Below are 113,391 nucleotides of genomic sequence, written 5' to 3'. Positions count from 1 at the left end.
CACACGTACACGCCGGAGCTCTTGCGCCGGTCGGCGCTCACGCCGTCCACGAAGACCTCGCTGACCTGCGTCATCGACTCCTCGTTCCAGACGTCGCCGAAGCCGGTGTGGTCGGGTCCCGAGTCGCCCCAGCCCGGCACGTTGAACGCCAGGTCGTTGCCGCTGCGCGTCTGGCCCCAGCCGAGCCCGGTGCCGAGCCACGGGTGCAGGACCGGCTTGAACCAGTCGAGACCGGTGCGCCTGCCGCCCTGGTAGGCGACCAGACCGCTGCGCTCCTCCAGCGCGCCGGGCCCGGTGGACACCGACTCGTGCCACAGCTGGTCCCTGCCCATGGAGACGTACTCGGTGCGCTCGGCCGAGAGGTCGACCTTCTCCTGGAAGCCGAAGCCGATGGGGAAGGTGTCGGTGACGGAGTAGCGGAACTCGCCGCCCGCCGCGGGCTTCACGGCGTGGAACTTCGTGTCCAGCGTGGCGAGTTCACGCTTGGTGGGTTCGTACGTGAGGTCCCTCCTGGGGACAGCCCCTTCATGCCCTTCCGAAAGGTCGTACACATAGGGGGTGTTGACGGTCCCGGTGCTCTCGATCCGTTTCCCCGTCTTCGCCGCGGCGATGAGCCGGGCCCCGTCCGCGGCATCGACCGTGGCGATCTGCAGCGGCCGGTCGCCGTTGTCGTCCGTGCCGAACCAGGCGTTGAGGCGGCCCGGCCGGTCGTCCGTCACGAACAGTGCCCGCGCACCCGCGTCCTGCGCGGCCTGTCCCAGCTGCGCCGGGGTGACCGCGTCCGTGCGGCGCACGACGACGGCCTTGCCGCGGACGTCCTTGCCCTCGTACGCGGCCGGCGTCCCGTCACCGGCGTCGACGAGCGCCCACTTCTCCCGCCCCTCGGCGATCGTCCCGCCCGGCTGGGCGACGGCCTCGCGCAGGCCCTTCACGTCCACGAGGGGCTTGCCGAGCCGCCACACCGTGCGGTACTCGAAGCTGCCTTCGGTGACCTTCTCGGTGGGCGCGGCGAAGACGCTGTCGTACTTGACGGGCACCTGGACGGCGCCCATGAGGTCGGCGCCGCCGGCCTTGCGGTCGTACTCCATGAGCAGCTGCCGGGTCTCGGTGCGCCGGCCCACGTCGGCCTTGATCTCGCGGAGCGTGCGCCCGTCCAGGGTGATGGCGCGGTCCCGGTCGAGGCGGACCTGCGGGTCGGCGAGGAAGCCGAGGCCGAGGGAGTCGTCGCCCTTGCCGCCACGCACGTCGAGGAAGGTCGACAGGGCGTACGTGCCGGGCTTCAGGCGGAGCTTCAGCGTGCCGGAGTCGTCGACGGCGGCCGGGAACGGCTCGGTTCCTTCGGCGAGTTGCTGCACGACGAGGTCGGCGGGGGACGCGGCTCCGTCGCGGTCCTTGACGTGGACGGTGAGGGTGTACCGCTCCTCTTCCTTGACCAGGCCGAACGCGGTGTGCGCCACCTCCTTGCCGCCCGTGGTCGCGACGACGGCCCCGCTGCTGTTCCCGACGGGCGCCTTCGAGCCGTCGCCGGTGACGGTGGTCGAGGCGGTGCCGTGGGCGGGGACGGTGAGAGTCGCGTCGGCGAGCGTGACGACGCCGTGGGCGGCCCCGTGCGCGGCGAGACTCAACTCGACCTCGCTGTCACTGGAGTTGCGGTAGGTGAGAGTCCGCTCGACCGGCTTGTTGTCCTCGTAGGGCCAGCCGTAGAAGCCGAGGTCGGCGCTGCCGGTGGCGGTGACGCGGGAGCCGACGGCGTCGGGCACGCTGACGCGCCCCGAGCCCAACTCGTAGGCAGACGCGTCCGCTTGACGGGAGCTGGACATCAGGGCGTCCTTGAGCTGCGCGCCGGTCCAGTCGGGGTGGCGCTCGGCGAGGAGGGCGGCGACGCCCGCGACGTGCGGCGTCGCCATCGACGTACCGCTCATCTCGGTGTAGAAGCCCTCGCCCTCCGTGAGCCGGGAGCGGGCGGCGAGGATGTCGACGCCGGGCGCCGACAGGTCGGGCTTCAGCGCGTGGTCGCCGACGCGCGGGCCCTGGCTCGTGAAGTACGCGGCCTCGTCCGCGGAGTCGACGGCGCCGACGGTCAGCGCGGAGTCGGCGGCGCCGGGCGAGCCGATGGAGGAGGGCGCGCCCGTGTTGCCCGCGGCGATGACGAAGAGGGCGCCGGTCTTCGCGGAGAGGGAGTCGACGGCGGCGGCCATCGGGTCGGTGCCGTCGCTCGCCTCGGACGAGCCGAGGCTCATGGAAACGACCTTGGCGTCGATGTCCTCGGCCGCCCACTCCATGCCGGCGATGATCTCCGACTCACTGCCGAAGCCCTCGTCGCTGAGCACCTTGCCGACGGCGAGGGAGGCGCCGGGCGCTACGCCCTTCTCCTTGCCGCCCTCGGAGGCGGCGCCGCTGCCGCCGACGGTGGAGGCGACGTGCGTGCCGTGCCCGTTGCGGTCGGCGACCTCCTCACCCGGTATGAAGCTCCTGCTCTCGCCGACGCGCCCCTTCAGATCCGGATGCTCCCCGTCGAACCCGGTGTCGAGGACGGCGACCTTGACGCCCTTGCCGGTGAGCCCTGCGTCCCAGGCCTCGGGCGTGCCGATCTGCTCGTTGCTCCGCGCCATGTCGGCCCGGACGCGGCCGTCGAGCCACACCTTGTCGATGCCGGACCCCTCGGCGCGTACGGCCCGCCAGAGAGCGCCGGGACGCTCCGTGCTGACGGCGACGCCACCGACGCTCTCGAGAGAGCGCACCTTTTCGACGCCGCGCGGCAGCTGTCGGGCGCCCCGCGCCTGCTTGTCGTACGTGACGATGAGGGGCAGCTCGGCGGCGGCCCCGCCCCGGTCCGCGAGCCCTTGCCGGATCAGCCCGGTCACGTCGAAGAGCCGCTCGTCGAGGACCCCGGAGCCCAGATACGGCCGGGCCTCGTCCGGCACGACGGTGACGTGCCCGTCGACGACCTGACTGCGCACGGCCCCGCTCGCCCCGGCGGGCCGGTCCACGGTGACGGTCTGCCGCCCGCCGGGGAGCCGGGTGACGGTGACCTTGTCCCCGGTGATCAGGGTGACGGTGTGGGCGGCATCGGCGGGGCGGGCTGCATCGGCGGTGCGGGTGACCGCGGACGTGTCGTCGGCGGCGGCGCCCTGCCCGGCGGGAAGCAGGGCGAACGCGAGACCGGCGGCGGCCACGAGCGCGGCTCTTCGCCGCACGGGGGCTCTGGTCATGGGGCTGCCTCTCTTCGTCGGACCCGGGCGGGGGTGGTGCCCGAGTGCTGCGAAAAGTGTCAGGGGCCCTGTGGTGCAGAGGAGTTGACGCGGCATGGCGGGAAGCCGCCACAGGGACTACCCGCCATCGGACGCCCGTGGCGGAACACCGCGCCCGGCCCGCCGAACGTCACGAAGGCGGATGACAGTCGCACATGCCGTCCGCGAGAATACGGAAGCCGGACCGGGCGACCGGTCGACGGCGACCGCACGGGCTCAACGGGGGGACACGATGGGCAGTTCGTCGCGTGCTGCGACCCGGCAGGCACGTACGCCATGAAGAACGCCTCCTGGCACGCCCGCATCGACTGCGGCGGCGAGGTCGGCGCGGGCTTCCTCGTCACGGAGCGGCACGTCCTCACCTGCGCGCACGTCGTCCGGGACCACGGACGCCACCCCGTCGCCGTCACCTTCCCGCACCACAGGGAGCTGGCCCCCGTCCACGCCACGGTGAGCGGCACCGACGACTGGCAGGGCCGCCACGACGACCCCGGCGACCTCGCCGTGCTGGAACTGGACGGCCCGGTGCCGCTCGCCCCCGCCGAGTTCGCGGCGCCCGGCGACGCGTACGGCGAACCGCGGCCGCGCCTGATCGTGTACGGCTTCCCGCGCGGGTACGACGAAGGCACGATCGCCGAGTACCGCGCCACCGCGGCCCAGTTGATCGCGAGCGAGTGGGTCCAGCTGGAGGCGTGGAGCGCCCACGGCCAGCGTCTCGCGCCCGGGTTCAGCGGTGCCGCGGTCGCCCTCGCCGACACCGGCCGGGTCGTCGGCATGCTGTCGGCGGCGGACGGCGCGCCCGACATCCTCAGCGGCCGGATGCTGCCCACCTCCGTCATGTCCCGCTACTGGCCGCGCCTCACCGAGCTGGTCCGCACCCCGGTACACCCGCCGACGACCGCGGAGCGGCTGCGCGAACTGGTCGGGAAGGCCACGGGCTCGGAGTTCGGCCGCGACCCCGAGCGGCTGTACCTGGACGCCGCGGGACCGTTCGGCCCGCCGGTCCCGCAGGGCGGCTTCGGCTCGCTGTGGGCCGCCGCCTGGTACCTGCTCTGGGAGGTCGAGGACCCGGACGCCGCGACGCGCTTCGCCGACCGGCTCGCGGCGCTGCTCGACACCCCGGCGGGTCCCGCCCCGGCCGCCCACCCGGCGGCGGGTCCCGCGTGGGCGCCCATCCTCGTCGAGATCGAGCACAGCGGCGGCGACGCCGACCAGGTCCTCGTGGCCGTCTCCGCCCACCGCGAGGGCCGCCGCCACCCGGTCGACTCGCGCACCCTGCACCGGAGCGAGGTGCGGGCCCACGTCCAGGAGCACATCGAGAAGGCCTTCTGGCACCTCCCGTCCGGAGCCGACGAGTTGATCGCCTTCGTACTGCCACGCGAATGGCTGAACGAGCCCGTGGCGGACTGGCAGCGCAGCGCCGACGACCCGACGCCGCTCGGCTGCTCGTACCCCCTCGTCGTGACCGAACGCTCCCGGCGCACCGGTGGACTGCGCCACCAGCTCGCCCGCAAGTGGGAGCGGCTCGGCGGCCGTCCCTCGGCGACCCTGCACCGCGTCGAGTGCGGCCCCTGCGAGAAGCCGGGCAAGCTGCGCTTCCTGCTGCGTCGGGACGAGGCGGACCTGGCGGGCTTCGCCGCGGCCCCGACCGCGCCCCGCGTCCGGCCCCACTTCGAGGCGTCCCTGAACGCGCCCGCGCCCATCCTGGTGTGGCCGCGCACCGGGTGCGAGCACGGCGACCACACCATGACGGACGGCTGCGCCGGGACGGACTTCCTCGACCGGCTCGCCGTGTACCTCGACGGTCTGCCCCCTGCCGAGCTGCCCCGGCACGTCCTCGCCCTGCGCGAGAGCGCGGAGGCGTCCGACGCCCCCGAGCGGCACTGGGCGAGGGACGTCCAGCTCCTGTGGGACGACCCGCGCTGCTTCCCCGACGCGGCCGCCGCCCCGCACCTCTCCCCCGTCACCCGCTGAGCGCCCGCACCCCACCCGGAGAACCCCATGAGCCAGTGGCCCGTCTACACCGGCAGGGCAGCGCCCCACGACGGCGTCTCCAACCTGCCGCCGCCCCCGCCCTGGCGCGCCTTCGACGGCGGCCCCGCCCTGGAGACCCCCGCGGACGACGGAGCCACCACCTCGCCCGACCGCGCCCACCGGGCCCGCACCTACCGCGCCACCGACCAGGCGGTCCAACTCGTCAACGCCGCGCTCTACTTGAGGCGACCGCTCCTGGTCACGGGCCCACCCGGCAGCGGCAAGTCGAGCCTCGCGTACGCGGTCGCCCGTGAGCTGCGGCTCGGCCCGGTGCTGCGCTGGAACATCACGAGTCGCAGCACGCTGCACGACGCGCTCTATCAGTACGACCCGCTGTCCCGGTTGTACGCGGCGGGGCGGGCCGCACGGGACGAGGCCAGGGCCCGTCCGCAAACACCGGTCGCCCCACGCACCCCGCACGCACCACAGACCCCACGCCAGGGCGCCGCCTCGAACGAGGACGGCCGCGACCGGCCGGACCCCGCGGGCGTCGCCGACCACCTGCGGCTCGGCCCTCTGGGCACCGCCCTCCTGCCCTACGCCCGCCCCCGCGCCCTCCTCATCGACGAGATCGACAAGAGCGACCTGGACCTCCCCAACGACCTCCTGAACATCCTGGAGGAGGGCCAGTACGAGATCCCCGAGCTGCTGCGGACCGCCAAACGCACCCCGCGCGCGACCCTCCTCACGGACGGCACCGACACCCCGGTCACGGTCGAGAAGGGGCGCGTCCGCTGCCGCGCCTTCCCCTTCGTCGTCCTCACCAGCAACGGGGAGCGCGAGTTCCCGCCCGCCTTCCTGCGCCGCTGCGTCACCCTGCGCCTGCGCCAGCCGCGCGACGAGCACCTGGAAGAGATCGTCCGCGCCCACCTGGGCGAGCCCGACGCCTACGCCCGCGACCTCATCACCCGCTTCCTGGAACGCGGCGCCGGCGGCGAACTCGCCACCGACCAGCTCCTCAACGCCATCTACCTGACCGGCGCCGCGGGGCTCGACGCCGCCTCACGGGACGAGCTGGCGCAGCAGTTGATGCCCTACCTGTCGACGGCCACCGACACGGGCCGCAATGCCTTCTGACCGGCCTCCGCGCCCCGGCGAGGCCGCACACCTCGCCGGGCTGCTGGCCGACGCGTCGGGCGGGTCACGTCACCTCACCCCGACCGAACTGGCGGAACTCCTGTGGCTGGCGGCGCACTTGCCCCCGCCCCCGGCCGCGCCTCCACCCCCGGCCCCGGCCGAGACCCACCCCTCGGATCCGTCCGAACGCACCGTGCCCCCGGCCCCCGAACCGGACCCCGCACCCCGCCCGGAGCCCGGCCTGTCGCCGTCGGCCGACAGCGCTCCACCACCCACCGACGACCGCATCCCGCTGCACCTCGCGACCCGCTCACACCGCCCGCTCCGCGTGCCCCGCCCCCCTGAGCCCCCGCCCGACAGCCACACGGCACCACCCCCGCCCTCCTCCCCCCTCCCTCTGTCCGCACCGCGCCCACCGGCCTCCGGCACCCGTCGCATCCCCCTGCACGTGCCCGTCCCGCCGATGCTCGCCCACCCGCTCGCCCTGCAACGCGCGGTGCGCCCGCTCAAGCGCTACGTCCCCTCGCCCACCGGACGGTTCCTCGACGAGGAGGCCACCGCCCACCGCATCGCCCTGCTCGGCGGGCAGCCGCAGGGGTGGCTGCCGGTCCTCGGACCGGCCCCGGAGCGCTGGCTCCGGCTCTGCGTCGTGCACGACGGCGGAGCCACGATGCCCATGTGGCGGCCGCTCGTCCGGGAACTGCACACCGCGCTCGCCCAGTCCGGCGTGTTCCGCACGGTCGAACTCCACCGCGCGGCGCCCGACGGCACGGTCCCGGCCCGCGCCGCGTCCGTGCCCGCCGACGGCCGCACCGTCATCCTGGTGATCAGCGACTGCATGGGCCCCCAGTGGCGCGAGGGCCCCGGCGCCGTCCGCTGGCACCACACGCTGCACCGCTGGGCGGCACGCATGCCGCTGGCCGTCGTCCAGCCGCTCCCCGAACGCCTGTGGCGCACCACCGCCCTGCCGACGACCCCCGGCCTGCTGTCCGCACCGCACCCCGCGGCCCCTTCCGCCGCCCTCGCGTTCACCGCCTACGACGTCCTCGAAGAGCCACGCCCCGAGGACGCCCTGCCGCTGCCCGTCCTGGAACCGGCGGCGAACTGGCTCGCGAACTGGGCGGCACTGGTCACCGACCCGGGCGGCACCCAACTCCCCGGATCTGTCGGCTGGTTGACGCCGAGCCCCGCGACACCATCGCGAACCGCCGCACCGCCCGCGGGCCCCACCCCCCGCGAGGACCTCACCCGCCTCACCGCCGAGGAGCTCGTACTCCGCTTCCGCTCCACCGCCTCACCCGAAGCGTTCCGCCTGGCCGGTCATCTCGCGCTCGGCGAAACACAGTTGCCGGTCATGCGACTGGTCCACCGTGCGGTCGAGAGGCACCCTCGGCCGCAGCATCTGGCCGAGGTGATCCTCAGCGGCATGCTCGCCGAGTCCCCGGAGGGCCCGCCGGGCGCGTACGACTTCCGGGACGGCGTACGCGAACTGCTCCTGCGGACCCTGCCGCGCACGGCACGCGACCGGACCCGCGAACTCCTGGCCCAGATCGGCGGGTTGATCGACGACCGGGCGGGTGTCGCACCGGGCGAGCTGCGGGCGGTGGCACACGTACCGGGGCGCGGGGGCGAGGGCGTGGGAGGCGGCGCGGGCGAGGCGTTCGCGACCGTCACCCCGGAGAGCGTCCGGCAGCTCGGCGGGGCGCGGCCCCACCTGCTCGGCGGGCGCTACCGGGGCATCGCGCAGATCGGGCGGGACAAAGGGGTGTGGCTCGCGGACGACCTGGCGGACGGCGGTGAGGTAGTGGTGGTGCAGCGGTTCCTCGCGGCGCCGGGCCCCGTGCGCGCGTCGTTCGCCGACGAGGCGGCACGGCTGGAACAGTTCCACCATCCGCACGTCGCCGCCGTCCACGACCACGGCATGGACGGCGAAGTCCCCTATCTGGTCCTGGAGTACGTACCGGGCCGCAATCTGGACGAGCTGCTCCTGGGGCACCCCGGCGGGCTGCCGGTCGAGATGGCTCTCCAGCTGGTGGTGCCGCTGGCCGAAGCCGTCACCGCCCTGCACACCCAGGGCATGGTCCACGGCGCGATCTCCGCCGAGCAGGTGCGGCTCCCCCGGGACCGGGGGCCGGTCCTGTGCGGCTGCACGCTGACCCCGTACGGCACGGCCGCCCGCGAGGCCGACCTGCTGGCCCTCGGGCGCCTCGTCCAGGAGACGTACACGGGCGCGCCGACCATACCGGCGGACCGGGGGCACGGGCTGCCGATCGACCGGCCGGAGACGCCGCTGGCCATGCTGGCGTCCGCCGTGCTCGACCTGGCGTCCGGCCGCCTGCCACGCCAGCGCCGCGGCCTGGCGAAGCTGGCGTCCCGCACCGCACGTCCGACGCAGGAGCTCACCTGCTCGCTGCTCGGGCCGCCGGTGTTCTTCCGTGACGGCAGTCGCCTTCCGGCCACGACGCCGGAGAGCCTGGCGGTGCTGTGCATGCTGGTGCTCGCGGAGGGCTCCAGCCTCTCGTACGCGGATCTGGCCGAGGGCCTGTGGGCAGCCGAACGCACCGACCCCACCCGCTCCTTCATCAGCTCCTGCCTGAGCGCCATCCGCGTCGAGCTGGGCATTCCGGTGGTCGAGGACGTCCGCGGGTTCTCCCTGCGCCTGCCGCCGGACGACGAGGCCGTCGACCTGTTCCGCTGCCGACGGCTGGCCGCCGAGGCGGAGCGGGCGCGGGCGGCGGGCGACCTGGGGACGGCCCGTCAGCGGGTCACGGAGGCCCACTCCCTCTGGCAGGGCGAACCCCTGGACGGCGTGCCCGGGCCTGCCGCGCGGGCCGTCCGCGTGGAGATCGACCGGCTCCGCCACCGCCTCCGGAACAACCTGCACGCCCTGAAGGAGCCGCCCGCCGGGGCCGACAGCCCTGACGGTCCCGACAGCCCCGGACAGCAGCACATCCGCGTGCTCTTCGAGTGCGTGGCGGCCGAGGGCCGGGCGAAGGCCGTCGCCGAGCTCGGCAAGGCGGTCTCGCGTCTCCTGGTGCGCATCGGCGTCGGTCCGGGAGAGTTCTCCCTGCGGCCGGGCGCCCGCGACTGGACGCTGACCGTCGCGTGCGGGGTACCCGCCGTGGAACTGCTGGCGGCCCTCCTGGACGAGCTGCCCTCCCTGCGCACGCCGCCGCCCCGGCTCGACATCGCCGTCACGGTGGGCCGGGCCACGGACCCGGCGGCCATCCGGCTCCCGCGCTTCCCCGACCGCCTGCGGAACCTCTTCGACGGCACGGGACAGGCGATCGTGGTGCTCCCCGACACCCTGCACACGGACCTCACGCGGCGGGGGCTCGCGGGCTCCGTTCCCTTCAGCCTGCTGTCCGACACCGGCGACTGGTACGGCTGGATCATGGCGCCGCCCGCGGTCACCCCGCTCCTGCTGGGCTTCGACGGCGTCTTCACCCATCTCTTCCCGAGCCGCTCGGCGCGCGCGGCCACGCTCTCCCTCCTCTCCGTGGTCACCGAGTACCGCCGCCTGAACGACGCCCTGTCCGGCGTACCGCTCCTGGACTCGCGCAGTGCCGCCGTGACCGACGGCCACCTCGCCCACCCCCTGGACGCGCTGCGGGCGCTCGCGCACCACCAGGGGTACGCCGCCGAACTCCACGCACGCCTCACCGCCCTGGAGACGGAACGCGCGGCCGTCTCCAGGCCCCTGGCCCACAGCGCCGCGCTCCACGGCCTCCTCACGAACCGTCCCGTCGCCATCGTCACCGACACCTCGCACGAGGCGGTGTCGACATACCTCGAAGCACAGGGGCTCCCCGCCCCACGCGGCGGAATCCACGGCCGTACCGCGGACATCACGCGCCTGATGCCGGACGCGGAGTGTCCGAGCCGGGCGCTGGAGCGGCTCGCCGTGCCACCGAACCGCTGCCTGATGCTCGGGGCGTCTCCGCACGAGGCGGTCGCCGCCCGGACCCTGGGCATTCCCTTCGTCGGCCATGCTCCCGACAACCGCTCGGCGCGGGATCTCCGGTCCGTCGGAGTCTCCAGTACCGTCACCTCCTTGCGCGAGGTTGTCGACCTCCTCCGCGCGAAAGACGGACGCCGGGGCGTATGAAATCCCGTCAGATCGGCGAGTACGCGCCTTTTCGGTAGCAACCCCTCCGGGTCCACTGGAACCACCGCACCGTTCGCCCGAACCACCGCCCCGCCTGCGACGCCCCCAACACCACCCGTACCAACACCACCCGTGCGGCGGCACCCCGCCCGGCTCAGCTCAGCGCGCGGGCCGCGCTCGTCCGTCGCACGATGCGAGACAGGACCGTCGTCCGACGGTCCGTACGGTCTGCGCTCTCGGGAGGATCTGCCATGACCGTCAGTCTGGAGCAGTTGCGCCGCTGCCACATCGCCGTCGACCTGGGAGCCGCGAGGACCCGCGTGTACGTGAAGGGGGCGGGCCTCGTCGTCGACCAGCCGAGCGCCGCCGCCGTCAACACGCGCACGGGCGCGCTCATCGCGGTCGGCCAGTTCGCCGAGCAGATGACGGGACGTACGCCCGGCTACATCCGGGTGGTCCGCCCCGTCTCCGGCGGCACCGTCGTCGACATCGAGATGGCCCAGCGCATGCTGCGGCACCTGATCGGCGAGAAGCTCCGCCGCACGCTGCGCCGCAAGCCCCGACTGCGCGCCGCCGCCTGCACGCCGCACGACGCGGACCCGCTGGCCCAGCGCGCCGCCGTCGAGACGATGGTCGGGCTCGGGGCGCGCCGCGTGGAGCTCGTCGACACGCTCATCGCGGCGGCCGTCGGCTGCGGGCTCCCCGTGGAGCGCCCCGAGGCGACGATGATCCTCGTCTGCGGCGCCGCCACGACGCAGGTCGCGGTCCTCTCCCTCGGCTCGATCGTGACCGCGGAACGCATCCCCGTCGGCGGCGAGGCCATCGACAACGCGATCGTGCAGCACCTGCGCCACCACCACGAACTGATGCTGCCCTCCCAGTCCGTACGTCCTCTCCAGCTCGCGCTGCGCGGCAACGGCCTCACGCCCCAGGGCCCGGAGTCGACGGAGATCCACGGCAGGGACGTCGCGACGGGCCTGGCCCGCTCCGTCCAGGTCGACACGGCCGCCGTCCGCGACGCCATCCATACTCCGCTCACCGCCGTGCTCGACGGCATCGGCAAGGTGCTGCGCGACTGCCCGCCGGAGCTGGTGGCCGACCTCGCGGACCGCGGAATCATGATGGTCGGCGGCAGCGCGCTGCTGCCGGGGTTCGACCAGATGCTGAGGGATGCGACCGGAATGCCCGTACATATCGCGGAACGGCCTGATGTGTGTGCCGTGCTGGGACTCGGTGCGATGCTTGAGGGCAAGATCCAGCCGCTGGCGCTGGCGCCCCTGTCCGGCTGACCGGCCGGCGCGTGTCCCCGCCTCGACCATGGAGTACGTCGTACGTGACCGAGATGCCCGATGACGATGGCGCAGGCGAAGGCGTAGGCGGCGGCAGCACCGACGTCACCGGAGAGACGGACATCCCGCAGCCCTCGATGCAGCCCATCCTGGAGGCCGTCCTCAGCGTCGGCACGGACCTCGAACTCCAGGCGACGCTGCAGCACATCGTGGACAGCGCGGCCCGGCTGACCGGGGCGGGGCTCGGCACGCTGGCCGTCGACGCCCCCGGCCACGGGGGCCCGGCCGAGCTGTTCGTGGCGGGCGGCCCCGGGCGCCACCCGGACGGCGTGCCGTGCGTACGCCCGACCGCGGACGGCACCGTCATCGACGTACCGATCCACGTCCACGACGACCCGTTCGGCACGCTGCTGCTCGCCGAGAAGGACGGGGGCGGCCCCTTCACCGACGAGGACCGCCAGCTCCTGAGGGTCCTGGCGAGCCAGGCGGGCATCGCGATCGGCAACGCCCGCCTGTTCGAGGCGGCCCGGCAGCGGGAGCGCTGGATCGAGGGCGCGGCGGCGGTCACGACGGCGCTGCTCACCGGCGAGGCGGCGGCGGACGCGCTGATGACGGTCGCGGACCGGGCGCGGATCCTCGCGGGCGCGGCGGCGGGCGTGATCCTGCAGCCCACGGAGGCGGGCGGCATGCGCATCGTCGCGGCGGCGACGGACGGGGAACCGCACGGGTGGGGGGCGTCGGCACACCGTCGGGCGCCGACGGGGGACGGCACGTCACGCCCGTCCGGATCCCCCGCGGACGCGTCCCGTCCCACCACACGCACCGGCACTCAGAGCACCCAGAGCACCGAGAGCCCCCGGGAAACCCGGGAAGCCCACCACAACGATCTGATCGGCACCACGATCGAGCCCGGCAGCGCGGTCCTGACCCAGCTGCTCGGCGGCGAACCCGTGTACATCGACGACTCGGCCACCGACCCCCGTATGACCACGCACGTGCGCGCCCGCTTCGGCCCGAGCATGATGCTGCCGCTGCAGGCGGGCGGTCGGCTCATCGGCACGCTCGCACTCCCCCGCAGGCGCGGCGCCCCCGCCTACACCTCCGCCGAACGCCTGCTCGCGACGCAGTTCGCCTCGCAGGCCGCGCTCGCCCTCGTGCTCGCGGACGCCCAGCAGAGCCGCCGACGCCTCGCGGTCTTCGAGGACCGCGACCGGATCGCCCGCGACCTGCACGACCTCGTCGTCCAGCGCCTCTTCGCGACCGGGATGATGCTGGAGGGCACGCGCCGCAAGGCCAGGGCGACCAAGGTCGAGTCGACCCTCGACCACGCCGTGGACGAGCTGGAGTCCACGATCCAGGAGGTCCGCACGGCCATCTTCGCGCTCCAGCAGCCGCCCGCGGACGCCCCCGCGACGTTCCGGGGCAAGGTGCTGCGCGAGACGGCGGGCGCGTCCGCCGTCCTCGGCATCCAGCCGTCCGTCCACTTCGCGGGCGCCGTCGACGCCCGGGTCACGGAGCCGGCGGCGGGCCACCTGCTCGCGGCCCTGCGCCGGGCCCTGGCCGCGACGTCCCGCCGCACCGGTGTCACACGCGTGGACGTCGCGGTCGACGCGCGGGCCACGCTGCCGGACGGCCGCTCAGGAGTACGGCTGACGGTGTACGACGACGGGGACACGGACGGCGTGGAGGCGGGCACGACGGCGACGTGGCAGGCCCCGTTGTAGCGCGCCGCGGCGCCGCACCCCCTCAGAGCCCCACCACCGAAACCTCCGTGGCCTTCACGCTCGTCCACACCTCGGCGCCCTCCACGAGCCCGAGCTCCACCGCCGCCTGCGGAGTGATCTCGGCGACCAGGTCGGGCGCCTCACCCGAGGTGACGAGGACACGCAGCCGACTGCCCGCCGTGGTGATCTCACGCACCACGCCCGGCCACACGTTGCGCGGGCTGCCCGCCGGCTTCTCGCGGTGCAGGGACACGGCCTCCGGCGCGATGACCGCGAGCGCGGGCGCACCCTCCTCCAGCGGGTCGGCGACGACCAGGCGCCCCTCCCCCGCCAGCGCGAGCGTCCCGTCGGCGGCGGCGGTGCCGGGCCAGGCGTTGCGGCCGAGCATGCGGGCCACCCAGGGCGAGCGCGGATGCCGGGTGACCTCCGTGGGCGGCGCGTCCTGCAACGTACGCCCTTCGTCGAGCACGAGGACCCGGTCCGCCAGCGAGACGGCTTCGACCGGGTCGTGCGTGACGATGAGGCAGACGCCGCCGAACCCGTCGAGGTGGCGGCGCAGGGTGTGCCGGACGTGGGCGCGGGTGGTCTGGTCGAGCGCGGCGAGCGGCTCGTCGAGGAGGAGCAGCCGGGGGCGGGCGGCCAGGGCGCGGGCCAGGGCGACCCGCTGGGCCTGACCTCCGGAGAGCTGGGCGGGCCTGCGGTGCGCGAGGTGTCCGACGCCGAGCCGGTCGAGCCAGGCCTGCGCCTCGCGCCGGGCGTCGGCACGCCGTACGCCCTGCGCCCGCAGTCCGTACGCGGTGTTGCGGAGCGCGTTGAGGTGCGGGAAGAGCGCCCCTTCCTGGGGCACCCAGGCGACCCCGCGCCGGTGCGGGGGCAGACCGGTGACGTCGCGCTCGCCGAGCCGCAGCTCCGCGTGGGCGCGCGGGGTGAGGCCGAGGAGAGCGCGCAGGAGTGTGGTCTTGCCCGCGCCGTTGGGTCCGACGACGGCGATGGTGGTGCCGGGTCGGGCGTCGAGGGTGAGGTGGTTGTAGCCGGTGACGTCGGCGTGCAGGGCCCACTTCTCGTCCGCACGGGCGACCTTCGCGGCCGGTTCCGAGAACTCCACGGGCTCCCCCGGCCCGCCGCCTTCTTCACCGCGGTCCTCGCCGACGCGCCCGGACTCCCGTACCCGCCGCTCCGAACCGCCCCCGGACGCCCCCGCGGTCCACCGCCCCCGCAACCCCACCAACACGGCCATGGCGATGGCGAGCAGCAGCAACGACAACGAAGTCGCCGCCTCCGGGGAGTCCTGCAACAGCAGATACACCTGGAGGGGCAGGGTCTGCGTCGTCCCCGGCAGGTTCCCCGCGAAGGTGATCGTCGCCCCGAACTCGCCGAGCGCCCGCGCCCAGGTCAGCGCGGCTCCCGCGGCGAGCCCGGGGGCGACCATCGGCAGGGTGACGGTGAGGAACACCCGTACCGGCGACGCCCCCAGCGACGCCGCGGTCTCCTCGAACCCGGGCCGCAGCCCGCCCAGCGCGCCTTCCAGGCTGATGACGAGGAACGGCATGGCGACGAACGTCGCCGCGACCACCGCCCCCGAGGTGTGGAAGGGCAGCACGATCCCGAACGTGTCCTCCAGCCACGGCCCGAGCAGCCCGCGCCGCCCGAAGCCGAGGAGCAGCGCGACACCGCCGACGGTCGGCGGCAGCACCATCGGCAGCAGTACGAGGGACCGTACGAGCGCCTTGCCCCGGAACTCCACCCGCGCGAGCAGCCAGGCCAGCGGCACCCCGAGCAGGAGCGAGAGCCCGAGCGCCCAGAAGGACACGAACAGCGAGAGCTTCAGGGCCTGCGTGACCCCGGGAGCCGTCAGGTGGCTCCCGAGGTCACCCCACTCGGTCCGGGCCAGGATGCCGACGAGCGGCATCAGCAGGAAGGCGACGGCGAGCAGGGCGGGCACGGCGAGCGTGAGCGGCGCACGGGACCGCAGGCGCGCGCGGGTCGGAGGTCGGAGCCGGGTCATCTGTGCGTTACGGCTTCTGGAACCCGGCGTCCCGCAGCATCTTCTGTGCCTCGGGCGTGCTGAGCCACTTCACGAACGCGGCGGCCGCCTCGCTGTTCTTGGAACCCTTGAGGGTCGCGGCGGGGTAGGAGGCGACGGCGTTCTGCGCGTCGGGGATCTCGACGGCGTCCACCTTGTCGGGGGCGGTGGCGGCATCGGTCTTGTACACGATCCCGGCGTCGGCCTCCCCGAGCTCGACCTTGCTGAGCACGGACCGGACGTTGGCTTCCTTGGAGACGGGCTTCACGCTGACGCCCTGCTTGTCGAGGACCTGCTTGCTGTACCGCCCGACGGGCACGGTGTCATCGGCAAGAACGACCTTCAACTTGCTGCCGGCAAGATCCTTGAGCTCCTTGACCTTCTCCGGGTTGCCTTCCCGTGTGGCGATGACGAGCCGGTTCTTGGCGATGACGGTGGGCTCGCCGGTCTCGCCCTTGAGCCCGTCCATGGTCTTGGTGTCGGCGGTCACCAGCACGTCCGCGGGCGCCCCCTGCTTGACCTGGGCGGCGAGCTCCTGCGACCCGGCGGCGGAGACGGTGATCCTCGTGCCCGGGTGCTCCTTCTCGTACGACTTCTCGGCGGTGGCGAAAACGTCGGTGAGGGAAGAGGCGGCGAGGACGGTGAGACTGACGTCCTTCCCGCCCTCGTCCTTCTTCCCGTCGCTGTCGTCGTCACTGCCGCAGGCGGCGAGCGGAACGAGCAGGGCGGCGGTGGCGGCAGCGGCGACGGTGCGGCGGACGGTGCGGCCGGAGAACTTCGGGGACATGGCACGGCTCCTGGCGAAAGACGAAGACGACAAAGCGACGCACGAAGGCACTACTGAGGCACTACTCACGCACTGCTCACGCACGATCGATGTGCACGCTGGTGGACTTGACCCGGGCGGTGGCCTCGACCCCGACCTCAAGACCGAGCTCCTCCACCGCCTCGCGGGTCAGCAGCGAGACGAGCCGGTGCGGCCCGGCCTGGATCTCGACCTGCGCGGCGACGTCACCGAGCTTCACGGCGGTGACGATCCCGGGAAAGGCGTTGCGCGCAGAGGTGTACGAAACATCCTCATCACCCGCACCCACCCCCGCGCCCTGCCCGACCTCAACGGCGAAGGCGGCGAGATCCCGCCCGTCGATGAGCCGCCGACCGCCCTCATCCCGATGCGTGGCGACGCGCCCGGCATCGGCCCAACGACGAGCGGTATCGGGGCTGACTCCGAGCAGACGGGCGGCCTGCCCGATTGTGTAGGACTGCATATGCGACAAGATAAGCGCGATCGCCTCGCATTTGTAAAAGTTGGGACGGTTCTCCATCGCAGATGCGCCCGCACGCCCCCACCCCTGGAGAAACCTCCAAGCCGCACCGCACCCGCCCGCTCGCAGGCATAGCCCGCCCGAACCGGAGAACTCGCCACCTCATGGCACTCTTCGACGAGGACAAGCACACGCGGGACGAAACCGAGCCCGCCCTCAGTACCGGTCCGGACCCGGAGGTCGAGCGGGCCGCCCCCGACGAGCCCACCGAGCTGCCCGCACGGTCGTGGTGGGCGGTCCTGCGGCGCACCGGCAAGGAGTTCATGGAAGACGAGCTCCCCGACCGCGCCGCCGCCCTCACCTATTACGGCGTCCTCTCCCTCTTCCCCGCGCTGCTGGTCCTCGTCTCGCTCCTCGGCGTGGTCGGTGAGTCGGCGACCCACAAGGTCCTGGACAACCTCCAGGACCTGGCGCCGGGCCCGGTGCGGGACCTGCTCGGGGACTCGGTGCGGCAGCTGAGCGACAGCGGCGGCACCAGCGGGGTGATGGCGATCGTGGGCCTGGTGCTCGCGCTCTGGTCGGCGTCCGGATACGTGGCGGCGTTCATCCGCACGTCCAACGCCGTCTACGACCTTCCCGAAGGCCGCCCGGTCTGGAAACTGACACCGCTCCGGATAGCCCTGACCGTGGTCCTGATGGTCCTGCTCGCCATCAGCGCGCTGATCGTCGTCTTCACGGGCCCGCTGGCCGAACGCGCCGGCGACGCGATCGGCGTGGGCGACGCGGCGCTGACGGCGTGGTCCATCGCGAAGTGGCCGGTCCTGCTGGTCCTTGTCGTCCTGATGATCGCCCTGCTCTTCTGGCGGGCCCCCAACGTCCGTGGCCCGGGCTTCCGCTGGCTGAGCCCCGGCAGCGCGGTCGCGGTCCTGCTCTGGCTGCTGGCCTCCGGCGGCTTCGCCCTGTACGTCGCCAACTTCGCCTCGTACAACAAGACGTACGGGACCCTCGCGGGCGTCGTCGTCTTCCTGATCTGGCTCTGGCTGTCGAACCTGGCGATCCTGCTGGGCCTGGAGTTCGACGCGGAACTGGCCCGCCAGCGGGCGATCTCCGGCGGCATGCCCCCGGAGGAGGAGCCGTACGTGGAGCCCCGCGACACCCGCAAATGGCCCCGCCGCCGCAAGCCGCGCGGGGTACGGAAGGCCTAGGCCGCCCGGACTTCGCCCGAACGGGCGGCCCCCGGAGGTTTGCGCGGTTGACGCAGGTGGAAACGTTCCTGCGGCCTAGCGCTGTGGTGGGGCGGGTGGGACTCGAACCCACGGCCGACGGATTATGAGTCCGCTGCTCTAACCGGCTGAGCTACCGCCCCTAACGGCGCGTCGCGCACATTTGTGCGCGCCGTCTGCCGCAGCATAGCCGCTCATACGATCTCCTGCTTCGGATGGTCGGCTTCGCTCGACCATGAGGACCGCAGGGCTGCCCGCATGGTTCCATCAGGCGCGGAACACATACGAAAAAGGACCCCCGAGAGGCATCTCGAGGGTCCTTCGTCACAGCTCTCCCGACTGGACTCGAACCAGTAACCTGCCGGTTAACAGCCGGCTGCTCTGCCAATTGAGCTACAGGAGACCGAGCTCCCCCGACTGGACTCGAACCAGTAACCTGCCGGTTAACAGCCGGCTGCTCTGCCAATTGAGCTACAGGGGATCGTCTCGTTGCATCGAACGCACCTACCTGGGAACTCTCCGGGCGGCGCGCGCTCGCTGCGACACATACATTAGCGCAAGCAGGGGGGTGCTCCGCCAATCGGTATCCCTCGGCGGATCAGCAGGCGCGCGACAGACGACCGACAGACGCGTGACACACGTGCGAAGCCGACGCAAGGAAAGGGTGACAGCCATGCGGTACCGGCTCACATTCGTGGCGGGACTGGCCCTCGGGTACGTGCTCGGGACCCGGGCCGGACGCGAGCGCTACGAGCAGTTGAGGAAGTCCGCCCGCGAGATCTCGCAGAACCCGGCCGTGCGCAACACCGTCGAGTCCGCGACGCAGCAGGGGCGCGAGGTGGCGGGCAAGGCCTTCCACACCGTCTCGGAGAGGGTCGGCGACAAGATGCCCGACTCGGTCGCCGAGCGCGTCCGCTCGCTGCGCGAGAAGGGCCAGGGCGGCGCCGAGGACGACTGGGGCACCAGCAACACCTAGGAGCACGCACCACCGCGCGGATCACGGACAGCGAACAGGGGTACGGGACACCGGCCCCCGTGCGGCAGAATTCCTGGCATGGGGATAGTCGCAGGGTTGGACAGTTCGCCCGATTTCACGCGCATCGTGGTCTGTGACACGGACACGGGTGCCGTACTGAAGCAGGGGTACGCCCCGCATCCGCTGGAGAACGCCGAGGGCGGCGGGCGGCCCTCCGACGTGGATCCACAGGCCTGGCTGCTCTCGCTCGGCGAGGCCGCCGGGGGCGGGCTGCTCGAAGGCGTGCAGGCCATCGGCGTGTCCGCCCAGCAGAACGCGCTCGTACCGCTCGACCAGCACGGCAACACCGTGCGGCCCGCGCTCGTCGGCAACGACCGGCGGGCGCAGGTGGCCGCCGTCGATCTCGTCGACGGTCTCGGTGGCCGCGAGGCCTGGGCCCAGTCCGTGGGATGCGTGCCACAGGCCCCCCACCCGGTCACCAAGCTGCGCTGGCTGGCGAAGAACGAGCCCGAGTCGGCGCGCCGCACGGCCGCCCTCCTCCAGGCCCCCGACTGGCTCGTGTGGCAGCTCCTCGGCCGGCCCGCCCGGCGCACGACCGACCGCGGCGGGGCCTCGGGCACCGGGTACTGGTCGGCGGCGAGCGGAACGTACCGCCCCGATCTCGTCGAGATGGCCCTCGGGCACCAGGCGATGCTGCCCGAGGTGATCGGACCCGCCGAAGCCGCGGGGACGACGCCCGAGGGGCTCCTGATATCGGCCGGTACGGGCGAGACGATGGCCGCCGCGTTCGGGCTCGGGGTCCAGCAGGGCGACGCCGTGGTGTCGCTCGGGGCATCGGGCTCCGTGATGGCCGTGCACCACGAGGCGCTCGTCGACGCGGCGGGCAACATCACCTCCCTCGCGGACGCCACCGGCATGCACCTGCCGGTCGTCCACACCTCGAACGCCGTGCGCGTGCTGCGCGGCTCCGCCGAGATGCTCGGGATCACCGACCTGGAGGAGCTCTCCGCGCTCGCCGTGAAGTCGACGCCGGGCGCCCACGGCCTGGTGTTCCTGCCTTATCTGGAGGGTGAGAAGACGCCCAACCTGCCGCATGCCGCAGGGACGCTGACCGGGCTGCGGCGCGAGTCCATGAAGCCCGAGCATCTGGCGCGCGCCGCCTTCGAGGGCATGCTGTGCGGGCTCGGTGACGCGCTCGACGTCCTGCGGGGGCGCGGCGTGGCGGTCCGGCGCGTGTTCCTGCTGGGTGCCGCCGCCGAGCTGCCCGCCGTGCAGGCCGCGGCTCCGATGCTGTTCGGTACGCAGGTCGTGGTGCCGCAGCCCGCGGACTACGCGGCGATCGGCGCGGCGCGGCAGGCCGCGTGGGCGCTGACCGGGCAACTGCCGCTCTGGCAGGGGGCCTCCGCGCAGGTCTTCGAGCCGGGCGAGGAGCTCGCGGTGGGGCAGGCCGTGCGGCAGCAGTACGCGACGGTTCGGGAGCAGTCCCATCCGGGGGCCTTCACGTACTGAGCGTGTCTCGTCTCCCGTGATCCTTGGGTGAGCCCAGTTCTTGACCCGGACTGAAATTTGACCGGGTCATGGGTTAATCGGTTGCGCTGTCATGGGCCGGGTGTCGGAGGATGGGGGGCGGCCTTGCCCGCCCCCCTCCCGACTCGCCGACACCCGACGCCCGACGCCCGACACCGACTCCTCGAGAGACCGAGCGTGCTCATACGACTCCTGCGGACATATCTGCGTCCGTACCAGAAACCCATCGTCCTGCTGGTGCTGCTGCAGTTCCTGCAGACCTGCGCCGCGCTCTACCTGCCCAGCCTGAACGCCGACATCATCGACAACGGTGTCGTCGAGGGCGACACGGGCTACATCCTCGGCTTCGGCGGCATCATGATCGCCGTCACCGTCGTGCAGATGGTCTGCAACATCGGCGCCGTCTTCTACGGCGCGCGGACCGCCGCCGCCCTCGGCCGCGACGTGCGGGCCGCCGTCTTCGACCGGGTGCAGTCGTTCTCGGCGCGTGAGGTGGGGCAGTTCGGTGCCCCGTCGCTGATCACGCGGACCACCAACGACGTCCAGCAGGTGCAGATGCTGGTCCTGATGTCGTTCACGCTGATGGTGACCGCGCCCATCATGTGCGTCGGCGGCATCGTGATGGCGCTCGGCCAGGACGTGCCGCTCTCCACGGTGCTCGTCGCCGTCGTGCCCGTCCTCGGCATCAGCGTCAGCCTCATCGTGCGGCGGCTGCGGCCCCTGTTCCGCACCATGCAGGTGCGGCTCGACACCGTGAACCGCGTGCTGCGCGAGCAGATCACCGGCAACCGCGTCATCCGCGCCTTCGTCCGCGACGACTACGAGAAGGAGCGGTTCCGGAAGGCCAACGCCGACCTGACCGAGGTCTCCCTCGGCACCGGCAAGCTGCTCGCGCTGATGTTCCCGATCGTCATGACCGTCGTGAACATCTCGTCGATCGCGGTGGTGTGGTTCGGCGCGCACCGCATCGACAGCGGCGGCATGCAGATCGGTGCGCTCACCGCGTTCCTCGCCTATCTGATGCAGATCGTGATGTCCGTGATGATGGCCACCTTCATGTTCATGATGGTGCCGCGCGCGGAGGTCTGTGCCGAGCGCATCGAGGAGGTCCTGGACACCGACAGCAGCGTGGTGCCCCCGGCCGCCCCGGTGCGTGAGCTGCGCAGCCACGGCCACCTGGAGATTCGGGACGCCGGCTTCCGCTACCCCGGCGCCGAGGAGCCCGTCCTCAAGTCCGTCCACCTGGTCGCGCGGCCCGGCGAGACGACCGCCGTCATCGGGTCGACCGGCAGCGGCAAGTCGACGCTGCTGAGCCTCGTACCGCGGCTGATCGACGCGACGGAGGGCGAGGTCCTGGTCGGTGGCGTGGACGTGGGCACCATCGACCCCGCGCTGCTCGCGAAGACGGTCAGCCTGGTCCCGCAGAAGCCGTATCTGTTCGCCGGGACCGTCGCGTCCAACCTGCGCTACGGAAACCCGGACGCCACCGACGAGGAGCTCTGGCACGCGCTGGAGGTCGCCCAGGCCAAGGAGTTCGTCGAGGGCCTGGAAGAGGGCCTCGACGCGCCCATCTCGCAGGGCGGTACCAACGTGTCCGGTGGCCAGCGGCAGCGTCTGTCCATCGCGCGCACGCTCGTGCAGCGCCCGGAGATCTACCTCTTCGACGACTCGTTCTCCGCGCTCGACTACGCCACCGACGCCGCCCTGCGCTCCGCGCTCGGCCAGGAGACCGCGGAGGCGACCGTCGTGATCGTCGCCCAGCGCGTGTCGACGATCCGGGACGCCGACCGCATCGTGGTCCTCGACGAGGGCCGCGTCGTGGGCACGGGACGCCATCACGAGTTGATGGAGAACAACGAGACCTACCGGGAGATCGTGCTCTCCCAGCTGACGGAAGCGGAGGCCGCGTAATGCCCCCTGGTGGCATCGGTGGGCCCATGCTGGGCCCCGACTCCCGTTCCATGAACTTCAAGAGCTCCGGCAAGCGGCTGCTCGGGAACTTCAGACCCGAGCGCGCCACGATGTACGCGATGCTCGTCGCCGGAGTCCTGAGCGTCGCCCTCTCCGTGGTCGGCCCCAAGATCCTCGGCCGTGCGACCGACCTGCTCTTCGCGGGCATCGTCGGCCGTGACATGCCCGAAGGGGTGACGAAGGAACAGGCCCTCGACCGGCTGCGCGACAACGGCGACGGCGGCATGGCCGACATGCTCTCCGGAGTCGACTTCACGCCCGGCAAGGGCATCGACTTCGGCGCGGTGGGCGAGGTCCTGCTGCTCGCGCTCGGCACGTTCCTGGTGGCGGGCCTGCTGATGGCGGTGGCGACGCGTCTTTCCAACCGCGCCATCAACAAGACCGTCTTCCGGATGCGCGGCGACGTACAGGCGAAGCTTTCGCGGCTCCCGCTGTCGTACTTCGACAAGCGGCAGCGCGGCGAGGTGCTGAGCCGCGCCACGAACGACCTCGACAACCTCAACCAGACGCTGCAGCAGACGATGGGGCAGCTCATCAACTCGCTGCTGACCATCATCGGCGTCCTGGTGATGATGTTCTGGGTGTCGCCGCTGCTCGCGCTGGTGGCGCTCGTGACGGTGCCGCTGTCGTTCTTCGTGGCGACGAAGGTCGGCAAGCGGTCGCAGCCCCAGTTCGTGCAGCAGTGGAAGACGACCGGCGCGCTCAACGCCCACGTCGAGGAGATGTACACCGGGCACACCCTGGTGAAGGTCTTCGGACGGCAGGAGCAGTCGGCGAAGGCGTTCGCCGAGCAGAACGAGCAACTGTACGAGGCGTCGTTCAAGGCGCAGTTCAACAGCGGTGTCATGCAGCCGCTGATGTTCTTCATCTCGAACCTGAACTACGTCCTGGTGGCCGTGGTGGGCGGTCTGCGGGTCGCCTCGGGGTCGCTGTCGATCGGTGACGTGCAGGCCTTCATCCAGTACTCGCGGCAGTTCTCGATGCCCCTGACACAGGTCGCCTCGATGGCGAACATGGTGCAGTCGGGCGTCGCGTCCGCCGAGCGGATCTTCGAGATCCTCGACGCGGAGGAGCAGGAGGCCGACCCGGTCCCCGGCGAGCGGCCCGAGAAGCCGCGCGGGCGCGTGGAGATGTCGCACGTCTCCTTCCGCTACGACAAGGACAAGCCGCTCATCGAGGACCTGTCCCTGGTCGTCGAGCCGGGGCACACGGTCGCCATCGTCGGCCCCACGGGCGCCGGCAAGACGACGCTGGTCAACCTGCTGATGCGCTTCTACGAGGTGACGGGCGGGCGGATCGCCCTGGACGGGGTCGACATCGCGGCGATGTCCCGCGACGAGCTGCGGTCCGGGATCGGCATGGTGCTCCAGGACACCTGGCTGTTCGGCGGCACCATCGCGGAGAACATCGCGTACGGCGCGCCGAAGGACGTCACGCGCGAGGAGATCGAGGAGGCGGCGCGCGCCGCCCACGCCGACCGCTTCGTGCGTACGCTCCCCGACGGGTACGACACGGTGATCGACGACGACGGCGCCGGCGTCAGCGCGGGCGAGAAGCAGCTCATCACCATCGCGCGGGCGTTCCTGTCCGACCCGGTGATCCTGGTCCTCGACGAGGCGACGAGCTCGGTCGACACCCGCACGGAGGTGCTCATCCAGAAGGCGATGGCGCGGCTGGCGCACGGGCGGACGTCGTTCGTCATCGCGCACCGGCTCTCCACCATCCGGGACGCGGACACGATCCTGGTGATGGAGAACGGGTCGATCGTCGAGCAGGGTTCGCACGACGCCCTGCTGGCCGCCGAAGGGGCCTACGCGCGGTTGTACGCGGCTCAGTTCGCGCAGGCCGTCGCCGAGGTGGACTAGCCCGCCCCAGGGGGCTGCCTTCAGTCGAGGTAGCCCCTGAGCTGGTCCGCGAAGGCGTGGTCCCGCAGCTTGTTGAGGGTCTTCGACTCGATCTGCCGTATCCGCTCGCGCGTCACGCCGAAGATGCGGCCGATCTCCTCCAGGGTGCGGGGCCTGCCGTCCGCGAGGCCGTAGCGCAGCTGGACGACTTTGCGCTCGCGCTCGCCGAGCGTCGACAGGACGGCTTCCAGGTGCTCGCGGAGCAGCAGGAACGCCGCCGACTCCACGGGGCTCGTGGCGTCGCCGTCCTCGATGAGGTCGCCGAGCGCGACGTCGTCCTCCTCGCCGACGGGGGCGTGCAGCGAGACGGGTTCCTGGGCCAGGCGCAGGACTTCGCTGACGCGCTCGTGCGGGAGGTCCAGGTGGGCGGCGACCTCTTCGGGCGTCGGCTCGTACCCGCGCTCCTGGAGCATGCGGCGCTGGACGCGGACGACCCGGTTGATGAGCTCCACGACGTGCACGGGGACGCGGATCGTGCGGGCCTGGTCCGCCAGGGCGCGGGACATGGCCTGGCGGATCCACCAGGTCGCGTACGTCGAGAACTTGTAGCCCCGCGCGTAGTCGAACTTCTCGACCGCCCTGATCAGGCCGAGGTTGCCCTCCTGGACGAGGTCGAGCATGGTGAGCCCGCGCCCCACGTACCGCTTGGCGACGGAGACGACCAGGCGGAGGTTGGCCTCGATGAGGCGGCGCTTGGCCATCCGCCCCATGACGACCAGCTTGTCGAGGTCCAGGGCGAGTTGGGAGTCCAGGTCGGGGGTGTTGCTCAGCTTCTCCTCGGCGAAGAGACCGGCCTCGACGGCGCGGGCGAGCTCCACCTCCTCCGCGGCGGTGAGCAGCGGAATCCGCCCGATCTCGCGCAGGTACTGGCGGAACAGGTCGGAGGACGGGCCGCCGGTGTCGGCGCGGCTGCGGGGCGCGGGGAGGTCGAGGATCTCGGGCGCGAGGGCCTCGGGAGCGTCGGGGGTGTCGGTGGCGTGCGGGGCCTCTTGGGTGTCGTCCTGCGAGGTGGATGCTTCTCGTGGCTGTGCGGTATCCCGGGCCGTTTCCTGCGTTGCCGAGGCCTCGGGGTGCCGAGTGGCTCGGCTCTGGGGCGGGACCGACTCCAGGACGTCCGTATCCGCATCCGCGCGCGGGGCGGTGTCGGTCTGGGTGAGGGTCTGGGTCTGCACGGGGGCGACCTCCAGGGTGATCGCATCTGAGGCGTGCGGCAACGGGAGAGGGACGGCGGCCTCGCCGCTGTCCGTCCCGAACACGAATTGTGGAACCGCGGGGGTCTCGGACCCGCTGTCGGCGGGTCGGCCGCGCTCCGAGGACTCAGGCACCGGAACCCAGTGTGGGGTACGACACACGGCCGCCACGAGGGGCGTGCGGTGACTTTTTGAGTCCGGTCCGTGACCGCGTGGTTACCCGACGGGTAACCCCGTTACCCCGGATCCAATCGCCGGGGAGCCCGGCGGGGCGCCTCAGAGCGCGTCCGCGCCCCGCTCGCGGAGCGCCTGTCCGTACTGCTGCAGGACCCACAACTCGTTCTGCACCGCGGTCAGATGCTGCGGGTCGCCGCCCGCGCCCACGCGGGCGAGGGTGCCCTGGACGTCGCGGATGCGGCGGTCGACGGCGCGCAGCCGGACCTGCACGAGCTGGATGCCCGCGTACATCTCGTCGACGGTCTTGCGCAGGATCGCCTCGACGGCGAGCTCGGTGACCATCGCGCGGACCGCGTCGTCGGGCGCGGCTTCGCGGACGCGTACGAGGTACTCCTGCGGGTCCTGTGCTCCGTACTCCGCGCCGCCCGCCTCCTCGATGGCGCGGCGCACCGCGGCGTAGGGCGGGGCGGTGAACTCGTCCGTGCCGTACGCGTCGAAGGCCGGGGAGACCAACTGCGGGTACTGCAGGGCCAGCTTGATCAGTTCGCGCTCGGTGCGGTGCGCGGGGCTGCGCAGGTTGAGCGCGGGGCCGCTGAAGCCCTGCGGCGCGCTCTCGTACGCCCCCGCGGAGCGCTGGGCGGCGGGGGCGGGTGCGGGGCCCCTGCCGCCGCGGTCGCGGGCCCAGCGGGCGAGCTGAGCGACGCGCTTGACGACGAACTGGGTGTCGAGGATGCCGAGCATGCCGGCGAGCTGCACGGCGACCTCGTGCTGCGCGCCGCTGTTCTTGATGCGGGCCACCACGGGGCCCGCCTCGTCGAGGGCGGCCGCGCGGCCCGCGGGGGTCTCCAGGTCGTACCGCGCGACGATCTGGCGCAGCGCGAACTCGAAGAGCGGCGTGCGCGGTTCGACGAGCTCCGCGACTGCCGCGTCGCCCTTGGCGAGCCGCAGGTCGCAGGGGTCCATGCCGTCGGGCGCGATCGCGATGTACGTCTCGGCGGCGAACTTCTGGTCGTCCTCGAAGGCGCGCAGAGCGGCCTTCTGGCCCGCCGCGTCACCGTCGAAGGTGAAGATCACGCGGGCCGAGCCGTTGTCCATCAGGAGGCGGCGGAGGATCTTGATGTGGTCGCCGCCGAAGGCCGTGCCGCAGGTCGCGATGGCGGTGGTGATGCCGGCCAGGTGGCAGGCCATCACGTCCGTGTACCCCTCGACGACGACGGCGCGGCTGGACTTGGCGATCTCCTTCTTGGCCAGGTCGATGCCGTACAGGACCTGGGACTTCTTGTAGATCGCCGTCTCGGGCGTGTTCAGGTACTTCGGGCCGTTGTCGTCGTCGCGGAGCTTGCGCGCGCCGAAGCCCACCACGTCTCCGCCGATGTCGCGGATCGGCCACATGAGGCGGCCGCGGAAGCGGTCGATGGGGCCGCGGCGGCCCTCCTGGGAGAGACCGGAGAGGGTGAGCTCCTTGTCGGTGAAGCCCTTGCCGCGCAGGAAGCGCGTGAGGTGGTCCCAGCCGGCCGGGCTGTACCCCACGCCGAAGTGCGCGGCCGCGGCCTGGTCGAAGCCGCGCTCGGCGAGGAACTTCCGGCCGATCTCGGCCTCGGCGCCCTCCAGCTGGTCCACGTAGAACTGGGCGGCGATCTTGTGGGCCTCGACGAGGCGGATCCGCTCGCCGCGCTGGTGCGAGGGGTTGTACCCCCCCTCTTCGTAGCGCAGCGTGATGCCCGCCTGGGCGGCGAGGCGCTCGACCGTCTCCGAGAACGTGAGGTGGTCGATCTTCATCACGAAGGCGATCGTGTCGCCGCCTTCCTGGCAGCCGAAGCAGTGGAAGAGACCCTTGCTCGGGCTGACCTGGAAGGACGGGGACTTCTCGTCGTGGAAGGGGCACAAACCCTTGAGGTTTCCGCCCCCCGCGTTGCGCAGCTGGAGGTAGTCGGAGACCACGGCGTCGATCGGGACCGCGTCCCGAACCGCCTTCACGTCCTCGTCATTGATCCTGCCTGCCACGTAGGAATACTACGGCTCGCCTGTGACACTCCTGCCCGGCCGGTCACCCCAGGAGCGACGCCAGCGGGGTCGACGGGTCCGCGAGGGCGTTCGAGTCGGGGCGTGCGCCCTTGCGGATCAGCTGCTGGATGGGGTCAGTGACGTCCCACACATTCACGTTCATGCCCGCGAGGACCTGCCCGTCGCGCAGCCAGAACGCGATGAACTCGCGCTTTCCGGCGTCGCCGCGCACCACCACTTGGTCGTACGTCCCCGGGGGCGCCCAGCCCGAGTACTCCAGGCCGACGTCGTACTGGTCGGAGAAGAAGTACGGCACGCGGTCGTACGAGACGTCCTGGCCGAGCATCGCGCGCGCGGCGGCCGGGCCGCCGTTCAGGGCGTTGGCCCAGTGCTCGACGCGCAGGCTCGTGCCGAAGAGCGGGTGGCGGACGGAGGCCACGTCGCCCGCCGCGTAGATGTCGGGGTCGGAGGTGCGCAGCGACGCGTCGACAGCGATGCCGCCGCCCTCGGCGCGGTCGACCAGGGCGAGGCCCGCGGACTCGGCGAGGGCCGTGCGGGGGGCCGCTCCGATGGCCGCGAGGACGTCGTGCGCGGGGTGCTCCTCGCCGTCGTCCGTGCGGGCGGCGAGGACCATGCCGTCCTGCCCCGCGATCTCGGTGAGCCGTGCGCCGAAGTGGAAGCGGACGCCGTGCTCGGCGTGCAGGTCGGCGAACATCTGGCCGACCTCGGGGCCGAGGACGGCGTGCAGCGGGGTCTGCTCGGCCTCGACGACGGTGACCTCCGCGCCGTACTCCCGGGCGGCCGCCGCGATCTCCAGACCGATCCAGCCGGCGCCCGCGATCACCAGGTGGCCGTTGTCCCTGCCGAGGGAGGCCAGGACGTGCCTCAGGCGGTCGGCGTGCGCGAGGCGGCGCAGGTGGTGGACGCCGGCGAGGTCGGTGCCCGGGACGTCGAGGCGGCGGGGCTCGGCACCGGTGACCAGCAGGAGCTTGTCGTAGCGGATGACGGCGCCGTCACCGAGACGGACGCTCTTCGCCTCGCGGTCGATGGCGACGACGGTCTGGCCCAGGTGCAGTTCGACGTCTGCCTGCGCGTACCACCCCGGTTCATGGACGAAGACGCTGTCGCGCTCCTCCTTGCCGAGGAGGTACCCCTTGGACAGGGGCGGACGCTCGTAGGGGTGGTCACGCTCGTCGCCGATGAGGATCACCCGGCCGGTGAATCCTTCGGAGCGGAGCGTTTCGGCCGCCTTGGCGCCGGCCAGCCCTCCTCCGACAATGACGAACGTCTGATCCGCGTCGACCACTTGATGCCTCCTTGCCCGGGGTACCGGGGATGTACCCCGGAAGAACACTGTCTTGCCACACTTGCCAACTGGGCTTGCCGCCACTGGGAGCGTCCCGCACGCAGCGTGATGGGGGAAGGGGGCCCGCCCCCAACCGGCCACATCACGTCACACCCGCTCAGGGCCTCGACGTCAGGCGGGTGTGCAGGGCGCGGGCCGCGGCGTCCGTCAAGGACGCGATCTGGTCGATCACGACGCGGCGCGCGGCACGGTCGTCGGGCGCCGCGTCGAACAGGGCGCGGAACTGCGGGTCGAGTCCGTCGGGGGCGCGGGCGGTGAGCGCCTCGGCGAGCTCGGCGACGACGATGCGCTGGTCCGCGCGGAGCCGCTCCTGGGCCGGGCGCTGCATCACATAGCGATCGGCCACGGCTTTGAGCACCGCGCATTCGTGCCGCGCCTCGCGGGGGACGACGAGCTCGGCGGCGTACCGCGTGAGAGGGCCCCTGCCGTACCGCGCGCGGGTGGCCGTCTCCGCGGCCAGACAGAAGCGTCCGATGAGCTGGCTGGTGGCGTCCTTCAACCGGGCCTGGGCGACGGCCGATCCGTCGTACCCGTGCGGCCACCACTCCTGGTCCAGGAGGCGGTCCAGGGCCTGGGCGAGCTCTTCGGGGTCGGTGTCCTCGGGAACGTACCGCCCCAGGGCCACGGCGTAGATGTCCTGGCGCTCCGGCTCGGCGTGCAGCGCGTTCGGGTCGATGTGCCCGGCGTGCAGGCCGTCCTCGAAGTCGTGGACCGAGTACGCGACGTCGTCCGACCAGTCCATGACCTGCGCCTCGAAGCAGGTGCGCTGCCCGGGGGCCTCTTTGCGGATCCAGTCGAAGACGGGACGGTCGTCTTCGTAGACACCGAATTTCACGGACGACGGGTCACTGGGGTGGGCGCCCAGCGGCCACGGGTACTTGGTGGCGGCGTCGAGAGCGGCACGCGTGAGGTTGAGGCCCACGCTGACGAGCTCGTCGGTGGACTCGGAGCGGATGAAGCGCTTCGGCTCGATGCGGGTGAGCAGCCGCAGCGACTGGGCGTTGCCCTCGAAACCGCCGCAGTCCTGCGCCACTTCGTTGAGCGCCTGCTCGCCGTTGTGCCCGAACGGGGGGTGACCGAGGTCGTGGGAGAGGCAGGCCGTCTCGACCAGGTCGGGGTCGCAGCCGAGCGCCGCGCCGAGCTCGCGGCCCACCTGGGCACACTCCAGGGAGTGCGTCAGACGCGTACGGGCACTGGCGTCCCAGGCCTGGCTGCGGGTGCCCGGCGTGACGACCTGGGTCTTGCCCGCGAGGCGGCGCAGAGCCGCGGAGTGCAGGACGCGCGCGCGGTCGCGCTGGAAGGCCGTGCGCCCCGGCCTCTTGTCGGGCTCGGCGGCCCACCGCTCCACGGCTGCTTCGTCATAGGCGCTGTACGCCTCGTATCGCGTGTTCGGTGCTGTGCCTTCCATGCACCGACAGTAGACGCAAGCAGTGACAAACAGGGATCTGGCCTCATGGATTCGGCCTCTGTCAGACGCTGCTGAGGGTGTGTCGGGAGGCGGGTGCGGGGGCGCTGCGTGCCTGGTCGTAGCGGAGGAGGACGAGGCGGACGAGTGCGGCGTGGGGCCCGAGGGGCGCCGAGGCGATCCAGGGGGCCGCGTCGGCGGTCTGCGCGGCGAAGCGACCGGGCGCGGTGAAGCAGGAGGCGACGGCGGTACGCGTCCGCCCCTCCGCGGCCAGCTCTTCGAGCGCTTCCGGGACGCCGCGGGGGCAGGCCGGGGTGGGTGCGGCGTAGGCGGCGCGGACGGGGACGCCCAGGCGCTCGGCGAGCAGCCCGGCGGCGGCCTCCGTGTCGGCGGCCGACTCCGGGTCGCGGGAACCGGCGGCGGCGAGGACCACGGCGTGGACGCCCCGCGCACCGGCCGCGGCCGCGGTGGGCCGATCGGGCCAGCCGGCCTCGACTAGTCGGGCGTGCAGCGCCTCGGCGAGGAGCGGGTGGGGGCCGAGCGGGGCGGCGACGCGGGTGTCGAGGGCGGGGAACCGGGCGGCGGCCGCGGGGATGTCTCGCTTGACGTGCTGGCCGCGTCCGAAAAGGAGGGGGACGAGGACGGCTTGGCCGCCGGGCCCGTCGAGCTCGTCCAGCGTTTCGGTGAGCAGGGGGTGGTTGAGCTCGATGTGGCCGAGCCGGACGGCGAGTCCGGGGCGCTGCTCCCTGATGCGCTCGGCGAGGGCCGTGACGGTGGTGAGGGCGCGCGGGTCGCGGCTGCCGTGGGCGACCAGGACGAGGGTGGGGCGCGGGTCGTGACGGCGGGTGCCGTCGGGTGAGACGAGACGGAGCCGGTTGCCGAGCCGGCTGGAAATGCGGTCCATGATCTGCGCCGTACTGTCGAGGTGAGTGCTGCCGGACTCGTCGCGAAGAGGGTTCGACGGCGTCATGGACCGAGGATGGCCGGGACGTGTTGCGGTGGCGTTGCGCGGTCGTGACGACTGTTTTCGCCGGGCTCACGGCGGCCGGCGGGGCGGTGTCAGGGGCGGGTTCGGATGTGCCTCCGGGTGCGGTCGGGGGTGGTGTCGGGGGTGTTTCGGGGGCACGGGTCGCTGACGTCGGTCGGCGGGGCGGCTTACCGTTGAGGCATTGATCGGATCGGGGGGACCCGGCGGAGTGCGGGGCACGGGGGGGCGGATCACCGATGAAGAGACGTCTGGGCGGAGACCTGGCGGCGCGTTGGGCGGAGCGGTGGCGCAAGCCTGCGCGGCCGCGGAAGCGAATGCGGCTGCGGCTGCCGCGCACACGGAAGGAGCAGCGGCGGGCGATACAGGCGGTGATGGCGCTGTGCGTGCTCGCGCTGCTGCCCGCGACCTGGCTGTTCGTGTCGACGGAGGACAGGATCGGGTCGGTCGCACAGGCGCCGCGCGCCCGGGTGGCCGTCGTCTTCGGCGCGGGCCTGTGGAAGGGCGAACCGTCGCCCTATCTGGCGCACCGGCTCGACGCGGCGGCGGAGCTGTACCGCACGGGCCGCATAGAGGTCGTGCTCGTCACGGGTGACAACAGCCGCGAGGACTACGACGAGCCGGACGCGATGCGGACCTACCTGACGAAGCACGGGGTGCCGGACCGTCGGATCGTGAGCGACTACGCCGGGTTCGACACCTGGGACAGCTGCGTGCGCGCCAAGAAGATATTCGGCGTGGACCGCGCGGTGCTGGTCAGCCAGGGCTTCCACATACGCAGGGCGGTCGCGCTGTGCGACGCGGCGGGCGTCTCCTCGTACGGGGTCGCGGTGGACGCGGTGCACGACACGACCTGGTACTACGGCGGGGCACGGGAGGTCCTCGCGGCGGGCAAGGCGGCGGTCGACGCGGCGCTGAAACCGGATCCGCACTTCCTCGGGCCGCGGGAGCCGGGCGTGACCCGGGCACTGGACGCACCGCGCTGAGACGCGGGCGGCTCACAGCGGGAGGTGGCCGTCGCTGAGGTCGGCTTACCGCGTGCGTAACGCGATCGGGACGGGGCGTGTAACAAGTCCGGCGGAGGCTGGACCGCATGCACTCCACGGCGACACCGTCGACACCGACCGCACCCGCTGCACCCGCGACCACGAGCACGACCTCGACCACTACCTCGACCCACTGTCCGTACTGCGCGCTGCAATGCGGGATGGGCCTGACCACGGGCCCCGAGGGAGTGGAGGTCGTGGAGCGGGCCGGGTTCCCCGTGAACAAGGGGGCCCTGTGCGGCAAGGGACGGACCGCGCCCGCGGTGCTCTCGTCCCGGGTGCGGCTGACGGAACCGCTCGTCCGGTCCCGTGCCACGGGTGAGCTCACGCCGGCCGGCTGGGAGGAGGCGCTCGACCGGGTCGCCGAGGGGTTGACCCGCACACGGGCAGAGCACGGCGCGGACGCGTGCGGGGTGTTCGGCGGGGGCGGTCTGACCAACGAGAAGGCGTACGCGCTGGGCAAGTTCGCGAGGGTCGCGCTCGGCACGTCGCAGATCGACTACAACGGACGGTTCTGCATGTCGTCGGCAGCGGCCGCCGGTCAGCGGGCGTTCGGGCTCGACCGGGGGCTGCCGTTTCCGCTGGTGGACATCCCGCGCACCGGGTGCGTGATCCTCGTCGGGTCGAACCTCGCCGAGACGATGCCGCCCGCGCTGCGGTACCTGACGGAGCTGCGGGAGAACGGCGGCACGCTGATCGTCGTGGACCCCCGGCGTACCCGGACCGCCGAGCAGGCGGATCTGCACCTGGCTCCGCGGCCCGGCACGGATCTCGCGCTGGCGCTCGGCCTGCTCCACCTGGTCGTGGCGGAGGGCCGCACGGACGACGCGTTCATCGAGGAGCGGACGAGCGGATGGGAGGAGGCGAGGGCGGCGGCGATGGCGCACTGGCCGGAGCACGTCGAGCGGATCACGGGTGTGGCGGTCCCCCGGCTGCGGGATGCCGTGCGGCTCTTCTGCGGCGCCGACGCGGCGATGGTGCTCACCGCGCGCGGTCCGGAGCAGCAGTCCAAGGGCACGGACACGGTGGGGGCGTGGATCAATCTCTGCCTGGCCACGGGGAACGCCGGACGGCCGCTCTCCGGGTACGGGTGCCTGACGGGTCAGGGGAACGGTCAGGGCGGGCGGGAGCACGGTCAGAAGGCGGACCAGCTGCCCGGCTACCGGAAGCTGACCGACCCGGCGGCGCGGGCCCATGTGGCGGGGGTGTGGGGAGTGGCCCCGGACTCCCTGCCAGGTCCGGGCAGGTCGGCGTACGAGCTGTTGGACGCGTTGGGCAGGGACATCAAGTCGCTGCTCCTGATGGGCTCCAATCCCGTCGTCTCGGCGCCGCGGGCCGCGCACGTGGAGGAGCGGCTGCGGTCGCTGGACTTCCTGGCGGTGGCGGACGTGGTGCTGTCCGAGACGGCGCGACTGGCCGACGTGGTGCTGCCGGTGACGCAGTGGGCGGAGGAGACGGGGACTGTGACGAACCTGGAGGGGCGGGTGCTGTTGCGGCAGCGGGCGGTGGCCGCGCCGGCCGGGGTGCGCAGCGATCTCGACGTGCTGCACGGGCTCGCGGAGCGGCTCGGGCACGGGAAGGGGTTCCCGACCGAGCCGGAGGCGGTCTTCGAGGAGTTGCGCCGGGCGAGCGCTGGCGGTCCAGCGGACTACTCGGGGATCAGTTACGAGCGGTTGCGGGCGGACGACGGCGAGGGGATGTTCTGGCCGTGCCCCGCGGGTCCGGAGGGCGAGGAGGGCCCCGAAGGTGCGGAGAGCCTCGAAGGTGCGGAGAGCCACGACAGTGCGGAGGCGTCCGGGACCGCGGCGGGCAAGGGGACGCCGCGGTTGTTCCTGGACCGGTTCGCGACCGAGGACGGGCGGGCGCGCTTCGTGCCGGTGGCGCACCGGGACGCGGCCGAGGAGCCGGACGCGGAGTATCCCGTGCTGCTGACGACGGGACGGGTGCTCGCGCAGTACCAGTCCGGGGCCCAGACGCGGCGCGTCGACGAGCTCAACGCTGCGGCTCCGGGGCCCTTCGTGGAGCTGCATCCGCGGCTCGCCGCGCGTCTGGGGGTCGGGGAGGACGATCCGGTCGCCGTCGTCTCACGGCGGGGGCGCGCTGTGGCTCCCGCGCGGGTGACGTCGGCGATCCGCGCCGACACGGTGTTCATGCCGTTCCACTGGCCGGGCGAGGGGCGGGCCAACACGTTGACGCATCCCGCCCTGGATCCCGTGTCGGGGATGCCGGAGTTCAAGGTGTGCGCGGTGCGGGTGGAGCGGCTGGAGCAGGCGTGAGGCCGAGCCGAGTCGTGGGGAGCGGGCCCGGAGCCGGAGCCCCGGGCCCGCCGTCGTGCGAGGAGAGGCGGGAATCAGCAGGTGCGGCCGGTGTACCAGGCACCGTCGACGCCCGAGGCGGAGCCGATCCAGGTCACGCCGGGGCCCACGCACTGCTCGCTGTTGGGGCCCCAGTCGTCGATCTCGATGACGATGTGCGAACCGTCGCTGGTGCAGTGGTTGTAGTAGGCGTCGCTGTGGGTCTCGTAGAACCCGCAGGGGTTCTGGACGGCCGCGGGCTCGGCGGAGGCCGAGGAGGCCATGGTCATGCCCAGGCCGAGGGCCAGGGCACCGATGACGGCCGGCAGGGAACGGCGAACTCGCATGAGCGACTCCTTCAGACAAGGTGCACTGGCACCGACACGCGCACCTGGAGGTGCACACGCAGAGCTTCGCGTTGCTCACTGTCCGTAGTCACGCCAACTCGCTCTCACGAGTGATTCAGATCACCGGATCGGGTGCGTAAGCGTTTGAGCTGCGCATTTCGGTGTGAGGCCCAGTCGCCCGACCCGATGAGCGAGCCGGAGGCGCGGAGTCCGGCGGCGATGCGCGGGGCCGCGACGTAGACCCAGGCGGGGACGGGAGCGCCGGTCCGGTCGAGTACGTCGCGTGCGACGCGTACATAGAGGTTGTGGGGGTCGCCCGGGGCGTACTCCTCGAGGTGGTCCAGGGCGTGGAGGAGGGGGAGGTAGGCGGCGGGGAGTGCGGTGAGCAGGTCGCCGTGGACCGGGCCCTTGCCGGGGTGCTCGACGGCGTACGGGTAGCCGGGACCGTCGTAGAGGACGGCGTCCGGCAGGAGTGCGGGCTCCTCCCTCGCGGTCCGGCCGCGCAGGTGGGCGGCGTGGTTGGGCTCGCCGGGGCGCAGCGTGCCGTACACGAAGAACGGCAGCCGGGCCGTGCCGAGTTCGTCGTCGCTCATAGGCCGATTGTCCACAGGGGCGGGACGGCGTGGCCGCGCGGGACGTTCCGGGTCGAGCGGCATGGGCTTAGGTCCCGAGTGGCGTGTTTTCGGGAGTCATAGCAGCAGTTGTTACACAACCTCCCGTTTTCCGTGATGGAAGGTTCCTAACGTCGACAGCGGTGGCCGGTCCCCCTGCCGAATCCCCGGTGCAGCCCTGGACCGGCCACCACCAGCGCCCCTCACGTGACGGTCAGCCACCCATGAATCCGATGTCCCGCCGCCCGCTCCTGCCGGGCGCCGCCCTCTTCGCCGTACTGGCGGCCCTCGTGCTCACGGGGTGTGCCAGTACGAACGGCCTCGGGCACGGCGATTCCGCGCCGTCCGTCTCCGTGCAGCCGCGTCCGGAGGCGGTCTGGCCCGCCTGGGTCGGCAAGAGCGCGCGGGCGCCCGGCGCCGAGGCGTCCACACGTCAGCCGCCCCCACAGCCGTTGCGGGGCGTGCAGGCCGGTTCGGGCGGGCTCACCAAGGTGGACGTGCACGCGTTGCTGCGGGCCGACCCCCGTACGCGACCGCTCGCCGACCGCGGGATGATCGACCGGCCGGGGCGGGCCGGGATACGGCCGCCGATGTTCCTGGACCTCACCGGCGACGGGAAGCCGGAGATGCTCGTGGCCGCCGACACGGAGAGCGGCCGGTCGATCCTCGCCGTCTACACCGAGCGCGGCGGCAAGATCTACCCGATCCTGTTCACGTCCGGCAGGAGCGTGAGCGTGGAGACGATCGGCCCCGACCTGCTGGTGCGCACGCCGTGCTCCGAAGGCGGTGAGCAGGCCGTGCGCTTCCACTGGGACGGCGCGCGCATGTCCACGGTCAGCGACATCAAGAACTACAAGCGGTCGCCCGACCCGTCCGGGACGGAAAGCCAACGGCCCGCACCGGCCGACCACACCGGCCCCGCCGACCACACCGGCCCGCCCTCCGACCCCTCCCGCGCCCCCTCCGACTCCCCCTCCCCAGGAGGCCCTTGATGGCGCGCGGGCCCGGGACCAGGTTCCGTGCCGCGCTCAACAGTCTCGGGCTGCGCTGGAAGATCGCCGCGCTGCTCGCGGTGGGCTGCGCGGTCGTCGCCGTCGCCATCGGGCTGCTCGTCCACCACGCGCGGCTCGACCAGATCTCCTCGGGCGCCCGCTCCGGTGCGATCGCCCAACTCGTGCGCGTACGGCAGTTGTACGAGCTGACGGGGCAGGTCGACCAGGCCGACACGGACGCCGGTGTCGACGACCCGCAGCTGCCCGCGGCGCTGCGCAGGGCCGCGCTGGCCGGGCAGCGCACCACCTACCTCGACATGACGTCGGACGACCCGTGCGTCTGGGCGGCGCGGCCGGTCGGCGACAACCCCCGCCACGTCCTGTCCATCCGCGAGTCGCTGCGCGAACAGGCCGACGACATGGCGGAGTTCGACCGGCAGCTGCTCGTCTGGGGCGCCGTCGTCGTCGGTCTCGCCGCGCTCGGCGGCGCCGGTCTGTCGAGCAGGCTGAGCCGTGAGCTGCGGACCGCGGCGGCCATCGCGCGCCGCATCAGCCAGGGCGACCTGGACGCCCGCATCGACCATCCGCGCCCACCCGGTGTGCGGCACGGCAAGGACGAAGTGGCCGAACTGGCCACCGCGGTCGACACGATGGCCGCCTCCCTCCAGCAGCGCCTGGAGGCCGAGCAGCGCTTCACGGCCGATGTCGCCCACGAGCTGCGCACCCCGCTGACCGGACTGCACACGGCGGCCGAGCTGCTGCCGCCGAGCCGCCCGACCGAGCTCGTGCGCGACCGCGTCTGCGCCCTGCGCACCCTCACCGAGGACCTGCTCGAAGTGGCGCGCCTCGACGCGGAGGTGGAGAAGCCGGACCTGGAGGTGCATCCGCTGGGGCCGCTCGTCGAGTCCATCGCCGAGCGCGCGGGCGGGTCGGCGGCGGGGTTCACGGCGGTGGGCGCGGAGGGCGCGTACGACACGTTCGTCCGTACCGACGCGCGACGGCTGGAACGCATCTTCACCAACCTCGTCAGCAACGCCCGCAAGCACGGCGGCGATCCGGTCGAGGTACGGGTCGACGGCGTCGAGGTCACGGTCCGCGACCACGGCCCCGGCTTCCCCGACCACCTCCTCGACGACGGCCCGCAGCGCTTCCAGACCGGTGCGCGCGAGCGCGGCCAGGGCACCGGTCTCGGCCTGACCATCGCCTGCGGGCAGGCGCAAGTGATCGGCGCGTGCGTCGAGTTCTCCAACGCGGCGGACGGCGGGGCGGTGGCGGTGGTGCGCCTGCCCCGGGCGTGACCCGACCGCGGCCCGGCGGCCGTTCCACGAGGCGGCTCCACGCGGCTCACTACGCTGACCGCATGACGCACCGCCTCGAACCGAAAGCCAAGGAAGTCACCATCGGCGAGCTCGCAGCGCGCAGCGGGGTAGCCCCCTCCGCCCTGCGGTTCTACGAGGCCGAAGGGCTCATCAACTCCCGCCGCACCTCCGGAAACCAGCGCCGCTACAGCCGCGACACCCTGCGCCGGGTCGCCTTCATCCGCACCTCGCAGCAGCTCGGCATGCCGCTCGCCACGATCCGCGAGGTGCTCGCCCTGCTCCCCGAGGACCGCACGCCGAACCGCGCGGACTGGGCGAGGATCTCCGAGTGCTGGCGCGAGGACCTCGACACCCGGATACGGACCCTCCAGCGGCTGCGCGACAACCTCACCGACTGCATCGGCTGCGGCTGCCTCTCCCTGTCCAGGTGCGCGCTGTCCAACACGGGGGACACCCTGGGCTCACGCGGCCCCGGTCCGCGGCGCCTGGTGGAGAAGCGGGTTCCGTGCGCGACCGGGTCCTGCGAGGGCGCCCGGGGAGACGATCATGAGGACGATCAGCAGGGCGATCAGGAGGACGTGTTCGCATGACCATCTCCGCACTGGCGCGGCGCACCGAGATCGACGGGCGGCCCGCGCCGAGAGCCTGCTGTGGCCGGCCCTCGTCCAGACCGGTCACTTCACCGCGATGCAGGTGAGGGGCGGCAAGGTGCGCGGCCTCGGCCTCCATCTCGCGCGGCTCGACGCGGCCACGCGTGAGCTCTTCGGGCACGGCATCGACGGGGAGCACGTGCGCGGTCTCGTGCGGCACATCCTGCGCGACGACATCGCCGACGCGTCCGTACGGGTCTACGTCCACGCCCCGGACGGCGAGCCGTCCCACATGGTCACCGTCCGGCCGCCCACGGAGCTGCCCGCCACGATGGAGGAGCGGGCGCAGTCGCTGCGCTCCGTGGCGTACCAGCGGCCCTTCGCCCACATCAAGCACCTGGGCGGCTTCGGGCAGGCCCGCCACGCGGAGCTCGCGCGGGGCGACGGTTTCGACGAGGTGCTGCTCACCGGGCCCGGCGGGGAGGTCAGCGAGGGCGCGGTGACGAACGTCGCCTTCTTCGACGGCACGGACGTCGTGTGGCCGGACGCGCCGCACCTGGCCGGCATCACGATGCAACTCGTCCGCTCGCGCCTGCCCGCGGCCGGGCTGGCCACCCGGCACGCTCCCGTGACCCTCGCCGACCTCCCCTCGTACCGGGCGGCCTTCGTCACCAACGCGTGGGGGGTGCGTCCCGTGCGGCGGATCGACGACGTCGCGTACGGGGTCGACGAGCGGCTGATGGCGCGCGTGGCCGGGGCGTACGAGGACGTGCCGTGGGACACCCTCTGACGGCCGGGTCGCCCCTGCGCGCAGTCGCGCCGCGCAGTCGGGTCACCCATTCACAGGCGCGCCGCGCACCCTTCGGGCGGCGGCCATCCGCACGCCGGTGACCTGCTGGAACGTTCCTTCCGACGCGTCAGGAGCCGTCCGCACAGCATCTTTCTGATGCCTCATCAGGAGGCGTGGGCCGCCGAGTGCCACTTACCTCGGTAGAGCGGGGTTCGACCGACGCAGCGGCACTTGGGGGTGCCGCGGGCCGTGCCCGTACCAAGGCCCTCGGAGGAACGACCACATGCGCTACGCCCGTCTGCTGACCGGTACCGCTCTCGCCGTGGCGGCGGGCGCTCTGGCCGTCCCCGCGGCCGCCGCTCCCGGCCCGCCCGCCGGAGGCCTGGAGATCCGCCCCGCCACCGTCACCCCCGGCTCCACCGTCACCGTGCACACCACCGCCTGCGGCCCCGGCGGGACGGCGGCCGGCGACGCGAGCGCGGTCGGCGCGGGCACGTTCACGATGGCGCCGAGCACGCGTCCGGAGAACGGCGGGAGCGCCGCGGGGCGGTTCGAGGTGCCGCCGTCCGCCCAGCCCGGCACATACGAGATCGTCGCCCGGTGTTCCGGGTCCGGTGGTTCCGGTGCGAAGAACAAGCGGATCGCCGGCGACCTCATGGTCACGATCACCTCCACCGCCGCCGCCGGTGAACGGCACGAGCGGCAGCTGCCCAAGGGGCACGTGAAGACGGGGGTCGGCGGCGCACTCGGCCCCGACCCCGTGCAGACCGCGGCGGGAGTGGCGGCTCTGGCCGTCGCCGCCGCGGGCGGTACCTGGCTCCTGCATCGCCGGGCGAGAGGCGACAGGATCTGACGGACACCCTCCGCTGTCCACCGGTACCGCCGCCCCCGCCCCCTCCCGGCCCGTGTCCCCTCGCGGGCGGGGAGGGGGACGAGGGGGACAGGCCCGCCCGACCCCGAGGAGGACGCCGTATGCGCCGTACGCGAAAGGCGGGCAACGCCGTCATAGGCACGGTCACCGCCGTGGCGCTGTGCTCCGGGGCGTGGCTGCTGAGCAGCGGCGCCGCGTCGCACCCGCCGCCCCAGCCGTCCGCCGCGCAGGCCGCGCGGGCCGCGGCCCCCTCGACCTCGACGGCCGATCGCGGTACGGCCCCGCTGCCCCCTTCCCCGCCCGACCGCGTGCGGATCCCCTCGATCGGCGTCGACACGCCCCTGATGGGCCTCGGTCTGACCAGGCAGGGCAGCCTCGACGTGCCGCCGCCGGAGCGGAAGAACCTCGCGGGCTGGTACGAGGCGGGCACCACGCCCGGCGAGCGCGGCACGGCCATCGTGGCGGGCCACGTCGACAACAAGGAGGGGCCCGCCGTCTTCTACGAGCTGGGCGCGTTGCAGAAGGGCCGCACGATCGAGGTGGAGCGCAGGGACGGCAGCGTCGCCGTCTTCACGGTCCACGCGAACGAGGTGTACGACGCGGCGGACTTCCCGGACGAGAAGGTGTACGGCGCCGCGTCGCGGCCGGAGCTGCGGGTGATCACCTGTGGCGGCAAGTACTCGAAGCAGACGGGCTACCAGGGCAACGTGGTGGTCTTCGCCCACCTCACCGCGGTCCGCTGAACCCCTCCGGGCCGTTGTCCGTCAGGCCAGCCACTGCTCGTAGGCCATCTTCGCCACGAGCCCGAAGACGGTCGTCAGGAGCACGACGCGGACGAAGCCGCTGCCCTTCTTCAGGGCCGTGTGCGCCCCGAACATGCCGCCCGCCAGGTTGAAGACGGCCATGAGACCGGCCAGCTGCCACAGGACCGCCCCCTGACAGGCGAACATCGCGAGGGCGCCGGCGTTGGTGCAGCAGTTCACGATCTTCGCGGTCGCGGAGGCCGAGACCAGGTCGAGGTGGAGCACGGCGGTCAGGGCGAGGACGAGGAACGTGCCGGTGCCGGGCCCGATGAGCCCGTCGTAGAAGCCGATGCCGAGGCCCGCGAGGCCGATCGCGGCGAGGATCCGCTTCGGGGACGCGGGTCCGGTGGCGGGCGCCGTGCCGAAGGCCGGCCTGAGGATCACGAAGGCGCCGACGGCGAGCAGCACCACCATGATCACGGGCTTCAGCACGTCGGTGCTCATCCCGGCGGCGAAGAAGGCGCCGCCCATCGACCCGGCGAGCGCGGCGAGACCGATGCGGACGGCCGTCGGCACGTCGACGGGAGTCTTCCTGACGTACGTCACCGCGGCGCCCGTCGTCCCGACGATCGCGACGGCCTTGTTCGTGCCGAGGGCGTGCGCGGCGGGAGTGCCGCCCGGCAGGCCGAGCAGCAGGGCGGGGAGCAGCAGCAGTCCCCCGCCGCCGACCACGGCGTCGATCCAGCCGGCCGCGAGGGCGGCGAGACAGAGGACGACGACCGTGGTCAGGGATATGTCGGGCATGATCGCGACCTTAAGGACGCGGTGATCACGCCGTCCACCGAACAGGTGAAAGTTGAGCGACTTCTGAGGTCGGCGGGGTCGGCGGTCTCCCTCGACGGAGGGGTCGGCCGTCTCCCGCCACGGATGGGTCGGCCGTCTCCCGCCGTCAGGGCGCGGCCTGTGGTGCGGGGACGCCCGCCGCGGGGCGGTCCGGGGCCGGGGGTGCCGCCGGGTCGACCGCGACGGCGAGGGCCGCGGCGACGAGCGCGCTCGCCCCGGCAAGACCCGCGGCGAGCTTCCTGCGGGCCTGGAGAGTGGGTCCCTGAGTGGGGGCGAGGGGTCTGCGGTGGCGTCCCATGGCCTGCTTTCTCGAACTCGGGCGGGGGGTGCTTCGGGTACGTCGGCGGGCCGCTCAGAACGTGAAGCACTCCGCGTGGATGCGGTCCTCCGGAACGCCCGCCCGTACGAGCGCCGTGGTCGCCGCCGCGGACATGCCGGGCGGGCCGCACAGGTACACGTCGTGGTCGGCGAGGTCGGGGATCAGGTTGCGCAGTGCCTGCGGGGCCAGGGGGTCGAAGGAGGCGTCGGAGCGGCCGAGCAGATAGTGCAGCCCCGCCTGTCTGGTCCGCGCGATGGCCTCCAGCTCCTCCCTGAGGACGAGCTGTTCGGCGCTGCCCGCGCGGTAGAGCAGGGTGAGGTCGCCGGGGCCGCCGGGCAGTGTCTCGAAGAGCGCCCGCATGGGGGTGATGCCGACGCCGCCCGCGAGGAGGAGCACCTTGCGCCGGGTGCGCCGGTGCGCGGTGAGCGCGCCGAAGGGGCCGGTGGCCAGGACGCGGGTGCCGGGCCTGAGGCGCCGTATGCGGCGGGTGTGGTCGCCGGCCGCCTTCACGGTGATGCGCAGGGTGTCGTCGCGGACGGGCGCGGAGAGCGAGAAGGGCAGCGCGGTGTGCCAGAGCCTGCGCCGCAGGAACCGCCAGCGGAAGAACTGTCCGGGTTCGGCGCGCAGTTCGTCGACGCCGATGCCCTGCACGACGACGGAGACGACGCCGGGCCCTTCGTCGCGTACGCCGATGACGCGCAGGCTGTGCCGCAGCGCCTGCCGTACGGGGACGACGACGCGGTACCAGACGAGGAGGACGGCGACGGTGGCGTGCAGCAGTGACCAGAGTCCGAGGGACAGGACGCCGCCGGCGACGTCGGGTCCTGCGAGCTGGTGCGCGAAGGCGAGGGCGGCGCCGAGGTAGGTCAGCAGGTGGACGGCGCGCCAGGTCTCGTGCCGGACGCGGCGGCGCAGGGCGCGGGCGGAGGTGACGCCGACGGCGGCGAGGAGGGCGGTGCCGGCGGTGGCGACGGCGAGCCCCGGGTAGCCGAGCAGGTCGAGGGTGGCGTGCAGCAGGTCGGTGTCGGCGTGGGCGGCGTATCCGCAGAGGGCGAGGAGGGCGTGGGCGGCGCACAGGCTCAGTACGTACCGGCCGCCGAGTGCGTGGGTGCGCGCGAGCCGGTCGGCGCCGACGCCGTGTTCGACGGCGGGGACGCGGGCCATCAGGAACAGCATGACGAGGATGCCGTATCCGGCGAGCAGTCCCGTCAGGTGTGCCCCGGTCGCGAAGAGCACGTCGAGCCGGGCGGACGGCTCCGCCTGCACGGCCCACATGGCGGTGATGCCGAGGGCGCCGTTGACGATGCCGGTGTGCAGGGTGCGGGGCGAGACGCGGACGGGCGGGGCGGGGGTGGCGCGGGACGCCTCCCGCACGCGGCGGGCACGAGGCGTCTCCCGCACGCGGCGGGCGCGGGGCGTCTCCCGCATGCCGCGCCGTCCCCCGCCGGGCGTGCGCGGCGGCTCCTGGGGCATCGGCGGAATGCCCTGGTCCAGCGGGGCGTCCATCTGGCGCAGGTACGCGGCGAGGGCCGGGTACGCGTCGAGTCGGGGGTCGGCTGCGTCGGTGGTCACGGCGGCACACTAGGCGCGGTGAGGGCCCGGAATCCGCTGGTCAGCGGCGCCCCGCCGTTCTTTAAGGCTGCCTTGAGGATCGGCTCAACAGCGGTTAAGCAACGGGCCCTCACAGTCGTTCCCCGCCCTCGCTGAGGGCAGCGTTCCGCCGGGGAAACAGGAGCGATCCTGCCGGGTAACACCGGCGCCACAGGCTTGTGCGCATGACCTCCTCAGCGCAGCCGACAGCCGCGGGCACCGGCCCCGGCGCCGCCGCACCGGCCGACGGTGTGGTCGTGATCGGCACGGGCCTGGCGGGCGCCCGCGTGGCGCAGCGTCTCGGCGCCGGAACCGTACTGATCGGCGAGGAGAACCACACCCCGTACAACCGTGTCCTGCTCGCCGAGGTCCTCGCTGGCCGGTACGGGCCCGACGTGATCGCCCTGCCGACCCCGCCGGGCCCCGTGCTCCGCACCCGCGCGGTCCGCGTCGACCGCGCCGAACGCCGCGTGCACTGCGCGGACGGCGGCGTCGTCCCGTACGGCACCCTCGTCCTCGCCACCGGCTCGAACCCCGTCCTGCCGCCGCTGCGCGGACTGTTCGCGCCCGGCGCCCGTGAACTCCCGGGCGGCGTGCACGCGTTCCGGACCATGGACGACTGCCTCGCCCTGTCGGCGGCGGTCGCGCCGGGCGTCCGCGTCGTCGTCATCGGCGGGGGCCTCCTCGGGGTGTCGGCGGCCCGCGCCCTGGCGGTGCGGGGCGCCCAGGTCGTCCTCATCCAGCAGGCCGAACGGCTCATGGAGCGGCAGCTCGACCCGGCCTCGTCGGAGCTGGTGCGGCGCCACCTCACGGGCCTCGGCGTGGAGGTGCACACCGAGTGCCGGGTGCGCGGGGTCGGCGTCACCGGCGGTGCCGTGCGCCGCGTCGAACTCGCCGACGGGTATCTGCTGGACACCGATGTGACCGTCCTCGCCTGCGGTGTGCGGCCCCGCACCGGTCTCGCGCGGGCCGCGGGGCTCGACGTGCGCCGGGGCGTCGTCGTGGACGACCTGCTGCGGACGTCCGACCCGCACATCAGGGCCGTCGGGGACTGCGCGGAGCACGCGGGCCGTGTGTACGGCCTGGCGACGCCCGCCGTGGAGCAGGCCGACACGCTCGCGGCGGCGCTGGGGCACTCCCCGGCCGACGGAACCGCCCCGCGCCCCTACACCGGCACCCGCGCCCTCACCCGCCTCACCCTGCCCGGCCCGGGGCCGCTGGACCTGGCGGCCTTCGGGGACCCGGAGCCCCGCCCCGACGACGACGTCGTCCAGCTGGCCGACGCGACCCGCGGCACGTACCGCAAGGTCGTCGTCCGCGGCGGCCGCCTCGTCGGCGGCGTGCTGCTCGGCGAGCTGGCCGCGGTCGGCGCGCTGGCCCGCGCCTGGGAGGCCGACGACCCGCTGCCCGACGACGACAGCCCCCTGCTCCACCTGCTCACTTCTCCCCCAGCTCCCGACTTCGCTCGAACAGGCGAGACCCGTACCGGAGGCCGCTGACATGCCAACGCCCGCACAGAACCCGCTCGCCCGCCCCACCCTCGTGCTCGTCGGACACGGCATGGTCGGCCAGCGCTTCCTCGAAGCCGCCGCCGCGCAGGGCCTCACGTCGAGCCACCGTGTCGTGGTGCTGTGCGAGGAGCCGCGTCCGGCCTACGACCGCGTGCAGCTCACCTCGTACTTCTCGGGCCGCACCCCCGACGAACTCTCCCTCACCGACCGGGCGTTCCTCGACGAGCACGGCATCGAGCTGTACGTGGGCGACGCGGCGGAGAGCTTCGACCGCGAGGCCAGGACGGTCACCGCGCGCTCGGGCGCCGTCTTCCCGTACGACAAGCTCGTGCTCGCCACCGGCTCCTACCCGTTCGTGCCGCCGGTGCCCGGCAAGGACGCGACGGGCTGCTTCGTCTACCGCACCATCGAGGACCTGCTGGCCATCGAGGAGTACGCGAAGTCGCACGCGACGACCGGCGCGGTCGTCGGCGGCGGGCTGCTCGGCCTGGAGGCGGCGGGCGCCCTGAAGGGGCTCGGACTCGCCACGCACGTCGTGGAGTTCGCGCCCCGGCTGATGCCGGTGCAGGTCGACGAGGGCGGCGGCGCCGCGCTCCTGCGGACCATCACGGGCATGGGCCTGACCGTGCACACCGGCACCGGCACGCAGGAGGTCGTGACCGGCGGCGACGGCGCCGTGACGGGCATGAGGCTGTCCGACGGAAGTGAACTCGCCACGGATCTCGTGGTGTTCTCGGCGGGGGTGCGGCCGCGCGACCAGCTGGCCCGTGACCACGGTCTCGCGGTCGGCGAGCGCGGCGGCATCACCGTCGACGAGCAGTGCCGCACCAGCGACCCGGACGTGTACGCGATCGGCGAGTGCGCGCTGGCGGCGGACGGCCGCGTCTACGGCCTGGTCGCACCCGGCTACGAGATGGCGCAGACCGCGGCCGCCGACATCGCGGCACAGGAGTCGAGCTTCACCGGCGCCGACCTCTCCACCAAGCTGAAGCTCCTCGGCGTCGACGTCGCCTCGTTCGGCGACGCGCACGGCGCGGCGGAGGGCTGCCTCGACGTCGTCTACACGGACTCGCGCTCGGGCACGTACAAGAAGCTGGTGATGTCGCCCGACGGCGAGCTGCTCGGCGGCATCCTCGTCGGCGACGCGGAGCAGTACGGGGTGCTGCGGCCGCTCACCGGGACCGTGCCGCCGGTCCCCGCCGAGCAGCTGGTGCTGCCCGCGGGCGCGGGCGCGCCCGTCACGCTCGGCCCCGAGGCGCTGCCCGGCTCGGCGGTGATCTGCAACTGCCACAACGTCACCAAGGACGCCGTCTGCGCCTGCTCCAGCCTGCCCGAGGTGAAGAAGTGCACCAAGGCCGGTACGGGCTGCGGCAGTTGCCTCAAGGTGATCGGACAGCTGCTGCCGAAGAGCGGCGACGACGGGCTGTGCGGCTGTTTCGCGCAGACCCGCCAGGAGCTGTACGAGATCGTGCGCGCCCTGCGCGTCACCTCCTTCCGCGAGCTGCTCGACGGGCACGGCCGCGAAGGGGCGCGCGGCGGTGAGGGCTGTGACGAGTGCAAGCCGGCGGTCGGCTCGATCATCGCGTCGCTGGCGCCGTCGATCGGCGCGCAGGGGTACGTCCTGGACGGCGAGCAGGCCGCGCTTCAGGACACCAACGACCACTTCCTCGCCAACCTCCAGAAGAACGGCTCCTATTCGGTGGTGCCCCGCATCCCCGGCGGCGAGATCACGCCCGAGAAGCTCATCGTCATCGGCGAGGTGGCGCGGGACTTCGGGCTCTACACGAAGATCACCGGCGGCCAGCGCATCGACCTGTTCGGGGCGCGCGTCGAGCAGCTCCCCATGATCTGGACGCGCCTGGTGGACGCGGGCTTCGAGTCCGGCCACGCGTACGGCAAGGCGCTGCGCACCGTGAAGTCCTGCGTCGGGCAGACCTGGTGCCGCTACGGCGTGCAGGACTCGGTCCGCATGGCCATCGACCTGGAGCTGCGCTACCGGGGTCTGCGCGCGCCGCACAAGCTGAAGTCGGCGGTCTCCGGATGCGCCCGCGAGTGCGCGGAGGCCCAGTCCAAGGACTTCGGCGTCATCGCCACGGCGAGCGGCTGGAACCTGTACGTCGGCGGGAACGGCGGCGCGACCCCGCGCCACGCGGACCTGCTCGCCCAGGACCTGAGCGACGCCGAACTGGTGCGTCTCATCGACCGGTTCCTGATGTTCTACATCCGCACCGCGGACCGCCTGGAGCGCACCGCCGCCTGGCTCGACCGGATCGACGGCGGTCTCGACCACGTCCGTGACGTCGTCGTCCACGACTCGCTGGGCATCTGCGACGAACTGGAGTCGCTGATGGCCGCGCACGTCACCCACTACCGCGACGAGTGGGCCGAGACGCTGGACGACCCGGAGCGGCTCGCGCGCTTCGTCTCCTTCGTGAACGCGCCGGGCGTGCCCGACCCCACGGTCGGCTTCGTGCCCGAGCGCGACCAGATCAAGCCCGACCTCCCCCTTCTGTCCATCGGACCCCGCCCCCTGGAAGGAGCCACGCGATGAGCGGCTCGACCTCCGTCGGCATCCAGTCGACCTCCGCCAGCATCCAACTCCGCCTCGAAGAGGACTGGTTGGAGATCTGCGACCGCACGCAGCTCGTGCCGGGCCGGGGGCTCGCGGCCCTGCTGCCCGACGGCAGGCAGGCCGCGCTCTTCCTCGACCGCGAGGGCCGCGCGTACGCGATCGACAACCGTGACCCGTTCACGGGGGCGGCGGTCCTCTCCCGGGGGCTGCTCGGGACGGAGCAGGGGCGGCCGTTCGTCGCCTCGCCGCTCCTGAAGCAGCGGTTCGACCTGGAGACGGGGCGGTGCCTGGACGACAAGGAGGTGTCGGTCGCGGTGCATCCGGTGCGAGTTGCTTGACCGATCGTTCCAGAACCGCCTACTGTCGACTCGTGGCCAGGACCAAGGAATTCGATCCGGACGCCGCGCTGCAGGCGGCCCTGGAGCTGTTCTGGCGCCGCGGCTACGAGGCGACGTCGATGGCGGACCTCGTCGAGGCGCTCGGCATCGGGCGCGCCAGCATCTACGCGACCTTCGGGAACAAGCACGAGCTGTACCTGAAGGCGCTGGAGCGGTACGCCGGGTCCCAGAACCCGCGCCTGCTGGCCGAGCTCTCGCAGCCCGGCCCCGCGCTGCCCGCCGTCCGCGCGGTGGTGCGCCGCTTCGGGGACGAGGCCGCGTCCGCCGAGGGGCGACTGAACGGCTGTTTCATCACCAACACGGCGGCCGAGCTGGGCCCGCACGACGCATCGGCGGCCCGCCGCGTGGAGCGCAGCTGGGAGTACGTCGAAACGCTGCTGCACTCCGCGCTGGTCCGGGCACAGGCACAGGGCGAGCTGCCGGAGGACCGCGACCCACTGGCGCTCGCGCGCATGCTCCTGACCCTGATGCAGGGGCTGCGCGTCATCGGCAAGGCCTCGCAGGACGGCGCGCGCCTGCGGGACGCGACGGAGCAGGCCCTGCGGCTGCTCGACTGAACCCCACCGCGTTTGACCGCGCACCCCACAGCCCCCTTTTCCATGCCCTTATACTGGACCGAACGGTCAAGAAAAGAGCTCCGTCATGACCCTCGCACCGCGCACCCGCTTCACCGGCCGCACCGCCCTCGTCACCGGCGGCGGCTCCGGCCTCGGCCGCGCCATCGCGCTCGCCTTCGCCGCCGAGGGCGCGAACGTCGTCGTCGCCGGACGCACCGAGAGCACCCTGAAGGAGACCGTGGACCTCGTCGAGGCCGCGGGCGGCAAGGCGCTCGCCGTCACCGCCGACGTCTCCCGCTCCGCCGACCTCGCCTCACTCGTCGCCGCCGCCGTCGACCGCTTCGGCTCCCTCGACATCGCCGTGAACAACGCGGGCGTCCTGCGCGCCGGACAGCCGGTCGCCGAGCTCCCCGAGGAGGACTGGCGCACGATGCTCGACATCAACCTCACCGGCGTGCTGCTCGCCCTCCAGGCCGAGGTGAAGCAGATGCGCACGCAGCCCGCGGGCGGCGCCGTCGTCAACATCGGCTCCAACCTCGGCGCGCACACCAGCGCGCCGGGCCTGGCCGCCTACGGGGCGACCAAGGCAGCCGTCTCCGCGCTGAGCCGCGCGGCCGCCGCCGAGCACATCCGGGACGGCATCCGCATCAACACCGTCAGCCCCGGCTCCTCCGACACCACCATGTCCTTCCGCCCCGGCGAGACCGAGGCCGGCCGCGCGGCCCGCATGAAGGAGTCGACGCCGCTGGGCCGCGTGTCGTCGACGGAGGAAGTCGCCGCGGCGGTGCTGTATCTGGCGTCCGACGAATCCGGCTCGGTGGTCGGCGCGGACCTGGTGATCGACGGCGGCGCGGCGGCCTGAACGGCGGCGCCCTGCCGTAGGCTCCCTCCCCCGACTTACTGTTGAGTAAGCAACCGGAAGCACCCGGTGGACCGGCAGCGGACGACGAGGGAGCCCCGCCATGGCGGCATGGACCGCGCACGACATCCCGGACCAGAGCGGCCGCACCGCCGTCGTCACCGGCGCCAACAGCGGCATCGGCTACGTCACGGCGCGCGAACTGGCCCGCCGCGGCGCCCGCGTCGTCCTCGCCTGCCGCAGCGAGGAGCGCGGGGGCGCGGCGGTCGGCCGACTGCTCAGTGAAGTGCCCGGCGCCCACGCCGAGTTCCGCGCCCTCGACCTCGGCGACCTGGCGTCCGTGCGGCGGTTCGCGGACGCGTTCGGCAGCGCGCGCCTCGACCTGCTGGTCAACAACGCGGGCGTGATGGCACTCCCCTACCGCCGCACCGCCGACGGCTTCGAGACGCAGTTCGGCGTCAACCACCTCGGGCACTACGCCCTCACCGGGCTGCTGCTCCCCCGCCTCATGGAGACCCCCGGGGCGCGCGTCGTCACCGTCTCGTCCGGCCTGCACGCGCTCGCCAACATCGACATCGGCGACCTCAACAGTGAGCGGAACTACCGCCGTTGGGTCGCCTACGGCCGCTCCAAGACGGCCAACCTCCTCTTCACCCACGAGCTGGCCCGCCGCCTGGCCGCGACCGACGCCGACACCGTCGCGGCCGCCGCCCACCCGGGGTACGCCTCGACCAACCTGCAGAGCGCGGGCCCCAGGATGGAGGGCCGCAAGGGCGTCGAACGCGTCATGGAACTCGGCAACCGCTTCGTCGCACAGTCCGCGGCGGGGGGCGCGCTGCCCACGCTGTACGCGGCGACGGCGCGTGGCGTGCGGCCCGACTCGTTCACCGGCCCGGGCCCGCTCGGCTGGCGCGGGGCGCCCACGCGGTCCTGGCGGGCGAAGTGGACGCGGAACGACGTGGCCGGCGAGCGGCTCTGGGCGGCGTCGGAGGGGCTGACCGGGGTGCGGTACGAGGGCCTGAAGAGCTGAGTCCCCAGGGGGCCGGGAGGCCGGGGTGCCTCAGGCCGCCCTGCGCAGCTCCAGCGCCACCAGCGGGATGAACCCGGGGCCGTCGCCGTCCGTCGACGTGTCCTTGCCGCCCAGGCGGCGCAGCATGGCGACCGCGATCCGCTCGCCCTGCGCCTTCGCGCGGTCCGCGTTCGGACCCCGGTGCAGTCCGTCGATCGTGGCGTGCCACAGCTGCACCCAGCGGCCGAAGTGCTCGGCGGTGAGGGGGCGGGCGGCATGCAGCGCGGCGTGCGGCGCGAAGGCGTTGCGGCGGTACTCGGCGGTGCGGAAGAGCGCGCGCTCCCAGAAGTCGGTGATGCGCGGCATGTGCACGTCGAGGTCGGTGCCGGCGATCTCCGTGAAGAAGGGGCCGATCAGCGGGTCGGCGAAGGCCGCGGTGTAGAAGCGGCGGAGGAGCACGTCGAGGTCGGCGCGGGTCGTGATGTCGGCGCGGGTCGTGGGGTCCACACCTACGACTGTGACACGGGCTGCGGGTGTCGAGTCCACGGAATCCGGGATGTCCATGCTTCCACGGTCTCCCCCCGCCCGGCCGCCACCCAGGGCCGAAGGTCCCCCTCAGTGCAGGTCGGACGCCTCGAAGACGCCGCGTGCCGTCGTGTCGTCGGCGCGTTCGACGAGCCGCCGCAGCTCCGTGTGGCCCGTCCTGAGCAGCCCGGCCTCCAGCGCGTGGCGGGCCCCGGCGTCGAGGCGGTGCAGGAGCAGCGGGTTGTCGATCAGGATCTGCGGGTCGAGCTCGACGCGGTTGCCGAGCGTGTCGCACAGGACGAGGCGCGCGGCGACGCCCTCGCTGTACCGGACGGCGGTGAGGAGGCAGGTGCAGACGTGCTTGCGGCGGCCGAGGCCCCGTACCGCCAGCCAGCCGGGGCCCGCCGTCACCCGCACCGGGTGCAGCACCACGTACAGCAGCGCGGAGAGCGGCACCCACAGACAGACGGCACGGACGGGGCCGAGCGTGCCGTTGGCCCAGTCGATGAGCAGGACGAGCCCGAAGAGCGCGAGCGCGCAGAAGACGCCGGCCCGTACGTCGTGTGCCCAGCTGCGGTCCGAGACGGTCGCGTACGGGGTCTCGGGCCCGTACGGCTCCCCCTCCTCGATCCGTTCGACGCCCGGTCTCGTCCTGTTGTGTCCCATGTGCGGCACCGTAGAACGTCCGCGGGGCCGCGGCCCCGTCCTTGACGTGGTGCATACACACGATGGGTCCTCCTTTACGGAGTACTGACGGATTCGCGCGGCTCCGGCAGGTCGACACTCGGCCGCAACACCCCTGTCGTAATCCCTCTGCATGGTTGATCGTTGGGCCCGGCACACACCTACGTCACGCAGGGGGACGACCAGCATGGCCATCAGCCGCAGGACACTTCTCGGGACGGGTGCGACGGGCGCCGCCCTCGGACTGCTCACCGCGTGCGGGTCCAACACGGGCCGCGACGGCGGCGGCTCGGGAGGCAAGGGCCCGCGGCTCGCGCAGTGGTACCACCAGTACGGCGAACCGGGCACCGAGCAGGCCGTGAAGCGGTACGCGGCCGCGTACAAGAAGGCGGACGTCAGCGTCCAGTGGCGCCCCGGCAACTACGACGAGCAGACCGCCGCCGCTCTCCTCACCGACTCGGGCCCCGACGTCTTCGAGGTCAACGGCCCGTCCCTGGACCAGATCCGGGAGGGCCAGGTCGTCGACCTCACCGCCCTGTTCGACGGCGTGAAGGACGACTTCAACCCGGCGGTCCTCGCCCCCAAGACGTACGACGGGAAGATCTGGGCGATCCCGCAGGTCGTCGACATGCACCTGCTCTACTACCGCAAGAGCCTGCTCGACGACGCGGGCGTGCGGCCGCCGAAGAGCCTGGACGAGCTGGTCGACGCGGCGAAGGCGCTCACCACGAAGGACGTGAAGGGCCTCTTCCTCGGCAACGACGGCGGAGCGGGCGCCCTCGGCGTCACGCCCCTGTACGCGGCGGGCCTCTCCTCCGTCACCGAGGACGGCGAGGTCGGCTTCGACGACCCGGCGGCCGCTCGCGCCCTCGGCAAGCTGCGCCAGCTGTACGCCGACAAGTCGCTGCTGCTCGGCGCGCCCGCCGACTGGTCGGACCCGTCGGCGTTCGTGCAGGAGCTGACCGCCATGCAGTGGTGCGGTCTGTGGGCGCTGCCCGCCGTGAAGAAGGAGCTGGGCGACGACTTCGGTGTGCTTGCGCTGCCCGCCGACGGCCCCGGCGGGAAGCCGTCGCTGCCGGTGGGCTCGTACGGCGCGGCGGTGAGCGCCCGCAGCGACCACAAGGAGGAGGCCAAGGACTTCCTCAGGTGGCTCTGGATCGACCAGGCCGAATATCAGGAGGACTTCGCGCTCTCGTACGGCTTCCACATCCCGGCCAGACTCTCCCTCGCGAAGAAGGCCGGCAAGCTGAAGGAGGGCGCGGCGGCGGACGCGGTGCGCTACTCCACCGAGTACGGCTACTCGGAACCGCTGCTGTGGACCCCGGCGAGCCGCACCGCGTACCAGGACGCGCTGAGCCGGATCATCAAGTCCGGGGCGAATCCGGAGAGCGAGCTCAAGTCCGTCGTACGCAAGGTGCGGGCGGAGCTCGACCGGGTCAAGAAGAAGTCGTGAGCCGTTTCCTGGGCACCCAGAACCGCACCCTCTGGTTCTGGGTCTTCGTCGGCCCGTTCGCGCTCGGCCTGATCCTCTTCACGTACGTGCCGCTCGCCTGGAGCGTGTACCTCAGCTTCTTCGACGCCCACAACACCGTCTCGCCCGACGACTTCGTCGGCTTCGACAACTACACGTCGATGCTGCGGAACGACGCCTTCACCGACAGCCTCGTCACCTTCGCGGTCTTCTCGGCGTTCATCGTCCCGACGACCTTCGTCCTGTCGCTCGCGCTCGCCCTGATGGTGAACCGCCTGCGCCGCGCCCAGGCGTTCTTCCGCTCGGTCTTCTTCCTGCCGGCCGCGTGCAGTTACGTCGTGGCGGCGATGATCTGGAAGCTGTCGATCTTCAACGGGGTGCGGTTCGGCCTCGCCAACACCGTCCTCGGCTGGTTCGGCGCGGACCAGACGGCATGGCTCTCGACCACGGACCCGCCCTGGTACTGGCTGGTCATCGTCACCGTACGGCTCTGGCTACAGGCGGGCTTCTACATGATCCTGTTCCTCGCGGGCCTGCAGCGCATCTCGCCCACCCTCTACGAGGCGGCGGCGGTGGACGGCGCGCGCCCCGGCTGGCAGGTCCTGCGCCACATCACGCTGCCCCAGCTGCGCGCGACCTCGGTCGCCGTCACGCTGCTGCTCGTCATCAACGCCTTCCAGGCCTTCGACGAGTTCTACAACCTGCTCTCGACCTCCAGCGGCTACCCGCCCCACGCCCGCCCGCCGCTCGTCTACCTCTACTACACGGCGCTCGGCCGCGAGCAGAACCTCGGCCTCGGCAGCGCGGGCGCCGTGCTCCTCGCGCTGATCATCGCGGTGGTGACCATCGGCCAGGCGCGCTGGTTCGGCCTGGGCAGGAAGGAGGACTGACCCCATGACCGCACCCGTGAAAGGTCGCGTGCCGGCACCCCGCGACAGGTCCACGGACGACGCTCTGGTCCGAGCGGGCCGCGCCCTGCGCGTCGTCCTCCTCATCGCCCTGGCGCTCCTCTTCCTGATCCCCTTCTACCTCCTGGTGCGCAACGGCCTGGCATCCGAGGACGACATCACGTCCCCCGACTGGACGTTCTTCCCCTCCACGCTGCACTGGTCGAACATCTCCGAGCTCTTCGACGACCCGACGGTCCCGATGGCGAGGGCCCTGCTCAACTCGTCCCTGATCGCGGTGACGACGACGATCGGCACGCTGGTCCTCGCCTCCCTCGCGGGCTACGGCCTCGCCCGCATCCCCTACCGCTACGCCGACCACGTCTTCTACGCCATCCTCGGCACGATGATGGTCCCGGCGGCCGTCACCTTCGTCCCGAGCTTCGTCCTGGTCTCGTCCCTCGGCTGGGTCTCGACCCTGCGCGGCCTGATCGTCCCCACCCTCTTCTCGGCGTTCGCGTGCTTCATCTTCCGCCAGTACTTCCTGGGCTTCCCGCGCGAGCTGGAGGACGCGGCGCGGGTCGACGGCCTGGGCTACTGGCGTACGTACTGGCGCGTGGTCGTCCCGAACTCCCGCCCCGTCTTCGCCGCGGTCGGCACGATCGTGTTCATCGGCGCGTGGAACTCCTTCCTGTGGCCCCTGGTCATCGGCCAGGACCGCGAGGCCTGGACGGTCCAGGTCGCCCTGGCCACGTTCACGACGTCCCAGGTCATCCGCCTGCACGTGCTGTTCGTGGCGGCAGCGGTGTCGATCGTGCCGCTGCTCGTGGTCTTCCTGTTCTTCCAGCGGTGGATCGTGGCGGGAGTGGAGAGGTCGGGGATCGACGACTGAGATCGGGGGTCCGGATGCTGACATCCGGCCGCCACGGAAGGGCGTGATTCTCGCCACCCTTGATAGGGCTTGCGCTCAGATGAGCATCCTTTCGACGGCTGCACTTCTCCAAGGGGTGGCACTCAGTGCCACTGCTCGATCATTCATGAGGTGAACTCACATCTGAGTTAGCTCCGCTCATCTGAGCGTTTTACGGGGCTGGGGGCAGTCTTGCATTCAAGGCTTGAATGAATGATCGGGATCTCGGCTACCGCTCAGTCACTTTCGATCTAGCGGCGGACGGGTGGTTACGGCCGCATGACGCGCAAGTGGACGTACCCAGGTGCCTTCGATCTGGGTATGTTCCTCGCCGTCAGGGCAGCCACCGAGCTCTCGAGGAGTCGAGACCCGTGTCGGAAAACAAAGATCCCCACGTAGCTCACACGAGCGAGAGCGTGAAGTTCGTCTACGACTTCACCGAGGGCAACAAGGACCTCAAGGACCTTCTCGGCGGGAAGGGCGCGAACCTCGCCGAGATGACCAACCTCGGGCTGCCCGTCCCTCCGGGCTTCACGATCACCACCGAGGCCTGCAAGACGTACCTCGACAGCGGCGAGGAGCCCGTCGAGCTGCGGGACGAGGTGAGTGCGCACCTCGACGCCCTCGAGCAGAAGATGGGCAAGAAGCTCGGCCAGTCCGACGACCCGCTGCTCGTCTCGGTCCGCTCCGGCGCCAAGTTCTCGATGCCCGGCATGATGGACACGGTCCTGAACATCGGGCTCTCCGACAAGTCGGTCTCCGGGCTCGCCAAGCAGTCCGGCGACGACCGCTTCGCGTGGGACTCCTACCGCCGGCTCATCCAGATGTTCGGCAAGACCGTCCTCGGCGTCGACGGCGAACTCTTCGAGGACGCCCTGGAGAAGGCCAAGGACGCCAAGAAGGTCACGGTCGACACCGACCTCGAGGCCGCCGACCTGAAGAAGCTGGTCACGAAGTTCAAGAAGATCGTCAAGACGGAGGCCGGGCGGGACTTCCCGCAGGACCCGCGCGAGCAGATGGACCTCGCGATCCGTTCGGTCTTCGAATCGTGGAACACCGACCGCGCCAAGCTCTACCGCCGCCAGGAGCGCATCCCCGGCGACCTCGGCACGGCCGTCAACGTCTGCTCCATGGTCTTCGGCAACCTCGGCCCCGACTCTGGCACGGGCGTCGCGTTCACCCGCGACCCGGCCTCGGGCCACCAGGGCGTGTACGGCGACTACCTGCAGAACGCGCAGGGCGAGGACGTCGTCGCGGGCATCCGCAACACGGTCCCGCTCGCCGATCTGGAGCAGATCGACAAGAAGTCGTACGACCAGCTCATGCAGATCATGGAGACCCTCGAGACGCACTACAAGGACCTGTGCGACATCGAGTTCACCATCGAGCGCGGCCAGCTGTGGATGCTGCAGACCCGCGTCGGCAAGCGCACCGCCGGTGCCGCGTTCCGCATCGCCACGCAGCTCGTGGACCAGGGCCTGATCGACGAGGCCGAGGCGCTGCAGCGCGTCAACGGCGCCCAGCTCGCGCAGCTCATGTTCCCCCGTTTCGACGAGGGCGCGTCGGTCGAGCAGCTGGGCCGCGGCATCGCCGCGTCACCCGGTGCCGCGGTCGGCAAGGCGGTCTTCGACTCGTACACCGCCATCAAGTGGTCGCGTTCGGGCGAGAAGGTCATCCTGATCCGCCGGGAGACCAACCCCGACGACCTCGACGGCATGATCGCGGCCGAGGGCATCCTGACCTCGCGCGGCGGCAAGACCTCGCACGCCGCCGTCGTGGCGCGCGGCATGGGCAAGACCTGTGTGTGCGGCGCCGAGGACCTGGAGGTCGACACGAAGCGCCGCCGGATGACGGTGGGCGAGACCGTCGTCGAGGAGGGCGACGTCGTCTCCATCGACGGCTCGACGGGCAAGGTCTACCTGGGCGAGGTACCCGTGGTCCCCTCCCCCGTCGTGGAGTACTTCGAGGGCCGCATGCACGCGGGCGCCGACGACGCGGACGAGCTGGTCGCGGCGGTGCACCGGATCATGGCGTACGCGGACCGGGTACGCCGTCTGCGCGTCCGCGCCAACGCGGACAACGCCGAGGACGCGCTCCGCGCCCGCCGCTTCGGCGCCCAGGGCATCGGCCTGTGCCGCACCGAGCACATGTTCCTCGGTGAGCGCCGCGAGATGGTCGAGCGGCTGATCCTCGCGGACGCGGACGGCGAGCGCGAGGACGCCCTCAAGGAGCTCCTCCCCCTGCAGAAGCAGGACTTCGTGGAGCTCTTCGAGGCGATGGACGGCCTGCCGGTCACGGTCCGCCTCCTCGACCCGCCGCTGCACGAGTTCCTCCCCGACATCACGGAGCTCTCGGTCCGCGTCGCCCTCGCCGAGTCGCGCAAGGACGCCAACGAGAACGACCTGCGCCTCCTTCAGGCCGTCCACCGCCTGCACGAGCAGAACCCGATGCTGGGCCTGCGCGGCGTGCGCCTCGGCCTGGTCATCCCCGGCCTGTTCACCATGCAGGTCCGTGCGATCGCCGAGGCCGCGGCCGAGCGCAAGACCGCCAAGGGCGACCCGCGCGCGGAGATCATGATTCCACTCGTCGGCACGGTCCAGGAGCTGGAGATCGTCCGCGAGGAGGCCGAGCAGGTCATCGCGGAGGTCGTCGAGACGACCGGCGTCGACCTGAAGCTGGCGCTCGGCACGATGATCGAGCTCCCGCGCGCGGCCCTCACGGCCGACCAGATCGCGGAGGCCGCGGAGTTCTTCTCCTTCGGCACGAACGACCTCACGCAGACGGTCTGGGGCTTCTCCCGCGACGACGTCGAGGCCTCGTTCTTCACCGCCTACCTGGAGAAGGGCATCTTCGGGGTCTCCCCCTTCGAGACGATCGACAAGGACGGCGTCGGCAAGCTGGTCCGCGACGCGGTCAAGGCCGGCCGCGAGACCCGCCCCGACCTCAAGCTCGGCGTCTGCGGCGAGCACGGCGGCGACCCGGAGTCCGTCCACTTCTTCCACGAGGTCGGCCTGGACTACGTCTCCTGCTCCCCGTTCCGCATCCCGGTGGCCCGCCTGGAGGCCGGCCGCGCCGCGTCCCACTCCACGGGCAGCGACCACCGGTAACCCAGCTCCGGGACCGCCGCTGTGTCCCCGACCCTCAGTACCGATGCGGCGGCGGTTCCGGTTCACGATGAAGAGGCGGCGTCCTGTGCGGGGACGCCGCCTCTTCCCTTGCCGTTCGTGGGGCTCAGCTGCCGGTGAGGGAGATGGCCAGATCCGTGATGTTCAGGGGGAACCTGGATCCGGGGGCGTCGGACACGAGCGTGGCGTCGCCCGTGAAGAGATTGACGCTGTAGAGGGAGGGCCTGGTGGCGCCGGAGGCGGTGAGAGTGGCGTAGGCGGTGTTGCTGACCGTCTTGCCGCCCGACGGACTGCTGAAGATGTCCAGGCCCGCGTTGGCCTGCGCGTCGATGCCGAGGCTGCCGGTCGGTGCCAGTGTGCCGTTGTTGGCAGGCGACTGGATGACGATCTGGTCGCTGACCGTGTTGACGTCGAACAACGTGGTCCCGGTGGCCCCGCTCAGATCGTTGTTCGTGTAGGCGGCGGCGGAGACGCCCTTGGTCGTGCCCTCGGCGGGCGGGGTGGTGAGGTTCAGGTCCTGGACCGTCGTGTGGTCGTTGAGGTTGTGCCGCAGGTTCTGGCCGGTGTCGCTGACGACGCGCAGCCGGTCGGCGGCCGGGTTGAAGTCGACGCCGAAGTTCGTGCCGTGCAGCGCGTACTGGAGCTGGGACACCTTGGTGATCACGACGTCCGGGGTGGCCGGCGGGGTCTTGATCGTGTAGATGCCGCCCTTGTCGCCGACGCCGTACATCAGGCCGTTCTGCACCCGGAAGTCGATGCCGATCAGAGCCGTGTCGCCACTGAGGCCGACGATGTCCCTGACCCAGTCGAGCACGTTCGGCCGGTCGGTGGTGAACGTGGCCATCTGGGTGCCGTCACCCGTGATCCCGAACGCACGGAGGCCGGGAGCGGCGGCGGGAGCGGCCGAGCCGCTGCCGGGCGCACTCAGCATGAGCGCTGTCGACGTGGCCATGACCGCTGCCGCCGCCGCGATTCTCTTTCTCGTTCCTGCTTTCATCGGTGATTCCCTCCCGAATGAGCAAGCACCATTGAGTGGCGCGCAGATGAGAGATTTACGGACCGCTGCCAATTAAGGCCGGTCCGCGGTGGCCTCACAAGGAGAACAGACAATGGGCATGCCCCGATCAAGGGATTTTGCGCACTGTGACAAATCGCCCCGGACGTGGTCGTCCCCGATGTGCGCAGAGTGATGAATGCCGTCCGGTTTTCCCCTGTGGGCTCTTCGGCCGGAATGGCATGCTCGCGCGCATGGGCAGCTTCTTCGCCGAGTTGGCCCGGCAGGCATCGGCCAACGCGCGCCGGGAGGTCGAGGCGTACGCGCGCGAGATCGCGGAGTTCGGGTTCCTGGACACGAACTCCCGGGCACGGGCCGAGACGCTGGAGTACTCGTTGTGGTTGCGCCGCCGTACGGTCGAACTCTCCCCGGACAACGGCGAACTGACCGACGCCGACCTCGACTACATCGCCGCGATCGGCGAATCGCGGGCCGCGGCGGGGATGTCGCTGGACGCACGGCAGCGGGTCCTGCGCCTGCACACATCGCTCATGCTGCGCGAGATCAACGAGGCGACCGACGCGCAGCACGGCGTCGGCGTCGGCGTCGGCGTCGGCGTCGGCGAACTCATGCGGATGATGCACTGGTTCGCCCCACAGGGAGAACGCGGCATCCGCGCCTACAGTCAGGGATTCGTGACGGCACTGCGCCACCGCCTGCCGTACGTCGAGCAGGCGGCCCTGCTGGCCAGGTCGCTGCTGAAGGGGGACCCCATATCGGCGGACCTCGCCGCGGCCCTGGGCATGGAACTGCCCGAGCGCTGCGCGGTGGCGGTGATCCGCGTCCCGGACCGGCCCGTCGGCGATCGCGACCTGGAAAGCGAGATCGAGACGCTGGTGAAGACCCACCGCGCGCCGATCACGTGGTGGCCGGGCAAGGGAAGCAGAAGCGGCGAGCTGATCGCCATCATCCCGATGCATCCCGCCGAACCCCCGACGTTTCCGACGTCCAGTACCGCCGAGCTCGCACAGCCGCACTCCGCACCCGACCCGGTTTCCGATCTCGTACGGGACTTCGCCCAGGCCCTGAGCCGCCCCTGCGCCGCCGGCACCGCCACCTCATCGCTGTCCGACGTGGCCGACGCCCTCGACCTGGCCCGGCGGATCAGCAGGACGGCGCCGCTGCGACGGGCATCCGCCCGGCTGCGCCCGCACACCCTGTCCGACGTGTTCGTGGAACTAGCCGTCGCCGAAGCACCGTTCGTCGACGGATGGCTCCACGCCGTGGCCCGGAGCCTGCAACCCGGTCCGGACCTCGTCGTCACGCTTGACGCGTACTACCGCCACGACATGCACCGCGGCGCCACAGCAGCAGCCCTCAACGTCCACCCCCGCACCCTGGACTACCGCCTCCGCCGCACACGGGAGCTCACCGGCATCGATCCGAGCTCGACGCGCGGCGTACGCATTCTCAGCTCAGCCGTCACACGGCGCCTGTCGGAGACGTGGCACTGAACCCTGTCCCAGGGTGCAAAGAAGAAGAGAACGCCGCACCTTCTTGCCGGAATGGGTGCGTCACTGATGCCCGAGTGGGACGATCGGTGGCGATCCCAGTCCGGAGGTTCGGATGGCGACTTCTGCCCCGTCGACCGGCGGCACACCACCGCGGCGCAAGACGCCGGAGCACTGGAATGCGATGGCCTCCCTGATCGCCGCCGGCGTTTCGTTCCTCACGTTCCTGTTCGGATTCATCGGTCTGCCGGCAGCGGGAGTGGATTCGCCCGCCGGAACACCGGCGACCACGACCGTCACGGCCACACAAACCGTCACCGCCACGCCACGAACATCCGCCACGACGCCGGATACACCGGCTGCTTCGTCACCCGGGGTGAACGAAGAAGACCACGCCCCTGCCCTCAAGGCCTCGAAGCTTTCCATTCCGCCTCAGAGCGGTGTCTGCAACGGGAACTTCATGTTCGTCGACTTGGATGAGCCCAGAGCCAATTCCGACGACGCAGGCCTTGTCGACGGGGGACCCTGCATAGAGGGAAGCCATAATTTCTGGCTGAGCAACGATCTGGACATCACGACGAGCATGGCCTCTTTGAGTGCGGCGGGCTGCGACAAGGCCATTCAGACCTCGCCGGCCAACTCCACTTTCCGGCTCAGGAACGGTCTGGACTGGTGCCAAACGACGAGTGAGGGTGATCTGGCGCTGGTGCATGTGGTCAGCACCAGCGACGACGGGAGTCTCGTCATCGAGGTGACCACGTGGTCCACCCCCTCACAAACCCGGTGACAGCCGCTACCCACCGTCTACGGGCTCGTGCAACGCGGCGAGTTCTTCCAGGTCGTTGGCCACCATGACGTGAGCAAGCCGTCCGGCGGCAGTGACGACGGCGGGCCAGGAGGCTGCCGTGAGGTGCGAGGCATCCGTGTCGTCGGACGCCTCGTCCGCCGCCGCGTTGAGCGCCGCGCCCAGCTCCCGCATGAGGGCGACCTCCTCCTCCGTCCGCAGACTCGTGCCGAGGTGGCGCTCCGGTTCGTCGGCGTCGCAGAAGTCGTCGAAGAGCATGTGGAAGACGTGGTCCAGGTTCTCGAACGTCGACGGGTCGAGCCAGACGTCCCGCTGCCAGGGCGGGTTGGCCAGGGACAGGACCGCCGGCACCAGGTGGACCCGGGAGTTGGCCAGACGTCGCGCGTCCTCGTTCATGGCCCGATCCTAGGCCTTCTGAACAGCGACTCCGCCGCTGCGGACATGACGAGGCAGCACCCGGTTCGGAGGTGCTGCCCCTTCCGCATACCTGTGCCGGGTCAGGTCACCGGCTCCGGCAGCGTCATGAGGTGGGGGCGGTGGCGGGCTGCCGCGGTGGTTGCGGCGGGGCCGCCCAGGGCTGCTACGCCGATGAGGCGGGGGCCCTGGTAGTAGGCGTAGAGGAGGTCGCCGTCCGGGGCGTCCGGGTCGCCCTCCAGGAGTTCGCAGCGGTCGCCGAGTGCGGGCTGGCCGAAGGACTGGAGGCGCAGGGTGTACTGGTCGCTCCAGAAGGAGGGGAGGGGCGCGCAGGGCGCGGGGTCGCGGGGCGTGCCGGTCAGAGCCGCGACCAGCGTGCGGGCCGCGTGGCGGGCCGTGTCGCCGGGGACCGACCAGTGTTCGACCCGGCGCGGCACGGGGCCGTAGCGCGGGTTCGGGAAGCGGGCCACGTCGCCGACCGCCACCGCGTGCGGGATGCCGCCGATGCGCAGGTGGGCGTCGCAGAGGATGCCGTCGGTGAGGTCGAGGCCCGGCGTCGCCGCCAGCCACTCCGTGTTGGGGAGGGAGCCGATCGCTTCGACCAGCAGGTCCGCCCGTACTTCCGTGCCGTCGTTCAGGACGCAGCCGTCCGGGGTGAGTTCCGTCGCCAGGCGGCCCATGCGGAAACGTACTCCCCGCGCCTCGTGGCGGAGCCGCAGCGCCCGCGCCAGGTGCGGGCCGAGCGCGAGCACCATCGGTTCCGTCTCCGGCGCGACGACGGTCACCGCGCACCCGGCCGTGCGCGCGGTGGCCGCCACCTCGCAGCCGATGAACCCCGATCCGATCACTAGCACCCGGGCGCCCGCCGCCAGTCCGGCGGCCAGGGCCGCCGAGTCCTCCAGCGTGCGGACGACGTGCCGGGGCGGGCCCCCGGGCATCGGGAGTCTGCGTGGCCGCACCCCCGTCGCGGCCACCAGACCCTCGTACATGTGGACCGATCCGTCGGTCAGTGTGAGCGTGCGCGCCGTGAGGTCGGCGGTGGCGACGGCCGAACCGAGCCGCCACTCGACGTTCTCGACGCTGGGGCGCCTGCGCAGTTCCGTGCCGCTCGTGGGCGCGCAGCCCGCGAGGACGGCCTTGGACAACGGCGGGCGGTTGTACGGCAGGTGCGGCTCGTCGCCGAAGACGGTGATCGGGCCGTGCCAGCCCGCCGCGCGGAGCTGTTCGGCCGCGCGCAGCCCGCCGAGTGACGCGCCCACGACCGCGATGCCGCGGCCCTCCGCACTGCTCGCCCCCGCCATGCCTCAGCCCTCGACCCGGATGGCCTGCAGCGGGCACACGTCGGCCGCGTCCTCGGCGTCGGCGCGCAGCGCGGCGTCGGGCGAGTCCACGTACGCGAGGCGGCCCTCGTCGTCGAGCCGGAAGATGTCCGGCGCGGCGAAGACGCACTGCCCGTGGTCCTGGCAGACGTCCAGGTCGACTGTCACCCTCATGTTCCTGATCAACTCCCGTGCTGTTCCGTAGGGTCGGGGCGGGTTCGCGGCGCCGAGCTCAGCGGTTCGGTGGTCTGATGCCTCGGAACTCCCAGTCGCCGCCCAGCGCCGTGGAGAGGACCTCCTCGGACTCGGTGGGCTGGGCGCCGACATCGGGGCGGATGGGCGTCGGGCCGGTGACGATGTGGTTGGTGAGGCGTCCAAGGCCCTCCGCCTCGACCTCGACGATGTCGCCGGGGCGGACGGGCCGGGAGCCCGCGGGTGTTCCGGAGAGCAGGACGTCGCCCGGTTCCAGGGTGATCGTGCGGGCGATGTCGGCGACGAGATAGTGCATGTCCCACTGCATCTCGTCGGTCGAACCGTCCTGCACGAGCTCGCCGTTGACGTACGTGCGGAGGTACTTGCCGTGGAAGTCCCAGCCGGTGACCAGGCCGGGGCCGAGTGGGCAGAGCGTGTCGGAGCCCTTGACGCGGAGCATCGAACCGGCGTCCGTGTCGCGGAAGTCGTGCAGGCCGTAGTCGTTGGCGACGGTGAAGCCCGCGATGTACGCACCGGCCTCGTCCGGTGCCACGTTGCGGCAGGCGCGGCCGATGACGATGCCGATCTCCCCCTCGTAGTTGAGGTACTTGCAGCCCTCGGGGCGCACGACGGCGCCGCCGTGGCTGTTGAGGGCGGAGACCGGCTTGTGGAAGTAGGTGGGCGCGGGTGGCAGCGTGACGCCGAACTCCCGCACGCGGCTCCGGTGGTTGAGGTGGACCGCGATGACCTTTGACGGGCGCACGGGCGGCAGGTGGTGGGCCTCGGACGTCTTGACGCGGCGTCCGTCGGGTGCGATCAGCTCGTCGCCCTCGCGCACGACCTGGACGGCGGATCCGTCCAGGAGGACGCGGCGGTACTCGGTCGTGGTCGGCCTCGATCCGCTCGCCCTCATGCCGTCGCCTCCGCTTCACGGGCCTCGCCGGTCCAGCCGGCCGCCGGGCGGTCGAACCACAGGTGCATCTGGCCCGTGCCGATGGAGTTCTCGTACGCGCTGTAGGCACGTCCGGGCGCGGTGCAGCGTTCCTCGCCGAGGGCGCCGATCATCATGAGGTAGTGCCCGAACCGGGCCTCCGGCTTGTGGGTGAGGAACTCCGGCATGGTGCGCAGGACTTGGGCATGGTCTCCGTGTTCCAGCCAGTCGATGCGTGCGTGGTCGGCGGCGCGCGCCTCGGGCGTACGGATGTGGGCGGGGTCGCTCGACTCGTGGGCGCGGAGCTCGCGCAGCGGCCAGAACGTGTGCGAGAGGGCGCCGGACGCGATGAGCAGGACCCTGCGTCCGGGGAGCGCGCCGATGCCGTCGGCGAGCGCCCGGCCGAGCCGCAGGTGGTCCTCGGCGTCACCGGTCTGGCAGACCCCGATCGAGACCCACTTCTTCTCGGGGAGGCCGTGGCCCAGGTACGTCCACAGGTTGATGGTGGCGTAGTACACGGGCAGGAAGGAGTCGTCGATCGGGGTGATCCAGGTGCCGTGCTTCTCCGCGAACCGGGCCACGGAGTGGGCGAGTTCGGGGTCGCCGGGATAGTCGTACGGCATGCGGCACATGCCGCGCGGCAGTTCTTCGGAGGTGAACAGGCCGGCGCGGCGGGGCTGCGCGGAGACGACGAACTCGACGGTGGTCGCCCAGTGCGAGTCGAGGACGACCACGGTGTCGTAGTCGAGCGTCTCGAAGACGTCGGCGCGCAGCTTGCGCAGGCCGGGGACGAGGCTGATCTCGCGGCCCTCGTTGAGTTCTTTGCGGACGGGTTCGGGCAGCACGATGGTGGGGACGTGGGCGAGGAGGCCCGCTCCGACGATCTCACCCATGGTCGACCCACCCCTTCGGCGCCGTCACCGTGTTCTTCAGGTCGCAGTAGAAGTCGAAGGACCAGTCGCCGCCCTCGCGCCCGATGCCGGAGCTGCGCGAGCCGCCGAAGGGCGCAGAGAGGTCGCGTACGTAGAAGCAGTTGACCCAGACCGTGCCCGCGACGAGCCGCGCGCCGATCCGTGCCGCACGCTCGCGGTCCCCGGCGGCGAGGGTGGCGGCGAGCCCGAAGCGGGTGCCGTTGGCGAGGCGCACCGCCTCGTCCTCGTCGCCGTCGGGGAACGTCTGGAGGGTGAGGACGGGTCCGAAGACCTCTTCCTGGACGATCTCGGATTCCTGGTCGACGTCGGTGAGGAGGGTGGGGAGGTAGTAGGTGCCGCCCGACACGTCGGACAGCCCGGGGTGGGGGGCGCCGCCGACAAGGGCCTTGGCTCCCGCCACGAGCGCTCGGCGCACGAATCCGTCCACGCGCTCCACGTGCCGGGGGTGGATGCTGGGCCCGATGTCGGTGGTCTCGTCGCGCGGGTCGCCCTGGACCAGCTCGGCCACGCGGTCGAGGAACCGGCCGAGGAAGGCGTCGCGCACGGACTCCTCGACGAGGATGCGGGTGGCGGCGAGGCAGATCTGGCCCGCGTTGTCGTACTGCTCCACGGCGAGGTCGGCGGCGAGGTCCAGGTCGGCGTCGGCGAGGACGAGCAGCGGCGACTTGCCGCCGAGCTCGAAGCTGCACGGCACGAGGTGGGCGGCGGCGGCCGCGGCGATGCGGTGGGCGGTAGGCACGGAGCCGGTGAAGCTGATGCGGCGCACGTCGGGGTGGGCGGTGAGGGGTGCGCCGGCCTCGTCGCCGTACCCCTGCACGACGTTGAAGACCCCGGGCGGCAGCCCCGCCTCGTGCGTGATGTCCGCGAGGAGCGAGGCGGTGAGCGGGGTCCACTCGGCCGGCTTCAGCACGACGGTGGACCCCGCGGCCAGCGCGGGGGCGATCTTCCAGCTGGACAGCATCAGCGGGGCGTTCCACGGCGTGATGAGGACGGCGGGGCCCGCCGGGTCCCAGCTGACGTGGTTGGTGTGGCCGCGGGTGTCGAAGTCGTCGTGGGAGAGGGCGAGGAGGCGGTCGGCGAAGTATCGGAAGTTGTGGGCGACGCGGGGCAGTACGCCTCGACGGTGCGAGCGGAGGAGGGCGCCGTTGTCGGCGGTCTCGACGGCGGCGAGCTCTCCGGCGCGGGCGTCGACGCGGTCGGCGACGGCGTGCAGCAGCGCCGCGCGCTCGGCCGGGGGCGTCGCGGCCCAGCGCGGGAAGGCGGCGTCGGCGGCGGCGACGGCGGCGCGGGCCTCGGCGGCGGTGCCGCGGGCGATCTCGGCGAGCGGGGTGCCGTCGATGGGCGAGTGATCGGTGAAGGTGGCGGGGGAGGCGACTCGGGCGCCGTCGATCCAGTGGCGGGTGTCGACGGGCACGTGGGCGACGGTCGCCGTGTGCGGCGCCGGATGCGTGTCGCGCGCCGGGTTCCCCGGAGGTCCGGGGGTAGGAGGAGCCATCTCTGCCTCCAGTTCGTTTGAACCCAAACAACATTAGGGAGGGGTCGAGGCGGGGTCAACCCCTCGTAGCGGACGGGGCGTTGAGATATTGTTCGACTTACCGTTTGAGCCCAAACGAAAAGCCCGCCTCCGGAAGTCAGCCATGCCGATGCCCCGGCCCACGCCCCGCACCCGCCCCCTGATCGCCCTCCCCCAGCGGTACGCCGCGACGACCTCCGCCCTGCGCTACGCCGCCGTCGTCACCGCGCGCGCCCTCGCCGACGCGGTGTTCCGCGCGGGCGGCGAGCCGTTCATGATGCATCCCGGCCCGCCGGACGAGGCGGCCGACCGCCTCGCGCGCTGCGCCGGCCTGTTGCTGCCCGGCGGCGGGGACGTCGCCCCCTGGCGGTACGCGGCCGACGCCGACGTCCACAGCGCCGTGTACGACGTCGACGACGCGCAGGACGACTTCGACCTCGCGCTCGCCCGCTGCGCACTGTCCCGGGGACTGCCGACACTGGCGGTCTGCCGGGGCATGCAGGTGGTCAACGTGGCCCTCGGCGGCACGCTGCGGCAGGACATGGGCGGCCCGACGGCGGAGCACCGGCACAAGGTGCACGGGGTGCGGGTGGCGGCGGGCTCGGTGGTGGCGCGGGCGCTCGGCGCCGTGCGGACAGACGTGTCCTGCTACCACCACCAGTGCGTGGAGCTGCCCGGGCGGGGACTGCGGGCGACGGCGTGGGCGACCGACGGAACGGTGGAGGCACTCGAACTGCCGGGCGGGGTGGGGTGGTTCGCCGCGGTTCAGTGGCATCCGGAGGACACGGCGGCGGTGGACGGGGGGCAGCAGGGCTTGTTCGGGGGGTTGGTGGGGGCGGCCGGGGGGTGGGCGGAGAGGGATGCGCGCGCGGGGTGACGGGCTGCTCTGCGGGCCAGGCGCGGGGGGGGGGGGGGCGAGGTGGGGGTCAGGTGGTGGGGCGGGGTTTGCGGCGACTGCGGCGCGGGGGCGGCGTAGGAGTCAGGCGGTGGGGCGGGGCTTGTAGCCGCTGCGGCGCGGGGGCCCGAGGTGGGGGGCAAGCGGTGGGGCGGGGTTTGCGGCCGCTGCGACGCGGGGGTGGGGGTGGCCGAGGTGGGGGTCAGGCGGTGGAGCGGGGTCTGCGGCCGCTGCGGCGCGGGGCCCGAGGTGCGGGTCAGGCGGTGGGGCGGGGTCTGCGGCCGCTGCGACGCGGGGGTGGGGGTGGCCGAGGTGGGGGTCAGGCGGTGGAGCGGGGTCTGCGGCCGCTGCGGCGCGGGGGTGGGGGTGCGCCGTTCAGGAGGTTCTGCCTGCGGTCGTCGCCCTTCTCCTCCGTCCGTACGACGATCTTGCGGAGCAGGTCCGCCAGCGTCTCGCACTCCGCGTCCGTCAGCCCCTCCGTGACGAAGGCCTCCTCCGCGTTGAAGGCGGGGAAGACGTCGTTCATCGTCCGCTCCCCCTCGTCCGTCAGCCGGAGCAGGACCAGCCTTCCGTCCTCCGGGTGGCCGCGGCGTTCGAGCAGGCCCCGGCCCATGAGCGTGCGGGCGACCCCCGTCAGCGTGCCCTTGGAGATGCCGGCCTCCTCGGCGACGTACCGCGTCTCCATCTCGCCCCAGATCCAGACCACATAGAGCACGACGAACGACGTCCACGTCAGTTCGGCGCCGCGCAGGACCGAGTTCTCGAAGTGCTGCCGGACCGCCGCGGCCGCGCGGTAGATGTTCGACACCGCGGCCATCTGCTCGTACGCGACGGGTGTGCCGCCGAGCTTGGCCCTGACCGCCTTCTCGGTCTCGTGGATGGTGCGATCGCCCGTCACGTCCGTGCCCTCCTCTTGCCGTACTTCTTGCCGTGGTGCATGCGCCTCCGTACCATCGGCGCCACTCGAATTTCGTACGGGCTCAAACGATAACGCGTCCCGAGCGGACGCGCCCTCCTCTCCCCGGAGTTCGGCATGGCCCTCGACTCCCCCGTCACGCCCGTTTCCACCACTGTCCCCGAACGCCGCATCGGTGTCGCGGGCATCGTCTTCGTCGTCGTCGCCGCGTCCGCGCCGCTGACCGTGGCCGCGGGCGGTGTCCCGCAGTCCCTAGGCATCACGGGAATCCTCGGGATACCGCTCCTCTACCTCCTGACAGCCGTCGTACTCGCGCTCTTCAGCGCCGGGTACGCGGCGATGAGCCGTCACATCACCGGCGCCGGGGCGTTCTACGCGTACACCGCGCACGGTCTCGGCCGCGTCCCCGGTGTCGGCGCGGCCTTCGTCGCGCTGCTCTCGTACAACGCCATGCAGATCGGCATCGCGGGCCTCTTCGGCGCCACCACCTCTGAGTTCATCGACGCCCGGACGGGGGTGGAGATTCCCTGGTGGGTTCTCGTACTGGCCTGCGCGGCCGTCGTCGGGGCGCTCGGCTACCGGCGCGTCGACGTGGGGGTGCGCGTCCTCGCCGTGCTGCTCGTCCTGGAGTTCGGCACAGTGCTCGTCTTCGACATCGGCCAGTTCACCCACGCCCCCGAGGGCGTCTCGACCGCGCCGCTCACCTGGGGCGCCGCCACGGACGGCTCGCTCGGCGTCGCGCTGTGCTGCGTGTTCGCGGCTTACATGGGCTTCGAGTCGGCCGCGCTGTACAGCGAGGAGTGCCGGGATCCGCGCCGTACCGTCGCACGCGCCACGTACATCGCCGTCGGGCTCATCGGCGTCTTCTACGCCGCCACGGCCTGGGCGATGGTCACGGGCGCGGGGACCGGGCGGGCGAATCGGATCGCCGCCGAGCAGGGGCCGGGGATGATGTTCTCGCTCGGCGACGCCAGTCCGGGCACGGTCTTCTCCGACTTCGCCCAGTTCTTCCTGATCACCAGCCTGCTCGCCGCGCTCCTCTCCTTCCACAACGCCGTTGCGCGGTACGTGCGTTCGCTCGGGCGGGAAGGTGTACTGCCCCGCCGACTCGGGGTCCTGCACCGGCGGCACTCCTCGCCGCACCGGGGTTCGCTGCTGCAGACCGCGGTCACCGTCATCGTGATCTGCGTCTTCGCCCTGGCCGGGCGCGACCCCGTCGCCGACGTCTTCACCTGGCTGACCAACCTCGGCGCGCTCGGCGTGATCCTGCTCCTGTTCGCCACGTCGGCGTCGGTCGTCGCCTACTTCGCACGCCGGCCCGAGCTGGGCGAGCCCCTCTGGCACCGGCTGATCGCCCCCGTCCTCTCGGGTGCCGCGCTCGCCGTCATCTTCTGGCTCGCCCTCACCAACTTCAGCGTCCAGCTGGGGGTTTCCTCGGCCAACCCCCTGCGGTGGATTCTGCCGGGGCTCATTCTGGTCGCGGCGGGGGTGGGGGTCGGGTGGGGGGCTTGGCTGCGGGTGGGGCGGCCTGGGATTTATGCGGGAGTTGGGGATGGGGTTGGGGCGGGAACCGGGTCGGGAGCTGGGTCGGGAGCTGGGAGTGAGCGGGAAAAGGGGGACGTGGGTGGTTAGGGACGCGGGTGGTTAGAGGCCCCGCTCCAGCAAGGTGCCGCCGTTCCAGGTGACTCCCACCTGGCGGTAGTACGCGCCTATGGGCTCGTCGACCGTGAGGTCGGCGAGCTCCTCCGTGGGCGCGTCGAAGAGGGTGAGGTCCGCGTCGCCCTGCCACGACTGACCGCCCTCGAAGGCCGCGGCGCCCGAGGCGATCAGTTCGTCGAGGGCCAGGCCCTTCCCGTCGATGGCGGGGAGTTGGCGGTGGTGGGCCATGGGGTGGGCGTTCACGAAGCCGTTCGTCGCGGAGGGTTCGCGCAGGGTCACCACCGCCTGGGCGAGGCGGCGGTCGGCGGCGGCGAGCGTGGCGCCGAAGACGGCGCCGGGCTCGATGCGGGGGGCTGGGCCGTAGGGGTGGGGGCGGGTGAGGTGGATGGAGCCGAGCTTCTTCGGGTAGCCCTGGTGGTTGCCGCGGGCGATGGCGAAGTCCTTGTCGACCCAGATGTAGACGCAGCGGGAGTAGGTGCGGGCGCGGTAGGCACAGCGGACCACCGCGAAGCACTCCTTGTACTGGGCGCGGACGGGGTCGAGCAGCTCGGCCCTGTCGGCGCCGCACGACTGCCAGTCAGCCCAGATGAGGGCGACGGCGCCGGGGTCTTCGGGGGCCAGGTCGAGCGGCTCGGGGAGGAGTTCGCGGACGCGGGCGGGGTTGGTGCGGTACTCGATGGTGAGGAGGTCGCCGGAGTAGTGCCAAGGGGGTGCGGGGATGAGGGAGGAGCGGCCGGTGGCGCTCTTGGGCGGATGGAACCCACGGACTCCGGTCATGCTCGACGCCCCTCCCGGGTAGGTCGTTTGAGCCCGTACGATACGCCGGGGGTGTCACTCTGTCACGGTTTCCGGCGGGGGCGCCTCGGGGTGGGTTCGCCTGCTGCCCGTCTGCGAGTGCGGGGCCGCGGGGGTATGTCCGTACTCGCCATCCCTGCGCCGCGTGGAATGTTTCCGGCCGCCTCGGTTGGCTCGGTGCTGCGTGCGCACATACCCCCACGTCCCCTCCGACGCATGGGCGCCTGCGGCCCGGTAGGTCAACCGCCCCTACTCCCGCTGGACGTTACGGGGTGAACGGGTGGGTGGGAGTGATTCCGCTGCGGAGTAGCGGAGTTGGGGCTGCTGGTCCTGTGGAGCGGTGGCGTACGGGGGCTTGCGAACCCCGCCCCACCTCCCTACCGTTTGAGGTCAAACAAATCGCGCACCGCGCCCCCGGAAAGGCTGGGACACGGGTGAGTGAAGCGAGCGCACGACCACAGGGCAGGGCGACGACCGTTCAGGCCACGGCGACGGCAACCGTGGAGAACCTCCGAGCCGCCGGCACCGACGTCGTCCGCGTCGTCTACCCCGACCTGCTGGGAGCCGACCGCGGCAGAGACGTCCTCGTGGGCCGGCTGCCGAGCGCGTGCACGCACGGTCTGACGTTCTGCAGGGCGGTCTACCACACCACCCCCCGCGGCGACGTCGTCCCCGTCGCGGGCGGACTCGACGCGGGGCTCCCCGACATCTGCGTACAACCGGATCTCACCACCCTGAAGCCCCTGCCGTGGGAGCCCGGCGTCGCCTGGTGCCTGGGGGACAGCCTGGACCCGCTCACCGACGGGCCCGTACCGGAGTCCCCGCGCGCCCTGCTGAAGCGCGTGCTCGCGCACGCCGACGACTGTGCCCCGCACCGGGAAGGCGCCGCCGGGCCGCGTGGACTCTCCGTCGTCGTCGGGCCCGAGTTGGAGTACTTCCTCTGCGACTCCTCCCCCGCCACCCCCTCCGGCTGGACCCCCTACGGCGCCGCCACCGGCAACGTCTACAGCGCCGGGCGGCGCGGCGACCCCGACGGCCATCTGCTGCGCACCCTGCGCCAGTTGGAGGCGCTCGGGATCGGTGTCGTCGCCGGGAACCACGAGTTCGACGGCGGACAGTTCGAGATCAATCTCGACCACTCCGGCGCCCTGGACGCCGCCGACCGCGCCTTCTTCTTCAAGGCCGCCGTCAAGGAGACCGCCCGGCACGAAGGGCGTCTCGCGACCTTCATGGCGAAGCCGTTCAACGGCCTCGGCGGGTCGGGGTTCCACGTGCATCTGTCGCTCGTCGACGGCGAAGGGCAGAACGTCTTCGACGATCCGCGGGCCGAGAACGGGCTCTCCGCCACCGCCCGGCACGCCGTCGGCGGCGTCCTGCGGCACGCCCCCGCGCTCGCCGCACTGCTCAACCCGACCGTCAACTCCTACAAGCGCTTCGGGCCAGACACCCTCGCCCCCTGGCTGATCGACTGGGGTCTCGACAACCGCAGCGCCATGGTCCGCATCCCGCCCGAACGCGGCGCGGGCACCCGCCTGGAGCTGCGCCTCGGCGACGCCTCCGCCAACCCCTACCTCCTCGTCGCCGGCACCGTCGCCGCCGTCCTGCTCGGCCTCCGCGACCGGCCCGAACCGCCCGCTCCGCTGGAGGGGTACGGGTACGACGCGTCCTCCGCGCCCCGCCTCCCCGCCACCCTCCCCGAGGCCCTCGACGCCCTGGAGGCCGACGAGGCGCTCACCGGACTCCTCGGCGAGGACTTCACCGGCGCGTTCCTCACGTACAAGCGCAATGAGGTCGAGCGGTATCAGCAGAGCGTCACGGACTGGGAGTTCGGAGAGTACGCGTTCCTCATCTGAGCGCGCCGGATCAGCCCCTCCCCCGCCGAGACCGGAACGGCCGGGACCGGAAGGCCGGGACCGGAACGGCCGAGCCCTGAAAGGGAGCACCCTCATGCGCACGGACACCCCTCCCCTCCCTCTCGCCGACGTCGACCTCGCCGACAACGACCGGTTCACCGACCGCGACCTGCCCTGGCGGATGTTCGACGTGCTGCGCCGCGAGGACCCCGTCCACTGGCAGCCCGAGCCGCCGCCCAACTCCGGCTTCTGGGCGGTCACCCGGCATGCCGACATCGTGCGCGTCGACCGCGATCCGGAGACCTTCACCTCCGAGATGTTCACCAATCTGGAGGAGGTCGACGACGACTACATCGCGTTGCGCCGGTCACTCCTCGAAACCGACGGACTGCGGCACCGGGCGATGCGGCTCATCCTGCAGAAGCGGTTCACGCCGCGCGCCGTCGCGACGTACGAGACGTTCCTGCGGGGCCTGACCGCCCGTACCCTCGACGCCGCCCTGCCCAAAGGCACGTTCGACTTCGTGCGGGAGGTGTCCGCCGACTTCCCCATCAACGTGCTCGCCCGCATGCTCGACGTCCCGGAAGGCGACACGCAGCAGCTCATCGACTGGGGCAACCGCATCATCGGGAACACCGACCCGGACTACGCCGATGTGCTGCTGGAGAGCGAGGAGAGCGGGCAGTACCGCAATCTGCCCTTCAGGTCGCCCGCGTCTCTCGAAGTCTTCGCGTACGGGCGGGAGTTGGCCGCCCGGCGGCGGGGCGGCAGCGGGGACGACCTCGTGACGGCGCTCGTGAACAGCTCACCCAGGGACGGCGTGCCGCTCTCCGCCACCGACTTCGACAACTACTTCCTGCTGCTCGTCGTCGCAGGGAACGAGACCACCCGGCACGCCATCTCGCACTCCGTGCTCGCGCTCATCGAGCATCCGGAGGAGCGGGAGCGGCTCGTCCGCGACCCCTCGCTCATACCGAACGCCGTGGAGGAGTGCCTGCGCTGGGCCTCGCCCGTCTATCACTTCCGGCGGACGGCGACGCGCGACGTCGAGCTCGGCGGGAAGCTCATCAGGGCGGGCGACAAGGTCGTCATGTGGTTCGCCTCCGGCAACCGCGACGAGGACGTCTTCCCCGACCCGTACCGCTTCGACGTCACCCGCGAGAACAACGACCACGTCACCTTCGGCAAGGGCAGCCCGCACTTCTGCCTCGGCAACTCCCTGGCCCGCCTGGAGATGCGGATCATGTTCGAGGAGCTGCTGCCGAGGCTGGCGGACATCCGCGTGGCCGGTGAGGTGCGGCGGGTGCGGTCGAACTTCGTGAACGGGATCAAGGAACTTCCCGTGACGGTGACGCTCGCCCGGAGCCTGTGACTCCGTGACTCAGCCGCCCGACGTGTCCAGCTCCGCTTCCTCGCTGATGCCCGCGCAGTCGTACGGGTCCTTGAGCCAGCCGTCCGGCAGGACCACGCGGTTGTTGCCGGAGGTGCGGCCGCGCGGGCCGTCCGCGCCGGTCGGCCACGGCTGGTCGAGGTCCAGCTCGCCGAGGCCGTCCTCCAGTTCGGCGAGCGAGGAGGTGATCGCGAGACGCTTGCGCATCTCCGAGCCGACCGCGAAGCCCTTCAGGTACCAGGCCACGTGCTTGCGGAAGTCGATGACGCCCCGCGCCTCGTCGCCGATCCACTCGCCGAGCAGCGTCGCGTGGCGCAGCATGACGGTGGAGACCTCGCGCAGAGTCGGCGCCGCGGGTGCGCCCGTGCCCTCGAAGGCGGCGACCAGGTCGCCGAAGAGCCAGGGGCGGCCGAGGCAGCCGCGGCCCACGACGACGCCGTCGCAGCCCGTCTCGTTCATCATGCGGACCGCGTCCGCCGCCGACCAGATGTCGCCGTTGCCGAGCACGGGGATCTCGGGGACGTGCTCCTTGAGGCGGGCGATGGCGTCCCAGTCGGCCGTCCCGCCGTAGTGCTGGGCGGCCGTCCTGCCGTGCAGGGCGATGGCGGTCACGCCCTCCTCGACCGCGATGCGGCCCGCGTCCAGGAAGGTGATGTGCTCGTCGTTGATGCCCTTGCGCATCTTCATCGTGACGGGCAGGTCCCCTGCGCCGCTGACGGCCTCACGGAGGATCGCGCGCAGCAGCGGCCGCTTGTACGGGAGCGCGGAGCCGCCGCCCTTGCGGGTGACCTTGGGGACGGGGCAGCCGAAGTTCAGGTCGATGTGGTCGGCGAGGCCCTCCTCCGCGATCATGCGGACGGCCTTGCCGACGGTCGCGGGGTCGACGCCGTACAGCTGGATCGAGCGGGGCTCCTCCGTCTCGTCGAAGTGGATCAGCTGCATGGTCTTCTCGTTGCGCTCGACCAGGGCGCGCGTGGTGATCATCTCGCTGACGAAGAGGCCCTTGCCGCCGCTGAACTCCCGGCACAGCGTCCGGAACGGCGCGTTGGTGATGCCCGCCATGGGGGCGAGCACGACGGGCGGCTGCACGGTGTGCGGGCCGATCGACAGGGGCTGCGGCAGGGACGGCATCGATGATCTCCGGGACGGACGACGGGACCCTCCATTGTCCCTCATCCAGCGAGCGGCCGTCCCACCCTCCTCATCCGACGGTCCCGCCCCGCCGCCGACAGCTCCGCGAGCCGCTCCAGCCGCCACCGCCACCCGAGCGGCCCGGCGCGGCCCGGCGCGGCCCGGCGCGGCCCGGCGCGGCCCGGCGCGGCCCGGCGCAGGAGCGTCGCAGAGACGTCGCACCGAACTACCGTCGACAGATGCCCGACGAACTCGACCACCGCCACCGCATGCTCGTTCTCGCGATCTGCTGCACCAGCCTCCTGATCGTCACCCTCGACAACACGGTCCTGAACGTCGCGCTGCCCACCTTGCAGCGTGAGTTCGGCACGAGCGTCTCGGGCATGCAGTGGACGGTCGACGCGTACACGCTCGTCCTCGCCTCGCTCCTCATGCTCGCGGGGTCGACCGCCGACCGGATCGGTCGCCGCAAGATCTTCGTGGCGGGCCTGGTGATCTTCACGCTCGGTTCGGCGCTCTGCTCTCTCGCCCCCAGCCTCGAACTGCTCGTCGTCTTCCGCATGGTGCAGGCCGTCGGCGGCTCCATGCTCAATCCGGTCGCGATGTCGATCATCACCAACACGTTCACCGACCCGCGCGAACGGGCCCGCGCGATCGGCGTCTGGGGCGGAGTCTCGGGCATCTCCCTCGCGGCGGGCCCGCTGGTCGGCGGGGCCCTCGTGGACTCGGTCGGCTGGCGCTCGATCTTCCTGGTCAACCTGCCGGTGGGCCTCGCGGCGCTCGTCCTCACCCTGCGCCACGTCCCCGAGTCCCGCGCCCCGAAGCCGCGCCGCGCGGACCCGGTGGGGCAACTCCTCGTGATCATGCTGCTCGGCGCTCTGACGTTCGCGATCATCGAGGCGCCGCGAGCGGGCTGGACGTCCCCGCTGATCCTCTCCGCGGCGGGCGCCGCGGCGCTCGGCCTCGTCGGACTGCTGCGGTACGAGCCGCGCCGCGCCGAGCCCCTGATCGAGCTGCGCTTCTTCCGCTCGGCGCCGTTCAGCGGGGCGACGGTGATCGCGGTCTGCGCCTTCGCCGCGCTCAGCGGCTTCCTCTTCCTCTCGACGCTCCACCTCCAGGACGTACTCGGCCTCGACGCGCTGCACGCCGGCCTGTGGATGCTGCCGATCGCGGCGTTGGCCCTGGTCTGCGGCCCACTGTCGGGCCGCCTGGTGGGCGGCCGCGGACCACGGATCCCGCTGCTGATCGCGGGCGTGACGATGACGGTGTCGGGCGTCCTGTTCGCCGCGTTCGACGCGGCGGCGTCCGACGGTACGCGCCTGATCGGGTACGTCCTCTTCGGCCTGGGCTTCGGTTTCGTGAACGCGCCGATCACCAACACGGCGGTCTCCGGAATGCCGCGCGCCCAGGCGGGCGTGGCCGCGGCGATCGCCTCCACCAGCCGCCAGGTGGGCACGACGCTCGGCGTGGCGGTGATCGGCGCGGTACTGGCGTCGGGCGTGACGTCTTCCTCGTACGCGAAGGAGTTCACGCGGGCGAGCCGCCCCGGCTGGTGGATCATCGCGGGCTGCGGGCTCGCGGTGCTGGTGCTGGGGGCGGTGACGAGTGGGCGGTGGGCGCGGGAGTCGGCACGGAGGACGGCGGAGCGCCTGGAGGAGCCCGCGGAGCAGGAGGCGCAGAGCGACAGGTCATAGGGGTCATAGGGGACAGATGGAAGGTGACAGGTGACAGGTATCAGATGACAGATATTGAAATCTGTCATCCGTCATGCCATGGTGGAGGCATGCGCACTCTCACTCTCGGAAACACCGGACCCCAGACCTCCGCCCTCGGCCTCGGCTGCATGGGCATGTCCGCGCTCTACGGAGAGGCGGACCGCACGGAGTCGATCGCGACGATCCACGCCGCCCTCGAGGCGGGCGTCACGCTCCTCGACACCGGCGACTTCTACGCCATGGGGCACAACGAAATGCTGATCGGCGAAGCCCTGCGCTCCGCCCCGGCGGCCCGCCGCGAGCAGGCGCTGACCAGCGTGAAGTTCGGCGCGCTCCGCGACCCGGACGGCGGCTGGTCGGGCTACGACGGCCGCCCGTCCGCCGTCAGGAACTTCGCCGCCTACTCCCTCCAGCGCCTCGGCGTCGACCACATCGACGTCTACCGCATCGCCCGCATCGACCCCGACGTACCGGTCGAGGAGACGGTGGGCGCCATCGCCGAACTGGTCGAGAAGGGGTACGTGCGGCACATCGGCCTCTCCGAGGTCGGCGCGGGCACGATCCGCCGGGCGGCGGCCACGGCCCCGATCTCCGACCTCCAGATCGAGTACTCCCTCATCTCGCGCGGCATCGAGGCGGAGATCCTGCCCACGGTCGCGGAGCTCGGCATCGGCGTGACGGCGTACGGCGTGCTGTCCCGCGGCCTGATCTCCGGCCACTTCACCCGCGACCGCAAGCTGGCCGCGAACGACTTCCGCTCGATGAGCCCCCGCTTCCAGGGCGAGAACCTCGACCGCAACCTCGACCTGGTCGAGGCGCTGCGGAAGATCGCCGACCAGAAGGGCGTGAGCGTCGCGCAGACCGCGATCGCCTGGGTGCTCGCGCAGGGCACCCCGCACGGCGCGTCGATCGTGCCGCTGGTGGGCGCCCGTACGCGCACCCGCCTCGACGAGGCACTCGGCGCCCTGGACGTGACGCTCGACGCCGCCGACCTGGCCGCGATCGAGGCGGCGGTCCCGGCGGGCGCGGCGGCGGGCGCCCGCTACCCCGAGGCGCAGATGGCACACCTCGACAGCGAGCACTGATCGCCCCCGGGTACGGTCTAGCCATGGCAGCAACCGCGGCTCCCCTGACCCCCGAGCGCATCCTCGAAGCGACCGAGGAGGTGCTGCGCAGGCACGGCGCGGCCAAGGCCACGGTGGTCGACGTGGCCCGCGCCCTCGGGGTGAGCCACGGCACGGTGTACCGCCACTTCCGCACGAAGGCGGAGCTGCGCGGCGCGGTGACGCGGCGCTGGCTGGACCGTACGTCGCAGGCCCTCGCCGTGATCGTCACCGGCACGGAGCCTCCCGAGACGAAGCTCCGCGACTGGCTGGCGGGCCTCTTCGCCGCGAAGCAGCACAAGGCGGGCGACGACCCGGAACTCTTCGCCACCTACTCGGTCCTGGTCGACGAGAACAGCGACGTGGTGGACGCCCACATCGCGGACCTCACGTCACAGCTGACGTCAATCATCCGAGAGGGCGCGGACACGGGCGCCTTCACGTCCCCCGACCCCGCCCTCTCGGCCCGGGCGGTCTTCGACGCCACGTCCCGCTTCCACGACCCCTGCTACGCGTCCCACTGGTCCCGCCCGGGCATCGAGGACGCGTTCGCGGCGGTCCTCGACCTCACCCTGCGCGGCCTGCGGGCCTGACCGGTGGGGCGACGCGACGAGCCGACCGGCGCCGCCGGCTGCCTGATCGCGGCCGTCGCCGCCGCCGTGGGATTCACGGTCTGGCTGCGCGGTGCCGGGCCCGGTCTGAGCGGCGGCTTCGAGGGCGAACGGGATCTGAGCCTGCTGTACGTGGAGCTGCCCCTGTTGGTGTTCGGGCTCCCCGCGACGGCAGTGGTGGCCTGGGCCCTGACCAACTCCTCCCTGCGCCACAGGACCGGGCGGCCCGCCCGCACCGCGGCCGCGACCGCGGCGTCGGCGATCACGGTGACGGCGCTCGCCTGGGCGGGCCTGATCTGGCTGGACAACCGGGTCGCGCCCTTCATGGGCTCGTAGTGCCGTCCTTCATGGGCTCGTAGTGCCGTCCTTCCGCATCAGCAGGTGGCCCCGCCTGAACCGCTCCCCCTCCCCCGGCTCGCGGAGCATGCGACCCAGTTCCTTGAAGCCCGCCTCGCGGGCCAGGCCCGCGAGGTCGTCGATCGGCCAGCGGTAGGCCGTCGTCACCTTGTGGTCGAAGGGGGTGAGCGGATCGCCCTCCGCCTCGAAGAAGGCGAGCAGGAGGTGGCCGCCCGGACGCAGGGCCCGGTGGAACTCCGCGAAGTACGAGGGGAGTTCTTTCGGGGGCGTGTGGATCAGGGAGTACCAGGAGACGATGCCCCGCAGCTCTTCGCCCGCCGGGGCCAGCGCCTCCGTCGAGCCGACCTCGAAGCGGATGTCCGGGTGGGCCTCGCGGGCCAGGTCGATCATCGCCGGGGAGAGGTCGACGCCGAACGCGTCCAGGCCCAGGTCCCGCAGGAGTGCCGTCACGGGGCCCGGGCCGCAGCCGAACTCCGCGACGGCTCCCCCGCCTTCGGCCCGTACCCGCGCGGCGAACGCGGCGATCCACGCGTGGTCCAGCGAAGGGGCCCGCAGGTCGTCCCGGGGCAGGTCCGCGTACACGGTGGCGATGGCGTCGTAGGCATCCGCCGTCTCGGTGAGGTGCGTGGAAGGAATAGTGGTCACAGGCGGACCCTAGGGCCTGCCTCTGACAGGCCCTAGAGGCCCTCCTCCGTCGGCCTGTGCTCGACGTACTCGATCACCGTGCCGTCCCGGTGGCGGGCCGTGAAGCCCGAGCCCGTGGGGACCTTGATCAAGGGGTCCGTGATCTCCGCGCCCTCCGCCGCCAGGCGGGTCAGATAGGCCTGGGCCGAGTCGACCAGCAGCGTCCCGTGCGTCGCGCGGAACGGCGCCAGGGTCTCCTCCGTGCCCTCGATCAGGAGGAACGCTCCGACCACCGCGAGGTTCAGCCCCTTCTCGGGGTACGCGAACCACATGTCCCGCTCCGTGCCGAGCAGGCGCTCGTAGGACGACGCCAGCGCGTCCAGCGTGCCGGGCGGTGTGTAGACGCGGAGGAAGGGGCGGGGCTCGTGCAGGTGCGTGGAGTCGTTGCGGCGGCGCCACATCGTGGGGGTGGTGCCGGGGCGGGTGGTGTCGGGGCGTGTGGTGTTGTCGGTCATGGGAGCAGCCTCCGCCTCCGGGTGCGGCCCAGCCAGGTCCGCGTTCATGGGGTGATCCCAGGTCATACGCTGGGGATATGGCCAGCAATACGGCGACCTCCGCGCTGCGCTCCGGACTTGGCGGCTTCCTCCGTGCCCACCGCGAGCGGCTCTCCCCCGGTGACGTCGGGCTGCCCGTGACCGCGCGCCGCCGCACCTCGGGGTTGCGGCGCGAGGAGGTCGCGGCGCTCTCCGGGGTCTCCGTGGCCTGGTACACGTGGCTGGAGCAGGGGCGCGTGGACACCTCACGTCAGGTGCTCGACGCCGTCGCCCGCGCCCTGCGCCTCGACGACGCCTCCCATCGGCACGCCCTCGCCCTCGCCGGGTTCGCCCCCGACGCGGCGGAGGCGACGGGCCCGGCAGTCGTCGGGTCAGCGGTCGAGCCGGGGCTCCTCGGCATGATCGGCCGTTGGCCCGACAGCCCCGCGGTGATTCTCGGGCCGGCCCTCGACCTCCTCGCCTGGAACCGCGCGTACGCCGACGTCTGGCCCGACCCCGCCGAACTCCCCGACGAGCGGCGCAACTTGCTGCTCCTGCTCGTCGGTGACGCGTCCCATCAGCGGGTGCTGCCCGGGTGGGAGTCCGTCGTCGTCGATCTCTACCGGCATCTGCGCAGCCGTTCCGACCGTCGGCCCGGGGATGCGGGGTTCCAGTTGCTCACCGCGCGGCTGCGGGACGCCAGGGCCGACCTGGCCGACTGGTGGGGCTGCCGCTCGGTCGGGGACTTCGCCCCGCGCACCGTCGACATCGCCCCGAGAGGTGCGCGCCCACTCCGCGCGTACGACATGAGGCTGCTCCTGAACCCTCAGCCGCAGAACACCGGCGTCCTCGTGATGACGCCCGGCCCCCTCACGACACCGGCGACGAAGGATTCACCGTCGCCTGATGCTCCAGCGTCAGGTGTTCCTCGGCCTTGAGCCACGGCAGGAACTGCGCCTTCCTGCGCCACCCGCACGTCCCGCAGCACAACTGCCGCAGCACGCCCGCCTTCTGGACCTCCACGACGTGCTCGCGGCCGTGCTGGTCCCATCGTCTGACCCTGCTCGTGGTCGTGGGCGTAGGCATGCGCTCAGTGTGCACGGAAGCCCCCGGTTCCATAACCCGGAACCGGGGGCTTCCTGCGGCGTCATGCCGCGGGCGTCAGCAGCCCACGAGGCGCGTGGCGAGGTAGCCCTCGATCTGGTCGAGGGAGACCCGCTCCTGCTTCATCGTGTCGCGCTCGCGCACCGTCACCGCGTTGTCGTCCAGGGTGTCGAAGTCGACCGTCACGCAGTACGGCGTGCCGATCTCGTCCTGGCGACGGTAGCGGCGGCCGATGGCGCCCGCGTCGTCGAACTCGATGTTCCAGTTCTGGCGGAGCGCGGTCGCGAGGCCCTTGGCCTTCGGGGAGAGCTCCGGGTTGCGGGAGAGCGGGAGCACCGCGACCTTCACCGGGGCGATGCGGTGGTCGAAGCGCATGACCGTGCGCTTCTCCAGCTTGCCCTTGGCGTTGGGGGCCTCGTCCTCGATGTAGGAGTCGAGGAGGAAGGCGAGCATGGTGCGGCCGACGCCGGCCGCGGGCTCGATGACGTAGGGGGTCCAGCGCTCGCCGGCCTCCTGGTCGAAGTAGGACAGGTCCTGGCCGGACGCCTTGGAGTGCGCCGACAGGTCGTAGTCCGTGCGGTTGGCGACGCCTTCCAGCTCGCCCCACTCGCTGCCGCCGAACTGGAAGCGGTACTCGATGTCAGCGGTGCGCTTGGAGTAGTGGGAGAGCTTCTCCTTCGGGTGCTCGTACCACCGCATGTTCTCCTCGCGCAGACCCAGGCCGGTGTACCAGTTCCAGCGCTGCTCCATCCAGTACTCCTGCCACTTCTCGTCCTCGCCCGGCTTGACGAAGAACTCCATCTCCATCTGCTCGAACTCGCGGGTCCGGAAGATGAAGTTGCCGGGCGTGATCTCGTTGCGGAAGGACTTGCCCATCTGCGCGATGCCGAACGGCGGCTTGCGGCGCGAGGTCTGCTGGACCTGGGCGAAGTTGGTGAAGATGCCCTGCGCGGTCTCGGGGCGCAGGTAGGCGACGGAGCCGCTGTCCTGCGTGGGGCCGAGGTGCGTGGCGAGCATGCCGGAGAACTGCTTGGGCTCGGTGAACTGGCCCTTGGTGCCGCAGTTGGGGCAGTTGACGTCCGCGAGGCCGTTGGCCGGCGGGCGGTTGTGCTTGGCCTCGTAGGCCTCTTCCAGGTGGTCGGCGCGGTGGCGCTTGTGACAGGAGAGGCACTCGGTGAGCGGGTCGGAGAAGGTCTTGACGTGGCCGGAGGCCTCCCAGACCTCGCTCGCCAGGATCACCGAGGAGTCGATACCGACAACGTCCTCGCGCGAGGTGACCATGTAGCGCCACCACTGGCGCTTGAGGTTCTCCTTCAGCTCGACGCCGAGCGGTCCGTAGTCCCAGGCGGCGCGCTGACCGCCGTAGATCTCACTGCAGGGGAAAACGAAGCCACGGCGCTTGCTCAGGCTGACGATGGTGTCGATCTTGTCGGCGGCCACGGTGCTCTCTTCATTACGACGGCGGACGAAGCAAGTGCTGCGGGAGCAACGGCTTCGGGAGCGAATGCTTCAGGTTACCGGCGGCCTTACCCCCCTAATCAAATCGGTTCCCCGTACCCGTCCTCGCGCACGCCCTCACGGAGGCCTTGTTGACAATCGTTTCCACTTTTGTTGAAAATGAGTGTCATGAACGTACGACGCCTGATACCCACCACCGCCCTCGCCTCCGCCACGGTCCTCGGCCTCACCGCCCTGACCGCCTGCTCCACCTCCGCCGCGGACGACAAGGACGGCAAGCTGGACATAGTGGCGTCGTTCTACCCCATGCAGTACCTCGCCGAGCAGATCGGCGGCGACCACGTCTCCGTCACCACCCTCACCGAGCCCGGCCAGGAGCCCCACGACCTCGAGATCTCCGCCCGGCAGCGCGGCGAGCTCGAAGAGTCCGGCGTCGCCCTCTACCTCAAGGGCCTCCAGCCCGCCGTCGACAAGGCCATCGACCAGTCCGGCATCAAGACCAAGGTCGACGCCGCGACGCTGACCAGCATGGAGAAGCACGGCAACGAGGTCGGCGGGCACGCGGAGGAGCACGACCACGCCGAGGACGAAGAGGGCCACGACCACGGCCACTCCCACGAAGGCGCCGACCCTCACGTCTGGCTGGACCCGGTGAAGTACGCCGAGGTCGCCGAGGGCGTCGGCAAGGCCCTGGAGAAGGCCGACCCGAAGCACGCGAAGACCTACGAGAAGAACACCGCGGCGCTCGTGAAGAAGCTCGGTGGCCTGAACAAGTCGTTCGAGGACGGCCTGAAGAACACCGGCCCTGGATCTTCAAGGGTCTTCATCACCACCCACGCCGCCTTCGGCTACCTCGCCGAGCGCTACGGCCTCACCGAGGAGGCCATCAGCGGCCTCGACCCCGAGGGCGAGCCGAGCGCCAAGCGCGTCAAGGACCTCCAGAAGATGGCGAAGGCCGACGGCGTCACCACGGTCTTCTACGAGACGCTCGTCAGCGACAAGACGGCGCAGACCCTCGCCAAGGACACCGGCCTGAAGACCGACGTGCTAGACCCCGTCGAGGGCATCACCGACGACTCCAAGGGCGACGACTACATGCAGGTCATGCACTCCAACCTCAAGGCCCTGCAGAAGGCCCTGGGCGCCAAGTGACCCCCTCCCAGCGGCTTTGGAGGCCGGAGCGATGAGCAAGTCAACCGAGAAGGACAACGCCGAAAAGGGCGACGCGGTCATATCCCTGCGCAAGGTGACGGCCGAGCTCGGCTCGCGCCCCGTCCTGCGCGGCATCGACCTCGGCGTCGGCCGCGGCGAGGTCGTCGCCCTCCTCGGCGCCAACGGCTCCGGCAAGTCCACGGCCGTCCGCACGGTCATAGGGCAGGTCCCCGTCACCGGTGGCGAGGTGGAGATCTTCGGCACCCCGCGCCGCCGCTTCCGCGACTGGGCCCGCGTCGGGTACGTACCGCAGCGCACCACCGCGGCAGGCGGCGTCCCCGCCACCATCAACGAGGTCGTCGCCTCCGGCCGGCTCTCGCGCACCCGCCTCGGGATCCTGCGCAAGGCCGACCGCGAGGCCGTCGCCCACGCCATCGACCAGGTGGGGCTCTCCGACCGCGCCAAGGACTCCGTCAACGCCCTCTCCGGCGGTCAGCACCAGCGGGTCCTCATCGCCCGCGCGCTGGCCTCCGAGCCGGAACTGCTGATCATGGACGAGCCGATGGCGGGCGTCGACCTGGCCAGCCAGGAGGTCCTCGCCACCACCCTGCGCCGGCAGGTCGCGGGCGGCGCCTCCGTCCTGCTCGTCCTGCACGAGCTCGGCCCCCTGGAACCCCTGATCGACCGTGCCGTGGTCCTGCGCGACGGCTGTGTCCTGCACGACGGCCCGCCGCCGCGCGCGGTCGGCCAGCACGCGCTGCCCGGCCACGACCACGTCCACCCGCACACCGCCGACGCGGAGCCGGTCCGTACCGGCCTGCTCACCTGAGGACGCGAGAGTCATGGAACTCCTCAACTACGCCTTCATGCAGCGGGCCCTGCTCGCCGCCGTCCTGGTCGGCATCACCGCGCCCGCCGTCGGCATCTACCTCGTCCAGCGCCGCCAGGCCCTCATGGGCGACGGCATCGGCCACGTCGCGATGACCGGCGTCGGCCTCGGCTTCCTGCTCTCCACCTCCCCCGTGTGGATGGCGACGGCGGTCGCGATCGTCGGCGCCGTCGTCATGGAGCTGATCCGCTGGTACGGCAGGACGCGCGGCGACATCGCGCTTGCGATGCTGTTCTACGGCGGCATGGCGGGCGGGGTCATGTTCATCAACCTCGCCCCCGGCGGCTCGAACGCGAACCTCCAGTCGTACCTCTTCGGCTCGCTCTCGACGGTCTCCGAGGAGGACGTCTCGGCGATCTGCCTGCTCGCCGCGTTTGTGGTCCTCGTCACCATCGGCCTGCGACGCCAGCTCTTCGCGGTCAGCCAGGACGAGGAGTTCGCGCGCGTGACCGGGCTGCCGGTGCGGGCCCTGAACCTGCTCACCGCCGTCACCGCGGCGGTCACGGTCACCGTCGCGATGCGCGTCGTGGGCCTGCTCCTGGTCTCCGCGCTGATGGTGGTGCCGGTGGCGGCCGCCCAGCAGCTCACCCGGAGCTTCGCGGCGACGTTCGCGGTCTCCGTGGCGATCGGCGTCGCGGTGACGCTCGGCGGAACGGTGACGTCCTACTACCAGGACGTGCCGCCCGGCGCGACGATCGTGCTGCTGACCATCGGCGTCTTCATCGCCCTCACGGTCCTCGCGACGCCGCTGGCCAGGCGCAGGGCGCGGGCCGCGGCCGCCGCCGCGGCGGCCGGTGATCCCGCGGAGTGCACGGTCCCGGCCCAGCCGGTGGCCAAGACCTGACCTGCGTCCGGGGCGACCTGGCACAATGGCCCGGCAGGCCCAGACCAGAGCGCAGACGCGAGGAGGCAACCGTGGGAGCCCCGGTTCGAGGCAGGTCGACCCGCCAGCGTGCGGCGGTGGCCGCGGCACTCGACGACGTGGACGAGTTCCGCAGTGCGCAGGAGCTGCACGACATGCTCAAGCACAAGGGCGACTCGGTCGGTCTGACCACGGTCTACCGCACCCTCCAGTCCCTGGCCGACGCCGGCGAGGTCGACGCTCTGCGCACCAGTGAGGGCGAGACGGTGTACCGCCGTTGTTCGACCGGCGATCACCACCACCACCTGGTCTGCCGCATCTGCGGCAAGGCCGTCGAGGTGGAGGGCCCCGCGGTGGAGAAGTGGGCCGAGGCGATCGCGTCGGAGCACGGCTTCGTGAACGTGGCGCACACGGTGGAGATCTTCGGGACGTGCCAGGAGTGCGCGAACAAGTAGCGGTACGCACGTGTACGTATGAGGAGGGGCCCGCACCGTCGGTCTGACGGCGCGGGCCCCTCCTCACGTCCGGTGAGGTGCTAACTGTTGGCGATCTGCTCCTCGTTGGGGATCGCCCCGCCGAAGCGGCGGTCGCGCGAGGCGTATTCGAGGCAGGCACGCCACAGGTCGCGCCGGTCGAAGTCCGGCCACAGGACGTCCTGGAAGACCATCTCGGCGTAGGCGCTCTGCCAGAGAAGGTAGTTGGAGGTGCGCTGCTCGCCGCTCGGGCGGAGGAAGAGATCGACGTCCGGCATGTCCGGGTAGTACAGGTACTTCGCGAACGTCTTCTCGTTGATCTTGGACGGGTTGAGCCGTCCCGCCTTCACGTCCTCGGCGAGGGCCAGGGCCGCGTCCGCGATCTCGGCACGGCCGCCGTAGTTCATGCAGAAGTACAGGGTCAGCTTGTCGTTGTCCTTGGTCTGCTCCTGGGAGATCTCCAGCTCCCGGGCGACCGACTTCCACAGCTTGGGCATCCGGCCCACCCAGCGCACCCGCACGCCCAGGTCGTCCAGCTGGTCGCGGGTCTTGCGGATGAAGTCGCGGTTGAAGTTCATCAGGAACTTCACCTCGTCCGGGGACCGCTTCCAGTTCTCGGTGGAGAAGGCGTAGAGCGAGATCGCGCCGACACCCATCTCGATGCTGCCCTGGAGCACGTCGAGGACGCGCTCGGCACCGACCTTGTGCCCCTCGGTGCGCGGCAGGCCGCGGTCCTTCGCCCAGCGTCCGTTGCCGTCCATGACGATCGCCACGTGCTGAGGGACCAGCTCGCCGGGGATCTTCGGCGGTCGCGCGCCCGAGGGGTGGGGCTCGGGCAGCTGGTACTCGCGGCGGGACCGTCCGAGGATTCCGCGTCGTGCCATGGGGTCTCTCTCTCCTACCTAGCTGTTCACGTACTTTTCTCTACGTACCGCAGTGAGCGCAGTCCGCGCTCCAGGTGCCAGTGCAGATAGGCGGAAACGAGCCCGCTGCCCTCCCTGGCGTGCCGCGCCTCGCACGCGTCCGCCGTCTCCCAGTCGCCGGTGAGCAGCGCGCCGAGCAGCGTGAGCGTCTCCGCCGACGGCACGACGCTGCCGGGCACCCGGCAGTCGACGCAAATCGAGCCGCCGGCGGCGACCGAAAAGAAGCGGTTGGGGCCCGGCATGCCGCATTTCGCGCAGTCGGTGAAGCTGGGCGCGTAGCCGTTCACGGCGAGGGAGCGGAGCAGAAACGCATCGAGTACGAGGTGAGGCTCATGCTCCCCCCGCGACAGGACGCGCAGCGCGCCGACGAGCAGCAGATACTGCTGCACCGCGGGCTCACCCTCGTGATCCGTGAACCGCTCGGCGGTCTCCAGCATGGCGGTCCCGGCGGTGTACCGGGCGTAATCGGTCACGATGCCGCCACCGTAGGGAGCGATGGTCTCACTCTGCGTGCAGAGCGGCAGCCCCCGCCCGATCAGCTCGCTCCCCCGCGCGAAGAACTGCACGTCGACGTGCGAGAACGGCTCGAGCCGCGCCCCGAACTTCGATTTGGTCCGCCGCACACCGCGGGCGACGGCGCGTACGCGGCCGTGACCGCGAGTGAGCAGCGTGATGATGCGGTCCGCTTCACCCAGCTTCTGGGTGCGCAGCACGATGCCGTCGTCGCGGAACAGACTCATGGGTCCATTCTCGCGTACGGATCGGCCTCACAGGTCGTCGGGGAGCAGTCGGAACGCTCGATGCGCGGTCAAGGGACGCATCATCCGGAAGTGCGCGTCGGCGGTCAGCATGTCGGCGGTCTGGAAGGCCGCCGCGAGGGCCACGTTCATGGCATCCGCCAGACCGACACCCTTACCGTCGGCCGCGTCGCCGTACCCGCGCATCACCGCCATGGCCCCGCGCAGATGCGGAGCCGTCTCCGGGATCTCGAAGCGGCGGGCTTCCGCCTGGCGCGCGATGAAATCGAGGGCTGTCATGGACGCCTGAGCCCCGACCCGCTGCGTCAGCAAGTAGTCGAGTTCGGTGAGCACCATGGGTGAAACGATCAAATGTCCGACGCGGGCGAGCGCCTCCTTGTGCGCGGCATGGCGCGGATCCTTCGGTGTGAACAGGCGGTACAGGGCGTTGGTGTCCGCCCCGTCCACTCACGTCAGGGCACCTCGCCCCGGCTCCTCGCGTTCGCGTACGCCGTCGCCGCGCGCAGCCGCTCCGCGGTCGTCGCCGTGCGGACGGCCTCCGGGGCACAGTCCCACTCCCGGCCCCCTCCGTAGGGGCGCAGCTGGACGTACGGGCCCTCGTGGCCCATCACCCGGCCCACCTGACCGCTCCGGGTGTCCACGACGTACGCCCCGACGGGCAGGTTCAGCGGACAGTCATTCATGGCGCACTCCTCAGCACGGCGGCGAGACGTGCCGACGTGTCGATGGAACAACCCCCCAATTCGATCCTCGGACACGGGGTTTCCCTCGCGATCGACGCGGGGTCCATCCTCAATGTCGGCAGGGTAATTCCCACCCGTGCGAGTGCGGCGCGCAATTCCTTCACGGTGTCCTCCGCCTGTTCGATACATGCCACTGCGTGCTGCTTTCCGTCCGCCTTCACGTGGCTCCCCTTTGCCTTCGGATTTCACTCTTCTCGCCCCTACGGTGGCGCACGCGACCTACACTCGGCAGGAGTCTGTCCTCTACAACTGCGAGGCAGCGAAAGGCGGTTGGCCATGGCCAATGGTTCGAGGCAGGCGGCATGGGAGTTCTTCGGCGCGGAGCTGAAGCGGAGACGGGAGGACGCGGGGCTCAGCCAGTCGGCGCTGGGGGTCCGCGTATTCGTTTCCGGGGGCTACATCGGCCAGTTCGAGCAGGCGATTCGAAAACCTCAGCTGGATGTGGCTCAACGCATTGATGAGGTGCTACAAACCGATGGCTTTTTCGAACGGTTGTGGCGAAAGCTGATCAAGGATCAACCCTTTACCGAGTACTTTGCGCATGCGGCGGAGTTGGAACGGCTGGCGACGAAGATCTGCGAGTTCGAGCCGGCCCTGATCCCCGGCCTGTTGCAGACCCCGGATTACGCTCGGGGACTGTTCATCGCAAGCAACCCGTTCGCGACGGGCGAGTACATCGAGGACCTGCTCAGGATCCGCATGGACCGCGCGGCGATCCTCAAGGACGCCACACGCCCGGTGTACTGGGTGATCGTGCACGAGACCGCAGTGCTCATCCCCGTCGGCGGATCCGACACCATGGCCGACCAGCTCGCCTACCTCGGCACCATGGTGCGCGAGCACAAAGTGGTGCTGCAGGTGATTCCGTTCGCAGCCGGGGCCCACCCGAGGATGGGCAAGATGATGAAGCTCATGGAGTTCGAGGACGCGCCGCCAACTGTCTATACAGAAGGCGTGCATTCATCGAGCCTGCTCGATGAACCGACAGTGGTGAAGCGAGTACAGGCGTCCTACGATCTGCTCAGGGCCGTCGCGCTGTCACCGGAGGCGTCCCTGGCCCTGATCGACTCTGCGGCGGAGGACTTCCGACAATGCGCAAGTACGACCTGAGTGGCGCCCGCTGGCGCAAGAGCAGTTACAGCAGCGGCGATGACAGTGACAACTGCGTCGAGGTCGCCGACGGAGTCCCCGGCGTCGTCCCCGTACGGGACAGCAAGGCCCCCCAGGGCCCCGCCCTGGTCATCGGCGCCGGCGCCTGGACCGCGTTCGTGACGCACGCTGCGGCTACTGACGGCTGATCGCCCTCGTCACGCCCGCCGCGATCGTCGTCGCCAACGTCCACCCCAGCGCCACCAACGCGTACCCGAACCACTGGTACGCCCCCGCCGCCGCATACGCCCGCTCCTGCCCGAAGTCGACGATCGGCAGCAGCAGGTCCAGCGTGTACGCCAGCGCGTTGAACTCCGGGGACTCGTCCGGCTTCAGCGCGGGCGGCTGCCGCAGCGCGAACGTCACCGTGCCGACCAGCACGAGCGACAGCAGCCACGCCGCCGCCCGCGTAGGCCGGAACCCGTAGCCGACGGTCACGTCCTGGAGGTACCCCCAGGCCCGCGCGTACGGAGGCAGCACGGCCCGATGGCGCCGCTGCTTCGCGAGCTGCACCGTGCGGGCCGCCGCGTCGTCGCCGACCCGGCGGTACGCGGCGGTGAGCTGCTCGTACGCGTGCTGAACGAAACCGTCGGTGTCGCGTTCGAACACCTCAAGCCGTCGCTCGACCGGCGCGTTCGGGCCCAGTCTGTCGTACGTCAGACCATCGAGGCGGACGTGGTCCGGCCAGGTCTCCGGGGCGATGTGGAGAAGCTCGAACTGCGAGCCCCGCAGCGTGACCAGACCGTCCACGCGCGCGGCCCGCTCCATCCACAGACACGCGGCGATCACGCCGCTTGCCCGCAGGGCAACCCCGCCCGGGTTGGAGAAGTGCGCGTCCTCGAAATTGACCTGTCCCGGTATGCGGGCGCCCAGCAGATTGACCCGCCCCTCCGCCCGTAGCCGCTGCGCGCGCAGGTTGGTCCCACCACTGAGCGTGGACGCGTGGAGCGCCGTCCCCCCGGGATTGCTCAACACCGCATCGTCGAACGAGATGTTCCCCGCGACCGTGGCACCCTCGATGCCGACCAGGCCGTGAGCCGTGAAGCCCGCGTCGGCCCCCAGGTCGCCCTCGATCGTGGCACGGTGCAGCGCGAGGATCGGCTCGGACGCCCCCGCCGCACCCACGACGCCCAGTTCCGCCCCGTCGAGCAGGACCGCCCCCGCGATCCGCGCACCGGCGAGCCGGACAGGGCCCCGGACGCGGCACCCCGACATCCGCAGCAACCCGTCCACCCGCAGGGTCGTCGCGTCGAAGCCGGGCAGCACAGACTCGCCCAGGTTCAGCTGGCGCAGCCTTGCCCCGTACAGATCCGGCGTCTCGTCGAAGACGCAGGCCCACAGGTGGACCGCTGCGTCCACCTCCGCGTACTGGAGGTCGAGCCGTCCGGTGATCCGCGCGCCGGCCACCCGGAGGACCGGGACCTCGCCCTCCTGCCGGGGCCCTTCCAGGAGCAGCGCCCGCAGCACCTCGGCCCGCACGGTCCGCTCCGGGCCCTCCCTGAAGTCGACGGCCCGCCCGAGCGGGTACGCCTCCCACACCAGCCGCTCATCGGCGGTCAGTTGCCCCGTATCCACCCGCGCGACTTTAAGCGAACCCGCCCGCCAGCGCCTGCGCCTCCGCATAGGAAGGGATGCCCTCCGCCTGCGGCGTACCGTCCGCCACGGACCGTACCGCCGTCACCGCCGCCCCCAGCGCCGCCCGGAACAGGAGCGAGCCGCAGCTGACCCGCCCGACGCCCGCCTCCGCCAGCTCCGCCATCGCAGGGCCCTCGGAGGCGTGGAGCACGTTGAGCGGGGTGTCCCCCAGAGCCGACGTCAGCTCGTTGATCATCCGCAGGTCGCGCAGGCCGGGCACGAACACTCCGTCCGCACCGGCCTGCCGGTACCCGGCGAGACGGTCCGCCGTCTGCCCCTGGCACCGCGCGCCCCGCAACCAGCGCGTATCCGTCCGGGCGTTGATGAACAAGCGGCCTCCCACCGCCTCCCGTACCGCTGCCAGGATCTCCCCCTGGTGCCCGGCGTCTCGCAGCGTGCCGTCCGCGCGGCCGTCCTCGATATTGACGCCGACGGCTCCTGCCTCGGCCAACTCCACCGCGACAGCGGCGACTTCCGACGGGTCGTCGCTGAAGCCTCCCTCGATGTCCACGCTGATCAGCGCGTCCAGGCGCGCCAGGCCCCGGGCCAGCCCCACCGTTTCCGCCCGGGTCGCCCCCGTACCGTCGGGCAGGCCCGCCGCGGCCGCCACGCCCAGGCTGGTCGTACCCACTGCACGGAATCCGGCGGCGAGCAGTGCGGCGGCGGACGCGTGGTCCCATGCGTTGGGGAGGAGCAGGGGCGCGCCGGGGCGGTGCAGGGACCGGAATTCCTCGTATGGAAGCGTCGTCGTCATGCCATGACGGTACGAGCGGGACCTTTCGGCACCCACCGAAGGATGGCTTCGTCTCGGCGTGCCGCGCGGGAGAAGAACAGTACGGTGCGAAGCTCATCGCGGCGGCCGAGTTCGCGATCGCCTCCTTCGGCTATCTGTACTCCGTCGGGGAGCCCGCACGGGTCGTAGCGCGTGAGTCTCCGAGAGGTGGGCGTCCCGCTGCGAGCGGGGCACCCATGCGCTTTCGCGCGCACAGCGCGTGGCTCAAGATGTGGGCATGAAGAGTGACTTGTTCTCCAGCGACCACATGGCCCAGCCGGCCCACGCGCCCGGCATGACCCTTCAGAGCGCCAAGTCCATCAAGTACGCGGTCAGCGGCGAGATGCACGCCCGGCAGGGCGCGATGATCGCCTACCGGGGCGACCTCCAGTTCGAGCGCAAGAGCCAGGGCGTCGGCGGCATGCTGAAGCGGGCGGTGACCGGCGAGGGGCTGCCGCTGATGGCGGTGCGCGGCCAGGGCGAGGCGTGGTTCGCGCACGAGGCGCAGAACTGCTTCATCGTCGACATCGAGCCCGGTGACGTCCTCACCGTCAACGGCCGCAACGTCCTCTGTTTCGACGCGACCCTCTCGTACGAGATCAAGACGGTGAAGGGCGCGGGCATGACCGGCGGCGGCCTGTTCAACAGCGTCTTCACCGGCGCGGGCCGCCTCGGGCTCGTGTGCGAGGGAACGCCCCTGGTGATTCCCGTCTCGCCGCAGCAGCCCGTGTACGTCGACACGGACGCGGTGGTCGGCTGGACCGCCCAGCTCTCCACCTCCCTGCACCGCTCGCAGTCCATCGGCTCGATGATCCGCGGCGGCTCCGGCGAGGCCGTGCAGCTGAAGCTGGAGGGCGAGGGGTACGTCATCGTGCGGCCGAGCGAGGCCACGCCGCAGAAGCCGCAGCAGCACTGAACCCTCGCGGGGCGGCGCCGGGACCACCGGCGAGCGTGGCTCGACCTGCGGCAAGTACCTTTCGTCTCATGGTTCTTGACCAAGGCAACCGGAGTCTGCGGCTGCGTCCGCCGCGCCACCCCCTGGACCGCCGCGCCGTCGCCTGGTGGCGTACACAGCTGCTGCTGACGGTGGCCGCGCCCGTCGCCGTCCTCGGCCTGCTCGGCGCGCTCATCGCGCCCGCCCGCTTCTGGCTGCTGCTGCCCGCCGCGGTCATCGCGGTGCCGGGGGTGCTCGTCGGCGTGCTGCTGCCGCTGTGGTGGTACAAGGTCCACCGCTGGGAGGTCACCGACGACGCGGTGTACGTGCGGACGGGGTTCTTCTGGATGGAGGGACGGATCGCGCCGATGTCGCGGCTCCAGACCGTCGACACGATGCGCGGGCCCGTCCAGCGGATCTTCGGGCTGACCACCGTGACCGTGACGACGGCGTCCGCCCGGGGCGCCCTGAAGGTCAAGGGGCTCGACCACGAGACGGCCGCCGAACTCGCCGAGCGGCTTGCGCTCGTCACCCAGGCGACGCCGGGGGACGCCACGTGAGCGGCCTCGCGGCGACGAAGTCGGAGGCCGGACAGGACGCCGAGCAGGACACGGACTGGCAGCGGCTCGACCGGCGTTCGCTGCTCCTCACCGTCCAGATGACGGGCGGCGTCGTGACCGCCATCGGCGTGCCGGTCACCCTCAGCTTCCAGGGGTGGGTGGCCATGGGGCCGGTCATCGCCTGGGCGGTGGGCATCAGCCTGTTCGTCATCGGCGGCGGCGTCGGCATCGACGCGCTGCGGCTGCGCCACAGCCGGTACCGCGTCGGGCCCGAGCGGGCCGAGCTGCGCAGCGGCATCCTCTTCGTCAAGCACCGCTCCCTGAGCCGCGAGCGCATACGCTCCGTCGACCTGGTCGCCCACCCGCTGCTGCGCCTCCTCGGCCTGGTGGAGGTCCGCATAGGCACCGGCGAGCAGAGCGCGGGCCAGGAGGCCACGCTCGAACTGCGGCCCGTGCGCAGGGCGGAGGGCGAGCGGCTGCGGCGCGAGCTGCTCAACCGGGCGGCGGCGGGCGGCGCGTCCGACGTGGAGGGCACGATCGCCTCCCTCGACCCGCGCTGGATCCGGTACGCCCCGCTGTCCTTCGTGACCTCCGCGCTCGCCGCCGCGGCGGGCGGCGCGGTGATGCAGGTCAGCGAGTGGTTCGGGGTGCAGGAGGACGTCATCGAGTGGGTGGGCGACGTGTTCCGCGGGATGTCCGTGACCGGCATGGTGCTCGCGCTGATCGCGCTCGGGCTCGCCGTCGGGTCGGTGGGCGCGCTCGGGCTGTGGGTCGAGATGTGGTGGAACTACCGCCTGGAGCGGGAGCCCGGCGGGACGCTGCGGGTGCGGCGCGGTCTGTTCACGACCCGCTCGGTCTCCCTGGAGGAGGCGCGGCTGCGCGGTGTCGACGTGGTGGAGCCGCTGGGCCTGCGGCTGTCGGGGGCGGCACGCGTGGACGCGGTCGCCACGGGTCTGTCGCGGCGCGACGAGGAGGACCAGGCGGGGCCGAGCACGCTGCTGCCCGCGGCGCCCCGGCGGCTCGCCGACGGAGTCGCGGCGCAGGTGCTGCGGGAGCCGGTGACGCCCACGGCGACGGAGCTCGCGCCGCACCCCCGGGTGGCGCGGGCCCGCCGGATCCGGTGGGCGGTGTCGGCGGCGCTGGCGCCCGCGCTGGTCCTGCTGCTGCTCGGGGCGCTGCTCGGCGTGCGGGTGCTCACGTATCTGGGGGTGGGCACCGCGGTGGTGCTCGTGCCGGTCGCGGTGGCGCTCGCCCGCGACGCGTACCGCAGCCTGGGGCACGCGCTCGACGGCGACTATCTCGTCGTGCGGTCCGGGACCCTGCGCCGCTCCACGGTGGCGCTGCGGCGCGGCGGGGTCATCGGGTGGACCGTCAAGCAGTCCGTGCTGCAGCGCCGCGCGGGCCTGGTGACGCTGAGCGCGACGACGGCCGCGGGCGCGCAGGCGTACGCGGCGTACGACGTGGGGGAAGCGGAGGGTCTCGCCTTCGCGGAGCGAGCGGTACCGGGACTGCTCGCTCCGTTTTTGGAGGGGCGGAATCCCTAGCGGGCGTCGGCCGTCTTCTCGTACCCGACGAGACGCACGCACACGGTGAGGCCCTTGATCGCCTCGTCGAGCTCCGCGAGGCCGGGGTAGCTCGGCGCCACGCGGATGACCGCGTCGCGCGGGTCGTCGCCGTGCGGGTGCGTCGCGCCGGCCGGGGTCAGCACGATGCCCGCCTCGGCGGCGCGGCGCACGACGTCCTTGGCGCAGCCGTCCGGGACGGTGAGGGTCACGAAGTAGCCGCCCTTGGGCGAGGTCCAGGTCGCGAGGCCGGTGCCGCCGAGCTCCTCGTCCAGGATCCGGGCGACCGTCTCGAACTTGGGCTGCAGCAGGGCGCGCTGGCGCTCCATGTGGGCGCGTACGCCGTCCGCGTCCTTCAGGAACATGACGTGCCGCAGCTGGTTGACCTTGTCGGGGCCGATCGACCGCTTCTGGTTGTTGGCGAGCAGCCACTGCACGTTGGCGGGCGAGGAGCCGAAGAAGGCGACGCCCGCGCCCGCGGAGGTGATCTTCGAGGTGGAGCCGAAGACGAACGCGCGGTCCTCGTGGCCCGCGGCGGCGCAGGCGGCGAGCAGGTCCGCGATCTCGGCGGGCTCGTCGGTGAGGTGGTGGGCCGCGTACGCGTTGTCCCAGAAGATGCGGAAGTCGGGGGCGGCGGTGGGCATCGCGGCGAGGCGCGCCACGGTCTCGTCGCTGTAGACGACGCCGTCGGGGTTGCTGTACTTCGGCACGCACCAGATGCCCTTGACCGCCGGGTCCTCGGCGACGAGCCGCTCGACCTCGTCCATGTCGGGCCCCTCGGCCGTCATGGCCACGGGGATCATGTCGATGCCGAACCGCTCGCAGAGGCCGAAGTGCCGGTCGTAGCCGGGCACGGGACACAGGAACGCGATGCGCTCCTGGTCCACCCAGCGCGACTCGGCGCCGGGCAGCACGCCGAGGAGGGCGTGCACGATGCAGTCGTGCATCAGCTCCAGGCTGGAGTTGCCGAGCGCGAGCAGCTGGCCGGCGGGCACCTGGAGCAGCTCGGCGAAGATCTCCCGGAGCTCGGGCAGGCCCTGGAGTCCGCCGTAGTTGCGGACGTCGGTGCCGCCGGCCGCGGTGTACCGGGTGCCGGGCAGGCTCAGCAGCTCCTCGGCGAGGTCGAGCTGCTCGGGCGCGGGCTTGCCCCGGGTCAGGTCGAGGGAGAGCCCGCGTCCCACGAGGGCGTCGTAGTCCTTCCGGGCCTGCTCCAGCAGGCCGTCGAGGGCCGGGGCGTCGGGGCTCAGCTCGGTGGTCATGGTGGTGCCTCTCGCAGGTGCCGCTTCGGCGGGCGTCGTGGACTTCGGTGGTGGAGCGTGCCGAGGATACGTACCGGCGCGACACCACGCCGCGCACGACCGCACCGCGAGACCGCGGCTCCGCTGCGCTGCTACCCACGGGCCGGGTTCGGACGCCGTGCGTGCGGCGTGATCAGGAGCACACGGGACGGGATCGAGGCGACCGCCGCAGTCGCCGAGCCCGCCTCGCGTCATCGTCGGTCACATCATCCGACCTTTCCTCGACGGAAACCCCTCTCCCCGCCGCTGCGACGCCTCGTATGCCCGCCCCCGTCGACCGAGTTGGCCTCCTCGCACCCCATCCGGCCCAGTACTGCTGGGACGCCGTGCCGGAGACCTTGACCGGCCCTCCCGCCCCTCTTATCGTCGCCACGCCACCCATGACGTAGGACGTGGGACCTCTTAGGTAGGCAAGGGAGAAACAGTGACCGATCTGCCCTCTCTGACCATGTGCCGTGCCGTCCCGCCGGACCGCCGGTCCTTCCTCAAGTACACGGGTGCGCTGGGCGCGGCCGCCGCTGTGGGCACCACGCTCTCCGCCTGCTCGTCGGGGCCCGAGTCCACCAACGAGACCGGGGGCGGCGGGCAGGGCGGGAGTGCGACGCTCATGGCCGTCATCGGGTACGGGAACGACGGGAGCTGGGATCCGACCCAGACCGCGTCCGCCTTCGCGATGGCCGGGAACGAGCACATCTACGAGGGGCTCCTCGGGACCGATCCGATCAGCCGTGAGCCGTACGCCGCGCTCGCCACCGAGCTCCCGAACGACCTGAAGGCGACGACGTGGAAGTTCACGCTGCGCCCGGGCGCCAAGTGGCACGACGGCAAGCCCGTCACCGCCGACGACGTCGTGTTCGTCTTCGAACGGATCCTCGACCCCAAGACGCAGACCCTCGCCAAGGGGTTCTTCGAGGGGTGGCTCAAGGAGGTCAGGAAGGTCGACGCGACGTCCGTCGAGCTGATCCTCCAGTTCCCGTTCCCCGACGGTGCCGCCCGCCTCTCCCTCGCCAAGATCATGCCGAAGCACGTCTTCTCGAAGCCCGGCGCGTGGGACGAGGCGACGAAGGGGAAGGCCGTCGGCTCGGGGCCGTACAGGATGGCCTCGCACCACCCGAAGTCGAACACGACCTTCGAGGCCTTCGGCGACTACAACGGACCGCGCAAGGCCGCGTTCAAGAAGATGAACTGGCTGACCATCGTCGACGCCGCACCCCGCGTCGCGAAGATCTCCGGCAGCAGCGCCGAGGCGGAGATCGCCGACAACATCCCGTACGCCAACATCGGGCAGCTGAAGAAGAGCGGGATGACCGTCGAGGGCGGGGCCGGGATGAACAACTTGTTCCTGCTCTTCAACACCGCCCACAAGCCGTTCGACGACGTCCGCGTCCGGCAGGCCCTGCACTACGCCATAGACCGCGAGAAGATGATCCAGGCCGCCCTCAAGGGGCACGGCAGGGCGGCGACCTCGTTCCTCAACGAGTCCAACCCCGCCTACCGGCCCGCCAAGACGGTGTACGGGTACGACCTGGACAAGGCGAAGAAGCTGCTCAAAGCCGCCGGCGTCGGCAAGCTGAGCATCAACCTCATGGCCGTCAACGTGAGCTGGATCGTCGACTGCCTGCCCACCATCCAGGACGGCTGGGAGAAGCTCGGCGTCGACGTCACCCTCGACCCGCAGGAGACCACCGCCGTCTTCACCAAACTGGACCAGAAGAAGGACTTCCAGGTCGTCGCGGCCGCCTCCAACCCCAACCAGTTCGGGCTCGACGCCGACCTGATCATGCACTACAACTACGGCCCCGAGAACATCTGGATGGGCTACGCGCGCTGGGCCGACAACGCTGTCGCGAAGAAGCTCTTCAAGGACATGGACCAGGCCACCCGCGAACCCGAGGCGTCGAGGAAGCGGGCCATGATCCAGGACTACATCGACACCGTGGCGCAGCAGGCCGTGCTCTATCCCGTCGTGCACAACGAACTCATGACGGCCTGGGACCCGAAGAAGATCACCGGCGTCAAGGCCCAGCCGTATCCGGGCATCAACCTCCTCCAGGCCAAGTGGGTATGACGGAAAGCCAGTTCAGGAGTCGTACGCCGTGACCGCTGTCCTCAGAATCCTGGCCCGCCGCGTCGCCCTGCTCGTGCCGCTGCTGCTCGGCATCGTGCTCTTCGTCTTCCTCGTGATGCGCTTCTCCGACGTCGACCCGGCGTCCGCGTTCTTCCAGGGCGCCAACCCGACCCCCGAGCAGCTCCAGCGGTTCCGGGAGGAGAACGGGCTCCTCGACCCGCTGCCCGTCCGCTACGTCGTCTTCGTGGGCGACCTGCTCCAGGGCGACATGGGCATCAGCGTCCTCAACCGCTCCCCCGTCGTCGACCAGATCGCCACCGCGCTCCCGCTCACCATGCAGCTCACCTTCCTGGGCCTCGGCATCGCGGTGGTGCTCTCCCTCTCCCTCGGCATCACCGCCGCGATCTACCGTGACCGGCTGCCCGACCAGCTGATCCGCGTGGTCTCCCTGACCGGCGTCGCGGCGCCCGGCTTCTGGCTGGCGCTGCTGATGATCCAGTACCTGGCCGTCGACCTCGGCTGGTTCCCGACCGGCGGCTACATCAACCCCGCCGACTCCTTCACCGGCTGGCTCAGGACCATGACGCTGCCCGCCCTCGCGCTCTCGCTGCCCGTGGCGGCGGGCCTCACCCGCATCATCCGCACCGCCGTCGTCGAGGAGCTCGACAAGGACTACGTACGGACGGCCATCGGCAACGGTCTGCCCCCGGTGGTCGTCGTCGGCCGCAACGTCCTGCGCAACGCCCTCATCAACCCCCTCACCGTGCTCGGCCTGCGCGTCGGCTATCTGCTCGGCGGCGCGGTCGTCATCGAGACGATCTTCTCGCTGCCCGGCATGGGGAAGCTGATGATCGACGCCGTGAAGAACGGCGACCCGGCCGTGGTGCAGGGCGTCGTCATCACCACCGCCGTCGGCTTCGTGGTCGTGAACCTCGTCATCGACGTCCTCTACCTGCTGGTCAACCCACGCCTGAGGGGGACGAGTTGACGTACACCCCGCCCGGAACCCGCAGGGCGCTCGCCGAGCGGCTCGCCGTGCCCGGCATCCGGCTCCGCTCCCTGCGCAAGCTCCCCGTCCTGTCCCGCGTCGCGGTCGGCGTCGTCGCACTCGTCGTCTTCGTGGCGCTCTTCGCCCCGCTGCTCGCCCCGCACGACCCGCTCGACCAGCAGCCCCAGGCCGGCGGCACCGGCGCGCCCTCCGCCGAGCACTGGATGGGCCAGGACAGCCTGGGCCGGGACATCCTCAGCCGGCTGATGTACGGGGCGCGCTGGTCGCTCGCCATCGGGCTCGGCGCGACCCTGCTCGCGCTCGTCGCGGGCGCGGTCATCGGTGCGGTCGCCGCGACCTCCCGCAAGGCCGTCGACGAGACGCTGATGCGCTGCCTGGACGTCGTCATGGCGTTCCCCGGGATCGCCCTGGCCGCCGTGCTCGTCGCGGTGTTCGGCGGCGGCATCGCCGTCCTGATCTGCGCCATCGCCTTCCTGTTCACCCCGCCGATCGCCCGTGTCGTACGGGCCAACGTCCTCGACCAGTACGGCGAGGACTACGTCGTCGCCGAACGCATCATCGGCGCCCGCACCCCGCACATCATCGTCCGCCACGTCGCCGTCAACTGCGCCGCGCCCATCCTGGTCTTCTGCACCGTGCAGGTCGCCGAGGCCATCGTCTTCGAGGCGTCGCTCTCCTTCATCGGCGCGGGCGTGCGGCCGCCCGACCCGTCCTGGGGCAGCGTCATCGCGGACGGCAAGAACATGGTCCTCATCGGCGGCTGGTGGGCGACGGTCTTCCCCGGCCTCCTCATGCTGATCACCGTCCTCGCCCTGAACGTCCTCTCCGAAGGCGTGTCGGACGCGTGGGCGGCGCCCTCCACCCGCGACGTCACCGGCACGGACCGCGCCCAGGACCGCCTGGAGGCACCGGAGCCCGGCAGCGGCCGCGTCCTCGAACTGCCCGGCCTGACCCGGGCGGCCCACCGCCTCCGCTCCCGCGCCCGCCCCCTCCCCACCGGCACTCCGGTGCTTGCGGTCACCGGCCTCACGATCTCTTTCCCGCAGCGTCACGGGGGCGTCGACATCGTCGACGGGATCAGCTTCGACGTACGCCCCGGCGAAGTCCTCGGCCTGGTCGGCGAGTCGGGCTGCGGCAAGTCGCTGACCGCGCTCACGGTGATGGGCCTGGAGCCGAAGGGCGCCCGGGTCGGCGGCCGCGTCACCTTCGACGGACAGGACCTGACCGCCCTGCCGACGCGCGCTCGACGCCGCCTGCTCGGCCACGACATGGCGATGATCTACCAGGACGCCCTGTCCTCCCTGAACCCGGCGATGACGGTCCGCTCCCAACTCAAACAGGTCGTACGCCGAGGCGGCCGCCGCACGGCCCCGGAACTCCTCGAACTGGTCGGCCTGGACCCCGACCGCACCCTGCGCAGCTACCCGCACGAACTCTCCGGCGGCCAGCGCCAGCGCGTCCTGATCGCCATGGCCCTCTCCCGCGACCCGAAGCTGATCGTCGCCGACGAGCCCACCACGGCCCTGGACGTCACCGTGCAGGCGCAGATCATCCAGCTCCTGCTCCGCCTCCGCGAGGAACTCGGCTTCGCCCTGATCCTCGTCTCCCACGACCTCGCGCTCGTCGCCGACGTCACCGACCGGGTGGTGGTGATGTACGGCGGGCAGATCGTCGAGACGGGCGTGACGGCGGACCTCGTGGAGTCCCCCGAGCACCACTACACACGGGGCCTGCTCGGCTCGGTCCTCTCCCTGGAGTCGGCGGCGCAACGCCTCACGCAGATCAAGGGCGTGGTCCCGTCCCCGGCGGACTTCCCGCCGGGCTGCAGATTCGCGGACCGCTGCCCCCTGGCGAACGAGGTATGCCGCGAAACGCCTCCCCGGCTGGCGGGTACGCCAACACACTCCACGGCCTGCCACCACCCGGCGGACGAGGCATCGCGAACCACCGCGGGGGGCCTGTCAGACGCGCCTCCAGGAGGCTTTTCAGAGGCGCCTCCGGAGGGCCGCTCAGACGCGCCTCCGGGGGGCCTTTCAGGGGCGCGGGGAACTGCGCGACCAGCCACAACGGACCGGGAGCCGACATGACCACCCCCAACGGCTCCGGCGACTCCGGCAGCGCAGGCTCCCCAGGGGCGCGGGGAACTGCGCGACCAGCCACCACCCACCGGGAGCCGACATGACCACCCCCATCATCGAGTTGGACAACGTGCACGTAGTGCACAAGGCCCGCTCCGGAGGGCTGATCTCCCGGGACCACGTGTACGCCCTGACAGAAGCAACAGTGGCCCTCGCCCCCGGCGAGACCGTAGGCATCGTCGGCGAATCCGGCTGCGGCAAGTCGACCCTGGCCAAAGTCCTCGTCGGCGCCCAGCGCCCCACGAGCGGCACCGTGTCGTTCCGGGGCCGCGACCTGTGGACGATGCCGCCGGCGGAACGCCGTACCTCCATCGGCACCCGTACCGGAATGATCTTCCAGGACCCGTCGACCGCCCTGAACCGCCGCCTCCCGGTGAGCCGCATCCTTCGGGACCCCATGGACGTGCACAAACGAGGCACCCCGAGGGAACGGGACGAGCGCGTACGGGAGTTGATGTCCCTGGTGGGCCTGCCGAAGAGCCTCGCCGAAGGCCTCCCGGGCCAGCTGTCCGGCGGGCAGCGCCAGCGCGTCGCCATCGCCCGCGCCCTAGCCCTCGAACCCGACCTCGTGGTCGCCGACGAGCCGACGAGCGCCCTCGACGTGTCCGTACGCGCCCAGATCCTCAACCTGCTCCTCGACCTGAAGGAGCGCCTGGGACTCGCGCTCGTCTTCGTGTCCCACGACATCCAGACCGTGCGCAGGATGAGCGACCGCGTCGTCACGATGTACCTGGGCCGGATCGTCGAGGAGTCGCCGGCCGGGGCGAGCCTGACCCGCGCCCGGCACCCGTACACGCGCGCCCTGTTCTCCGCCACGCCCGGGCTGCTCGACCCCATCGACCCGATCCCGCTCGTCGGTCCCGTGCCCTCGGCGACCCGGCCGCCGAGCGGCTGCCCGTTCCGCACCCGCTGCTGGAAGGCGGACGAGGTGTGCGCCACCGCCATGCCGGAGAGCCGGCCCGCGGGTGACGGACACCGGTTCCGCTGTTTCCATCCCGTGGCCGAGGGGGAATCGACCCACGACCTCGTCACGCAGGCCGCCGCCACGGCCGGAGCCACGGACAGCGCCACCGTCCTCCACAGCGCCACCCCCAGGGAGCATCCATGACCATGCCCGCCCCGCTGACCGGTGTCGTCCCGCCCGTCTGCACGCCCCTGACACCGGACCGCGAGGTGGACGTCCCCTCCCTCACACGGCTCGTCGACCACCTCGTCGCGGCCGGCGTCGACGGACTCTTCGTCCTCGGCTCGACCTCCGAGGTCGCGTACCTGACGGATCGGCAGCGCACCCTCGTCGTCGAGACCGTCGTCCGCCACGCGGGCGGGCGGCTCCCGGTCCTGGCCGGGGCCATCGACATGACCACGCCCCGCGTCCTCGACCGCGCGCGGGCCGCCACCGAGGCGGGCGCGGACGCGGTCGTGGTCACCGCGCCCTTCTACACGCGGACCCATCCGGCCGAGATCGCCCGGCACTTCCGGCTGGTCGCGGAGGGCTGCGGGGCGCCCGTCGTGGCGTACGACATTCCGATGGCGGTGCACACGAAGCTGCCCGCGGAGCTGGTCCTGGAGCTGGCCGGGGACGGTGTGCTCGCGGGCCTGAAGGACTCCAGCGGCGACGAGGGCGCGTTCCGGCGCGTGGTCCTCGGCAAGCGGGCGGAGCCGGGGCTCGCGGGGTTCGGTGTCCTGACGGGGTCGGAGCTCACGGTCGACTCGGCGCTCGCGATGGGCGCGGACGGCGTCGTGCCGGGGCTCGGGAACGTCGACCCGGAGGGGTACGTGCGGCTCCACCGGGCCTGCCGGGAGGGTGACTGGGCGCGGGCGCGGGCCGAACAGGAGCGTCTGTGCGGGCTGTTCGGGATGGTGTCGGTGGGCGATCCGGCGCGGATGGGCGGCAGTTCCGCGGCGCTCGGCGCGTTCAAGGCGGCGCTGCACCTGCGCGGGGTCATCGACTGCCCGGCCACGGCGGAGCCACAGATCCCGTTGTCGGCGGCGGAGACGGAGCGGGTGGGCAAGCACCTGGCGACGGCGGGACTGCTGTGAGACGCCGCCGGATGCACTGAGGCCTACTTGAGGGACGTGTCCCCGAGCGCCTCCAGCACCTGCCGAAGCCCCTGCGCGCCCTGCTCGACCAGTTCGCGGTCCACCTCGTCGAGCACGCGCGCGTAGTTCGCGAGGTGGTCGGCGAAGGCGGCGCGGGTGACCTCGTGGCCGCGCTCGGTGAGGCGGATCTTGACGGTGCGGCGGTCCTCCCCGTCGCGTACCCGCACGACCAGGCCCTTGGCCTCCATCTTGTCGATGCGGTTGGTGATGGTGCCGGAGGACACCATGGAAGCCTTGAGGAAGGTGCCGGCGGTGAGGGCGTAGGGCGGACCCGAACGCTGCAGCGTGGTCAGGACGTCGAACTCGCCGACGTCCAGGCCGTGTTGCGCGGCCGTGGCCTTGACCGTCCTGTCGACCAGCAGACCCAGGCGCTGGATGCGCCCGAAGAGTTCGACCGGCCAGAGGGCCTCCGCCAGGTCGGGGCGCTCCGCGACCCACTGGTCGATGACCGCGTCCACGACGTCGCTCATGGCCGCCACTCCTCTCGGTACGGACTGTCTCGCCGGCAACCCTATCAGCGCTGACTCTCTCATTCTTGGGTCTCTTAGTTTCGAGATACTTGTTTCTAAGAGTGTCATCTGCTTCTATCTCACTATCGAGATTGTCGAGGTTGTTGAGACCTCCCCCCGACAGGAGCACCCGTGTCCGAGCTGACCCTGCACCCCACCGCCCAGGACCTCCTCTTCCGCGAGGCCCGCACCGCCAACACGTTCACCGCGGAGCCGGTCGCCGAGGCACAGATCCAGGCGGTTTACGACCTGGTCAAGTACGCGCCGACCGCCTACAACCAGTCGCCGTTGCGGATCGTCCTCGTCCGGTCGGCCGAGGGCCGCGAGCGGCTCGGGGAACTCATGGACGAGGGCAACCGGGCCAAGACCCTGACCGCCCCGCTCGTCGCGATACTCGCCGCGGACAACGAGTTCCACGAGGAACTCCCGGCACTGCTCCCGCACTTCCCGCAGGCCGCGGACCTCTTCTTCGCCGACCGCCCGGTCCGCGAGGAGTCGGCGCACCTCAACGCGACGCTCCAGGCGGCGTACTTCATCCTCGGCGTGCGCGCGGCAGGCCTCGCGGCCGGGCCGATGACCGGGTTCGACTTCCCCGGCGTGCAGAAGGAGTTCCTCGACGACGACCACACGCCGCTGATGGTCGTGAACATCGGCCGCCCCGGACCCGACGCCTGGTACCCGCGCTCGCCGCGCCTCACCTACGACCAGGTCGTCACCACCGTCTGACCCGCACCGGTCAGCGCCGCCCCACTCCTCCCCGCCCCTGCCACCTCCCGGAGCCGCCGGCATGTCCTCCTCCACCGCGACCACCCGCACCCACACCCTCGCCCGCCCCACCGCCGGCCCCGCCCCGCGTCAAGTCCCGGCCCTCTGGCTGGCGTTGCTCGCCGCACCGGTCGCCGCCGGTGCCAACAGCGCCGTGCTGATCCTTCCCGACATGGCGGCATCACTCGGCGTCGGCGCGGCCGACGCCACCTGGCTCGTCACCGTCTTCGCCTGGGCCATGGCCGTCGGCACCCCGCTCATGGCGGGCCTGCTGCGCCGCAGGGGCCTCGGCGCCGCCCTCAAGCTGAGCGCCGCGCTGATCGTGGCCGGTACGGCGGTGCTCGCCGCCGCACCCTGGCTGCCGCTGGCCATGGCGGGCCGGGCGGCGCAGGCCGCGGGCGGTGCGGGCCTGGTCACCGCGGCGATGAGCCTGGCGGGTTCGGTCCGCAGGATGGGCGTGATCACCGCGGGCTTCGGCACGGTCGGCGCGGTCGGACCGCTGCTCGGCTCGACGGTCGCGGGCGCGGCGTCCTGGCGGGTGGCCCTGTCCGCCGGCGCGGTCGCCCTCCTCGCGCTGCCCGCGGTCATGCGCCGCGCCGACCTGTCGGCACCGCCCCGCTCCACCCCCTTCGACGGCCGGGGCGCCGTCCTGCTCGTCCTGACGGCGACGTCCCTGGTGCTCGTCCCGCGCCACCCGCTGCCCGCGGTGGCCGCCGCGCTGGTGTCGGCCGTGCTCCTGGCCCTGCACGTCCGCGCACGCCCCACCGGTTTCGTGCCCGCCGCGCTCCTGCGCTCCCGCGTGTTCGTCCCGTCGGCGGCGCTGGCCTGCACCCTCGCGACCTCGTACTTCGCGCTGCTCTTCACCGTCCCGCAGCTGCTGCGCGACCGCACCGACTGGTCGTCGTCCACGATCGGCACCTACCAGCTGGTCGCCCTCCTCGTGGGGTCGGCGCTGTCCATGGCGCTGGCCGCGGCCGCGGGCCGGATGACCCGCCCGCGCGTCCTGACGATCCTGCTCGCCTTCGGCGCGGCCGCACCGCTCACCGCGGTGTTCACCCCCTGGGCGCCGCTGCTCCTGCTCGTCGCGACCCTGGCCGTCTTCACCACCAGCGCCGGCCAGGCGACGCTCGCGGTGTACGCGACGGCGGCCACCCCGACCGCGCAACGCCCCACCGCCATCGGCCTGTTCAGCCTCTGCTACCAGCTGGGCGGCGCCTTCGGCCCGGCCGTCGCCGCGGCGATCGCCCTGAGCTGACGATCAGGACCGCCACCGCTCAGGGCGAGACCACGGATCCCGGCGCGACCAGGCCCGACTCGTACGCGATGATGACGAGTTGGGCCCTGTCGCGTGCGCCCAGCTTCCCCATGATGCGGCTGACGTGCGTCTTCGCCGTCAGTGGACTGAGGCCCAGCGTGTCGGCGATCTCCTGGTTGTTCAGGCCGCGCGCGACGAGCCGCAGCACCTGCCGCTCCCGCTCCGAGAGCCCCTCGGGCCCGCCCTCGACCGGCACCCCCGCGTCCGGCGCCCGCAGCACCCGGGCGATCAGCCGGGCCGTCGGCCCCGGCGACAGGAGGGAGTCGCCCGCCGCCACCGTGCGGATGGCCTCCAGGAGTTCGGCGGGCTTGGTGTCCTTGACCAGGAAGCCGGACGCGCCCGCGCGCAGCGCGTCGACGACGTGCTCGTCGGTGTCGTACGTGGTCAGCATCAGGACCTTCACGCCCGCCAGGTCCTCGTCGGCGGCGAGCAGCCGCGTCGCCTCGATGCCGTCGAGGTCGGGCATGCGGATGTCCATGACGACGAGGTCGGCGCGTTCGGAGCGGGCCAGGTCGACCGCCGCGCGCCCCGTGCCCGCCTGCCCCACGACCTCCATGTCGGGCGCCGAGTCGACGAGCATCGCGAACGCGGCCCGCACCAGCGTCTGATCGTCGGCGAGCAGCACGCGGACCGGCACCGTCACGACAGACCTCCCAGGGAAACGGGGGCGAGCGGCAGCACCGCGGACACCAGGAATCCCCCTTCGGGCCGCGGCCCCGCGTCCAGGGTGCCACCGACCGTACGGGCCCGCTCCCGCATTCCGAGAAGCCCGAACCCCGGCGCGTGACCGTCCCCTTGGGCACGTCCACCGCTTCCGTCGTCCGCGACCCGCACGCACAGCGCCGTGTCCTCCGTGCGCACCGACACCCGCACGGTGATGCCGGGCCCCGCGTGCCGTACGACGTTGGTGAGCGCCTCCTGCACGATGCGGTAGGCCGCGGCGCCCACGGCCGCCGGAGCCGGACACTCCGCCACCGCGAGCTCGACGCGGGCGCCCGCGGTGCGGGCCGCGTCGGCGAGGTCGGAGAGGCTGTCGAGGCCGGGCAGCGGCCCGCGCGCCTCGACCGCATCCGCCCCGTCCTCGTCGTCGGTGCCGGAGCGCAACACCTGGAGCGTGGCCCGGAGTTCACCGCGTGCGGAGCGGCAGGTCTCGGCGACGTCGTCGAGCGCCTTCGCCACCGCGGCACGGTCGAGCCGGTCCGGGTCGGCGGCCAGGACGTGCGCGGCGACGGACGTCTGGACGCCGACGAGGGTGATGCTGTGCGCGAGCAGGTCGTGCAGGTCGCGGGCGACGCGCAGCCGTTCCTCGGCGACCCGGCGGCGCGCCTCCTCCTCGCGGGTTCGTTCGGCGCGTTCGGCGCGCTCCACCACGGAGGCGACGTACTGCCGGTGCATGCGCACGTACAAGCCGAGCAGCAGGAACGCGACGATCCAGCCGGAGATGCGCAGCGACTGGGCGCCCTCGGCCAGTCCTTCGTGGAACTTCACGCTCAGCATGACGCCCATGACGCCGACGCCGATGAGGAGCGTGGTGCGGGGCCGGGTGCGGGAGGCCACGGTGAACAGCGCGACCATCGACACGGCCATGGGCGCGGTGTGGTTGTTGCCCAGCGAGTGGTAGGTCAGCAGGATGGCCATCAGGGTGACCATGACGCGTACGGGGGCGCGGCGCCGCCAAACGACGACGACGTGGGCGGCGAGCAGCAGCGCCCAGCCGAGCAGGTCGGGCGTCTGTCCGTTGTCCCGTACGACCCGCACGATCACGACGGCGCTGGCGGCCATGACGAGGGCGAACAGGGGGTCCGTGCACAGCCGTTCGCCGGGGGCGGGCGAGCCGAGTAACCGCTCGACGAGGTTGTGGCGGACGGGGCCGCACCGCGCGCCGGGACCGGTCTCGAAGAATTCCACCGCTCCATCTTCCGGCACGCGGGCGCCCCTGTGGGAGGGGTTCGGCACACGGGCGCCCCTCCGGCAGAGGAGGGACGCCCGAACCGGCCGGCTCAAGGCGAGGGAACCCGGACGGGCTCGGCCTCGTGGGTCGGCGGCGGAACCGCGGCGGCGGGCCGGGACAGCGGTCCCGGCCACCACACCTTCCTGCCGAGCGCGACACTCGCGCTCGTCACGAGGTACGTGCGGACCAGGAACGTGTCGAGCAGCACGCCGACGGCGATGACGAGTCCCAGCTCGACGAGGCTGACCAGCGGCATGCTGGTGAGCACGGCGAACGTGGCGGCGAGGACGAGGCCCGCGGAGGCGATGACACCGCCGGTGGTGCGCAGCGCGGTGAGCGCGGCCTCGCCCGGTTCGGCGCCGTTCAGGCACTCCTCCCGCATCCGGTGCATCAGGAAGATGCCGTAGTCCACGCCGAGTGCGACGAGGAAGACGAAGGAGAGCAGCCCGAGGCCCGGGTCGGTGCCGTCGAACCCGAAGAGCGGCCCGAAGACCAGCCCCGCGATGCCGAGCGACGCGCCCCACACCGCGACGACCGCGGCGAGCAGCAGCAGCGGCGCGACGATGCTGCGCAGCAGGGCCACGAGGACGAGCAGGACAGCGCCGAGGACGAGCGGCACGACGATGTTCTGGTCGCGGGCGTTGGTGTCCTTCAGGTCGAGTTGCTGGGCGCTGGAACCGCCCACGTACGAGCCGTCGAGCCCGTCCCGCAGCGCTTCGATGGTCGCGGTCTCACCCTTGGACTCGGGTGCGGACGTGGCGGTGACGGTGATCTCGGTCCAGCCCTCGGCGGTCCGTCCGCGCTCCGCGCGGCCCACGCCCTCGGTGTCGCGGATGCGCGTCAGGGAGTCGTCGGCCCGCCCGGTCGGTGTCATCACGGTGATGGGCTGGGTGTTCAGCGCGGGGTAGGCGGCGGCGAGGGTCTCCATGGCGGACACGGACTCGGGGGTCTTGGTGAAGGAGTCCTCCTGCTTGAGCGCGCCGGGCAGGTTGAACGCGCCGAGGGCGAGCGCGCCGAGCAGCACGGCGCCGCTCGCGAGCACGGTGAGCGGCCTGCGCCCCGCGGAGTCGCCCATCGCGGAGAAGAGGCTGCGGCGCTGCTTGGGTGTGCTGCCGAAGGCGGGCACGAGCGGCCAGAACACGCGTCGGCCGAGCAGGACGAGCACGGCGGGCAGCAGCGTCAGCATGGTGACGAGCGCGCACAGCACGCCGACGGTGCCGAGCGGCCCCATGCCGCGGCTGCTGTTGAGGTCGGCCGCGAGGAGGCAGAGCAGTCCCGCGGCGACGGTGCCGGAGGAGGCGAGCACGGCGGGCCCGCAGCCGCGCAGGGCGGCGATCATCGCGTCGTAGGGATGCTCGATCCTGCGCAGTTCCTCCCGGTAGCGGGAGACGAGCAGCAGCGCGTAGTCGGTGCCCGCGCCGAACACGAGGATGGTCATGATGCCCGAGCTCTGCCCGGTGACCGACGTCCCGAAGGCCTCGTACAGGCCGTACGCGACGCCCATCGCGAAGTAGTCGGCGACGCCCGCGACGGCGAGCGGCACGAGCCACAGGAAGGGGCTGCGGTAGATGACGATGAGGAGCAGCGCGACGACGCCCGCGGTGGTGTAGAGCAGGGGTCCGCCGAGCGAGTTGTAGACCTCGCTCGCGTCGGTGTCGAGGGCCCCCGCGCCACCGACGTCGACGCTCAGCCCGTTCTCGCCGTGCGTGGTGTCCCGCACGTCGTTGACCAGCGCGTCCCGCTTGTCCTCGTCCTTGCCGGGCTCGGTGCTCGCGATGGGGTACATGAGGGTGGCGCCGTCCTTGGACGGTACGGCCTCCGGCTTGCCGACGAGCTTGTGGGCGCCGGCGATCTCCGCGACCTGGTCCGCGGCCGCCTTCCGGTCGGCGGCGGTGAGCCCGCCGTCCCGGTGGTAGACGAGCACGAGCTCGGTGGCCTCGCCGCCGGGCAACTTGTCCTGCAGCTCGGCGACTTCGGTGGAGGACGCACTGGCCGGAAGGTAGTCGACGGCCCGGTCCGTCTGGACGCCGGAAAGCTTCGACGCGAACGGCGAGGCGACCGCGAGGACGACGATCCACAGCCCCAGGAACACCCAGGGCACGGCGCGCCGCCGCCGCGCCGGTGCGGCCTCGTTCTGAATGGCCCCCATGACGGGCCCCTTTCCACAGTGGTGACAGGTTCACGCCCTACCCTCCCGTCGGCCGGTTGAATTTCCCTCGGGCCGTGGGGCGAGACGGGGGTTACACCGCGGGGAGGCGGCGGGCCGGCACTACTCCCCGCGGAGTACGCGCAGCGCCTCCCGGGGGCGACTCCAGTTCCCGGCACCGAGACAGAGAAGGACATACCGCCGCCCGACGGTCCGAACCTGGAGGCTGTCGGCACCGAAGATACGGACGGCATCGTGGAGGAGGGTGCCGTAGCGGTCGGCGGCGCGGCGGGGGTGGAGGGACCACAGCAGGGCGTACGCGTGACTGGTGCGGGCCAGCCAGGTCCAGGCGTGGTCGGGTCCGTGCAGGCGCTCGTGGTCGGCGACGAGGGCGGCGAGCTCCGCGACGGCGGTACGGCCGCGACCGGTGCGGCGGGCCAGCCGGCCGAGCCCCAGCCGGGTCTCGAGGGTCCACCGGTGCTCGGGCCCGTGGATCCGCTCGTAGTCGGCGGCGAGTTCCCGCATGACTGCCAGGGCCTCGCGCCAGCGTCCCGAACAGCGCAGAGCGCTGGTCGCCCACCAGCTGCGTTGGGCGAGCGTCCACGGATGATCGGGGCCGAACTCCTCGGTGAGGTCGTGGAGCAGGCGCCGTTGCAGGGCGACGTTCTTCCACACCCGGCCGACGGCTACGTAGGCGGCGCCGAGGTTGCGGCGGGCCGTGACGGCCTCGTCGCTCAGGGGGCCCGAGCGGCGTTCGTGCGCGGCGAGGACCCGTTTGCGGACGGTGAGCGCTTTGAGGCGGCGCTGACGTCTGCGGAGGGGGTAAGCCGTCCTGCTGAGCGCGTTGACCGTGTAGGGGTGGTCGGGGCCGAGGACACGCAGGTAGGACGCGTACAGCTCGGTCGCGACCCGTCTCGCTTCACGCCACTTCTTCCTCCCGGACAGGGCCGACGCGTACTCGCCCCGGACGGCGAGCGTCACCAGATGGTCGACGCCGTACACGCGGACACTTTCGGCGAGGGCATCCTCCGCCAACTCCACCTGCTCCTGGTAGCGCCACAGCGTTCCGTGGGCCCACGCCAGGCTGCGGCGCGCCGTGAGTGTGTCGCCGTGATCGGAGCCGCGCAGTCGGATCATGTCGTCCAGCACCTGTCGACGCAGCGCCAGGGCCTCCTCGTACCGACCGCACTGCCCGTAGGAAACGGCGAGAGCGGCGCGCGAGCGCACCACCTCCACGTGGTCCTCCCCGTACAGCCGGGCCAGCTCGGTGACGTTCTCCTCCTGCAACGCGCAGATCTCGGTCCAGCGGCCCAGGCCGCCCAGGGCGCGGGCGAGATGGGCGCGCACCCGCAGAGCCTGCGGATGGCCGGCGCCGAGGGCCTGCGTGGTGTCCAGCAGCGATCGCCTCAGCAGCGTGACGGCCTCCTCGCCCCGCCCCTCCTCGACGAGCACCATGGCGAGATCGAGACGGATGGCCAGAACGCGGCGGTGAGTGGGACCGAAGACGGCCTCCGCGTCGGCGAGCACCTCCCGCGCCGTGGTGACCGCCTCCGCGGTGCGCCCCACCGAGGCGCACCCGTCGACGTACTGGGCCCGTGCTTCGAGGGTGTCCGGGTGGTCCGGCCCCAACAGGCTTGTGTAGTCGGCGAGTACGTCGCGGTGGACCTGATACGACTCGCTCTCGTGCAGTCCCTTGCCCAGGGCACGCGCCAGGTTCAGCCGCGCGGAGAGGACGCCGCGGTGGTCCGGACCGTGCAGTTCGGTCAGGTCGGCCACGATCCGCCGGTGCAGGCCGATCGACTCCTCGTCGTGGTCCATCCGCAGCAGACAGAGCGCGACGGTGTCCCTGATGTCCGCGGTGTCCTCGGAGAGGTCGCCGAAGACCCGGACGGCGTCGGCCTCGGCCCGCCGGGCCTCCGTCAGGGCCTCGTCGTACCGCTCCGCGGAGAGGCAGTTCAGGGCGAGGGCGTGCCGGCTGTGGATGGTCTCGGGGGCGTCCTCCCCGTCCGTCTGCACACGCTCCGCGAGGAACTCCCGGAGCAGCGCCACACCTTCCTCCGCCCGGCCCGCCGATCCATAGGCGTCCGCGAGCGTCCGCCAGGGCCAAAGCTCCCGGGCACTGTCGGCGGCGGCTCCCGGCGAGGCGTCGGCGCGCACCCCTTCCGTGAGCTCGGAGCGCATGCGTTCGGAGAGGGCGACTGCCTCGGCGAGGCGGCCGGCGGCAGCGTAGGAGCGCGCGAGGCGGCCGCGGGCGGAGAGGGTGACGGCGTGCTGGGGACCGAACAGCCGCTCGGCGTCGCGCACCACGGTCTCGTACAGGGTCACCGCGGGCTCGAACCTGCCCGCTGCCTGGCAGGCGTCGGCCAGGTCCTGACGGGCCAGGCACACCTCGCGCTCGTCGGGATCCGCCGCGGCCTCCAGCAGCTCCAGGCACCTGCGCCGGACCGTGACGGCCTCCGCGACGCGACCCGCTCGCGCGCAGACGTCCCCCAGAGATTCCAGGGCGGACGCGGTGACCGACCCGGCGGCGTCCGGGGCCGCGTCGCAGACGGCCACGACCTCC

The 113,391-nt window shown here is 72.0% G+C and carries 97 protein-coding genes and 3 tRNA genes (2 of these 100 only partly in view); 55 read left to right on the top strand and 45 right to left on the bottom strand.

Annotated features, from left to right (window positions below):
- Positions 1-3,212, bottom strand: partial view of a S8 family serine peptidase gene (locus DEJ48_RS26905; protein ID WP_150218814.1) — the 5' portion only. Its footprint begins 469 nt before the window's first position; only the first 3,212 of its 3,681 coding nucleotides appear in the window; its start codon is at positions 3,210-3,212; its stop codon lies off the left edge, out of view.
- Positions 3,213-3,527: 315 nt separating this feature from the next.
- On the opposite strand from DEJ48_RS26905, the gene DEJ48_RS26900 reads away from it, so the two are divergent.
- From DEJ48_RS26900 to DEJ48_RS26880, 5 genes are all read left to right on the top strand, one after another.
- The gene (locus DEJ48_RS26900) at positions 3,528-5,225 is read left to right on the top strand and encodes a trypsin-like peptidase domain-containing protein (protein WP_150218813.1); all 1,698 of its coding nucleotides are present in this window, start codon (positions 3,528-3,530) and stop codon (positions 5,223-5,225) included.
- Between the two features lie 27 nt (positions 5,226-5,252).
- Positions 5,253-6,362 carry an AAA family ATPase gene (locus DEJ48_RS26895; RefSeq protein ID WP_150218812.1) on the top strand — a complete coding sequence of 370 codons (1,110 nt, stop codon included), beginning with the start codon at positions 5,253-5,255 and terminating at the stop codon, positions 6,360-6,362.
- Positions 6,352-10,470 (top strand): SAV_2336 N-terminal domain-related protein, encoded by a 4,119-nt coding sequence (locus tag DEJ48_RS26890; RefSeq protein WP_150218811.1) that lies wholly within the window; start codon positions 6,352-6,354, stop codon positions 10,468-10,470. The genes DEJ48_RS26895 and DEJ48_RS26890 overlap by 11 nt, the downstream gene beginning before the upstream one ends.
- A gap of 251 nt (positions 10,471-10,721) precedes the next feature.
- The gene (locus DEJ48_RS26885) at positions 10,722-11,759 is read left to right on the top strand and encodes a rod shape-determining protein (protein WP_150218810.1); all 1,038 of its coding nucleotides are present in this window, start codon (positions 10,722-10,724) and stop codon (positions 11,757-11,759) included.
- 137 nt (positions 11,760-11,896) lie between these two features.
- Positions 11,897-13,483: a GAF domain-containing protein gene (locus DEJ48_RS26880; protein WP_150221421.1), complete on the top strand. Its 1,587-nt coding sequence runs from the start codon at positions 11,897-11,899 to the stop codon at positions 13,481-13,483.
- A 22-nt stretch (positions 13,484-13,505) separates the two neighbouring features.
- Here DEJ48_RS26880 and DEJ48_RS26875 read toward each other — a convergent pair whose 3' ends face one another.
- The 3 genes from DEJ48_RS26875 to DEJ48_RS26865 form a co-directional block, all read right to left on the bottom strand.
- A complete protein-coding gene (locus tag DEJ48_RS26875) occupies positions 13,506-15,488 on the bottom strand; it encodes an ABC transporter permease (RefSeq protein ID WP_150218809.1) in 1,983 nt (660 codons plus the stop codon).
- A 7-nt stretch (positions 15,489-15,495) separates the two neighbouring features.
- The gene (gene modA, locus DEJ48_RS26870) at positions 15,496-16,293 is read right to left on the bottom strand and encodes a molybdate ABC transporter substrate-binding protein (RefSeq protein ID WP_150218808.1); all 798 of its coding nucleotides are present in this window, start codon (positions 16,291-16,293) and stop codon (positions 15,496-15,498) included.
- Positions 16,294-16,369: 76 nt separating this feature from the next.
- Complete coding sequence (locus tag DEJ48_RS26865) at positions 16,370-16,774, bottom strand: molybdopterin-binding protein (protein ID WP_150221420.1); 405 nt, start codon at positions 16,772-16,774, stop codon at positions 16,370-16,372.
- 161 nt (positions 16,775-16,935) lie between these two features.
- On the opposite strand from DEJ48_RS26865, the gene DEJ48_RS26860 reads away from it, so the two are divergent.
- Positions 16,936-17,976 (top strand): YihY/virulence factor BrkB family protein, encoded by a 1,041-nt coding sequence (locus tag DEJ48_RS26860; protein WP_150218807.1) that lies wholly within the window; start codon positions 16,936-16,938, stop codon positions 17,974-17,976.
- An 84-nt stretch (positions 17,977-18,060) separates the two neighbouring features.
- Here the strand turns inward: DEJ48_RS26860 and DEJ48_RS26855 are convergent.
- The 3 genes from DEJ48_RS26855 to DEJ48_RS26840 form a co-directional block, all read right to left on the bottom strand.
- Positions 18,061-18,137: transfer RNA gene (locus DEJ48_RS26855), tRNA-Ile, on the bottom strand.
- A 187-nt stretch (positions 18,138-18,324) separates the two neighbouring features.
- Positions 18,325-18,397: transfer RNA gene (locus DEJ48_RS26845), tRNA-Asn, on the bottom strand.
- Positions 18,398-18,402: 5 nt separating this feature from the next.
- Positions 18,403-18,475: transfer RNA gene (locus DEJ48_RS26840), tRNA-Asn, on the bottom strand.
- 192 nt (positions 18,476-18,667) lie between these two features.
- Here DEJ48_RS26840 and DEJ48_RS26835 point away from each other — a divergent pair.
- The 4 genes from DEJ48_RS26835 (at position 18,668) to DEJ48_RS26820 (ending at position 24,333) form a co-directional block, all read left to right on the top strand.
- Entirely contained in the window at positions 18,668-18,970 is a 303-nt protein-coding gene (locus DEJ48_RS26835) for a YtxH domain-containing protein (protein WP_190537608.1), read from the top strand.
- Positions 18,971-19,048: 78 nt separating this feature from the next.
- Positions 19,049-20,479 (top strand): xylulokinase, encoded by a 1,431-nt coding sequence (locus tag DEJ48_RS26830; RefSeq protein WP_150218804.1) that lies wholly within the window; start codon positions 19,049-19,051, stop codon positions 20,477-20,479.
- A gap of 195 nt (positions 20,480-20,674) precedes the next feature.
- Entirely contained in the window at positions 20,675-22,408 is a 1,734-nt protein-coding gene (locus DEJ48_RS26825) for an ABC transporter ATP-binding protein (protein WP_150218803.1), read from the top strand.
- 26 nt (positions 22,409-22,434) lie between these two features.
- Positions 22,435-24,333 carry an ABC transporter ATP-binding protein gene (locus DEJ48_RS26820; RefSeq protein WP_190537605.1) on the top strand — a complete coding sequence of 633 codons (1,899 nt, stop codon included), beginning with the start codon at positions 22,435-22,437 and terminating at the stop codon, positions 24,331-24,333.
- A 20-nt stretch (positions 24,334-24,353) separates the two neighbouring features.
- On the opposite strand, the gene DEJ48_RS26815 is transcribed toward DEJ48_RS26820, so the two are convergent.
- The 5 genes from DEJ48_RS26815 to DEJ48_RS26795 all read right to left on the bottom strand — a co-directional run bounded on the left by DEJ48_RS26815 (position 24,354) and on the right by DEJ48_RS26795 (position 31,484).
- Positions 24,354-25,697 (bottom strand): RNA polymerase sigma factor, encoded by a 1,344-nt coding sequence (locus tag DEJ48_RS26815; RefSeq protein ID WP_150218801.1) that lies wholly within the window; start codon positions 25,695-25,697, stop codon positions 24,354-24,356.
- Between the two features lie 141 nt (positions 25,698-25,838).
- Positions 25,839-27,743: a DNA primase gene (dnaG, locus tag DEJ48_RS26810; RefSeq protein WP_150218800.1), complete on the bottom strand. Its 1,905-nt coding sequence runs from the start codon at positions 27,741-27,743 to the stop codon at positions 25,839-25,841.
- Positions 27,744-27,786: 43 nt separating this feature from the next.
- Positions 27,787-29,049 (bottom strand): NAD(P)/FAD-dependent oxidoreductase, encoded by a 1,263-nt coding sequence (locus DEJ48_RS26805; RefSeq protein ID WP_150218799.1) that lies wholly within the window; start codon positions 29,047-29,049, stop codon positions 27,787-27,789.
- 157 nt (positions 29,050-29,206) lie between these two features.
- Positions 29,207-30,517, bottom strand: coding sequence for a deoxyguanosinetriphosphate triphosphohydrolase (locus tag DEJ48_RS26800; RefSeq protein WP_150218798.1), 1,311 nt, complete (start codon positions 30,515-30,517; stop codon positions 29,207-29,209).
- Positions 30,518-30,578: 61 nt separating this feature from the next.
- Positions 30,579-31,484 carry a sirohydrochlorin chelatase gene (locus DEJ48_RS26795; protein ID WP_150218797.1) on the bottom strand — a complete coding sequence of 302 codons (906 nt, stop codon included), beginning with the start codon at positions 31,482-31,484 and terminating at the stop codon, positions 30,579-30,581.
- Between the two features lie 332 nt (positions 31,485-31,816).
- On the opposite strand from DEJ48_RS26795, the gene DEJ48_RS26790 reads away from it, so the two are divergent.
- Both DEJ48_RS26790 and DEJ48_RS26785 read left to right on the top strand, forming a co-directional pair.
- A complete protein-coding gene (locus tag DEJ48_RS26790) occupies positions 31,817-32,485 on the top strand; it encodes a vancomycin high temperature exclusion protein (RefSeq protein WP_223832214.1) in 669 nt (222 codons plus the stop codon).
- Between the two features lie 221 nt (positions 32,486-32,706).
- A complete protein-coding gene (locus DEJ48_RS26785; RefSeq protein ID WP_411757486.1) occupies positions 32,707-34,821 on the top strand; it encodes a molybdopterin oxidoreductase family protein in 2,115 nt (704 codons plus the stop codon).
- Positions 34,822-34,895: 74 nt separating this feature from the next.
- Here the strand turns inward: DEJ48_RS26785 and DEJ48_RS26780 are convergent, their stop codons facing one another.
- Both DEJ48_RS26780 and DEJ48_RS26775 read right to left on the bottom strand, forming a co-directional pair.
- Positions 34,896-35,186: a DUF6355 family natural product biosynthesis protein gene (locus DEJ48_RS26780; RefSeq protein ID WP_150218794.1), complete on the bottom strand. Its 291-nt coding sequence runs from the start codon at positions 35,184-35,186 to the stop codon at positions 34,896-34,898.
- A gap of 104 nt (positions 35,187-35,290) precedes the next feature.
- The gene (locus DEJ48_RS26775) at positions 35,291-35,779 is read right to left on the bottom strand and encodes a gamma-glutamylcyclotransferase family protein (protein ID WP_150218793.1); all 489 of its coding nucleotides are present in this window, start codon (positions 35,777-35,779) and stop codon (positions 35,291-35,293) included.
- Between the two features lie 242 nt (positions 35,780-36,021).
- Here DEJ48_RS26775 and DEJ48_RS26770 point away from each other — a divergent pair, with 242 nt between their 5' ends.
- From DEJ48_RS26770 to DEJ48_RS26745, 6 genes are all read left to right on the top strand, one after another.
- Positions 36,022-36,789: a hypothetical protein gene (locus DEJ48_RS26770; protein WP_150218792.1), complete on the top strand. Its 768-nt coding sequence runs from the start codon at positions 36,022-36,024 to the stop codon at positions 36,787-36,789.
- The gene (locus DEJ48_RS26765; RefSeq protein WP_150218791.1) at positions 36,789-38,087 is read left to right on the top strand and encodes a sensor histidine kinase; all 1,299 of its coding nucleotides are present in this window, start codon (positions 36,789-36,791) and stop codon (positions 38,085-38,087) included. The genes DEJ48_RS26770 and DEJ48_RS26765 overlap by 1 nt, the downstream gene beginning before the upstream one ends.
- 62 nt (positions 38,088-38,149) lie before the next feature.
- Positions 38,150-38,698, top strand: a complete 549-nt coding sequence (gene soxR / locus DEJ48_RS26760; RefSeq protein WP_150218790.1) for a redox-sensitive transcriptional activator SoxR — start codon at positions 38,150-38,152, stop codon at positions 38,696-38,698.
- Complete coding sequence (locus DEJ48_RS26755; RefSeq protein ID WP_150218789.1) at positions 38,655-39,488, top strand: aminotransferase class IV; 834 nt, start codon at positions 38,655-38,657, stop codon at positions 39,486-39,488. The genes soxR and DEJ48_RS26755 overlap by 44 nt, the downstream gene beginning before the upstream one ends.
- 283 nt (positions 39,489-39,771) lie before the next feature.
- Complete coding sequence (locus DEJ48_RS26750) at positions 39,772-40,341, top strand: hypothetical protein (protein ID WP_150218788.1); 570 nt, start codon at positions 39,772-39,774, stop codon at positions 40,339-40,341.
- Between the two features lie 119 nt (positions 40,342-40,460).
- A complete protein-coding gene (locus DEJ48_RS26745) occupies positions 40,461-41,102 on the top strand; it encodes a class F sortase (RefSeq protein WP_150218787.1) in 642 nt (213 codons plus the stop codon).
- Positions 41,103-41,123: 21 nt separating this feature from the next.
- Here DEJ48_RS26745 and DEJ48_RS26740 read toward each other — a convergent pair whose 3' ends face one another.
- From DEJ48_RS26740 to DEJ48_RS26730, 3 genes are all read right to left on the bottom strand, one after another.
- On the bottom strand, positions 41,124-41,906 hold the full coding sequence (locus tag DEJ48_RS26740; RefSeq protein ID WP_150218786.1) for a sulfite exporter TauE/SafE family protein: 783 nt from the start codon (positions 41,904-41,906) through the stop codon (positions 41,124-41,126).
- Between the two features lie 145 nt (positions 41,907-42,051).
- Positions 42,052-42,243 carry a hypothetical protein gene (locus DEJ48_RS26735; protein ID WP_150218785.1) on the bottom strand — a complete coding sequence of 64 codons (192 nt, stop codon included), beginning with the start codon at positions 42,241-42,243 and terminating at the stop codon, positions 42,052-42,054.
- A 54-nt stretch (positions 42,244-42,297) separates the two neighbouring features.
- The gene (locus tag DEJ48_RS26730; RefSeq protein ID WP_150221419.1) at positions 42,298-43,539 is read right to left on the bottom strand and encodes a ferric reductase-like transmembrane domain-containing protein; all 1,242 of its coding nucleotides are present in this window, start codon (positions 43,537-43,539) and stop codon (positions 42,298-42,300) included.
- Positions 43,540-44,105: 566 nt separating this feature from the next.
- On the opposite strand from DEJ48_RS26730, the gene DEJ48_RS26725 reads away from it, so the two are divergent.
- From DEJ48_RS26725 to DEJ48_RS26700, 6 genes are all read left to right on the top strand, one after another.
- A complete protein-coding gene (locus tag DEJ48_RS26725; protein ID WP_223832516.1) occupies positions 44,106-45,353 on the top strand; it encodes an NAD(P)/FAD-dependent oxidoreductase in 1,248 nt (415 codons plus the stop codon).
- A 1-nt stretch (position 45,354) separates the two neighbouring features.
- On the top strand, positions 45,355-47,916 hold the full coding sequence (nirB, locus tag DEJ48_RS26720; protein ID WP_150218783.1) for a nitrite reductase large subunit NirB: 2,562 nt from the start codon (positions 45,355-45,357) through the stop codon (positions 47,914-47,916).
- On the top strand, positions 47,913-48,275 hold the full coding sequence (gene nirD, locus DEJ48_RS26715; protein ID WP_150218782.1) for a nitrite reductase small subunit NirD: 363 nt from the start codon (positions 47,913-47,915) through the stop codon (positions 48,273-48,275). The genes nirB and nirD overlap by 4 nt, the downstream gene beginning before the upstream one ends.
- Before the next feature lie 32 nt (positions 48,276-48,307).
- Positions 48,308-48,892: a TetR/AcrR family transcriptional regulator gene (locus DEJ48_RS26710; protein ID WP_150218781.1), complete on the top strand. Its 585-nt coding sequence runs from the start codon at positions 48,308-48,310 to the stop codon at positions 48,890-48,892.
- Positions 48,893-48,977: 85 nt separating this feature from the next.
- Complete coding sequence (locus DEJ48_RS26705) at positions 48,978-49,754, top strand: SDR family NAD(P)-dependent oxidoreductase (RefSeq protein WP_150218780.1); 777 nt, start codon at positions 48,978-48,980, stop codon at positions 49,752-49,754.
- A 100-nt stretch (positions 49,755-49,854) separates the two neighbouring features.
- Positions 49,855-50,781, top strand: a complete 927-nt coding sequence (locus DEJ48_RS26700; RefSeq protein WP_150218779.1) for an oxidoreductase — start codon at positions 49,855-49,857, stop codon at positions 50,779-50,781.
- A 30-nt stretch (positions 50,782-50,811) separates the two neighbouring features.
- On the opposite strand, the gene DEJ48_RS26695 is transcribed toward DEJ48_RS26700, so the two are convergent.
- Complete coding sequence (locus tag DEJ48_RS26695; protein WP_150218778.1) at positions 50,812-51,267, bottom strand: group III truncated hemoglobin; 456 nt, start codon at positions 51,265-51,267, stop codon at positions 50,812-50,814.
- 108 nt (positions 51,268-51,375) lie between these two features.
- Entirely contained in the window at positions 51,376-51,951 is a 576-nt protein-coding gene (locus DEJ48_RS26690) for a hypothetical protein (protein ID WP_223832212.1), read from the bottom strand.
- 205 nt (positions 51,952-52,156) lie between these two features.
- On the opposite strand from DEJ48_RS26690, the gene DEJ48_RS26685 reads away from it, so the two are divergent.
- The 4 genes from DEJ48_RS26685 (at position 52,157) to ppdK (ending at position 58,344) form a co-directional block, all read left to right on the top strand.
- A complete protein-coding gene (locus tag DEJ48_RS26685) occupies positions 52,157-53,422 on the top strand; it encodes an ABC transporter substrate-binding protein (RefSeq protein WP_190537603.1) in 1,266 nt (421 codons plus the stop codon).
- Complete coding sequence (locus tag DEJ48_RS26680) at positions 53,419-54,330, top strand: carbohydrate ABC transporter permease (RefSeq protein WP_150218777.1); 912 nt, start codon at positions 53,419-53,421, stop codon at positions 54,328-54,330. Before DEJ48_RS26685 ends, DEJ48_RS26680 begins: the two co-directional genes overlap by 4 nt.
- 4 nt (positions 54,331-54,334) lie before the next feature.
- Positions 54,335-55,219: a carbohydrate ABC transporter permease gene (locus tag DEJ48_RS26675; RefSeq protein ID WP_150218776.1), complete on the top strand. Its 885-nt coding sequence runs from the start codon at positions 54,335-54,337 to the stop codon at positions 55,217-55,219.
- 389 nt (positions 55,220-55,608) lie between these two features.
- Entirely contained in the window at positions 55,609-58,344 is a 2,736-nt protein-coding gene (ppdK, locus tag DEJ48_RS26670) for a pyruvate, phosphate dikinase (protein ID WP_150218775.1), read from the top strand.
- A 124-nt stretch (positions 58,345-58,468) separates the two neighbouring features.
- Here ppdK and DEJ48_RS26665 read toward each other — a convergent pair whose 3' ends face one another.
- Positions 58,469-59,314: a DUF4394 domain-containing protein gene (locus DEJ48_RS26665; protein ID WP_190537602.1), complete on the bottom strand. Its 846-nt coding sequence runs from the start codon at positions 59,312-59,314 to the stop codon at positions 58,469-58,471.
- Positions 59,315-59,610: 296 nt separating this feature from the next.
- On the opposite strand from DEJ48_RS26665, the gene DEJ48_RS26660 reads away from it, so the two are divergent.
- Both DEJ48_RS26660 and DEJ48_RS26655 read left to right on the top strand, forming a co-directional pair.
- Positions 59,611-60,870 carry a PucR family transcriptional regulator gene (locus tag DEJ48_RS26660; RefSeq protein ID WP_150218773.1) on the top strand — a complete coding sequence of 420 codons (1,260 nt, stop codon included), beginning with the start codon at positions 59,611-59,613 and terminating at the stop codon, positions 60,868-60,870.
- 112 nt (positions 60,871-60,982) lie between these two features.
- On the top strand, positions 60,983-61,654 hold the full coding sequence (locus tag DEJ48_RS26655; protein WP_150218772.1) for a hypothetical protein: 672 nt from the start codon (positions 60,983-60,985) through the stop codon (positions 61,652-61,654).
- A gap of 6 nt (positions 61,655-61,660) precedes the next feature.
- On the opposite strand, the gene DEJ48_RS26650 is transcribed toward DEJ48_RS26655, so the two are convergent.
- From DEJ48_RS26650 to DEJ48_RS26625, 6 genes are all read right to left on the bottom strand, one after another.
- Positions 61,661-62,068, bottom strand: coding sequence for an SCO4402 family protein (locus DEJ48_RS26650; RefSeq protein WP_150218771.1), 408 nt, complete (start codon positions 62,066-62,068; stop codon positions 61,661-61,663).
- A gap of 101 nt (positions 62,069-62,169) precedes the next feature.
- Positions 62,170-63,387 carry an NAD(P)/FAD-dependent oxidoreductase gene (locus tag DEJ48_RS26645; protein ID WP_190537599.1) on the bottom strand — a complete coding sequence of 406 codons (1,218 nt, stop codon included), beginning with the start codon at positions 63,385-63,387 and terminating at the stop codon, positions 62,170-62,172.
- A gap of 3 nt (positions 63,388-63,390) precedes the next feature.
- Complete coding sequence (locus tag DEJ48_RS26640; RefSeq protein WP_150167503.1) at positions 63,391-63,579, bottom strand: ferredoxin; 189 nt, start codon at positions 63,577-63,579, stop codon at positions 63,391-63,393.
- A gap of 58 nt (positions 63,580-63,637) precedes the next feature.
- A complete protein-coding gene (locus tag DEJ48_RS26635; RefSeq protein ID WP_150218770.1) occupies positions 63,638-64,510 on the bottom strand; it encodes a fumarylacetoacetate hydrolase family protein in 873 nt (290 codons plus the stop codon).
- Complete coding sequence (locus DEJ48_RS26630) at positions 64,507-65,421, bottom strand: catechol 1,2-dioxygenase (RefSeq protein WP_150218769.1); 915 nt, start codon at positions 65,419-65,421, stop codon at positions 64,507-64,509. Before DEJ48_RS26630 ends, DEJ48_RS26635 begins: the two co-directional genes overlap by 4 nt.
- On the bottom strand, positions 65,414-66,955 hold the full coding sequence (locus tag DEJ48_RS26625) for an aldehyde dehydrogenase (protein WP_150218768.1): 1,542 nt from the start codon (positions 66,953-66,955) through the stop codon (positions 65,414-65,416). Before DEJ48_RS26625 ends, DEJ48_RS26630 begins: the two co-directional genes overlap by 8 nt.
- 142 nt (positions 66,956-67,097) lie before the next feature.
- Here DEJ48_RS26625 and DEJ48_RS26620 point away from each other — a divergent pair, with 142 nt between their 5' ends.
- Entirely contained in the window at positions 67,098-67,850 is a 753-nt protein-coding gene (locus DEJ48_RS26620; protein WP_223832210.1) for a gamma-glutamyl-gamma-aminobutyrate hydrolase family protein, read from the top strand.
- Between the two features lie 337 nt (positions 67,851-68,187).
- Here the strand turns inward: DEJ48_RS26620 and DEJ48_RS26615 are convergent, their stop codons facing one another.
- Positions 68,188-68,766 (bottom strand): MarR family winged helix-turn-helix transcriptional regulator, encoded by a 579-nt coding sequence (locus tag DEJ48_RS26615; RefSeq protein ID WP_150218767.1) that lies wholly within the window; start codon positions 68,764-68,766, stop codon positions 68,188-68,190.
- Between the two features lie 135 nt (positions 68,767-68,901).
- Here DEJ48_RS26615 and DEJ48_RS26610 point away from each other — a divergent pair, with 135 nt between their 5' ends.
- A complete protein-coding gene (locus DEJ48_RS26610; RefSeq protein ID WP_150218766.1) occupies positions 68,902-70,416 on the top strand; it encodes an APC family permease in 1,515 nt (504 codons plus the stop codon).
- 12 nt (positions 70,417-70,428) lie between these two features.
- Here DEJ48_RS26610 and DEJ48_RS26605 read toward each other — a convergent pair whose 3' ends face one another.
- Positions 70,429-71,220: an acetoacetate decarboxylase family protein gene (locus tag DEJ48_RS26605; RefSeq protein ID WP_150218765.1), complete on the bottom strand. Its 792-nt coding sequence runs from the start codon at positions 71,218-71,220 to the stop codon at positions 70,429-70,431.
- A 518-nt stretch (positions 71,221-71,738) separates the two neighbouring features.
- Between DEJ48_RS26605 and DEJ48_RS26600 the strand changes: the two genes are divergently transcribed.
- Both DEJ48_RS26600 and DEJ48_RS26595 read left to right on the top strand, forming a co-directional pair.
- On the top strand, positions 71,739-73,091 hold the full coding sequence (locus DEJ48_RS26600; RefSeq protein WP_150218764.1) for a glutamine synthetase family protein: 1,353 nt from the start codon (positions 71,739-71,741) through the stop codon (positions 73,089-73,091).
- 94 nt (positions 73,092-73,185) lie between these two features.
- Positions 73,186-74,463, top strand: coding sequence for a cytochrome P450 (locus DEJ48_RS26595; protein WP_150218763.1), 1,278 nt, complete (start codon positions 73,186-73,188; stop codon positions 74,461-74,463).
- A 9-nt stretch (positions 74,464-74,472) separates the two neighbouring features.
- On the opposite strand, the gene dusB is transcribed toward DEJ48_RS26595, so the two are convergent.
- Positions 74,473-75,612, bottom strand: a complete 1,140-nt coding sequence (gene dusB / locus DEJ48_RS26590; protein WP_190537597.1) for a tRNA dihydrouridine synthase DusB — start codon at positions 75,610-75,612, stop codon at positions 74,473-74,475.
- A 239-nt stretch (positions 75,613-75,851) separates the two neighbouring features.
- Between dusB and DEJ48_RS26585 the strand changes: the two genes are divergently transcribed.
- From DEJ48_RS26585 to DEJ48_RS26570, 4 genes are all read left to right on the top strand, one after another.
- Positions 75,852-77,306, top strand: coding sequence for an MFS transporter (locus DEJ48_RS26585; protein ID WP_150218761.1), 1,455 nt, complete (start codon positions 75,852-75,854; stop codon positions 77,304-77,306).
- Between the two features lie 89 nt (positions 77,307-77,395).
- On the top strand, positions 77,396-78,412 hold the full coding sequence (locus DEJ48_RS26580) for an aldo/keto reductase (RefSeq protein WP_150218760.1): 1,017 nt from the start codon (positions 77,396-77,398) through the stop codon (positions 78,410-78,412).
- Positions 78,413-78,435: 23 nt separating this feature from the next.
- Positions 78,436-79,023, top strand: a complete 588-nt coding sequence (locus DEJ48_RS26575; RefSeq protein WP_150218759.1) for a TetR family transcriptional regulator — start codon at positions 78,436-78,438, stop codon at positions 79,021-79,023.
- A gap of 3 nt (positions 79,024-79,026) precedes the next feature.
- The gene (locus DEJ48_RS26570) at positions 79,027-79,377 is read left to right on the top strand and encodes a hypothetical protein (protein ID WP_150218758.1); all 351 of its coding nucleotides are present in this window, start codon (positions 79,027-79,029) and stop codon (positions 79,375-79,377) included.
- Positions 79,378-79,386: 9 nt separating this feature from the next.
- On the opposite strand, the gene DEJ48_RS26565 is transcribed toward DEJ48_RS26570, so the two are convergent.
- Together DEJ48_RS26565 and DEJ48_RS26560 are read right to left on the bottom strand one after the other, a co-directional pair.
- A complete protein-coding gene (locus DEJ48_RS26565) occupies positions 79,387-80,043 on the bottom strand; it encodes a class I SAM-dependent DNA methyltransferase (RefSeq protein WP_190537595.1) in 657 nt (218 codons plus the stop codon).
- 32 nt (positions 80,044-80,075) lie between these two features.
- Positions 80,076-80,537, bottom strand: a complete 462-nt coding sequence (locus DEJ48_RS26560) for a VOC family protein (protein ID WP_150218757.1) — start codon at positions 80,535-80,537, stop codon at positions 80,076-80,078.
- A gap of 77 nt (positions 80,538-80,614) precedes the next feature.
- On the opposite strand from DEJ48_RS26560, the gene DEJ48_RS26555 reads away from it, so the two are divergent.
- A complete protein-coding gene (locus DEJ48_RS26555; protein WP_150218756.1) occupies positions 80,615-81,493 on the top strand; it encodes a helix-turn-helix transcriptional regulator in 879 nt (292 codons plus the stop codon).
- Here DEJ48_RS26555 and DEJ48_RS26550 read toward each other — a convergent pair.
- Both DEJ48_RS26550 and DEJ48_RS26545 read right to left on the bottom strand, forming a co-directional pair.
- Complete coding sequence (locus tag DEJ48_RS26550) at positions 81,426-81,641, bottom strand: hypothetical protein (protein ID WP_150218755.1); 216 nt, start codon at positions 81,639-81,641, stop codon at positions 81,426-81,428. The two genes, DEJ48_RS26555 and DEJ48_RS26550, sit on opposite strands and share 68 nt — an antisense overlap.
- 75 nt (positions 81,642-81,716) lie before the next feature.
- A complete protein-coding gene (locus DEJ48_RS26545; protein ID WP_150218754.1) occupies positions 81,717-83,099 on the bottom strand; it encodes a glycine--tRNA ligase in 1,383 nt (460 codons plus the stop codon).
- A 186-nt stretch (positions 83,100-83,285) separates the two neighbouring features.
- Between DEJ48_RS26545 and DEJ48_RS26540 the strand changes: the two genes are divergently transcribed.
- The 4 genes from DEJ48_RS26540 (at position 83,286) to DEJ48_RS26525 (ending at position 86,475) form a co-directional block, all read left to right on the top strand.
- Positions 83,286-84,269 (top strand): metal ABC transporter substrate-binding protein, encoded by a 984-nt coding sequence (locus DEJ48_RS26540; RefSeq protein WP_150218753.1) that lies wholly within the window; start codon positions 83,286-83,288, stop codon positions 84,267-84,269.
- A 31-nt stretch (positions 84,270-84,300) separates the two neighbouring features.
- Entirely contained in the window at positions 84,301-85,098 is a 798-nt protein-coding gene (locus DEJ48_RS26535) for a metal ABC transporter ATP-binding protein (RefSeq protein WP_150218752.1), read from the top strand.
- A 13-nt stretch (positions 85,099-85,111) separates the two neighbouring features.
- Complete coding sequence (locus DEJ48_RS26530) at positions 85,112-86,002, top strand: metal ABC transporter permease (protein WP_150218751.1); 891 nt, start codon at positions 85,112-85,114, stop codon at positions 86,000-86,002.
- Between the two features lie 71 nt (positions 86,003-86,073).
- Positions 86,074-86,475: a Fur family transcriptional regulator gene (locus DEJ48_RS26525; protein WP_150218750.1), complete on the top strand. Its 402-nt coding sequence runs from the start codon at positions 86,074-86,076 to the stop codon at positions 86,473-86,475.
- Between the two features lie 80 nt (positions 86,476-86,555).
- On the opposite strand, the gene DEJ48_RS26520 is transcribed toward DEJ48_RS26525, so the two are convergent.
- From DEJ48_RS26520 to DEJ48_RS26505, 4 genes are read right to left on the bottom strand one after another with little or no spacing between them, the layout of a single operon-like run.
- Entirely contained in the window at positions 86,556-87,377 is an 822-nt protein-coding gene (locus tag DEJ48_RS26520; RefSeq protein WP_150218749.1) for an isoprenyl transferase, read from the bottom strand.
- A 26-nt stretch (positions 87,378-87,403) separates the two neighbouring features.
- A complete protein-coding gene (gene recO, locus DEJ48_RS26515) occupies positions 87,404-88,156 on the bottom strand; it encodes a DNA repair protein RecO (RefSeq protein ID WP_150218748.1) in 753 nt (250 codons plus the stop codon).
- A 27-nt stretch (positions 88,157-88,183) separates the two neighbouring features.
- Positions 88,184-88,621, bottom strand: a complete 438-nt coding sequence (locus DEJ48_RS26510) for a PIN domain-containing protein (protein ID WP_150218747.1) — start codon at positions 88,619-88,621, stop codon at positions 88,184-88,186.
- Positions 88,622-88,626: 5 nt separating this feature from the next.
- Positions 88,627-88,857, bottom strand: coding sequence for a hypothetical protein (locus tag DEJ48_RS26505; protein WP_411757485.1), 231 nt, complete (start codon positions 88,855-88,857; stop codon positions 88,627-88,629).
- 336 nt (positions 88,858-89,193) lie between these two features.
- Between DEJ48_RS26505 and DEJ48_RS26495 the strand changes: the two genes are divergently transcribed.
- Both DEJ48_RS26495 and DEJ48_RS26490 read left to right on the top strand, forming a co-directional pair.
- Positions 89,194-90,027: a helix-turn-helix domain-containing protein gene (locus tag DEJ48_RS26495; RefSeq protein ID WP_150218745.1), complete on the top strand. Its 834-nt coding sequence runs from the start codon at positions 89,194-89,196 to the stop codon at positions 90,025-90,027.
- Positions 90,009-90,215: a DUF397 domain-containing protein gene (locus tag DEJ48_RS26490; RefSeq protein WP_150218744.1), complete on the top strand. Its 207-nt coding sequence runs from the start codon at positions 90,009-90,011 to the stop codon at positions 90,213-90,215. Before DEJ48_RS26495 ends, DEJ48_RS26490 begins: the two co-directional genes overlap by 19 nt.
- On the opposite strand, the gene DEJ48_RS26485 is transcribed toward DEJ48_RS26490, so the two are convergent.
- Both DEJ48_RS26485 and DEJ48_RS26480 read right to left on the bottom strand, forming a co-directional pair.
- Positions 90,202-91,641 carry a membrane-associated oxidoreductase gene (locus tag DEJ48_RS26485; RefSeq protein ID WP_150218743.1) on the bottom strand — a complete coding sequence of 480 codons (1,440 nt, stop codon included), beginning with the start codon at positions 91,639-91,641 and terminating at the stop codon, positions 90,202-90,204. The genes DEJ48_RS26490 and DEJ48_RS26485 overlap by 14 nt on opposite strands.
- 10 nt (positions 91,642-91,651) lie before the next feature.
- A complete protein-coding gene (locus DEJ48_RS26480) occupies positions 91,652-92,455 on the bottom strand; it encodes an isocitrate lyase/phosphoenolpyruvate mutase family protein (RefSeq protein WP_150218742.1) in 804 nt (267 codons plus the stop codon).
- A 256-nt stretch (positions 92,456-92,711) separates the two neighbouring features.
- On the opposite strand from DEJ48_RS26480, the gene DEJ48_RS26475 reads away from it, so the two are divergent.
- From DEJ48_RS26475 to DEJ48_RS26465, 3 genes are all read left to right on the top strand, one after another.
- A complete protein-coding gene (locus DEJ48_RS26475) occupies positions 92,712-93,389 on the top strand; it encodes an AIM24 family protein (RefSeq protein WP_150218741.1) in 678 nt (225 codons plus the stop codon).
- 68 nt (positions 93,390-93,457) lie between these two features.
- Complete coding sequence (locus tag DEJ48_RS26470) at positions 93,458-93,967, top strand: PH domain-containing protein (RefSeq protein ID WP_150218740.1); 510 nt, start codon at positions 93,458-93,460, stop codon at positions 93,965-93,967.
- Positions 93,964-95,511, top strand: a complete 1,548-nt coding sequence (locus tag DEJ48_RS26465) for a PH domain-containing protein (protein ID WP_223832209.1) — start codon at positions 93,964-93,966, stop codon at positions 95,509-95,511. Before DEJ48_RS26470 ends, DEJ48_RS26465 begins: the two co-directional genes overlap by 4 nt.
- Here DEJ48_RS26465 and DEJ48_RS26460 read toward each other — a convergent pair.
- Positions 95,508-96,788, bottom strand: a complete 1,281-nt coding sequence (locus DEJ48_RS26460) for an aminotransferase class I/II-fold pyridoxal phosphate-dependent enzyme (RefSeq protein WP_150218739.1) — start codon at positions 96,786-96,788, stop codon at positions 95,508-95,510. The genes DEJ48_RS26465 and DEJ48_RS26460 overlap by 4 nt on opposite strands.
- A 487-nt stretch (positions 96,789-97,275) precedes the next feature.
- On the opposite strand from DEJ48_RS26460, the gene DEJ48_RS26455 reads away from it, so the two are divergent.
- From DEJ48_RS26455 to DEJ48_RS26435, 5 genes are all read left to right on the top strand, one after another.
- A complete protein-coding gene (locus DEJ48_RS26455) occupies positions 97,276-98,895 on the top strand; it encodes an ABC transporter substrate-binding protein (RefSeq protein WP_150221411.1) in 1,620 nt (539 codons plus the stop codon).
- 28 nt (positions 98,896-98,923) lie between these two features.
- A complete protein-coding gene (locus DEJ48_RS26450; protein ID WP_150218738.1) occupies positions 98,924-99,883 on the top strand; it encodes an ABC transporter permease in 960 nt (319 codons plus the stop codon).
- The gene (locus DEJ48_RS26445) at positions 99,880-101,991 is read left to right on the top strand and encodes a dipeptide/oligopeptide/nickel ABC transporter permease/ATP-binding protein (RefSeq protein ID WP_150218737.1); all 2,112 of its coding nucleotides are present in this window, start codon (positions 99,880-99,882) and stop codon (positions 101,989-101,991) included. The genes DEJ48_RS26450 and DEJ48_RS26445 overlap by 4 nt, the downstream gene beginning before the upstream one ends.
- Before the next feature lie 91 nt (positions 101,992-102,082).
- Positions 102,083-103,150, top strand: a complete 1,068-nt coding sequence (locus tag DEJ48_RS26440; RefSeq protein WP_150218736.1) for an ABC transporter ATP-binding protein — start codon at positions 102,083-102,085, stop codon at positions 103,148-103,150.
- Positions 103,147-104,082: a dihydrodipicolinate synthase family protein gene (locus DEJ48_RS26435; protein WP_150218735.1), complete on the top strand. Its 936-nt coding sequence runs from the start codon at positions 103,147-103,149 to the stop codon at positions 104,080-104,082. Before DEJ48_RS26440 ends, DEJ48_RS26435 begins: the two co-directional genes overlap by 4 nt.
- A gap of 23 nt (positions 104,083-104,105) precedes the next feature.
- On the opposite strand, the gene DEJ48_RS26430 is transcribed toward DEJ48_RS26435, so the two are convergent.
- Positions 104,106-104,612 (bottom strand): MarR family winged helix-turn-helix transcriptional regulator, encoded by a 507-nt coding sequence (locus DEJ48_RS26430; RefSeq protein WP_150218734.1) that lies wholly within the window; start codon positions 104,610-104,612, stop codon positions 104,106-104,108.
- Between the two features lie 180 nt (positions 104,613-104,792).
- On the opposite strand from DEJ48_RS26430, the gene DEJ48_RS26425 reads away from it, so the two are divergent.
- Both DEJ48_RS26425 and DEJ48_RS26420 read left to right on the top strand, forming a co-directional pair.
- On the top strand, positions 104,793-105,377 hold the full coding sequence (locus DEJ48_RS26425; protein WP_150221410.1) for a malonic semialdehyde reductase: 585 nt from the start codon (positions 104,793-104,795) through the stop codon (positions 105,375-105,377).
- A 61-nt stretch (positions 105,378-105,438) separates the two neighbouring features.
- On the top strand, positions 105,439-106,671 hold the full coding sequence (locus DEJ48_RS26420) for an MFS transporter (RefSeq protein ID WP_150218733.1): 1,233 nt from the start codon (positions 105,439-105,441) through the stop codon (positions 106,669-106,671).
- 19 nt (positions 106,672-106,690) lie between these two features.
- Here DEJ48_RS26420 and DEJ48_RS26415 read toward each other — a convergent pair whose 3' ends face one another.
- From DEJ48_RS26415 to DEJ48_RS40805, 4 genes are all read right to left on the bottom strand, one after another.
- Positions 106,691-107,368, bottom strand: a complete 678-nt coding sequence (locus DEJ48_RS26415) for a response regulator (protein ID WP_190538056.1) — start codon at positions 107,366-107,368, stop codon at positions 106,691-106,693.
- Between the two features lie 2 nt (positions 107,369-107,370).
- The gene (locus DEJ48_RS26410; RefSeq protein WP_411757484.1) at positions 107,371-108,657 is read right to left on the bottom strand and encodes a sensor histidine kinase; all 1,287 of its coding nucleotides are present in this window, start codon (positions 108,655-108,657) and stop codon (positions 107,371-107,373) included.
- A gap of 74 nt (positions 108,658-108,731) precedes the next feature.
- A complete protein-coding gene (locus tag DEJ48_RS26405) occupies positions 108,732-110,831 on the bottom strand; it encodes an MMPL family transporter (RefSeq protein WP_150218731.1) in 2,100 nt (699 codons plus the stop codon).
- A gap of 120 nt (positions 110,832-110,951) precedes the next feature.
- Positions 110,952-113,391, bottom strand: partial view of a tetratricopeptide repeat protein gene (locus DEJ48_RS40805; protein ID WP_150218730.1) — the 3' portion only. 1,559 nt of this gene lie beyond the right edge of the window; only the last 2,440 of its 3,999 coding nucleotides appear in the window; its start codon lies beyond the right edge, outside the window; it ends in the stop codon at positions 110,952-110,954.

It is taken from the genome of Streptomyces venezuelae (assembly GCF_008642315.1).
Taxonomy (GTDB): domain Bacteria; phylum Actinomycetota; class Actinomycetes; order Streptomycetales; family Streptomycetaceae; genus Streptomyces; species Streptomyces venezuelae_D.
This window is presented reverse-complemented; position numbering and strand designations above follow the sequence as displayed.

What these genes read in the sequence shown, in the direction of transcription:
- DEJ48_RS26900 (WP_150218813.1), top strand. Translation starts at nt 3,528, where the DNA reads ATGAAGAACGCCTCCTGGCACGCCCGCATCGACTGCGGCGGCGAGGTC.
- DEJ48_RS26895 (WP_150218812.1), top strand. Translation starts at nt 5,253, where the DNA reads ATGAGCCAGTGGCCCGTCTACACCGGCAGGGCAGCGCCCCACGACGGC.
- DEJ48_RS26890 (WP_150218811.1), top strand. Translation starts at nt 6,352, where the DNA reads ATGCCTTCTGACCGGCCTCCGCGCCCCGGCGAGGCCGCACACCTCGCC.
- DEJ48_RS26885 (WP_150218810.1), top strand. Translation starts at nt 10,722, where the DNA reads ATGACCGTCAGTCTGGAGCAGTTGCGCCGCTGCCACATCGCCGTCGAC.
- DEJ48_RS26880 (WP_150221421.1), top strand. Translation starts at nt 11,897, where the DNA reads ATGCAGCCCATCCTGGAGGCCGTCCTCAGCGTCGGCACGGACCTCGAA.
- DEJ48_RS26875 (WP_150218809.1), bottom strand. Translation starts at nt 15,488, where the DNA reads ATGACCCGGCTCCGACCTCCGACCCGCGCGCGCCTGCGGTCCCGTGCG.
- modA (WP_150218808.1), bottom strand. Translation starts at nt 16,293, where the DNA reads ATGTCCCCGAAGTTCTCCGGCCGCACCGTCCGCCGCACCGTCGCCGCT.
- DEJ48_RS26865 (WP_150221420.1), bottom strand. Translation starts at nt 16,774, where the DNA reads ATGCAGTCCTACACAATCGGGCAGGCCGCCCGTCTGCTCGGAGTCAGC.
- DEJ48_RS26860 (WP_150218807.1), top strand. Translation starts at nt 16,936, where the DNA reads ATGGCACTCTTCGACGAGGACAAGCACACGCGGGACGAAACCGAGCCC.
- DEJ48_RS26835 (WP_190537608.1), top strand. Translation starts at nt 18,668, where the DNA reads ATGCGGTACCGGCTCACATTCGTGGCGGGACTGGCCCTCGGGTACGTG.
- DEJ48_RS26830 (WP_150218804.1), top strand. Translation starts at nt 19,049, where the DNA reads ATGGGGATAGTCGCAGGGTTGGACAGTTCGCCCGATTTCACGCGCATC.
- DEJ48_RS26820 (WP_190537605.1), top strand. Translation starts at nt 22,435, where the DNA reads ATGCTGGGCCCCGACTCCCGTTCCATGAACTTCAAGAGCTCCGGCAAG.
- DEJ48_RS26800 (WP_150218798.1), bottom strand. Translation starts at nt 30,517, where the DNA reads ATGGAAGGCACAGCACCGAACACGCGATACGAGGCGTACAGCGCCTAT.
- DEJ48_RS26795 (WP_150218797.1), bottom strand. Translation starts at nt 31,484, where the DNA reads ATGACGCCGTCGAACCCTCTTCGCGACGAGTCCGGCAGCACTCACCTC.
- DEJ48_RS26790 (WP_223832214.1), top strand. Translation starts at nt 31,817, where the DNA reads ATGCGGCTGCGGCTGCCGCGCACACGGAAGGAGCAGCGGCGGGCGATA.
- DEJ48_RS26785 (WP_411757486.1), top strand. Translation starts at nt 32,707, where the DNA reads ATGGGCCTGACCACGGGCCCCGAGGGAGTGGAGGTCGTGGAGCGGGCC.
- DEJ48_RS26780 (WP_150218794.1), bottom strand. Translation starts at nt 35,186, where the DNA reads ATGCGAGTTCGCCGTTCCCTGCCGGCCGTCATCGGTGCCCTGGCCCTC.
- DEJ48_RS26775 (WP_150218793.1), bottom strand. Translation starts at nt 35,779, where the DNA reads ATGAGCGACGACGAACTCGGCACGGCCCGGCTGCCGTTCTTCGTGTAC.
- DEJ48_RS26770 (WP_150218792.1), top strand. Translation starts at nt 36,022, where the DNA reads ATGAATCCGATGTCCCGCCGCCCGCTCCTGCCGGGCGCCGCCCTCTTC.
- DEJ48_RS26765 (WP_150218791.1), top strand. Translation starts at nt 36,789, where the DNA reads ATGGCGCGCGGGCCCGGGACCAGGTTCCGTGCCGCGCTCAACAGTCTC.
- soxR (WP_150218790.1), top strand. Translation starts at nt 38,150, where the DNA reads ATGACGCACCGCCTCGAACCGAAAGCCAAGGAAGTCACCATCGGCGAG.
- DEJ48_RS26755 (WP_150218789.1), top strand. Translation starts at nt 38,655, where the DNA reads ATGAGGACGATCAGCAGGGCGATCAGGAGGACGTGTTCGCATGACCAT.
- DEJ48_RS26750 (WP_150218788.1), top strand. Translation starts at nt 39,772, where the DNA reads ATGCGCTACGCCCGTCTGCTGACCGGTACCGCTCTCGCCGTGGCGGCG.
- DEJ48_RS26745 (WP_150218787.1), top strand. Translation starts at nt 40,461, where the DNA reads ATGCGCCGTACGCGAAAGGCGGGCAACGCCGTCATAGGCACGGTCACC.
- DEJ48_RS26740 (WP_150218786.1), bottom strand. Translation starts at nt 41,906, where the DNA reads ATGCCCGACATATCCCTGACCACGGTCGTCGTCCTCTGTCTCGCCGCC.
- DEJ48_RS26735 (WP_150218785.1), bottom strand. Translation starts at nt 42,243, where the DNA reads ATGGGACGCCACCGCAGACCCCTCGCCCCCACTCAGGGACCCACTCTC.
- DEJ48_RS26730 (WP_150221419.1), bottom strand. Translation starts at nt 43,539, where the DNA reads ATGTGGGCCGTGCAGGCGGAGCCGTCCGCCCGGCTCGACGTGCTCTTC.
- nirB (WP_150218783.1), top strand. Translation starts at nt 45,355, where the DNA reads ATGCCAACGCCCGCACAGAACCCGCTCGCCCGCCCCACCCTCGTGCTC.
- nirD (WP_150218782.1), top strand. Translation starts at nt 47,913, where the DNA reads ATGAGCGGCTCGACCTCCGTCGGCATCCAGTCGACCTCCGCCAGCATC.
- DEJ48_RS26705 (WP_150218780.1), top strand. Translation starts at nt 48,978, where the DNA reads ATGACCCTCGCACCGCGCACCCGCTTCACCGGCCGCACCGCCCTCGTC.
- DEJ48_RS26700 (WP_150218779.1), top strand. Translation starts at nt 49,855, where the DNA reads ATGGCGGCATGGACCGCGCACGACATCCCGGACCAGAGCGGCCGCACC.
- DEJ48_RS26690 (WP_223832212.1), bottom strand. Translation starts at nt 51,951, where the DNA reads ATGGGACACAACAGGACGAGACCGGGCGTCGAACGGATCGAGGAGGGG.
- DEJ48_RS26685 (WP_190537603.1), top strand. Translation starts at nt 52,157, where the DNA reads ATGGCCATCAGCCGCAGGACACTTCTCGGGACGGGTGCGACGGGCGCC.
- DEJ48_RS26675 (WP_150218776.1), top strand. Translation starts at nt 54,335, where the DNA reads ATGACCGCACCCGTGAAAGGTCGCGTGCCGGCACCCCGCGACAGGTCC.
- DEJ48_RS26665 (WP_190537602.1), bottom strand. Translation starts at nt 59,314, where the DNA reads ATGGCCACGTCGACAGCGCTCATGCTGAGTGCGCCCGGCAGCGGCTCG.
- DEJ48_RS26660 (WP_150218773.1), top strand. Translation starts at nt 59,611, where the DNA reads ATGGGCAGCTTCTTCGCCGAGTTGGCCCGGCAGGCATCGGCCAACGCG.
- DEJ48_RS26655 (WP_150218772.1), top strand. Translation starts at nt 60,983, where the DNA reads ATGGCGACTTCTGCCCCGTCGACCGGCGGCACACCACCGCGGCGCAAG.
- DEJ48_RS26650 (WP_150218771.1), bottom strand. Translation starts at nt 62,068, where the DNA reads ATGAACGAGGACGCGCGACGTCTGGCCAACTCCCGGGTCCACCTGGTG.
- DEJ48_RS26645 (WP_190537599.1), bottom strand. Translation starts at nt 63,387, where the DNA reads ATGGCGGGGGCGAGCAGTGCGGAGGGCCGCGGCATCGCGGTCGTGGGC.
- DEJ48_RS26640 (WP_150167503.1), bottom strand. Translation starts at nt 63,579, where the DNA reads ATGAGGGTGACAGTCGACCTGGACGTCTGCCAGGACCACGGGCAGTGC.
- DEJ48_RS26635 (WP_150218770.1), bottom strand. Translation starts at nt 64,510, where the DNA reads ATGAGGGCGAGCGGATCGAGGCCGACCACGACCGAGTACCGCCGCGTC.
- DEJ48_RS26630 (WP_150218769.1), bottom strand. Translation starts at nt 65,421, where the DNA reads ATGGGTGAGATCGTCGGAGCGGGCCTCCTCGCCCACGTCCCCACCATC.
- DEJ48_RS26625 (WP_150218768.1), bottom strand. Translation starts at nt 66,955, where the DNA reads ATGGCTCCTCCTACCCCCGGACCTCCGGGGAACCCGGCGCGCGACACG.
- DEJ48_RS26620 (WP_223832210.1), top strand. Translation starts at nt 67,098, where the DNA reads ATGCCGATGCCCCGGCCCACGCCCCGCACCCGCCCCCTGATCGCCCTC.
- DEJ48_RS26610 (WP_150218766.1), top strand. Translation starts at nt 68,902, where the DNA reads ATGGCCCTCGACTCCCCCGTCACGCCCGTTTCCACCACTGTCCCCGAA.
- DEJ48_RS26605 (WP_150218765.1), bottom strand. Translation starts at nt 71,220, where the DNA reads ATGACCGGAGTCCGTGGGTTCCATCCGCCCAAGAGCGCCACCGGCCGC.
- DEJ48_RS26595 (WP_150218763.1), top strand. Translation starts at nt 73,186, where the DNA reads ATGCGCACGGACACCCCTCCCCTCCCTCTCGCCGACGTCGACCTCGCC.
- dusB (WP_190537597.1), bottom strand. Translation starts at nt 75,612, where the DNA reads ATGCCGTCCCTGCCGCAGCCCCTGTCGATCGGCCCGCACACCGTGCAG.
- DEJ48_RS26585 (WP_150218761.1), top strand. Translation starts at nt 75,852, where the DNA reads ATGCCCGACGAACTCGACCACCGCCACCGCATGCTCGTTCTCGCGATC.
- DEJ48_RS26580 (WP_150218760.1), top strand. Translation starts at nt 77,396, where the DNA reads ATGCGCACTCTCACTCTCGGAAACACCGGACCCCAGACCTCCGCCCTC.
- DEJ48_RS26575 (WP_150218759.1), top strand. Translation starts at nt 78,436, where the DNA reads ATGGCAGCAACCGCGGCTCCCCTGACCCCCGAGCGCATCCTCGAAGCG.
- DEJ48_RS26560 (WP_150218757.1), bottom strand. Translation starts at nt 80,537, where the DNA reads ATGACCGACAACACCACACGCCCCGACACCACCCGCCCCGGCACCACC.
- DEJ48_RS26555 (WP_150218756.1), top strand. Translation starts at nt 80,615, where the DNA reads ATGGCCAGCAATACGGCGACCTCCGCGCTGCGCTCCGGACTTGGCGGC.
- DEJ48_RS26550 (WP_150218755.1), bottom strand. Translation starts at nt 81,641, where the DNA reads ATGCCTACGCCCACGACCACGAGCAGGGTCAGACGATGGGACCAGCAC.
- DEJ48_RS26540 (WP_150218753.1), top strand. Translation starts at nt 83,286, where the DNA reads ATGAACGTACGACGCCTGATACCCACCACCGCCCTCGCCTCCGCCACG.
- DEJ48_RS26535 (WP_150218752.1), top strand. Translation starts at nt 84,301, where the DNA reads ATGAGCAAGTCAACCGAGAAGGACAACGCCGAAAAGGGCGACGCGGTC.
- DEJ48_RS26530 (WP_150218751.1), top strand. Translation starts at nt 85,112, where the DNA reads ATGGAACTCCTCAACTACGCCTTCATGCAGCGGGCCCTGCTCGCCGCC.
- DEJ48_RS26520 (WP_150218749.1), bottom strand. Translation starts at nt 87,377, where the DNA reads ATGGCACGACGCGGAATCCTCGGACGGTCCCGCCGCGAGTACCAGCTG.
- recO (WP_150218748.1), bottom strand. Translation starts at nt 88,156, where the DNA reads ATGAGTCTGTTCCGCGACGACGGCATCGTGCTGCGCACCCAGAAGCTG.
- DEJ48_RS26505 (WP_411757485.1), bottom strand. Translation starts at nt 88,857, where the DNA reads ATGAATGACTGTCCGCTGAACCTGCCCGTCGGGGCGTACGTCGTGGAC.
- DEJ48_RS26495 (WP_150218745.1), top strand. Translation starts at nt 89,194, where the DNA reads ATGGCCAATGGTTCGAGGCAGGCGGCATGGGAGTTCTTCGGCGCGGAG.
- DEJ48_RS26490 (WP_150218744.1), top strand. Translation starts at nt 90,009, where the DNA reads ATGCGCAAGTACGACCTGAGTGGCGCCCGCTGGCGCAAGAGCAGTTAC.
- DEJ48_RS26480 (WP_150218742.1), bottom strand. Translation starts at nt 92,455, where the DNA reads ATGACGACGACGCTTCCATACGAGGAATTCCGGTCCCTGCACCGCCCC.
- DEJ48_RS26475 (WP_150218741.1), top strand. Translation starts at nt 92,712, where the DNA reads ATGAAGAGTGACTTGTTCTCCAGCGACCACATGGCCCAGCCGGCCCAC.
- DEJ48_RS26470 (WP_150218740.1), top strand. Translation starts at nt 93,458, where the DNA reads ATGGTTCTTGACCAAGGCAACCGGAGTCTGCGGCTGCGTCCGCCGCGC.
- DEJ48_RS26460 (WP_150218739.1), bottom strand. Translation starts at nt 96,788, where the DNA reads ATGACCACCGAGCTGAGCCCCGACGCCCCGGCCCTCGACGGCCTGCTG.
- DEJ48_RS26455 (WP_150221411.1), top strand. Translation starts at nt 97,276, where the DNA reads ATGTGCCGTGCCGTCCCGCCGGACCGCCGGTCCTTCCTCAAGTACACG.
- DEJ48_RS26440 (WP_150218736.1), top strand. Translation starts at nt 102,083, where the DNA reads ATGACCACCCCCATCATCGAGTTGGACAACGTGCACGTAGTGCACAAG.
- DEJ48_RS26435 (WP_150218735.1), top strand. Translation starts at nt 103,147, where the DNA reads ATGACCATGCCCGCCCCGCTGACCGGTGTCGTCCCGCCCGTCTGCACG.
- DEJ48_RS26430 (WP_150218734.1), bottom strand. Translation starts at nt 104,612, where the DNA reads ATGAGCGACGTCGTGGACGCGGTCATCGACCAGTGGGTCGCGGAGCGC.
- DEJ48_RS26420 (WP_150218733.1), top strand. Translation starts at nt 105,439, where the DNA reads ATGTCCTCCTCCACCGCGACCACCCGCACCCACACCCTCGCCCGCCCC.
- DEJ48_RS26405 (WP_150218731.1), bottom strand. Translation starts at nt 110,831, where the DNA reads ATGGGGGCCATTCAGAACGAGGCCGCACCGGCGCGGCGGCGGCGCGCC.